The sequence below is a fragment of the Peribacillus deserti genome (genome assembly GCF_016909175.1).
GTDB lineage: Bacteria > Bacillota > Bacilli > Bacillales > DSM-1321 > Paraperibacillus > Paraperibacillus deserti.
The window spans coordinates 57,672-173,014 of record NZ_JAFBFI010000008.1; the positions used below are offsets into that span (position 1 = coordinate 57,672).

The 115,343-nt window shown below is 40.6% G+C and carries 98 protein-coding genes, 4 pseudogenes, 2 riboswitches and 2 other annotated features (1 of these 106 only partly in view); of the genes and pseudogenes, 73 read left to right on the forward strand and 29 right to left on the reverse strand.

The features are described 5' to 3' along the window. From JOC77_RS10315 to JOC77_RS10355, 9 genes are all read left to right on the forward strand, one after another. A protein-coding gene (locus JOC77_RS10315; protein WP_204542777.1) for an ABC transporter ATP-binding protein crosses the window boundary here: on the forward strand, positions 1–50 show its final stretch. The gene continues 640 nt to the left of window position 1, outside the view; the window shows 50 of its 690 coding nt (coding positions 641–690); its start codon lies beyond the left edge, outside the window; it ends in the stop codon at positions 48–50. Beyond that, positions 47–883, forward strand: a complete 837-nt coding sequence (locus tag JOC77_RS10320) for a hypothetical protein (RefSeq protein WP_204542779.1) — start codon at positions 47–49, stop codon at positions 881–883. Before JOC77_RS10315 ends, JOC77_RS10320 begins: the two co-directional genes overlap by 4 nt. Before the next feature lie 14 nt (positions 884–897). Further along, positions 898–2,109 carry a hypothetical protein gene (locus JOC77_RS10325; protein WP_204542781.1) on the forward strand — a complete coding sequence of 404 codons (1,212 nt, stop codon included), beginning with the start codon at positions 898–900 and terminating at the stop codon, positions 2,107–2,109. Positions 2,110–2,193: 84 nt separating this feature from the next. Next, the gene (locus JOC77_RS10330; protein ID WP_204542783.1) at positions 2,194–2,661 is read left to right on the forward strand and encodes an NUDIX domain-containing protein; all 468 of its coding nucleotides are present in this window, start codon (positions 2,194–2,196) and stop codon (positions 2,659–2,661) included. A 62-nt stretch (positions 2,662–2,723) separates the two neighbouring features. Further along, positions 2,724–2,915, forward strand: coding sequence for a hypothetical protein (locus JOC77_RS10335; protein WP_204542785.1), 192 nt, complete (start codon positions 2,724–2,726; stop codon positions 2,913–2,915). A gap of 207 nt (positions 2,916–3,122) precedes the next feature. Further along, on the forward strand, positions 3,123–3,344 hold the full coding sequence (locus JOC77_RS10340) for a spore coat protein (RefSeq protein ID WP_204543025.1): 222 nt from the start codon (positions 3,123–3,125) through the stop codon (positions 3,342–3,344). After that, positions 3,341–3,706: a spore coat protein gene (locus JOC77_RS10345; RefSeq protein ID WP_204542787.1), complete on the forward strand. Its 366-nt coding sequence runs from the start codon at positions 3,341–3,343 to the stop codon at positions 3,704–3,706. Before JOC77_RS10340 ends, JOC77_RS10345 begins: the two co-directional genes overlap by 4 nt. 16 nt (positions 3,707–3,722) lie before the next feature. Beyond that, the gene (locus JOC77_RS10350; protein ID WP_204542789.1) at positions 3,723–4,859 is read left to right on the forward strand and encodes an alcohol dehydrogenase catalytic domain-containing protein; all 1,137 of its coding nucleotides are present in this window, start codon (positions 3,723–3,725) and stop codon (positions 4,857–4,859) included. A 395-nt stretch (positions 4,860–5,254) separates the two neighbouring features. Next, a complete protein-coding gene (locus JOC77_RS10355; protein WP_204542791.1) occupies positions 5,255–5,563 on the forward strand; it encodes a hypothetical protein in 309 nt (102 codons plus the stop codon). A gap of 94 nt (positions 5,564–5,657) precedes the next feature. Here JOC77_RS10355 and JOC77_RS10360 read toward each other — a convergent pair whose 3' ends face one another. Continuing rightward, positions 5,658–6,650: an NADPH:quinone oxidoreductase family protein gene (locus JOC77_RS10360; protein WP_204542800.1), complete on the reverse strand. Its 993-nt coding sequence runs from the start codon at positions 6,648–6,650 to the stop codon at positions 5,658–5,660. A 190-nt stretch (positions 6,651–6,840) separates the two neighbouring features. Between JOC77_RS10360 and JOC77_RS10365 the strand changes: the two genes are divergently transcribed. The 8 genes from JOC77_RS10365 to JOC77_RS10400 all read left to right on the forward strand — a co-directional run bounded on the left by JOC77_RS10365 (position 6,841) and on the right by JOC77_RS10400 (position 15,588). After that, entirely contained in the window at positions 6,841–7,833 is a 993-nt protein-coding gene (locus JOC77_RS10365) for an LLM class flavin-dependent oxidoreductase (protein ID WP_204542802.1), read from the forward strand. 276 nt (positions 7,834–8,109) lie between these two features. Then, positions 8,110–9,549 (forward strand): NAD(P)H-hydrate dehydratase, encoded by a 1,440-nt coding sequence (locus tag JOC77_RS10370; RefSeq protein WP_204542804.1) that lies wholly within the window; start codon positions 8,110–8,112, stop codon positions 9,547–9,549. 618 nt (positions 9,550–10,167) lie between these two features. Beyond that, a complete protein-coding gene (locus JOC77_RS10375; RefSeq protein WP_204542806.1) occupies positions 10,168–10,563 on the forward strand; it encodes a hypothetical protein in 396 nt (131 codons plus the stop codon). 212 nt (positions 10,564–10,775) lie between these two features. Then, entirely contained in the window at positions 10,776–11,300 is a 525-nt protein-coding gene (gene ssuE, locus JOC77_RS10380) for an NADPH-dependent FMN reductase (RefSeq protein WP_338047211.1), read from the forward strand. 204 nt (positions 11,301–11,504) lie between these two features. After that, positions 11,505–12,119, forward strand: a complete 615-nt coding sequence (locus JOC77_RS10385) for a PH domain-containing protein (protein WP_204542821.1) — start codon at positions 11,505–11,507, stop codon at positions 12,117–12,119. A 572-nt stretch (positions 12,120–12,691) separates the two neighbouring features. After that, positions 12,692–13,666 (forward strand): DMT family transporter, encoded by a 975-nt coding sequence (locus JOC77_RS10390; protein WP_204542823.1) that lies wholly within the window; start codon positions 12,692–12,694, stop codon positions 13,664–13,666. Between the two features lie 48 nt (positions 13,667–13,714). Beyond that, the gene (locus tag JOC77_RS21845) at positions 13,715–13,876 is read left to right on the forward strand and encodes a DUF2197 domain-containing protein (RefSeq protein ID WP_204542825.1); all 162 of its coding nucleotides are present in this window, start codon (positions 13,715–13,717) and stop codon (positions 13,874–13,876) included. Between the two features lie 248 nt (positions 13,877–14,124). Then, positions 14,125–15,588 (forward strand): alpha-amylase, encoded by a 1,464-nt coding sequence (locus tag JOC77_RS10400; protein WP_204542827.1) that lies wholly within the window; start codon positions 14,125–14,127, stop codon positions 15,586–15,588. A gap of 143 nt (positions 15,589–15,731) precedes the next feature. On the opposite strand, the gene JOC77_RS10405 is transcribed toward JOC77_RS10400, so the two are convergent. Further along, complete coding sequence (locus JOC77_RS10405; RefSeq protein ID WP_204542829.1) at positions 15,732–16,061, reverse strand: substrate-binding domain-containing protein; 330 nt, start codon at positions 16,059–16,061, stop codon at positions 15,732–15,734. A 259-nt stretch (positions 16,062–16,320) separates the two neighbouring features. On the opposite strand from JOC77_RS10405, the gene JOC77_RS10410 reads away from it, so the two are divergent. The 10 genes and pseudogenes from JOC77_RS10410 (at position 16,321) to JOC77_RS10455 (ending at position 27,156) form a co-directional block, all read left to right on the forward strand. Next, positions 16,321–17,235, forward strand: a complete 915-nt coding sequence (locus JOC77_RS10410; RefSeq protein ID WP_204542831.1) for a diacylglycerol kinase — start codon at positions 16,321–16,323, stop codon at positions 17,233–17,235. 104 nt (positions 17,236–17,339) lie between these two features. Next, the gene (locus JOC77_RS10415) at positions 17,340–17,915 is read left to right on the forward strand and encodes a GNAT family N-acetyltransferase (RefSeq protein ID WP_204542833.1); all 576 of its coding nucleotides are present in this window, start codon (positions 17,340–17,342) and stop codon (positions 17,913–17,915) included. Between the two features lie 144 nt (positions 17,916–18,059). Continuing rightward, a complete protein-coding gene (locus tag JOC77_RS10420; protein WP_204542835.1) occupies positions 18,060–19,379 on the forward strand; it encodes a DUF2254 domain-containing protein in 1,320 nt (439 codons plus the stop codon). A 765-nt stretch (positions 19,380–20,144) separates the two neighbouring features. Beyond that, positions 20,145–21,515, forward strand: coding sequence for a 23S rRNA (uracil(1939)-C(5))-methyltransferase RlmD (gene rlmD, locus JOC77_RS10425; protein WP_204542837.1), 1,371 nt, complete (start codon positions 20,145–20,147; stop codon positions 21,513–21,515). A gap of 93 nt (positions 21,516–21,608) precedes the next feature. Beyond that, positions 21,609–22,109 carry a YehS family protein gene (locus JOC77_RS10430; RefSeq protein ID WP_204542839.1) on the forward strand — a complete coding sequence of 167 codons (501 nt, stop codon included), beginning with the start codon at positions 21,609–21,611 and terminating at the stop codon, positions 22,107–22,109. Between the two features lie 27 nt (positions 22,110–22,136). After that, entirely contained in the window at positions 22,137–22,844 is a 708-nt protein-coding gene (locus tag JOC77_RS10435; protein ID WP_204542841.1) for a M48 family metallopeptidase, read from the forward strand. 533 nt (positions 22,845–23,377) lie between these two features. Beyond that, positions 23,378–23,743 (forward strand): MerR family transcriptional regulator, encoded by a 366-nt coding sequence (locus tag JOC77_RS10440; RefSeq protein ID WP_204542843.1) that lies wholly within the window; start codon positions 23,378–23,380, stop codon positions 23,741–23,743. A 15-nt stretch (positions 23,744–23,758) separates the two neighbouring features. Continuing rightward, entirely contained in the window at positions 23,759–25,261 is a 1,503-nt protein-coding gene (locus tag JOC77_RS10445) for a class I adenylate-forming enzyme family protein (RefSeq protein WP_204542845.1), read from the forward strand. Continuing rightward, positions 25,261–26,934 carry an acyl-CoA dehydrogenase family protein gene (locus JOC77_RS10450; protein ID WP_204542847.1) on the forward strand — a complete coding sequence of 558 codons (1,674 nt, stop codon included), beginning with the start codon at positions 25,261–25,263 and terminating at the stop codon, positions 26,932–26,934. Before JOC77_RS10445 ends, JOC77_RS10450 begins: the two co-directional genes overlap by 1 nt. A 28-nt stretch (positions 26,935–26,962) precedes the next feature. After that, a pseudogene (locus JOC77_RS10455) lies at positions 26,963–27,156 on the forward strand (M4 family metallopeptidase). Positions 27,157–27,389: 233 nt separating this feature from the next. On the opposite strand, the gene JOC77_RS10460 reads toward JOC77_RS10455, so the two are convergent. Continuing rightward, on the reverse strand, positions 27,390–28,835 hold the full coding sequence (locus JOC77_RS10460; RefSeq protein ID WP_204542849.1) for a DEAD/DEAH box helicase: 1,446 nt from the start codon (positions 28,833–28,835) through the stop codon (positions 27,390–27,392). 361 nt (positions 28,836–29,196) lie between these two features. Between JOC77_RS10460 and desA the strand changes: the two genes are divergently transcribed. The 7 genes from desA to JOC77_RS10495 all read left to right on the forward strand — a co-directional run bounded on the left by desA (position 29,197) and on the right by JOC77_RS10495 (position 37,786). Continuing rightward, positions 29,197–30,228, forward strand: coding sequence for a Delta(5) desaturase DesA (gene desA, locus JOC77_RS10465; RefSeq protein WP_204542851.1), 1,032 nt, complete (start codon positions 29,197–29,199; stop codon positions 30,226–30,228). A gap of 87 nt (positions 30,229–30,315) precedes the next feature. Continuing rightward, positions 30,316–30,843 (forward strand): response regulator, encoded by a 528-nt coding sequence (locus JOC77_RS10470; RefSeq protein WP_204542853.1) that lies wholly within the window; start codon positions 30,316–30,318, stop codon positions 30,841–30,843. A 219-nt stretch (positions 30,844–31,062) separates the two neighbouring features. Beyond that, positions 31,063–32,103, forward strand: coding sequence for an SEC-C metal-binding domain-containing protein (locus JOC77_RS10475; protein WP_204542855.1), 1,041 nt, complete (start codon positions 31,063–31,065; stop codon positions 32,101–32,103). Continuing rightward, positions 32,040–33,017, forward strand: a complete 978-nt coding sequence (locus JOC77_RS10480; protein ID WP_204542857.1) for a tetratricopeptide repeat protein — start codon at positions 32,040–32,042, stop codon at positions 33,015–33,017. The genes JOC77_RS10475 and JOC77_RS10480 overlap by 64 nt, the downstream gene beginning before the upstream one ends. Before the next feature lie 217 nt (positions 33,018–33,234). Further along, positions 33,235–34,068: a BglG family transcription antiterminator LicT gene (licT, locus tag JOC77_RS10485; RefSeq protein ID WP_204542865.1), complete on the forward strand. Its 834-nt coding sequence runs from the start codon at positions 33,235–33,237 to the stop codon at positions 34,066–34,068. Positions 34,069–34,414: 346 nt separating this feature from the next. Next, on the forward strand, positions 34,415–36,277 hold the full coding sequence (locus tag JOC77_RS10490; RefSeq protein WP_204542867.1) for a beta-glucoside-specific PTS transporter subunit IIABC: 1,863 nt from the start codon (positions 34,415–34,417) through the stop codon (positions 36,275–36,277). 66 nt (positions 36,278–36,343) lie between these two features. Further along, the gene (locus JOC77_RS10495; RefSeq protein WP_204542869.1) at positions 36,344–37,786 is read left to right on the forward strand and encodes a glycoside hydrolase family 1 protein; all 1,443 of its coding nucleotides are present in this window, start codon (positions 36,344–36,346) and stop codon (positions 37,784–37,786) included. A 185-nt stretch (positions 37,787–37,971) separates the two neighbouring features. Here JOC77_RS10495 and JOC77_RS10500 read toward each other — a convergent pair whose 3' ends face one another. Continuing rightward, positions 37,972–38,505, reverse strand: coding sequence for a hypothetical protein (locus JOC77_RS10500; RefSeq protein ID WP_204542871.1), 534 nt, complete (start codon positions 38,503–38,505; stop codon positions 37,972–37,974). Positions 38,506–38,768: 263 nt separating this feature from the next. Between JOC77_RS10500 and JOC77_RS10505 the strand changes: the two genes are divergently transcribed. The 11 genes from JOC77_RS10505 to JOC77_RS10555 all read left to right on the forward strand — a co-directional run bounded on the left by JOC77_RS10505 (position 38,769) and on the right by JOC77_RS10555 (position 54,131). Then, complete coding sequence (locus JOC77_RS10505; RefSeq protein ID WP_204542873.1) at positions 38,769–39,368, forward strand: class I SAM-dependent methyltransferase; 600 nt, start codon at positions 38,769–38,771, stop codon at positions 39,366–39,368. A gap of 381 nt (positions 39,369–39,749) precedes the next feature. After that, positions 39,750–41,627, forward strand: a complete 1,878-nt coding sequence (gene htpG / locus JOC77_RS10510) for a molecular chaperone HtpG (RefSeq protein WP_204542875.1) — start codon at positions 39,750–39,752, stop codon at positions 41,625–41,627. 202 nt (positions 41,628–41,829) lie between these two features. Continuing rightward, complete coding sequence (locus tag JOC77_RS10515; RefSeq protein WP_204542877.1) at positions 41,830–42,894, forward strand: C45 family autoproteolytic acyltransferase/hydrolase; 1,065 nt, start codon at positions 41,830–41,832, stop codon at positions 42,892–42,894. 184 nt (positions 42,895–43,078) lie between these two features. Then, positions 43,079–43,810 carry a MurR/RpiR family transcriptional regulator gene (locus JOC77_RS10520; RefSeq protein WP_204542879.1) on the forward strand — a complete coding sequence of 244 codons (732 nt, stop codon included), beginning with the start codon at positions 43,079–43,081 and terminating at the stop codon, positions 43,808–43,810. Positions 43,811–43,930: 120 nt separating this feature from the next. Continuing rightward, entirely contained in the window at positions 43,931–45,874 is a 1,944-nt protein-coding gene (gene mngA, locus JOC77_RS10525; RefSeq protein WP_204542881.1) for a PTS 2-O-a-mannosyl-D-glycerate transporter subunit IIABC, read from the forward strand. Positions 45,875–45,896: 22 nt separating this feature from the next. Then, entirely contained in the window at positions 45,897–48,506 is a 2,610-nt protein-coding gene (mngB, locus tag JOC77_RS10530) for a mannosylglycerate hydrolase (RefSeq protein ID WP_204542883.1), read from the forward strand. 677 nt (positions 48,507–49,183) lie between these two features. Continuing rightward, positions 49,184–50,014 carry an STAS domain-containing protein gene (locus tag JOC77_RS10535; protein WP_204542885.1) on the forward strand — a complete coding sequence of 277 codons (831 nt, stop codon included), beginning with the start codon at positions 49,184–49,186 and terminating at the stop codon, positions 50,012–50,014. Positions 50,015–50,432: 418 nt separating this feature from the next. Next, the gene (locus tag JOC77_RS10540) at positions 50,433–50,786 is read left to right on the forward strand and encodes a general stress protein (protein ID WP_204542894.1); all 354 of its coding nucleotides are present in this window, start codon (positions 50,433–50,435) and stop codon (positions 50,784–50,786) included. Positions 50,787–50,992: 206 nt separating this feature from the next. After that, positions 50,993–52,075 (forward strand): hypothetical protein, encoded by a 1,083-nt coding sequence (locus tag JOC77_RS10545; protein ID WP_204542896.1) that lies wholly within the window; start codon positions 50,993–50,995, stop codon positions 52,073–52,075. 513 nt (positions 52,076–52,588) lie between these two features. After that, on the forward strand, positions 52,589–52,903 hold the full coding sequence (locus JOC77_RS10550) for a hypothetical protein (RefSeq protein ID WP_204542898.1): 315 nt from the start codon (positions 52,589–52,591) through the stop codon (positions 52,901–52,903). 115 nt (positions 52,904–53,018) lie between these two features. Next, complete coding sequence (locus JOC77_RS10555; RefSeq protein ID WP_204542900.1) at positions 53,019–54,131, forward strand: threonine aldolase family protein; 1,113 nt, start codon at positions 53,019–53,021, stop codon at positions 54,129–54,131. Positions 54,132–54,411: 280 nt separating this feature from the next. Here JOC77_RS10555 and JOC77_RS10560 read toward each other — a convergent pair whose 3' ends face one another. From JOC77_RS10560 to JOC77_RS10570, 3 genes are all read right to left on the reverse strand, one after another. Beyond that, positions 54,412–55,371 carry a D-2-hydroxyacid dehydrogenase gene (locus tag JOC77_RS10560; RefSeq protein WP_204542902.1) on the reverse strand — a complete coding sequence of 320 codons (960 nt, stop codon included), beginning with the start codon at positions 55,369–55,371 and terminating at the stop codon, positions 54,412–54,414. A gap of 451 nt (positions 55,372–55,822) precedes the next feature. Continuing rightward, positions 55,823–58,207, reverse strand: a complete 2,385-nt coding sequence (locus tag JOC77_RS10565) for an immune inhibitor A domain-containing protein (RefSeq protein WP_204542910.1) — start codon at positions 58,205–58,207, stop codon at positions 55,823–55,825. Between the two features lie 753 nt (positions 58,208–58,960). Beyond that, positions 58,961–59,179 (reverse strand): hypothetical protein, encoded by a 219-nt coding sequence (locus JOC77_RS10570; protein ID WP_204542912.1) that lies wholly within the window; start codon positions 59,177–59,179, stop codon positions 58,961–58,963. A gap of 117 nt (positions 59,180–59,296) precedes the next feature. Between JOC77_RS10570 and JOC77_RS10575 the strand changes: the two genes are divergently transcribed. The 11 genes and pseudogenes from JOC77_RS10575 (at position 59,297) to JOC77_RS10620 (ending at position 65,669) form a co-directional block, all read left to right on the forward strand. After that, on the forward strand, positions 59,297–59,434 hold the full coding sequence (locus JOC77_RS10575; RefSeq protein ID WP_204542914.1) for a hypothetical protein: 138 nt from the start codon (positions 59,297–59,299) through the stop codon (positions 59,432–59,434). A gap of 191 nt (positions 59,435–59,625) precedes the next feature. Next, a complete protein-coding gene (locus JOC77_RS10580) occupies positions 59,626–60,399 on the forward strand; it encodes a 2-keto-4-pentenoate hydratase (RefSeq protein WP_204542916.1) in 774 nt (257 codons plus the stop codon). Between the two features lie 19 nt (positions 60,400–60,418). Beyond that, positions 60,419–60,547, forward strand: a pseudogene (locus tag JOC77_RS21850) (hypothetical protein); the annotation flags it as partial. Between the two features lie 12 nt (positions 60,548–60,559). Further along, positions 60,560–60,700: pseudogene (locus JOC77_RS10585) on the forward strand (tRNA (N6-threonylcarbamoyladenosine(37)-N6)-methyltransferase TrmO); the annotation flags it as partial. 502 nt (positions 60,701–61,202) lie between these two features. Continuing rightward, positions 61,203–61,322 (forward strand): FbpB family small basic protein, encoded by a 120-nt coding sequence (locus JOC77_RS10590; protein ID WP_204542918.1) that lies wholly within the window; start codon positions 61,203–61,205, stop codon positions 61,320–61,322. Between the two features lie 55 nt (positions 61,323–61,377). After that, positions 61,378–61,767, forward strand: coding sequence for a sporulation protein (locus tag JOC77_RS10595; protein WP_204542920.1), 390 nt, complete (start codon positions 61,378–61,380; stop codon positions 61,765–61,767). Between the two features lie 26 nt (positions 61,768–61,793). Next, a complete protein-coding gene (locus tag JOC77_RS10600; protein WP_338047213.1) occupies positions 61,794–62,039 on the forward strand; it encodes a YkvA family protein in 246 nt (81 codons plus the stop codon). Between the two features lie 107 nt (positions 62,040–62,146). After that, a complete protein-coding gene (locus tag JOC77_RS10605; protein WP_204542922.1) occupies positions 62,147–62,584 on the forward strand; it encodes a ferritin-like domain-containing protein in 438 nt (145 codons plus the stop codon). A 113-nt stretch (positions 62,585–62,697) separates the two neighbouring features. Continuing rightward, positions 62,698–62,928, forward strand: a complete 231-nt coding sequence (locus JOC77_RS10610) for an excisionase family DNA-binding protein (RefSeq protein ID WP_204542923.1) — start codon at positions 62,698–62,700, stop codon at positions 62,926–62,928. Positions 62,929–63,428: 500 nt separating this feature from the next. After that, a complete protein-coding gene (locus JOC77_RS10615) occupies positions 63,429–63,887 on the forward strand; it encodes an SRPBCC family protein (protein ID WP_204542925.1) in 459 nt (152 codons plus the stop codon). A 96-nt stretch (positions 63,888–63,983) separates the two neighbouring features. Next, positions 63,984–64,209 (forward strand) — a binding site (T-box leader). A gap of 125 nt (positions 64,210–64,334) precedes the next feature. Then, a complete protein-coding gene (locus tag JOC77_RS10620; protein ID WP_204542927.1) occupies positions 64,335–65,669 on the forward strand; it encodes an amino acid permease in 1,335 nt (444 codons plus the stop codon). 385 nt (positions 65,670–66,054) lie between these two features. Here JOC77_RS10620 and brnQ read toward each other — a convergent pair whose 3' ends face one another. From brnQ to pepT, 5 genes are all read right to left on the reverse strand, one after another. Then, on the reverse strand, positions 66,055–67,392 hold the full coding sequence (gene brnQ / locus JOC77_RS10625; protein WP_204542929.1) for a branched-chain amino acid transport system II carrier protein: 1,338 nt from the start codon (positions 67,390–67,392) through the stop codon (positions 66,055–66,057). 50 nt (positions 67,393–67,442) lie between these two features. Then, positions 67,443–67,709: a binding site (T-box leader), on the reverse strand. Positions 67,710–67,820: 111 nt separating this feature from the next. Beyond that, complete coding sequence (locus tag JOC77_RS10630) at positions 67,821–68,015, reverse strand: alpha/beta-type small acid-soluble spore protein (protein ID WP_204542931.1); 195 nt, start codon at positions 68,013–68,015, stop codon at positions 67,821–67,823. Between the two features lie 97 nt (positions 68,016–68,112). After that, positions 68,113–68,391 carry a DUF1292 domain-containing protein gene (locus tag JOC77_RS10635; RefSeq protein WP_338047214.1) on the reverse strand — a complete coding sequence of 93 codons (279 nt, stop codon included), beginning with the start codon at positions 68,389–68,391 and terminating at the stop codon, positions 68,113–68,115. 614 nt (positions 68,392–69,005) lie between these two features. Continuing rightward, positions 69,006–70,640, reverse strand: coding sequence for a PAS domain-containing sensor histidine kinase (locus JOC77_RS10640; RefSeq protein ID WP_204542933.1), 1,635 nt, complete (start codon positions 70,638–70,640; stop codon positions 69,006–69,008). 182 nt (positions 70,641–70,822) lie between these two features. Further along, positions 70,823–72,055 carry a peptidase T gene (gene pepT / locus JOC77_RS10645; protein ID WP_204542942.1) on the reverse strand — a complete coding sequence of 411 codons (1,233 nt, stop codon included), beginning with the start codon at positions 72,053–72,055 and terminating at the stop codon, positions 70,823–70,825. 315 nt (positions 72,056–72,370) lie between these two features. Between pepT and JOC77_RS10650 the strand changes: the two genes are divergently transcribed. Both JOC77_RS10650 and JOC77_RS10655 read left to right on the forward strand, forming a co-directional pair. Next, on the forward strand, positions 72,371–76,309 hold the full coding sequence (locus JOC77_RS10650) for a 5'-nucleotidase C-terminal domain-containing protein (RefSeq protein ID WP_204542949.1): 3,939 nt from the start codon (positions 72,371–72,373) through the stop codon (positions 76,307–76,309). 308 nt (positions 76,310–76,617) lie between these two features. Further along, positions 76,618–77,760: an SEC-C metal-binding domain-containing protein gene (locus JOC77_RS10655; RefSeq protein WP_204542951.1), complete on the forward strand. Its 1,143-nt coding sequence runs from the start codon at positions 76,618–76,620 to the stop codon at positions 77,758–77,760. Between the two features lie 41 nt (positions 77,761–77,801). Here the strand turns inward: JOC77_RS10655 and JOC77_RS10660 are convergent, their stop codons facing one another. The 7 genes from JOC77_RS10660 to JOC77_RS10690 form a co-directional block, all read right to left on the reverse strand. Continuing rightward, positions 77,802–78,215: a YkvA family protein gene (locus tag JOC77_RS10660; protein ID WP_204542953.1), complete on the reverse strand. Its 414-nt coding sequence runs from the start codon at positions 78,213–78,215 to the stop codon at positions 77,802–77,804. Positions 78,216–78,554: 339 nt separating this feature from the next. Then, complete coding sequence (gene menC, locus JOC77_RS10665) at positions 78,555–79,664, reverse strand: o-succinylbenzoate synthase (protein ID WP_204542955.1); 1,110 nt, start codon at positions 79,662–79,664, stop codon at positions 78,555–78,557. Continuing rightward, the gene (locus JOC77_RS10670) at positions 79,654–80,493 is read right to left on the reverse strand and encodes a GNAT family N-acetyltransferase (RefSeq protein ID WP_204542957.1); all 840 of its coding nucleotides are present in this window, start codon (positions 80,491–80,493) and stop codon (positions 79,654–79,656) included. Before JOC77_RS10670 ends, menC begins: the two co-directional genes overlap by 11 nt. A gap of 9 nt (positions 80,494–80,502) precedes the next feature. Beyond that, positions 80,503–81,642, reverse strand: a complete 1,140-nt coding sequence (locus tag JOC77_RS10675) for an amidohydrolase (RefSeq protein WP_204542959.1) — start codon at positions 81,640–81,642, stop codon at positions 80,503–80,505. Between the two features lie 16 nt (positions 81,643–81,658). Beyond that, the gene (locus JOC77_RS10680) at positions 81,659–82,513 is read right to left on the reverse strand and encodes a MurR/RpiR family transcriptional regulator (protein ID WP_204542961.1); all 855 of its coding nucleotides are present in this window, start codon (positions 82,511–82,513) and stop codon (positions 81,659–81,661) included. A gap of 760 nt (positions 82,514–83,273) precedes the next feature. Continuing rightward, the gene (locus JOC77_RS10685; RefSeq protein WP_204542963.1) at positions 83,274–83,990 is read right to left on the reverse strand and encodes a 3-ketoacyl-ACP reductase; all 717 of its coding nucleotides are present in this window, start codon (positions 83,988–83,990) and stop codon (positions 83,274–83,276) included. A gap of 129 nt (positions 83,991–84,119) precedes the next feature. After that, on the reverse strand, positions 84,120–84,314 hold the full coding sequence (locus tag JOC77_RS10690; RefSeq protein WP_204542964.1) for a hypothetical protein: 195 nt from the start codon (positions 84,312–84,314) through the stop codon (positions 84,120–84,122). 361 nt (positions 84,315–84,675) lie between these two features. Beyond that, positions 84,676–84,808: riboswitch (cyclic di-AMP (ydaO/yuaA leader) on the forward strand. A gap of 157 nt (positions 84,809–84,965) precedes the next feature. Here JOC77_RS10690 and JOC77_RS10695 point away from each other — a divergent pair. Further along, the gene (locus JOC77_RS10695) at positions 84,966–86,792 is read left to right on the forward strand and encodes an APC family permease (RefSeq protein ID WP_204542966.1); all 1,827 of its coding nucleotides are present in this window, start codon (positions 84,966–84,968) and stop codon (positions 86,790–86,792) included. Between the two features lie 258 nt (positions 86,793–87,050). On the opposite strand, the gene pepV is transcribed toward JOC77_RS10695, so the two are convergent. Beyond that, positions 87,051–88,454, reverse strand: coding sequence for a dipeptidase PepV (gene pepV / locus JOC77_RS10700; protein WP_204542969.1), 1,404 nt, complete (start codon positions 88,452–88,454; stop codon positions 87,051–87,053). 784 nt (positions 88,455–89,238) lie between these two features. Here pepV and JOC77_RS10705 point away from each other — a divergent pair. The 4 genes from JOC77_RS10705 to JOC77_RS10720 all read left to right on the forward strand — a co-directional run bounded on the left by JOC77_RS10705 (position 89,239) and on the right by JOC77_RS10720 (position 94,249). Beyond that, a complete protein-coding gene (locus tag JOC77_RS10705; protein WP_204542970.1) occupies positions 89,239–89,853 on the forward strand; it encodes an exonuclease domain-containing protein in 615 nt (204 codons plus the stop codon). A 168-nt stretch (positions 89,854–90,021) separates the two neighbouring features. Beyond that, positions 90,022–91,398, forward strand: coding sequence for an NAD-dependent succinate-semialdehyde dehydrogenase (locus JOC77_RS10710; RefSeq protein WP_338047215.1), 1,377 nt, complete (start codon positions 90,022–90,024; stop codon positions 91,396–91,398). A 713-nt stretch (positions 91,399–92,111) separates the two neighbouring features. Next, positions 92,112–93,311 (forward strand): MFS transporter, encoded by a 1,200-nt coding sequence (locus tag JOC77_RS10715; RefSeq protein WP_204542972.1) that lies wholly within the window; start codon positions 92,112–92,114, stop codon positions 93,309–93,311. A gap of 122 nt (positions 93,312–93,433) precedes the next feature. Further along, complete coding sequence (locus tag JOC77_RS10720; protein ID WP_204542973.1) at positions 93,434–94,249, forward strand: STAS domain-containing protein; 816 nt, start codon at positions 93,434–93,436, stop codon at positions 94,247–94,249. A gap of 171 nt (positions 94,250–94,420) precedes the next feature. Here JOC77_RS10720 and JOC77_RS10725 read toward each other — a convergent pair whose 3' ends face one another. Both JOC77_RS10725 and JOC77_RS10730 read right to left on the reverse strand, forming a co-directional pair. Continuing rightward, entirely contained in the window at positions 94,421–94,570 is a 150-nt protein-coding gene (locus JOC77_RS10725; RefSeq protein WP_204542974.1) for a hypothetical protein, read from the reverse strand. A gap of 40 nt (positions 94,571–94,610) precedes the next feature. Beyond that, positions 94,611–95,009: a cbb3-type cytochrome c oxidase subunit I gene (locus JOC77_RS10730; RefSeq protein WP_204542975.1), complete on the reverse strand. Its 399-nt coding sequence runs from the start codon at positions 95,007–95,009 to the stop codon at positions 94,611–94,613. Between the two features lie 309 nt (positions 95,010–95,318). On the opposite strand from JOC77_RS10730, the pseudogene JOC77_RS10735 reads away from it, so the two are divergent. From JOC77_RS10735 to JOC77_RS10755, 5 genes and pseudogenes are all read left to right on the forward strand, one after another. Then, positions 95,319–95,450: pseudogene (locus tag JOC77_RS10735) on the forward strand (DUF962 domain-containing protein); the annotation flags it as partial. Between the two features lie 454 nt (positions 95,451–95,904). Then, positions 95,905–98,649: a P-loop NTPase family protein gene (locus JOC77_RS10740; RefSeq protein ID WP_204542976.1), complete on the forward strand. Its 2,745-nt coding sequence runs from the start codon at positions 95,905–95,907 to the stop codon at positions 98,647–98,649. Between the two features lie 184 nt (positions 98,650–98,833). Next, a complete protein-coding gene (locus JOC77_RS10745) occupies positions 98,834–100,819 on the forward strand; it encodes a DUF4910 domain-containing protein (protein WP_204542977.1) in 1,986 nt (661 codons plus the stop codon). Continuing rightward, positions 100,816–101,835, forward strand: coding sequence for a DmpA family aminopeptidase (locus JOC77_RS10750; protein WP_204542979.1), 1,020 nt, complete (start codon positions 100,816–100,818; stop codon positions 101,833–101,835). The genes JOC77_RS10745 and JOC77_RS10750 overlap by 4 nt, the downstream gene beginning before the upstream one ends. An 84-nt stretch (positions 101,836–101,919) precedes the next feature. Continuing rightward, positions 101,920–102,408 (forward strand): DinB family protein, encoded by a 489-nt coding sequence (locus tag JOC77_RS10755; protein WP_204542981.1) that lies wholly within the window; start codon positions 101,920–101,922, stop codon positions 102,406–102,408. Positions 102,409–102,438: 30 nt separating this feature from the next. Here JOC77_RS10755 and JOC77_RS10760 read toward each other — a convergent pair whose 3' ends face one another. After that, positions 102,439–103,200 (reverse strand): hypothetical protein, encoded by a 762-nt coding sequence (locus tag JOC77_RS10760; RefSeq protein WP_204542983.1) that lies wholly within the window; start codon positions 103,198–103,200, stop codon positions 102,439–102,441. A gap of 117 nt (positions 103,201–103,317) precedes the next feature. Further along, positions 103,318–103,427: riboswitch (SAM riboswitch) on the forward strand. 128 nt (positions 103,428–103,555) lie between these two features. Between JOC77_RS10760 and JOC77_RS10765 the strand changes: the two genes are divergently transcribed. The 3 genes from JOC77_RS10765 (at position 103,556) to JOC77_RS10775 (ending at position 107,228) form a co-directional block, all read left to right on the forward strand. Then, on the forward strand, positions 103,556–104,674 hold the full coding sequence (locus JOC77_RS10765; protein WP_204542985.1) for a sugar ABC transporter substrate-binding protein: 1,119 nt from the start codon (positions 103,556–103,558) through the stop codon (positions 104,672–104,674). A 79-nt stretch (positions 104,675–104,753) separates the two neighbouring features. Beyond that, complete coding sequence (locus JOC77_RS10770; protein WP_204542987.1) at positions 104,754–106,232, forward strand: sugar ABC transporter ATP-binding protein; 1,479 nt, start codon at positions 104,754–104,756, stop codon at positions 106,230–106,232. Then, a complete protein-coding gene (locus JOC77_RS10775) occupies positions 106,233–107,228 on the forward strand; it encodes an ABC transporter permease subunit (RefSeq protein ID WP_204542989.1) in 996 nt (331 codons plus the stop codon). Positions 107,229–107,267: 39 nt separating this feature from the next. Here the strand turns inward: JOC77_RS10775 and JOC77_RS10780 are convergent, their stop codons facing one another. Beyond that, entirely contained in the window at positions 107,268–108,230 is a 963-nt protein-coding gene (locus JOC77_RS10780) for a nuclease-related domain-containing protein (RefSeq protein ID WP_204542991.1), read from the reverse strand. Between the two features lie 253 nt (positions 108,231–108,483). Continuing rightward, a complete protein-coding gene (locus tag JOC77_RS10785; protein ID WP_204542993.1) occupies positions 108,484–109,533 on the reverse strand; it encodes a M14 family zinc carboxypeptidase in 1,050 nt (349 codons plus the stop codon). A gap of 441 nt (positions 109,534–109,974) precedes the next feature. Between JOC77_RS10785 and JOC77_RS10790 the strand changes: the two genes are divergently transcribed. After that, positions 109,975–110,235: a hypothetical protein gene (locus JOC77_RS10790; RefSeq protein ID WP_204542995.1), complete on the forward strand. Its 261-nt coding sequence runs from the start codon at positions 109,975–109,977 to the stop codon at positions 110,233–110,235. Positions 110,236–110,254: 19 nt separating this feature from the next. Here the strand turns inward: JOC77_RS10790 and qoxD are convergent, their stop codons facing one another. The 4 genes from qoxD to qoxA all read right to left on the reverse strand — a co-directional run bounded on the left by qoxD (position 110,255) and on the right by qoxA (position 114,057). Further along, positions 110,255–110,539 carry a cytochrome aa3 quinol oxidase subunit IV gene (qoxD, locus tag JOC77_RS10795; protein WP_204542997.1) on the reverse strand — a complete coding sequence of 95 codons (285 nt, stop codon included), beginning with the start codon at positions 110,537–110,539 and terminating at the stop codon, positions 110,255–110,257. 3 nt (positions 110,540–110,542) lie between these two features. Then, positions 110,543–111,139: a cytochrome aa3 quinol oxidase subunit III gene (gene qoxC / locus JOC77_RS10800; RefSeq protein ID WP_204542999.1), complete on the reverse strand. Its 597-nt coding sequence runs from the start codon at positions 111,137–111,139 to the stop codon at positions 110,543–110,545. Continuing rightward, on the reverse strand, positions 111,139–113,085 hold the full coding sequence (gene qoxB / locus JOC77_RS10805) for a cytochrome aa3 quinol oxidase subunit I (RefSeq protein WP_204543001.1): 1,947 nt from the start codon (positions 113,083–113,085) through the stop codon (positions 111,139–111,141). Before qoxB ends, qoxC begins: the two co-directional genes overlap by 1 nt. 66 nt (positions 113,086–113,151) lie before the next feature. Then, positions 113,152–114,057, reverse strand: coding sequence for a cytochrome aa3 quinol oxidase subunit II (gene qoxA, locus JOC77_RS10810; protein ID WP_204543002.1), 906 nt, complete (start codon positions 114,055–114,057; stop codon positions 113,152–113,154). A 708-nt stretch (positions 114,058–114,765) separates the two neighbouring features. On the opposite strand from qoxA, the gene lepB reads away from it, so the two are divergent. After that, the gene (gene lepB, locus JOC77_RS10815; protein ID WP_204543004.1) at positions 114,766–115,314 is read left to right on the forward strand and encodes a signal peptidase I; all 549 of its coding nucleotides are present in this window, start codon (positions 114,766–114,768) and stop codon (positions 115,312–115,314) included. Positions 115,315–115,343 lie beyond the last annotated feature (29 nt).

The window sequence follows — 115,343 nt, forward strand, 5'->3', positions numbered from 1 at the left end:
AGGAAGGAAAATCGGTCATTGATGTAATGAGAGAGGTGTACAGGGCATGAACCATTTTTTTAAGCTGTTAAATTTTGAAATCAATCGGTTTATTAAAATTTATGCCTCGCTGCTCGCTATTGTCATTATCATCCAGACAATCGGTGTTGCGGTTGTATCCAATTCATTTGTAAACAGAGCTAATGAGATGATGATGGAGAATAGATGGACACAGGAAGAATTTATTAAATCAAATGGAAAAATGAGTTTTTCGGAGTTCATGAATTCATTCTGGTTTGCAGGGCCTATTGCCATCGCTGCGACCGCACTTATCTTTTATATCTTCTTGATCTGGTATAGAGAATGGTATGGCAAAAATACGTTCATTTACAGACTTTTAATGCTGCCGGCTTCAAGATATAGCATTTATTTTGCCAAGGCACTTGCGATCTTCTTAATGGTCCTGGGACTCGTTGGAGTGCAGATCCTGGTCCTTCCATTGGAGAATGAATTATTCAAAGTAATAGTGCCTAATGCTCTTAGAGAAGTGCTCGCTGTAAAAGACCTCATTTATACCAATGCCATTACGATGGTATTGATTCCAAGCACTTTTACACAGTTTCTCTTACACTACAGCGCAGGACTTATGGCTGTTTTCACGTTATTTACAGCCATTCTCATGGAAAGAAGCTACCGCTTTAAAGGTATTATATTCGGCGTATTATACTGCGCTGCCGTTCTGGCTCTGTTTAGTGCACCTTTATTCATTGCCGCGATGCTGGATATGGGGAATATGTTGTATCCAATGGAGTTCCTGATGGTGGAAATTGTGTTAGGTTTTATAGCTTCAGTTTGTTCCATACTGATTGGTCATCAATTATTAACTAAAAAGGTTTCTGTTTAAGGGGAGGGCAGACGATGAATAAATATTGGAAAATAAGCATAATCATCGCATTAACTATAATGACAATCGGGGCTTTTTATACTCATTCTGCCTATTCTTCAACTCAGCTTCCACAGTTCCACATTAAAGAGGAGAGAGGGAACAGCGAACTCATAAAGAACGTGGCCATTAGCGCCTTTTATATGGTTGACTCACATGGTGAAGGAGTTTCCATCGAACAAAATAAAACGACATACGACAGCGAAAAGTCATTTTTTGAACAGTTTAATAGAGATTATGCGCGTACTGACTCTACCATCAAACAGCTTCAGAAAAAATATCGCAATTTTATGAGAGGGAAATTAAATATAAGTTCTTTTTATGAAGATAAACAGCTTCTTGCATTCGCTGATATAGATAACAATACGGGTAATGGCAGTCGTTCCTTTATATTTAATATTTCTGTGCTTAATAAAAAAACAGGCAATAGCACTTCATTTAAATATGAAATTCCGAGTCCAGAAAAATATAATCATATTTACGTTGAGGATGTGCAGTATTTCGGTAAAGAACTAAAGGTATTAACAAGGTCTTACCAGCAAAACATAGGCGGACAAGATGTATCTAAATATATATTTGACATTCCCAATGAAAAGCTTTTAAGTAAAGAAGAAGTATTTGCAGGCAGTAAAACCTTATTAGAGTATTCACTCATACCAAATATAGACCCAATCCAGCCAAGTAAATATGCTGTTTTTAGTATTTCTGAACCGGTGTATGAACCTGAAGAAACGGAAGCTCCTGAACCTCCTAAACCAAAAGAAAAAGAACTTGTAGTTTATGACTTAGAGCAGAATAAAAAACTGGACACAATTTTTCCAAAGGAAATCCAAAAGATCAATACTGATGCTATTCAACCCTACGTTGATGGCTCTACAGCCTACTTTGCGGAAGAAGCAGATCAAAAAGTAAAACTTACAGCTTTCAATCTAGAAACAGGCAAAATAGATAATGAAATAACACTTCCTATAGATTTAAAGGGTAAATACAATGAAATGCGAGTAGTAGTTAAAGATGGTAAATTCTATCTGCTGGTAAAGAATCATGATATGCAAACAGCCAATGTGAAGATCATGATTGCGGATATAAAAACAGAGAGTATTGTTTTTGAAGGCAGACTTGCCGCTGACAAGAATATGAGGCAGTCACTTCGCTCATTAGAGCTATACGATATTCAGATAAAATAAGACTAAAGGCATTTCTCAACCCGAGAAATGCCTTTTTCAAGCAAGAATTGCGTAATCGTATTAAAATAGACGAAAGAGGGGGTAATGCGTTTGAATATCAGAAATTCTGTTAAAGCCGTTATAATAGATCAGGGCAAAGTCTTATTAACAAAAAATCAGGATAGAGAAGGCATTTTTTACTTATTCCCAGGCGGAGGCCAGGAACATGGAGAAACCTTTCATGAAACACTTGTTAGGGAATGCATAGAAGAGATAGGGCAGCCTGTAAAGATTGGCGAGCTGTTGTTCATCAGAGAATATATTGGCAAAACACATGAGCATGCCAAATACGACAGCGAAGTTCATCAGGTAGAGTATTATTTTGCTTGTGAACTGATGGAGCTAAATAGAGATCAAATAGGAACTGCTCCGGATCCCGGTCAGATTGGGACAGAATGGGCAGCCTTAACAAATATCATGAATTACCGAGTATACCCCCAAGCGATGAGGCAGAATATTATAGATGTTTATTCAGGGCGAAAGTCTCCAATCTATTTAGGAAATATTAATTAAACGTTTGATTAATTTTTCAATACCCTTGCTGTATAAGGCTTTCCGGGTGGAAAGGAGCTCGTATGAAACATAAGATTATATTTGTAGACTGGGAAAATGAATGCGAAGATGGTTCTTGCTATGAAAGCGGCACGCGTCTGCTGGTTAATGGGAAACAAGTTCTGGAATCGGTGACGCCAGTGAAAGCAGTTAAGGCTGTTTTAGATGAGTTAGGGATCGATTACGAAATAAAGGAACAACAGGATGAAGACTAATACATGAAGGCAGTTTTGCGAGAAGCAAAGCTGCTTTTTTTTGCCAGTATTTTAGAGCAGAATGTTCTACTAAGAAAGCGGCGGACTAAAGACTCGGAAGGTCCACCTGAAATCAAAAGTAAGTACACCCCCGTATAAGCACTGCGGAAGAGGGGAAAATACTCCTGATATCGATCTGGAGGTGGCATTTTGGAAAACAATGATGTAATGGGTATGCATGAAACGATGGATGTTCACGAAATACTTAATTTTAAAACAGTCTGCCTGCTGAAGTCCAAGCTCATGCAAGGAGTAGTATTTGATCAGGATTTGCGGGCATTAATGCAAAAAGATGTGGAGCAGTCTATCAGGGCAATAAAAGAACTAAAAGATATATATAAAACATTCAAGCCGACAGCAGAATCAATAAACGGAGGCGGCGTCCAATGATTAATGATTACTTAGAAGTAGAAAACGCTGAGGGATTGCCTGAGATTGCTGATACAGGCATAGCAATGGAATTCCTTATATCCGTAAAAACCGGTGTTAGGAATACCGCCGTGGCATTGACTGAGTCCAAAACGCCTGAGGTAAGAAACACTCTTCGCCACCAGCTTGAAGAAGGCCTTGAGCTGCATAAGGAACTTAGTCAATTTATGATCTCTAAAGGGTGGCTGCATCCCTATAATGTTGAAGACCAATTTAAGCTGGATTTAAAATCTGCAGATGCTGCTCTTATGATAGGAGAAATGAAAAACTTATTTCCTCCTGATACTTCCCGCAGAGGGATGCTTGCAGATCCGCATGAATAAATAAGGAGGGAACAAGGTGAAGGCAGTTACATTTCAGGGCATAAAAGACGTTAGGGTTAAAGAGGTAAAAGATCCTGCCATTGAAAAATCAGACGATATTATTGTTAAAATCACTGCCTCAGCTATATGTGGTTCCGACTTGCATTTAATTCACGGAATGGTTCCGAACTTTCCGGAGGATTATATTATAGGCCATGAGCCTGTAGGGATAGTTGAAGAAGTAGGTTCCGAAGTTACCAAAGTAAAAAAAGGCGATAAAGTCATTATTCCTTTTAATGTGGCCTGCGGGGAATGTATCTACTGCAAAATGGATTTAACAAGCCAATGTGATAATTCAAATCCGCATGGTGATGCTGGAGGCTTTTTCGGTTATTCCAATACGTTCGGCGGCCATCCGGGCGGACAGGCTGAGTATCTTAAAGTTCCATTCGCTAATTTCACCCCGTTTAAGGTGCCGGAATGCAATGAAATTGCCGATGAAAAGTTATCACTGATTGCAGATGCGATGTCTACGGCGTACTGGACAGTAGATAATGCAGAAGTGAAAAAAGGTGATACGGTCGTGATTTTAGGCTGTGGTCCAGTCGGATTGCTTGCACAGAAATTTGCCTGGCTGAAGGGTGCGGGCCGGGTGATTGCAGTTGATTATATAGACTATCGCTTACAGCATGCTAAAAAAACAAATAAGGTAGAAATCTTTAATTTTGAAGAGCACAAAAACATGGGAGAATATTTAAAAGAAATGCTTAAGGGCGGGGCCGATATCGTTATTGACTGCGTCGGAATGGATGCGAAGATGACTGAATTGGAATACCTTGCAACAGGACTCAAGCTTCAGGGAGGAGCTATCAATCCGGTAGTAATCGCAGCTCAGGCTGTAAGAAAGGGCGGGCTCATCCAAATTACTGGAGCTTACGGCGGCAGATATAATGCCTTTCCGCTCGGAGATTTATTTAACCGCAATGTAAACATTAAAATGGGACAGGCGCCGGTTATCCCCTATATGCCGTACCTCTATGACCTGGTAGCCCAGGGTAAGGTAGATCCGGGAGATGTTGTTACACACGTACTTCCGCTGGATCAGGCCGAAAAGGGATATGAGTATTTTGATACGAAAACGGATGGGTGTATTAAGGTAGTACTTAAACCATAGCGGCGGGCAGTGTGACCGGCTTTGGATATTGCTGCGGCAGGGTGTACCAGCAAGAATCTAATGTTATCTCCTGCACGAAAAACGCGTTTTCCCCGTAAAACCAAAACGAATCCATCTGCTTGAAGAAATCCATCTCAGTGCGGCCTTGAAATACATAGGCCAACGATATCCTGCCGCGGGATTCATTTCAGTGCCGCACCTTCTAGGACGGAACTAGAGCGGATTAGACCATTTCAGGAGCGGAAATGAGGGCAAAATGAGTTGGAAACCGAAAATTTTCGACCGATAAGCCAAACTGAAGAATACTACAATCCGTTTACCTGAGTAAAAAAAGTCATATTCCCCGCCTGGACTAGCATACACATGTACAAGTAAACACCGAAAGGAGATGCCTTATGAAAAACTTCTTTCCCATACTATGTACAGCGGGATTATTAGCTTTTGCAGCGTTTATGGAAACACCGGGAATTCTTCAGGAAAAAGATACCGGCTCTATGCAGGCAGCTTATGGACCAGTCGAAGCGGATAAAGCCAGCAAGGATAAGGGCGAGCCAATTCTAGAAAGCAAGCTGGTAGATACAAGGGAAGAAAACGGTTATATAGTAGAAAAATATCAGGAGTTTGAGGTCTTTACAGACAAAAGCGGCAAAGTGATTAAAAGCATACCTACCGCAAAAATTGAATATCTCCGCTATAAAGAATAAAACATCGCCGACAAGTATAATCGGCGATGTTTTTTGCTGTTATTGGCTCACTCAGGCTTCACTCGCTCAGATATACAGATACCAATCGCCTAGCTTAGATCTTTACAACTGTTCTCCCGCGGGCTTCTCCTCTTAATATGACAGGCAGGTGCCCGGGCAGCTCTTCAAGAGTAATTTCATTCTGTATCGAGTTTAATAGAACGTCCGGTTTTAAGTCACCTGCCATCCTGCTCCAGACTTTTTGTCTGACATCCATAGGACAATAAACAGAATCAATTCCAAGCAGATTTATTCCGCGGAGGATGAATGGGAAAACAGTTGTTGGTACATCTGTTCCGCCAGTTAAGCCGCTTACAGCGACTGATCCGTTATAATGCATTTTGCTGAGAATAGAAGAAAGGGTTGTTCCGCCGACAGGATCAACTGCTCCAGCCCAGAGCTGTTTGTCCAGCACTTTTATTTTTCCACTGTTAACATCTTCCCGGCTGATGATTTCTTTTGCACCGATGCTTTGTAAATATTCTTTTTCCGACTCTTTTCCAGTACTGGCGACAACCGTGTATCCGAGCTTTGAAAGCATGGAAACAGCAATGCTACCTACTCCGCCGGTTGCCCCTGTAACTAATACTTTGCCTTTTTCCGGCGTTAGCCCGTTGTCCTCAAGCCTTTGGATAGACAAGGCTGCAGTGAATCCGGCCGTTCCAAAGGCCATAGCTTCTTTTAATGTCAGGTTATCAGGAAGATGTACGATCCAATCTCCAGGAATACGTGCATACTCGCTATACCCGCCAAAATGAGAAACTCCAATTTCATAGCTTGTTGCAATAACTTGATCGCCCTCTTTAAATCGGGGATCATTAGATGAAACCACCGTACCTGCTAAGTCTATCCCTGGAATAAAGGGATACGATCTAACAATTTTCCCTTCAGGAATGCTGGCTAATCCATCTTTATAGTTAATGCTGCTGTAAGAAACCTTGATTAATACTCCTTCTTTTGGAAGTTCCTCAAAGGTGATATTTTTAACTTCTACTGAAAAAATTTCATCTGTTTTATCTACGATGAGGGCTTTAAATGATTCATTCATATGTATCGCGTCTCCCTTCATGTACAGCCGGATTAAACCTCTATTAGTGTTTCCGATCCTGTATTTAACATCAATGTTTATAGTTATTTTAGTCTTCGGGTATGTAAAGGTCAAAAAGTTAGATTCTTTACTAAATGATGGTTAAGATAATAAAATCAACGCTTGTTCTGGAGGAAGGTGGCTTCATTCAATGAAACTTAGTGTTCTTGACCAATCTGTCATACCGAGCGGGGGGAACGCAAGACTTGCTCTTGAAAATACCGTAAGGCTGGCCCAGATAACAGAAAAACTGGGTTATACACGCTTCTGGGTAGCTGAACATCACAATACAAATGGAATGGCCGGAACAGCTCCTGAAATATTAATTTCTCATATTGCATCCAAAACAGAAAAAATAAGAGTCGGCTCCGGAGGCGTTTTGCTGCCGCAGTACAGTCCCTTTAAGGTTGCGGAAAATTTTAAGGTACTGGAAGCTTTATACCCTCACCGGATGGACCTTGGAATAGGCCGCTCTCCAGGAGGAGGGGCAAATACGAGACTGGCGCTTACGGATGGAGTTAGACGAAGTTTGAATGAATTTCCACGGCAGGTGGGGGACTTGCAGGGTTTTTTAGCAGGAAGTCTTCCGGAAAATCACATATATCAAGATGTAACTGCATTCCCGCTGACAGAAACACTGCCTGAAATGTGGCTGCTCGGGATTACACACCGCGGAGCGAGAGTAGCCGCTGAGAATGGCACTGCTTTCACCTATGGCCACTTCATTACACCTGAAAATGGAAAAAGGGCTATGGAATACTATTTTGATCACTTCATACCATCTCCCCTTTTACAGAAAGCAAAAGCAAATGTTTGTATTTTTGTCGTGTGTGCTTCCACCCAGGAAAAAGCAGAAGAACTGGCCTTGAGCCAGGACATGTGGCTTCTTGCTGTGGAAAAGACAGGAGATACCAGGATTCCATCTGTGGAGGAAGCAAGGAGTATCCCTCTTACAAAGGAACAGCTTGCCCGGGTCCATGAAAATAGGAAAAGGACGATCATAGGAACTCCTGACAAAGTAAGAGATGAATTGTTATTGTTAGAAGAAATTTACGGAACAGACGAATTTATGATTATCACCAATGTACATAATTTTGAAGATAAAATTCAGTCCTATACGCTGCTGGCAGAGGCGTTTCAGTAAAAAGTGGACGGACCTGTTGGGCGGGATGATATAGGAATTGTAGGATTGGAATTTACGCTCGATTGGACCTTGGATACGCGCGAATATGCGAAGTTCACGCTCGATTTTATTTCGGCTAAGTGCTCCTTACGATATTTCTTCAGTTACGCGCGATTGCTGATCCTTAATCTGTTCTAATTACATATCGAGCCCGATTTACAATACAACATCTTTTTTCATTTTAGAAACCAAAAATAAGGGTAATATACAATGAAAAAAGACTGGTGGTGCTTAAGATTGTATATATATACTGCTAAAGAAATTAAGGCAGCGGATGAAGCTGCTGCCAAACAGGGTTTGAAAGGTTTTGCATTAATGGAGAGTGCGGGCAGGGAATTATTCCGGGCTGCTGCAAAGTGGATGAATAAAGGCCAGCGTGTTTTAGTGCTTTCTGGCAGGGGAAACAATGGCGGAGATGGAATTGTATTAGCACGCTATTTAAAACAAAATGGATATCAGTGTGATTTAGTTTTTCCGATCGGACAGTCCGAGTCTGGAATCTCTGCTGAACATCTTCATTACTATCAAAGCTGTGGTTACAGCATAGATGTGCTACAAGGAAAGTACGATGTAATTGTTGACGCACTGCTTGGAGTGGGAGCGCGAATTCCACTCGATGATAAGATGCAAGAGCTGCTTCAATGGGCGAACAAGGAAGATTCATTTCGGATTGCAGTAGATGTACCATCAGGAGTTCTGGCCGATCAAGGTGAAGTGGATGAATCTGCTTTTAAGGCTGACCGGACATTCTGCATACACGGGTTTAAACCATCTGTATTTATGGAGAACTGTGCAGAATATTATGGCAATCCGGAGGTCCTGGATATCGGCCTGCCACATACCTCAAAATGGAAGGTATGGACCAAAGAAGATGTGAAGCGGACCTTTCCAAAACGGAAGCCTGGCTCTCATAAAGGAACCTTCGGAAATGGTCTTATTATAGCGGGTACTGATGAAATGCCAGGCGCCGCCATTTTGTGCAGTCTTGCAGCGAAAAGAAGCGGAATCGGTAAACTGACTGTAGCGGCCTCGCGCTTTGTTTCGGGAATTATTGCAAGCAGACTGCCCGAATGTGTTTTTTTACACGATGGACTTGAAAAAATTGCGGATGGACAACTCCCTAATAAAATGACCGCAGTGGCAATTGGGCCCGGGCTGCCTTCAAATGAAACAGTAGATGCGGCTGCAGCCCAAATGATGAAAACCGATCTGCCCTTAATCATTGATGCAGGAGCGTTAATCAAGCGTCATTATCCGAAACGAGATGCTCCGATCATCCTAACGCCCCACCCTGGAGAATTTCAAAAGATGACTGAAATTCCTGTAGCAGATTTTCAAAAAAATCGAATTCAAATTGCTGTGGATTTTGCAAGGGAAAATGGAGTTATACTTGTATTGAAGGGCCGAAATACAGTTATTGCTTTTCCGGATGGTGAGGCCAGGATCAATACGGCGGGAAATGCGGGGCTCGCTAAAGGCGGTTCAGGTGATTCCTTAACAGGCATTATGCTGGCATTCGTCTCTTCTTATAAAGATGTAAAAGCGGCAGTATCAAATGCCGTTTACTTTCATGCAGCTTGTGCGGATTATTGGAAAGAAACCAGGGCAGAGACAACTATGCTTGCAAGTGATCTTAATGAAACGATGCCCTATGTGATGAAGGAATTTGAAGGCTAAACAAAAAGATGAATCCCTTTTGCCAGAGGATTCATCTTTTTTATGGGTTGATTAGAAAACTTATGCTCCAATCTGAAGATAGTTTGGGGTTTGCATTGTAAGGACTATGTCAGTTCACCATTGCCAAAAGCAACTGCCTCCGATGTATCAATGTCATAATATCGTACGACCGAATTAATGGTCTTTTTCATTTGATTAAAAATCGCCAGAAATGATTAACAGAGACTTTCAAAAAAGGAAATCATCTTCACATTGGATTCTTTTTTTTCCTTACAATACTAAGAGTTTTGTTTCATAAACTCAATCGTCTTTAGAAATAAACAAAAAGCTGTCAATGGCAGCTAGATCTTTTTTCAGACTTATTTTCCTGGCAGTTTAATAAAATAAAAGGGTTAAACAGCATTTTATATCTGCTTTTCCGATCGTCCTCAAACTTAAAGGTTGGAATACATTGCACTTAGAGTAATTAATATTAAGTAAAGCATCTATACCATAGCCTTTTCCCCAGAAAACAATCCAATAATAGCAGTACCAAATTTCTAAAAAAAACATAATTTTATTAATTTGGCTTTGTTATAGTTTATAACTAAAAATATCTTAATTGAATGAGGAGGGGAAATGAAAAAATTAATTAGCATTAGACTGGCAAGTAATATAATAATCACCATTAATACAATAGCACTTTTAATGCATATCCTGATTATTCTAAAAATTGTGCCCCATGATTTCGTATGGGGAGGACGATTAAAGAATGAGACAGATTTAATCATCTTCGAAAGCATATCGATAATTTTGCAAACATTATTTATCTCTATAATTGCTGTAAAAGCAGGATATATCTTCAAAGGAAAGTTCAAAAAAACTGTGAATACGGGTACATGGGTAATGTTTGTACTTATGGCGCTTAATACAATAGGTAATTTAGTTTCAAGTTCTGGATTGGAAACAATGGTGATGACTCCATTAACCACTGTGCTTGCACTTTTGGTATTCAGGTTAGCAATTGAAAAATAAAATGACATAAAAGCCGAAGAATGGTCTTTTTTCCTTTGGATAAAATCAATAAACGATACACAGTGTCTTTTAAAAAAGAGCCTGATCATAAGATTTTTTAAACAGGGAGCACAATGGAAAATGAAAAAAATCATATTCAACTGTTCTTTAGTTTGTTTTTCTTCCTAAATATGCCTATATTAATGGAGACACTGTATTTTACATAAAGAGGAGTGATTGTTTTGGCAAAAGTAGTAATCATCTCAGGGAGCCCGGTAAAGGATTCAAGATTAAATGGAATCCTGAATTATGCCACTCAGTACTTAGAAAGCAAGGACGTTTCGTACGATGTTGTGCATGTGCGGGAATTGCCGGCAGAGGACCTCATTCAGGCTGCATTTGACAGTCCGGAGATAATGAAAGCGAATGAAAAGGTCGCCGCTTCAGATTCAGTCATTATCTTAACTCCAGTTTATAAAGCATCCTATACGGGAGTGCTAAAAACGTACTTAGATCTTCTGCCTCAAAAAGGCCTTGCAGACAAAACCGTTCTGCCTCTTGTTATAGGAGGAACCTACGGGCATCTTCTTGTTATTGATTATGCGATCAATCCGGTTCTTTCTTCGCTAGGAGCCAGTAATATTGTAAAAGGTGTGTTTACGTTAGATCAGCAGATCCAAAGAACAAATGAGAACACCTTTGAAATTGATAACGATGCTGTTCAAAGATTGCAGGCAGCACTTGAAAGATTGGTCTAGAAGGTAAATGCGTTTCATATTCCGTTAGATTCATGTGTAGGCAGCTGTACAGTATGTATGGCTGTTTTTTTTTGTAGTAACCATTCTAGGCTTTATGAGGAATTTTAGTTTTAATATTCTGCTGCACCAAATAATTTTAAATATTACGAAACTTAATGTTAGTTACATTCGTATTAGAAATAAAAATAGGAGAGGAAGAATGGTATGTTTAAAAAAGTTGCTTCGGATGTGTTGGGATTAAGTGATATAGGAAGTGTGATCAGCCCTGCTGATTATGATAAGGTAGATGCTGATGATTATGTTATGCACGAGGATAACGAAAAAATTTATTTCCTGATTAAATCAAAGACTGATGAATATTGTTTTACAAATAAAGCCCTGATTCACCTTGACGGAAATAGCGCAATCAGCAAAAAACGGACGCTGAACAGATACAGCTATTATACGAATAATATTTCCAATGTGACGCTGGAAACCGCGGGTACCGTTGATCTGGATGTAGAAATCAAATTCACCATCGGATCCAAGACTTTCTCCATTGATGTACATAAGAAGTTTATTGAGGAGTTAAAAGATTTATATAAATCCTTGATTAAAATTGCGGAAACCTGTCATGAAAATGAACAGTATATGAAATATGCGCAAGAGAGCCTGAACCTGGCTTCTAACACACTCGGAAGAGTCACTTCCAAAGAAGATTCGCTTGTTGACAGCTTTAAGCAGGTGAATGAAACAGCCTTCAGCTGGCTGGTAAACAACAGACGAAAGTTTAATATAAAAGACTTTGGCTACGTATTTGAAAAATATATTAATAATTAAATCTCACAAAGCTCTGGGAAATGGGGACAGTCCCCCATTTCCCAGGGCTTTTCTTGTGCTATAACAGGGTTAGACCATCGGTATGTCATTATTGCCCGGGCTCCTATTCTGTTGAATTTCTATGAAAATGTTTATCTTCTTGAATATAGGGAAAAAGAACAGAGCTGAAAGCTAGATATATATTTAAAACAATAGAGAATAGAGCGGCTGCGATGCAGGCGGCGGGGGAAAGGGAGACAATGATGAGCAAGAAATTAACAGCTGTACTTAGTTTGCTTACTGCAGTAGCATTGTATTTTACAACTTAAAATAATCTTAACCCTAGGCCGCCTGTTACAGGTGGTTTTTAATTTGTACAGAGAATTTTAATTGTGGCTAAAAGAAAAATTACAAAGATAAAATCAGCCGTATCAGCTTCAAATCAAAGTGAAAATCGTAATGGGACTGGCGGGAAATTAGTTAGCAACACCTAAATATAGACATATAGATAAATAGACGAAGAACCGGGGAAGGGAATATACGGCGGGAGAACGAATATGTAAGGGATAAAGATTAAACAGGGGGTGGGAATTTTGAAGCCAATAATCCTTGGTGTGTGTGCGGCATTCTTTTTTGCATCCACATTTGTGTTAAATCGTTCTATGGAATTGTCAGGTGGAAGCTGGCTTTGGAGCGCTTCCCTACGCTATATTTTTATGGTTCCATTTCTAATGCTGATCGTTATGAGCCAGAAAGGCTTAAGGCCGCTTCTGAAAATTATGCGGGAGAAACCAGGTTCATGGACTCTGTGGGGATTCATTGGATTTGGATTGTTTTATGCCCCGTTATGTTTTGCAGCTGCTTACTCTCCCGGCTGGCTGATTGCAGGCACATGGCAGACTACCATTATATCTGGTTCGCTGCTGGTTCCTTTTTTTTATGAAACAAGGCTAACGCCTGGGGGACCCGTAAAGGTAAGGGGGCAGCTGCCTTTAAGAGGCCTGGCAATGTCGCTGATTATTTTAGCAGGCATTATTTTAATGCAGGTGGAGAATGCGGGGAACCTATCTGTTAATGAAATGCTTGCAGGATTTATCCCAGTTCTGATCGCGTCATTTGCTTATCCTCTTGGAAACCGAAAGATGATGGAACTATGCGGCGACCGGATAAATACCTTCCAGAGAGTGCTGGGGATGACATTGGCCAGTATGCCCTTTTGGATTCTGCTTGCTGTGCTTGGATTTACAACCGCTGGACCGCCAAGCAGGGAACAAACCCTTCAGTCCCTTCTTGTTGCTGTTTTTTCAGGGGTCATTGCTACTGTCTTGTTTTTTAAAGCCACAGACCTTGTGCGGAATGATATACCAAAAATGGCATCAGTTGAGGCAACTCAGTCTGTTTCTGTACTCTTTGCCTTATTAGGTGAAGTGATTTTTCTTTCGGCAGATATACCTGATCCTTTATCGTGGATTGGCGCATTCACAGTTATGTTAGGAATGATTCTGCATAGCTTTACATCCCGCCGAAAAACTGTGACAGTTAATCGACAAGTCGCTACAAAAGCTTAATTGCGTTCTTTCTTATGCTATCATTGGAAGAAAAAGGATGATTATTTGATGCTGAAAAAATGTCTATCCTGCCGTAAGGAATATACGATTTCATCAACTCATGCCCAATATAAAAAAATGACTCAAAATCCAAGCGCATTGTTTATATGTGATTATTGCAGCAGTAACATGCAAAAAGACGCTCAAGCTTCCACAGGATTAAAATCCTGATATGCTGGATAAACATGATAAATATTTAAGATAAAAAACTCCATACCCTTTTTCAATGCCTGGTATGATTCTACACGTCTTGAAAATCTTAAGTCTCCGTAATGGGGCTTTTTTGTTTATCTCTTTAATATATAAAAGCATTGAAGATAACTTTTGTGATACTGGTTTATGCTGGAAAAACGGCGGGTAATTGAAGTTAAGCTTACTTGAAATTAGGAGTAAAAATGCTATAGGTCGGGGGAGCAGGAATGAATAGAAATCACACGATTATGCAGTTTTTTGAATGGCATGTTAAAGCGGATGGTACTCATTGGAAGTATTTAAAGGAGAATGCTTCCCGGCTAAAGGAAATAGGAATCGATTCCATCTGGATCCCCCCTGTGAGTAAAGGTCTTTCGGCAGAAGATAATGGATACGGAATCTACGATGGCTATGATCTTGGTGAATTTAACCAAAAGGGAACCGTACGGACAAAATACGGGACGAAGCAAGAACTGCTTGACGCTATTTCGGTATGCCGTGAACATGGATTGTGTGTATTTGCCGATGTAGTCATGAATCACAAAGCTGGAGCAGATGATACAGAGACCTTCCAGGTAATAGAAGTGGATCCGCTGAATAGGAATGAAGAGGTTTCTGAGCCTTTTGAAATAGAGGGCTGGACAAAATTCACATTTCCAGGAAGGGGAGATAAATACTCGGAGTTTAAATGGAGTTTTGAACATTTTAACGGAACCGATTATGACGCCAGAACGGAAAAGACGGGTGTGTTCCGTATACTTGGAGAAAATAAACATTGGAATGAAAATGTGGATGATGAATTCGGAAATTATGATTACCTGATGTTTGCCAACATTGATTATGATCATCCGGCTGTGATAGAAGAAATGCAATCATGGGGAAAATGGCTTAGCGACACCTTACAGTGTGATGGATTTCGTTTAGATGCCATAAAGCATATTAACTATCAATTTATCAGTTCTTTTGCAAGGGAAATTCGAAATCACAGGGGTGAGGACTTTTATTTTGTAGGAGAATTCTGGAATCCCGAATTAGAAGCCTGCCGCAAATTTTTAGATGAAATTGACTATCAAATTGACTTATTTGATGTCCCGCTTCATTACAAATTGCATGCAGCTTCTAAAGCAGGCAGAGATTTTGACCTCACAACTATTTTCGATGATACACTTGTCCAGTCTCATCCCCAGAATGCAGTAACATTTGTAGATAATCATGATACACAGCCAGATGAAGCGCTGGAATCATGGGTAGATGATTGGTTTAAGCCGAGTGCCTATTCCCTTATCCTTCTCCGTCAAGACGGATATCCCTGCGTGTTTTTCGGTGATTATTATGGAATAGGAGGGGACGAACCCATCCCTGGAAAACAAGAAGATATAGAGCGCCTTCTCTTTGCTAGAACTCATAAAGCATACGGTGAGCAGGAGGACTACTTTGACCACCCTAACACAATTGGCTGGGTACGGCGGGGTGTGGAAGAAATAGAAGGTTCGGGCTGTGCGGTGGTGATATCCAATGGTGATGAAGGCGATAAAAGAATGTATGTCGGCGAACATCGAGCCGGGGAAATATGGACAGATTTAACACTCAAAAGAGAAGAAAGAATCATCATTGAAGAAGACGGCTTTGCCGCCTTTCCTGTAGACGGCGGGAGTGTGTCTGTCTGGGCTGCTGCTGTTAAGACTGAATAGATTAAGGGATTAGCTGGCTGCCGGAAATAGGTTATGAGCAGAGGATTTAATAAATAAGCCCGTCATTCATAAGGCCCAGGCGTTGATTTCAAATATAAAAAAGAGCAGGGAACCTGAATTGGCTTCCTGCTCCTTTTGTGTTTTTAAATACAAGCTACAGATTCTTGAATGATAGAGTCTGTTTCTATGATTGTGTGAGGCTTTGGGCCTTTATTCTCTTTTATCTTTGAAAAGAGGACCTGTGTTGCGATCTCTCCTAATTTCTTGACCGGAATTTCCTTACAAGTCAAAGAGGGCGATAGAAATGGATAAATATTTGAATTGCTGTAACCTATAACGGATAAGTCTTCCGGAATGGAAATTCCACATTGTCCTGCCATCTTATAAATGCTCATTACTTTTAAGTCATCGGTGGCAAAAACTGCCGTAGGACGGTTTTTGGCCAGTATTTTTTTGCCGACTCGGTTGTCCATGATCCATTCATTCTTTAAAGGCAGACCATTATCCTTAATGCAAGGCAAGTTTAACAGAAAAGGTTCAAGGTAAACCACACAACAGGAATTGCCTAAGGAAAAACCCCTTGCCAGCAAAAAGCGAAGTAAAAAAATGGGATTCTTTTATCAGAAAGTTGCTTTACCTTCCTATGGAGGTTTAATATATTAGGTGGAAAACCTTGACCGCCTTACTGTTTTAATAATGGTCTCTTGAATTATGAAAATAGGATGATGAACTATGAAAAGAGCAAGAATTATTTATAATCCAACCTCAGGCAGAGAGCTTTTTAAAAAGCATCTGCCGGAAGTTCTGGTTAAATTAGAAAGAGCAGGGTATGAAGCGTCCTGCCATGCCACGACAAGTGAAGGGGATGCTACCCATGCAGCGAAGATTGCTATTGAGCGCCAATATGATGTAGTGATTGCTGCAGGAGGCGACGGTACCATCAATGAGGTTATTAACGGCCTTGCAGATGCTCCTGTCCGTCCGAAAGTCGGCATTATTCCAGTCGGAACAACCAATGACTTCGCACGTGCTCTCCGGATTCCGAGAAATGTGGAAGCAGCTGCCGACATTATTGCCGAAGGACAAACTATACCGATTGATATAGGAAAGATGAATGACCGCTATTTTATTAATATCGCGGGAGGCGGCCGTTTAACCGAACTTACGTATGAAGTGCCAAGCAAGCTGAAAACAATGCTTGGCCAGCTTGCCTATTATCTGAAAGGGATGGAGATGCTTCCTTCCATAAAAGCAACTGAAGTATCCATTGAGTATGATGGAAAGATTTTCGAAGGTGAGATCATGCTGTTCCTTGCTGCGAATACAAATTCGGTTGGCGGTTTTGAACGGCTGGCGCCAGATGCTTCGTTGAATGACGGAATGTTTACGCTGCTGATCTTAAAGAAAACTAATCTGGCGGACTTTGTCAGAATTGCTACGCTCGCCATCCGCGGAGAGCACCTAACAGATCCAAACATCATTTATGTTAAAGCAAACCGGATCAAAGTACAGGCCAAAGAACGAATGCATCTCAATCTGGACGGAGAATACGGCGGAGATGCTCCTGCTGAGTTCGTAAACCTATACCGCCATTTTGATTTCTTTGTGCCAAAAGTTATGCTGCCTGCACAGGATCTGCTTAAATAATGAATAGAGTGAAAGACCGCCTCTAAGCGGTCTTTTCCTGTTTAAGGAATGATTAGACAATGTCTGGGTATAGAAACTAGGGAAGAAAGAGGAGATTGTATTGTATGTTGATTCGGCCTGCTAAAAAACAAGAATCCCATCACGCAGCTATTTTAATTCATGCTGCTATAAAGGACATAGCCGAGGCACTGACAGGAGAAAAAGAACCTTCAAAAATAGTGAAGGACCTAGAGTGTTTTTACCAGCAGGAGATGAACCGGTTAAGCTATCACAACTGCGTCGCTGCAGAAATAGACGGAAATTTGGCAGGGATTTTAATCCATTATCATGGTTCGTACGCTGAAAAAATAGATCAGCCCATATCGGACCATCTGCGGAAGAAAGGTAAATCAGTCCCTATCGATAAAGAGGCCAAAGACACTAATTTCTACATTGATACCCTTTCAGTAGAGCCGAAATATCAGGGCAAAGGGGTTGGAACAGAGCTGATCCGGGCATCTGTATTAGAGGCATCAAGCTATGGCTATCCCAGGATATCTTTAAATGTAGAGAAAGAAAATCACCCAGCCTATAAACTATATTCCCGGCTTGGGTTTAAGATAGAAGATGAAATCCTTATAAATGGCCATTCTTATGATTATCTTGTTAAAAAAAATCGGACTGGGGTTCTGAAGGGTTAATTCTATGGCTCCTGAGACTTTAAAAGCTGAATCTGAAGTTTGGGTTTGTAAAAGTTCTATGATCAATCTTGCTTGCCGATGAACGCATATTGGAATGACTTTAGCGGGCAGGCTAATTAAAACAAATGGTTATGGGGGAATTCGATGCTGCTTAAAGAGGCTGAAAATAAGATCAAAACAAACTTCTGGGTGCTGCCGGCTCTTTATGGAGTTGGTGCTTTGGTGCTGGCCGTCTTAAGTGTGGCTGTTGAACATACCCTGTCTCAGCATGAAAATATAAAGAATTTGATTCCTTCCATATTTTTTACGGATAAAGAGCTGGCACAGACGGTTTTAAGTGCCATTTCCACATCACTCTTAACGATGACGACCATTACCTTTTCGTCAGTATTGGTAGTTCTGACCACCTTTTTATCACAATTTTCCCCGCGGACACTTCAAAATTTTATCAACGATTCGAAAACACAGCTTGTACTTGGAACCTTTATTGGGGGCTATATTTATGCTCTCGTTCTATTAAGCCAGGTAAAGGGCAGTGAGCTGGACAATTCATTTATTGTGCCCTCATTTGCTATACTGGTAGCTTTTATTTGCTTAGGAATGTTCGTGTTCCTTATCCACCATGTTACCGACTGGATTAAAGTGGGAAATCTGGTTTCAAATATCACTAGTGAAACTTTAGCTTCTGTTGAAAAACATTATAAAGGACAGGAAATGACAGGAGATTCAGAGGAAAATGATTTAGATCTCAACTCCTTGAAATCCTATGGGATTGAGAGCAGGAAGCAGGGATATATTGAGTATGCAGATATTGTAGGAATGGTTTCTTTTGCAGAAGATCATGAGTTAATTATCAAATTCGAGAAGGTTCCTGGTGAATATGTAGATATAGACACTCCGATCTTAACTGTCTGGAATAGCCCAGAAAAATTAGATGAACGAAAGCTGCTGGATTTTCTCCTGATCTCCCCTACACAGGAAGTAATAGAGGACATAGAATTCGGCATACAAAAGCTGGTGGAAATTGCACTAAGAGGGATTGCACCAGGCAAAAACGATCCAGAAACAGCCATCAACTGCATCGAAAATCTATCACAGATTCTTACGAAAGTCGGAAAAAATTATTCACCTTCTCCCTACTATTATGACAGTGACAAGAACATAAGGGTCATCCTTGAAAAACCGTCCTTCGCTGACTTGCTATATGAAAGCTTCTACCAAATCCGGCATTATGGGAAAGCAGATGTGTCTGTGATGACAAGCATCATAAATGCATTGACTCTTATAGCTGAAACGAATAGGGAAGAAATTAAACAGTATGTTTGGGATTTTTCTCTTTATTTAGTTGAAGGAATTAAGCAGCAGGACTGGCTGGGATTGGACAAGAACTATTTGAATCGACATCTGCTAAAACTAGCAAAAGCATGCAATGAGGTTCATGAAGAAAAGTTGATTACTATTTAAGTTAGATGAGGCAATGGATTATGGAGAAGTTTCACTGTTTGTGATCTGCGAAAAAGGGGACTTGAAATCGCGCGTAAAATTGTAAAATCGAGCAAAGGAAGCCGGAAATCGCGCGAATGAGGGCAATAATCGCGCAAAGGAGAAACTGAACCGCACGAAAGTTACTCGAATCACCGCGTTTAAGAATCAAATGATATAAGATTCAGACAACCTGGAGTTAATTTGGGTGATGGAAACAAGACAACGGGGTGCAGGCAGCCGAATAAATGCGTGCAAGTTCGGCATGAATGCGAGCAAAGATATAGGAAATACGAGCAACTTTTCAAGGTATGTGAGCAGAAAATCAGATTTGCGATCAGCTAGTTGAAATGCGAGCGATTTGAGGATGGATGGGAGCAAAAATATTTACATGCGAGCAACTTTTCAGCAAGAAATCAGATTTGCGAGAAGCCAAGTGCCGGCAGTGCTGAAAGTATATGTAATGTTGACTGGGGAGCAGGGAAAGATTTTGCATAATCCATAGAGGATGTGTGGGAGCCTTATTTGTCGAAGAAAGAGGAAAGCTAATACAAAAAAGCATTATCAAGTTGTTCAAAAAGCATTCATATTAAAGAGGAATGCTTTTTTTTCGTTATGTGGTTATGTTAAAATCATGACAGTCTTTAAACGAGGTATTTTGATAAAGAAATTTCGCGCAATTAGTTAAAAATACAGTGAACTTCAAAGGCGCAGCTATGTGCCTCTAATAGAAAAGGACGTATGCAGATGAAAAGAACAGCACCTGTAGCAAAAAATGATTTTGTGGATGTGGTGTTTGAAGATTTGACACATGACGGGGCCGGCGTGGCCAAGGTAGATGGCTATCCAATTTTTGTCCCTAATGTACTCCCAGGGGAAAAGGCGAAAATTAAAGTAATTAAAGCCAGCAAAGGGTACGGATTTGGCCGGCTGGAGGAAATTTATACAGAGAGCCCATACCGTGTGGATCTGTCTGAAACAGATCCGAGTCTTTACGGCGGCTGCCAAATTCAGCATATGAGCTATGAGGGCCAGCTTAAGTTCAAAGAGAAACAAGTGCGAGAGGTCTTAAAGCGTATTGGTAAACTGGAAGATGTGATGGTACATCCGATTATCGGCATGGACGAACCAACACACTACCGTAACAAAGCCCAGGTTCCTGTCGGTGAAGAAGAAGGAGTTCTGATAGCCGGCTTCTTCAAGCCTAGAACTCACGAAATTGTAGATGCAAAAGAAAGCATCATTCAGGATCCGGTCATTAATGAAACCGTCCAGACAGTAAAAGAGATTTGCAGCGAGCTCGGCATTCCGGCTTATAATGAAGAATCACATAAAGGGGTGCTCCGCCATATTATGGCCCGCTTTGGAAAAGTAAGCGGCGAGGTTATGGTGGTCATCATTACCCGAACCCCAGAGCTGCCTTTTAAAGAGCGGATCATTGAAGAAATCACAGCCCGCGTCCCAAATGTTAAATCTATCATTCAAAATATAAACACCAAAAAGACAAATGTCATTTTTGGCGAAGAAACACGGACGCTTTGGGGCAGTGAAGTAATTTACGACAGTATAGGTAATATTAAATTTGCCATCTCTGCCCGTTCATTTTATCAGGTAAACCCGGAGCAGACAAAGGTGCTTTATGAGAAAGCATTAGAATATGCAGGGTTGACTGGAGAGGAAAACGTCATAGATGCCTACTGCGGTATTGGGACGATCTCTTTATTCCTCGCGCAGAAGGCTAAGAAAGTATTTGGAGTGGAAATTGTTCCCCAAGCAATTGAAGATGCGAGAAGAAATGCGGAATTAAACAACATTCAAAATGTCGAATTTGCAGTGGGAGAAGCGGAAGTCGTTATTCCTGATTGGTACAAAGAAGGGAATGCTACCGATGTGCTGGTAGTAGATCCACCTCGAAAAGGCTGCGATGAAGCCCTCCTGCAGACAATCATAGATATGAAACCGAAAAAAGTAGTATACGTATCCTGTAATCCGGCTACGCTGGCAAGAGATTTGCGAGTGCTTGAGGATGGGGGATACAACACCGTGGAAGTGCAGCCAGTGGATATGTTTCCGCAGACGATGCATGTCGAGGCTGTCGCGAGGATTGAACTAAGGTAGGCAGACATGATAGGTGCCTGCTGTTGATTATCTGTTTTTTTATAATCGTGTGGTGGCAGGCATTTTCTTTAAAAAACTATAGGAGGGGTATAAATGGATAATAACGATATATTAATTAGATTAAGATATGCTCTGGATATCAAAAATTCAGATGTGGTAGAAATATTTAAACTTGGGGGCGTGGAAGTTACAAAACTAGAAGTGCCACAAATCCTGACAAAATCAAATGAAGATATTGACGCTGAAGATGACGATAATATAAGGGTCACTAATAGGATGTTAGAGTCATTTTTAGATGGTTTAATTATTTTTAAAAGAGGAAAGCAAGAACCAAGGCCGGGACAGACTGATACAGCAGCAAGCTCTTCAAAGAGTCATGAACATATCAATAATCTTCTTTTAAAGAAAGTAAAAATAGCGCTGGCGTTAACGAGTGAGGATGTGCTGGATATATTTGAAAAAGCAGGAATCATAGTAACAAAAGGAGAATTAGGCGCCTTATTAAGAAAAGAAGGACATAAGAATTATAAGGAGTGCGGTGATAAATTCGCCAGGAATTTCTTAAAAGGATTAGCTATAAAATACAGGGGATAGAACATAAAGGATCTTATAGGTGATTGCATGATACATACCTTCTCAGGCGAGACGATTAGGTTTAATATACTTTACAAAAAGCGAACTTCCGTGAACATTTCTATAGATTTGTATGGAAATGTTGAAGTGCAGGCTCCGAAAGGGACACCTGATGAACATGTGCTTCATTTATTAGAAGAAAAATGGGATTGGATCCAGCAAAAATCCAAAGAAATGAAGGATAGAATGCTTGGTCCAAAGGCAAAGGTCTATGAGCATGGCGAGAAATTTCTTTATTTAGGAAACACTTATCCCATACGGATCTATCAAGATAGTAATATTGAGCAGGACCGTGCTGCACTTGAAGGCGATCATTTACATATATATGTAAATGATCTAGAGGATGAAAAAATTAAACAAGCTTTAAAACGTTTTTATTATCAGCAGTGTAAAGCCTTGGTTGAAAAGAGCATCCTCTCCAATCAAAGAAATTTTAAAGTAAAACCACGTTCTATCCGTATTACGGATAGTAAAACTACTTGGGGAACCTGTGATTCAAAACTGCAGTTAACCTTTAATTGGAAGCTTGCAATGGCACCGCTTGAGGTAATTGACTACGTTGTCGTTCACGAAATGTGCCACATGATCCATCTGAATCACGACCGATCTTTCTGGCGCCTTGTTGGAAAAATCATACCGGATTATAAGGCACGGGAACACTGGTTAGCATTATCAAATTGGAAAATGACTATTTAACAGGAATCTCTTCCAATAGCCATCCATTTGATTAATGGAATGCCGGCTTCAATGATAGAGGGGCTTAGGAAAAAGAAGAAGAAAAGAACTTAACACGGTAAGAAGATATGAAAGAGCAAACATCAAACAAGACATGTGAAAAGATGATCGGAATTTTTTCGGCTGATTATCATATATTCCGTACCGTCTATCCAGAGGAAACGGAAAAACAGTAGGTATATGTGATGGAAGGGAAGCTTGGCCTATGCTGGCCGGCTTTTTTGCTTTTCCCAGGAATGATAAATGGCTCTCTGTACTTCACTCTCCTATATACTAACAAATAATAGTTCAGTCCCAAGTAGAATAATAAGCTATTTGTCCAGTCTAGCAGCAATATTTTTAGCCATCTTCTTATTATTTTTCATATGTTAAATTTATGACTGAACAGGAAGCGAGAGATCTTTGTCCAACTTAATTCTTCTTGCCTTTTACGTTAACGTCAATGCTAAACTAAAGGTAATATATACTTATTTTCCTCAGCAGGAGGGCCGTTTATGAAAACAACCAGGGAAGTGGCACAATTGTTTCAGGTATCTTCTCGGACGTTGCGTTATTATGAGGAGCTTGGTCTTCTGAAGCCGGCCAGGTCAGAGGTGAATCAGCGTCTTTTTTCAAAAGCTGATTGCACCAGGCTGAAGCTGATTCTTCGTGGAAAGCGCTTCGGTTTTACTCTTGAAGAAATCAAGGAGATGGTCCTGCTTTTTGATAAAGACCGGACGGGAAAGAAACAGCTTGAACGGACGATAAAGTTCGGGACGGAGAAAATCGAGGAGGTAGAGGGTAAAATCAAAGAGCTGCAGGAAATGAAGGAAGAGATGGAAATTTTGCTTCTTGAATTTACTGAAAAGTTAGATAAATAGGAGGGGGAAGGCTGAATGAATAGTTCTGAGCTGCTGGCAAGAAATTCCCGTAAATATCCCGAGGCAGAAGCTGTTATTGGAATGGGGAAAAGATACTCTTATCGTAAACTGGATTCCTTAGTGAATCAGTTTGGGCACGCGCTTTTGAAAAGAGGGATTGACAAGGGAGACAAAGTGGTTTTGTTTATGCCGAATGTGCCGGAATTTGTAATCGCTTACTTTGCGATTCAGCGAATCGGGGCTATTGTTGTACCCATCAATGCAAAATTAGCTCAGCCAGAAGTGGAGTACATATTGGACCATTCAGATGCCCGGGCATTGATTGTACATCATCTTTTATTTGAATCAGTAAAAGGCATACATGTGCCGCTGCTGATGATCAAGACAGGCGAGCCGGAGTCTGTTTGGGAGAGCTTTGAAAATATTCTTCAAGAGGGAGATGCTGCACCGATTGAATGTACATTAACTGAGGATGATGAATCGACGATTCTATATACCTCTGGCACAACCGGAAGGCCAAAGGGTGTTTTATTTCACTATCGCAGTATTTTGACTGTTGCGCAGATGATTTGTGTGGAAATGGAAATGAAACCGGAAAGCCGCCTCTTGTTAATGATGCCTCTAAGCCATTCTGCACCTCTGCATTTATTCTTGATGGCCGGTATAGTGACCGGCTCATCTCTAGTATTGACCCCAACTTTTACTCCTGAGCTGTTACTGAATTCCGTTGAACAGGAAAAAACGACTCACTTCTTCGGTGCTCCTGTAGCCTATTTATTAACAGCAAATGATCCACAGATCAAACAGACTGATTTGTCTTCTATGAAATGGTGGGTGTACGGGGGCGCCCCGTTGTCGTCTGGTGAAGTGAAGTTTGTCCAGGAGTCTTTTCAGACGGACAATTTGGTCTGTGTATATGGTTTAACAGAGGCAGGGCCCAGCGGAACACTTTTGCCTGGGAAAGAACATGAGGGCAAAGCAGGCAGTATTGGGCGGCGTGCAGCTCTGCATACAGAAATTAAAATTGTGAACGACCGCGGCGAAGCTGTGCAGCCTGGTGAGGTCGGTGAGATCTTGCTTCGAGGCGAGGGCAATATGGCTCGTTATCATAAGGATGAAGAGGCCACAAAAAAGGCGTTCAGCGGTGATTGGCTGTTAACGGGCGATCTTGCGAAGGTGGATGATGAGGGATATATCTGGGTGGTAGACCGGAAAAAAGATCTGATCATTTCTGGCGGTGTAAATATTTATCCGAAGGAAATTGAGGAAGTTCTCCTTTCTTATCCTTCCATTCAAGAGGCGGCCGTTGTAGGTGTACCGCACAAGGAATGGGGAGAAACGGTAAAGGCCTATTTTTCGGCTAAGGAAGAAGTAGATATGGAAGAACTGAAAGCATTCTTAACTGAAAACCTGGCATCTTTTAAGATTCCCCGGCTGTATGAGCAGGTGGATATGCTGCCTCGCAATGCCTCGGGAAAAATTTTGAAGCAGCCGCTTCGGGATAGAGGGGATAAATAATGAATCTTCAAAAGGAAAGAAGTGAGCTAAAGGAACGGAATTTCTATGCTTGTGATGAAACACTGCAGCTGCTGATTAGGGATCATCTAGATGATGAGCTTTTTCAATATGCAGATAAGGTTCTTAGTGAATTTGGAAAAAAGTCTGCCGGAGAAATCGATGAAAGGGCCCGCCATACAGACCGAGAAGGACAGCCGCGGCTGGTAAAATACAATAAAATGGGCGACGATATTTCGGAGGTATGGGTAAATGAAGGATACCGGAAAACAGTAGCGGAAACGTATGAAACCGGGATTGTCGGCTATGTTCACAAAGAAATACCGGAACTCGGACGCAAAGGGAATTATACCTACAGCTTTGCGCTTGGCTATGTTCTCTCTCAATCTGAGCCTGGCTTTTATTGTCCAGTCACATTAACTATGGCAACAGCGTATTTACTGGATCATTATGCAGATGACGCAGTGAAAGAAAAGTTCCTTAAGCACGTCTGCGCAACCGGGGATGTTTCCTTATTTGAAGGGGCGACCTTCCTGACGGAAAGACAGGGAGGGTCAGATGTTGGAGCAAATGTTGTCAAGGCGGTTGAAGAAGGAGGACACTTCCGGCTGTACGGGGAAAAATATTTTGCTTCGAATGCGGGCATGTGCGGTGTGGCAATGGTACTTGCACGTATTGAAGGAGCGCCGGTGGGATCAAGGGGTCTGACTCTGTTTGCCGTCCCTTGGCGGAATGATGATGGTTCTTTAAACGGAATCAGCATCCGCCGCCTGAAAGATAAGCTTGGTGTCCGGGCCGTCCCTTCTGGAGAAGTAGAATTTGACGGAGCCAGGGCTTATGTTGTTGGAGATCCTAAAAGAGGGTTTTACTATATGATGGAGGCCTTGAATCTCTCTCGTATTTGCAATGCAGCAGCATCGGTTGGAATTATGCAGCGGGCTCTTTTGGAGGCGAAGGAATATGCCAGCAATAGAAAGGCTTTCGGTAAGAGTTTGGCTGAATTTCCGATGGTTCAGGATGCGCTTGGAAAACTGACCGCGAAACATGCTGTGGAGCTCGCTGCTATTTTTGATATGATTAAGCTTTATCAACAGGTGACAGACGGAAATGCTTCAGTCAGAGAAACCGTATTAAATCGCCTGTTCATCGCCATTTTGAAAAAAGAAACCGCGGAACAGTCCATCCATTTTTCCCATGAAGCCATAGAGATGCATGGAGGCAACGGTTTTATTGAAGACTTTGTCACACCGAGGCTGCTCCGTGACGCCCAGGTGCTCACCGTCTGGGAAGGAACCGCCAATATTTTGGGGCTGGAGGTGATCCGGCTTGTGAATAAATTCCAGGCTCATACCCTGTTTATCGATGAAATGAGCAGCCGTCTTGAGAAGCTGCCAGATGGTTATATGAAAGATATAGTAGAAAAAAAGCTGGCAGACCTTTCTGGGAAACTTGATCTATTCGCGAGGCTTGACAGCGATATGCAGACCTATGAAGCTAAAACTATTGCGAAAGAAATGGCACATTTATATGAAAGTATCATCTCCCTGCAGATGGCAGAGAAGTTTGGTGATAAATATAGTAAACTCGCAGAAATTTTTATTGAAATGACCTGGAATTTGCGGAATATCGGAGACGAAATGAAAACGGTGCGTTATTTTAGTGATGTAGTGATTTAATTCCTCTATTATCAATCATGCGGCTTATTTGACAGCCCAGGAAATTGGCCGAGAAACATTAGGGAAAATCTCCTATCGTGCACTTACGGTTTATTAACACCAACCTCTAATTTCAATGATGCACGCAAAGTGATCATTCAAGCTGCTGTCGACCTGTATGGAGCAGAAAGTGCGGAGGCTAAAGCAACAGCTTCTGGGTTCGATCAGGCAGGGATTTTATAATAAGGTGTTATTTGAGAACTCGCATAAGAGAAGAATATTTTCTTTTCTTTACGAGCTGGTTTTGCATTGAAATGGCAGATTTCAGGCGGCATCCATCTATAATCTTAAGCCAAAATTAAAAAGCAGAACCGCCCAGAACATAGATTCAAGGCGGTTTTTTTAAGATGTCAAAATTAGGTTCGATCGGGCAGGTTAAAAAGGCTTAATTTAATTACTTCTTTAAAGCGGACTTATCACTTAATTGCCTTGCTCACTTTCAACTTCTTTCCCTTAATCGGTGTATGCTCCATTGCCTGGAGAACTAACGAGCCCTTACCGTTCAGAATATCTACATAGGACAGAGTATCTTGTATGGTTATTATTCCGATATCGTCAGCTGTTACTCCGGGGATGTTTGCGATTGTTCCGACAAAATCGACTGCTCGGAGCTTTTTCTTTTTTCCGCCGCTGAAGTGAAGCTTCATGATGTCCTGGTTGATTCGGGCTGTTTTATTATTTTTCACCACACGGCGGCCGCTGATCTTTTCTTCGAACGCCGGTTTTCCGGCAGCCACTTCATGGGGCTTTGGAGCGTCCATAGCAGGGATTTCAAAGCCAATGTATCTTTCAATGGCTCTCACGAACTTTCCTTCATAAGGTGTAGCGAACATAATTGCTTTTCCTGTATTTCCGGCACGTCCGGTTCTTCCGGTCCGGTGAACATAGCTTTCTTTTTCCATTGGAACGTCATAGTTGATGACTAGTGTGACGTTTTCAACATCAATTCCTCTGGCAGCAACGTCTGTTGCTATAAGATATCGGAAATTCCCTCTTTTGAAACCTTCCATTACAGCAAACCGATCTTCTTGTTCTAATCCTCCATGAAGTCTTTCACAGGAATAATGGGATTCTTCCAAATCGCTAAACACCGTATCCACATGTTCTTTCGTTCTGCAGAAAATGATGCAGCTATCCGGGTTTTCTATGACCGTCACATCTTTCAGCAGTGAAAGCTTTTCTTCCTCCTTCACTTCGATCACACGATGTTCAATAGTATCCGTCGTGATTCCTGAAGCTTCAATTTCAATATGAATGGGATTCTGCATATAGTCATGGCAGAGATTTTCAACATCTTCAGGCAGAGTAGCCGAGAATACCATTGTCACCCGGCTAGCCGGCAGCTCTTTAATAATGGACTCTACTGTGTCAATAAAGCCCATATTAAGCATTTCATCTGCTTCATCGATAATAAGGTACTTTATTTTGTCTAAAGCGAGCGTACCTCTTTCAATATGGTCCATCACACGTCCGGGTGTACCGACAACTGCATGCGTTTTTTGCTTTAATTCTTCTTTTTGTTTAGCAAAAGGTTCTTTTCCATAAACGGCCATCGCTTTAATTCGTTTAAATCTACCTATATTCGTTAAATCTTCACGTACTTGAACCGCAAGTTCTCGGGTTGGGGTGAGAATCAGCGCCTGAGGTAATTTTTCTTCCCAGTCGATTCTATCGCAAAGCGGGATTCCAAAGGCAGCCGTCTTGCCGCTTCCTGTTTGAGATTTGACAACAAGATCATTATTTTTCAAGGCTGCAGGCAGAACTTTACTTTGTACCTCAGTTGGTGTTTGATATCTTAAAACAGACAGAGCTCTTTTAATTTCATCGCTTAAACGGTAATCCTCAAAACTTTTTTCACTCATGTATTAGACCTCGTTTTTTAGTATTATCCGACTTATATATAGGATTCTCTAAGGGAAATATCATATGCATAATCTGAATAGGCTTCATTATACTTGATATGCTAGATAAATCGGCTCTTAATTTGATAAATAATAAAAAAAAATTAAATTAGCTGGTATCGCAATAAAAAAAAATGGGTAATTCCTATATAGAACCAGGTCATAAGAGCAGGGGATTCTTTTAGAAAATTTTTAAAAAAGGGTGTGAAAACAAGCTGTATATGACATTTGTCATACCCTGCATATGACACTAGCTACTTACACGATGATTTTTATTCCTCTATACTCGGTATATCAACACAAAAGGAAGTGAATTCCACTAATGACTACAGAAAATACTAAAACATTGAAAAAACAAGTTGCTCCTTTTGAAAAATCAACAACGAAGGAAAGTGTCTGGCAGATTATTAATACGATCGGGCCATTTGTTATCTTATGGTACCTTGCTTATATAAGCCTGTCCGTTTCCTTTTGGTTATCATTAGTTCCCGCTGTGATTGCAGCAGGATTTTTGACACGAATTTTCATTATTTTTCACGATTGTACACATCATTCTTTCTTTAAAAACCGTAAAGCCAACAGAGCCGTTGGGACTGCTATGGGTGTTCTGACTTTGTTCCCGTTTGATCAATGGGGGCATGAACATTCCGTTCATCATGCTACAAGCGGTAATCTAGATAAAAGGGGTACAGGAGATATCTGGACGCTGACGGTAGATGAGTATTTGGCAGCACCGCTTAAGCTTCGTATAGCTTATCGGATTTATCGGAACCCTATAGTTATGCTTGGCTTAGGTCCTATATGGGTTTTCCTTATAAAAAATAGATTTAACCGAAAAGGCGCCAGAAAAAAAGAACGCATGAACACATATTTGACGAATGTTCTAATCCTTCTATTAGCAGGATTGCTCAGCTGGGCCGTTGGATGGCAGGAGTTCCTTCTAGTACAAGGTTCGATATTCTGGATATCCGGTGCAGCAGGCATCTGGCTGTTTTATGTACAGCATACCTTTGAGGATTCTTATTTTGAAGAAGATAAAGAGTGGGAGTATGTAAAAGCAGCAGTAGAAGGAAGTTCGTTTTACAAGCTGCCAAAACTTCTGCAATTTCTTACGGGGAATATCGGCTTCCACCATGTTCACCATTTAAGTCCAAGGGTGCCTAACTATAAACTGGAAGAGGCACATGAAAAAACGGAGCCATTAAAGAACGTACCTACCATTACTCTCGCTACAAGCTTAAAGTCAATACGTTTCCGCCTATGGGACGAGCAGCACAAAAATTTTGTCAGCTTTAAAGAGATTAAACATTTAACAAAAAACCGTGCTTCTGTACAGGCAAAACCTGAACTATAACATCACCATTCATGGCGGCCTCCCCTTAATAAACCTTTGTTAAGGGGAGGCGTGCTTTATAGCACTGCCCGAAAAGGAGCTATGTAAATGATTCGAATTGTACTTGCTGAGGATCAGGAAATGCTGTTAGGGGCAATTGGATCTTTGCTTAACTTAGAAGATGATATGGAAGTAGTAGGGCAGGCAGGCAATGGAGAAGAGGCACTCACACTTATTCACCGCTTACAGCCGGACATTTGTATCATGGATATAGAGATGCCCGAAAAGAGCGGGCTCGAGGCAGCAGAAACGTTAAAGCCTTTTGGCTGTAAAATAATCATTTTAACAACATTCGCAAGGAGAGGCTACTTTCAACGTGCTCTTGAAGCTGGTGTGAGAGGATATTTATTGAAGGACAGCCCGAGCGAGGAATTAGTCTGCTCAATTCGAGGCATTATGGCAGGTGAGCGGATATACTCTCCGGAACTCATGGATGAAGCTGCTGAAAGCGAACGGGATATCCATCAAGAGCTTAAAACCGATGATTCTGACTCGAAAGAGCAAAGTAACTCCATTGGAACGGTCCGGCATTACTTTTCAACCATAATTGAAAAAATAAAGATGCCAGCAGGATAGAAGGCAATCGTTTGCAAGGAAATCCTCATTTTATGGAACATGCTTGATGAGAAGATATATAATATTTATTTGAACTCTTTTTCAATAGTGGGAAAGAGTTTTTTGTTTTGTTCCTGTATTACGGGTTGAACCTCTAAGGATACATACTCATGTTCAGAAGACTCTATCCGTAGAGTTTGTTATTATAGGGTTAAAAAGAAGCTTGAAAGGAATGGAATAATGTCGGTTATTAGACGCAATGATCCTTGTTCGTGTGGGAGCGGAAAAAAATATAAGAAATGCTGCGGGAAGGATAATATCATGTCGCTTGCACTTCTTATTGAAGATGAGCTGAATGAGATGATAGCAGATATTATGAGCTATGCTATGGCTTACTACCAAAGAGAAATGGAAAGTTCATTAGAAGAGTACTATCAGTCATTTGATATTCCTGATGAAGCCCGGGACATGTTCCACTTTTTTGCCGTCATATGGTTTATTTTTTGTGTAGAGATCAATGGGACAACTATAATGGCTGAGTATGCAGATAAGCACGAAAGGAATTACCGTCCAAGAATAAAGGATATACTCCAGAAATGGAAGTCTGGAAGGCCATCTATTACAGTCATAAAGCAACAGGTCGGGGATCTTTTGGTTACTGTGGAGGATCTATTCACAAAAGAAGAATATAAGATGAAAGTGAAGGATAAAGGTATACAAGTTGACATTGGCGGCCTAGTATTAGGAGTTATTTTACCCGCCGGAGACAACTCCATCTGCTTTTCAACATTTCTTGACACTCCAGCTGTGCACTCACAGAATTTGAAGAATTCTGTATTCCGTATCTATGAGGCTAGCGGGACAGAAGATCCTAAAGAATTCATGGCTGAATCATTTTTAAAGGTGCTCCATCTATGTATGTTTGGAGAAGCTGAGGAGCTGGTATGGAGTTCGGAAAAACATAAGGAAGTAGCAGAAAACTTTAAGGAATTCATGATGGATGAAGGACAGGATGAGGCATTTCTTCGTGTCGGTGTGTGTTTGTGGAGTGATTTTTGCTCGCGAAAAAACCCCGTAATCAAAAAATCTGAAATATATGAAGCTGCTTTAATTTATCTAGTTGATAAATTAGTTCCTTTCGGCGGTTATTATACACAAAGGACCTCGCAGAACGATACGGTGTTTCCGCTGCTAGTATATCTACGAGATTTAAGGATATGGAGCATGTTTTATCTGATGAGATTGATGAACTGCTGGAGATACGTGAAAGAACAGAGTTAGATCTTTACCGGGACAACTTTCAAGATAATATGGAAAACAATCTGCCGATACCACAAGCTGATCTTGAGCGGGAGCTCCTTCAGCTTCAGCGTGGGATAAGTGAGCAGAACTTTGAATCGATGGATCAGATTCAGGAGTATCTAAACAGCAAAATTAATAATCCTAAATGTACAAAAAACAAATTATCTACAAAAGAAAAAGCACAGGATCTCTTATTTGATGCATATGAGGCGACAGGAAAAAGGAGGCTGCAGCTGGCAGAAGAGGCATTAAAATTAAATCCCAATAGTCCTGATGCCTACATTATTCTGGCAGAAGCTGAAAAGAATCCTGAGGAAAGGCTCAGCTTATATAAAGCCGGTCTTGAGGCAGGGGAGAAAGAGCTTGGTAAGTCATTTATCAGGGATAATAAGGGATATTTTTGGGGGCTTACTGAAACCCGTCCATATATGAGGGTTAAATATACTTATGCAGCGCTATTGCAAACACTGGGCAGACTTCAAGAAGCTGTAGCCCAGTATGAAGAGCTTCTCGAACTAAACCCGGGTGACAACCAAGGTGTAAGGTATGGATTGTTTACAGCGTATGTAGAAGCCGGTCATATTCAAGAAGCGGAGGCTTTATTGAAGAAATATAATGAAGAATCAAACGCACATGGAGCATTTAATAACTTGCTCATTGAATATGTAAAAAATGGACTAACTCAAAAAACCAAAAGATTAATAAAAAGGGCGAAAGCGTTGAATCCATTTGTCATAGATTATTTAACAGGCAAAAAGAAACTCCCGAATGAAGAAGTCAATTCCTATATCCTGGGAAGCGAATCAGAGGCAGCTGTGTATGCAGTTGAGCATATTCATTTATGGGAGCGGCATGTGGAATTGGTAGAATGGCTTGCGGCCGGATCCAGCTAAATAGAAAAAATCCTTTCGCATTTGAAGTGTGGAAGGGTTTTTTACCAGAACATCTAAAAATAATTGCTTGAAGCTTGAAATGATGATAGAATTTTTTTAATATATTTGAGATTATGGATTGTTACTGTTAAATCAGGCAAAACCTAAAGCTAATGTACCCTTATTAGTTTTAGGTTTTATTTATTTTCTTACAATTTTCGGGATAAAGGTGATACATGTGAAAATCGCAAAAGTATTTAATAATAATGTGATCAGTGTCCTGGACAATCAAAATAAGGAATTAGTTGTAATGGGCAGAGGCCTGGCGTTTCAAAAGAAGGCTGGCGACATGGTGGATGAATCCAAGGTCGAGAAGATTTTTAAATTAGACAGTAAGGATGTTTCGGAAAAATTTAAAACCTTATTATATGAAGTTCCAATGGAATATATGGAGATTTGCGAGGAAATTATCAATCTTGCGAAAGTAAGACTAGGTAAAAACCTGAATGAAAGTATTTATGTATCATTAACAGACCATATTAATTTTGCAATTGAGAGGCATAAAAAAGGGATTACCATCTCTAATGCATTGCTTTGGGAAATTAAAAGAATATACAGAGAGGAGCTTGCTGTTGGTTTAGAAGCGCTGAACCTGATCCAGAACAAACTGGGGATTTCTCTTCCCGAGGATGAGGCAGGTTTTATCGCCATGCATGTGGTCAATGCCGAGTTGAACGAAGAGATGCCTAATGTAGTAAATATTACGAAATTAACTCAGGATATACTAAATATAGTAAAGTATCATTTTAAAATAGAGATCGATGAAGAATCTTTGAATTATTACCGGTTCTTAACTCATCTTAAATTCTTCGCACAGCGTCTTTTCAGTGAGACCAACTTAGACAGCCAGGATGATTTTCTCTACGAAATGGTGAAAGAAAAGCATATAGCTGCCTTTGCCTGTGTCATGAAGATTAAGGAGTATATTGAAAAAACACATAAACATACATTGACTAAAGAAGAGATGGGTTATTTAACGATTCATATTGCCAGGGTTGTGAACAGAAATTAATTAAAGAACAAAAAGAAAGCGTTGACATAAAATGAAAGCGCATGCTAAAATTTAATTATAAATTAATTAATTTACTAGGATTGTTACTGGTTAAGCAGGCAAAACCTAAACCATAAGGTACTTAGGTATCTCATGGTTTGGGTTTTTTTTATACCCTTGAACCTGTCAATCCTAAATTTCTCCATAGTGTATTGGCCGTACAATATGGATCGTACAAAGTTCATACACCGTTTATCAGGATTGTTACTGGCAAGGGCAGGCAAAACCTGAACAGCTGACTGGCACTATTTTATCTGTGCCCAGGAGCTGTTCAGGTTATTTTTTTACCAAAAGGGAGGGTCCTGGGATGGACTACAAGAAAATGGCTATCAGTATTGTTGAATTAGTCGGCGGAGAAGAAAACATCCACCATGTTATTCACTGTATGACTAGACTTAGATTTAATCTGGCTGACCAGAGCAAAGTGGACCGCAAACAGCTGGAGAAGGTGCCAGGTGTCATGGGTACGAATATCAGCGGTGCGCAATTCCAAATTATTATCGGCAATGATGTTCCTAAAGTATATAACGCTATTTTAGAAAACACTTCTATTAAACTGGAAGGAAGCAGTAAACAGTCAGGAAAAAAGACCAATGTTTTAAGCGGAATTTTTGATGTCATTTCAGGTGTATTTACACCAATCCTGCCAGCCATCGCCGGTGCCGGGATGATTAAAGGGCTGCTGGCAATTGCTCTTACATTTGGCTGGCTTTCGGATAAGAGTCAAGTCTATATCATTCTAAATGCTATCGGAGATGGAGCGTTTTACTTCCTCCCAATTCTATTGGCGGTTAGTGCAGCCAGAAAGTTCGGCAGCAATATATATGTAGCGGCAGCTATCGGTGCAGCTCTCCTGCATCCAACTATAACGGCTTTGTTAAGCTCCGGTGAGAAGGTTGCCTTTCTCGGAATTCCCGTAACTGCTGTTACGTATTCATCTACCGTTATCCCAATTCTATTGGCGGTCTGGATTGCTTCTTATGTAGAAAAGTGGATTGACAAAGTGATCCCGAGCATGTTCAAGCTCATTGTTGTTCCAACATTAACAATGCTTGTGATTGTACCTGTTACATTAATTGCAGTGGGACCGCTTGGTTCAATTATAGGAAACTGGCTTTCTATGGGAGTTGGCGCACTGTTTGCTAACACAGGCCTTTTTGCAGGCCTGATATTAGGCGGCACATGGTCACTCATCATCATGACGGGTATGCATTATGCATTCATTCCAATATCGATGAACAACATTGCCACAAAAGGATATGACTTCCTTCTGCCTTCCATGTTTATGGCAAATATGGGCCAGGCGGGTGCAGCTTTCGCAGTAGCACTGAAATCTAAAAATAAATCCTTTAAATCCCTGGCGATGACTACAAGTCTTACAGCTCTTATGGGGATAACTGAACCAGCTATGTATGGTGTAAATATGCGCTTGAAAAAGCCTTTTATCGGTGCACTGGCTGGCGGAGCTGTGGGAGGAGCTTACTATAGTGCCGTCGGAGTAAAATACTTTATTCTAGGCGGAAATGTCGGACTTCCAGGTATCGCATCCTTTATCGGTTCAACGTTTGTACTTGCTGTGCTAGGGTTCCCAATTGCTTTCGCGGCTGGTGCTATCTCAGCATTTATTCTTGGGTTTGAAGATTTGGAAAGTGAAGAAGAAGGCAAAGCGCCAGCTACTGAAAAAGCTGAAACTAATGGACGCAAGGTAATCGTTGCAGCTGAAGAGCTGTACAGCCCAATTAAAGGTGAAGTTGTCTCACTTAGTGAAGTAAACGATCCTACTTTCTCCACAGGAATTATGGGACAGGGTATTGCTATTAAGCCAGAAGAAGGGAAGGTAGTATCGCCTGTAGCAGGTAAAGTAACAACCATCTTTAAAACAAAGCATGCGATTGGTATTACAAGTGAAAATGGGGCAGAAATCCTGATACATGTAGGTCTAAACACGGTTAAGCTTAATGGAGAGTACTTTACTGCACATGTAAGTGATGGAGATTTTGTAGAAGCGGGCAAAACGCTTGTAACATTTGACATGGAGGCTATTAAAGCAGAAGGCTATGACCTTATCACTCCTGTGATCATAACAAATACCGACCGCTATCAATCTATTTCGCCGGTAAAAGAAGGGAAAATAAATACAAAAGAAAAATTTATGGCTTTATTAGTGTAAGAGTGGCATATCCAGGGGAAATTGCCCCCTGGGTTACTTAAATAATTATAAACGGGAGGACATACAATGACACAGACTTATATGAGATTTCCAGAAGGATTTTTATGGGGTGGAGCTACAGCTGCTAATCAGATGGAAGGCGGTTTTCATGAGGGCAGCAAGGGGTTAAATATTGCAGATGTTCTTCCAGGTGGAAAAAAGAGACTGACCATTCTGCAGGAACCTGGATTTAACTTTGAAATCGACAAAGACAAATACAGCTACCCGAATCATGAAGGCATCGATTTCTACAACCGTTACAAAGAGGACATTGCTCTTTTCGCTGAAATGGGCTTCAAGGTTTTCCGCATGTCCATTGCGTGGACAAGAATTTTTCCAAATGGTGATGAGCAGGAACCGAACGAATTCGGCCTGGCTTTCTACGATAGAGTCTTTGATGAGCTGCATAACCATGGGATCGAACCGGTTGTTACCATCTCTCATTACGAAATGCCGGTAAATCTTGTGAAGGAATATGGCGGCTGGAGAAGCCGGGAAGTTGTTACGTTCTTTGAAAGATACGTAAATGCCATCTTTAATCGTTATAAAAATAAGGTGAAATACTGGATGACATTTAATGAAATTAACAGCGGATTGATAATGCCGATCATGGGACTTGGCTTCTCCATCCAAAAAGAAGAAGATAAGTACCAGCCAACATTCCAGGCATTCCATCATCAATTCGTGGCAAGCAGCATTGCGGTGAAAGCCTGCCATGAGATTATCCCAAATGCCCAAATCGGCTGTATGATCATATATGCACCGGTGTATTCCTACGACAGCAATCCTGAGAATGTGATGTATGCCCTACAGGAAGAGCGGCTGTTCAATCATTTCTGCGCTGACGTACAGGTCCGTGGAGAATATCCAGCCTTTATTAAACGATACTTTAAGGAGCACAACATTAAGCTTGATATCCAGGAAGGCGACCTGGAACTAATTAAAGAACACACCGTTGATTATATTGGCTTCAGCTATTACATGTCACGGACCGAGAAAAAAGAAAAAACTGAACTTGAAAAGTCCCAGGGAAATATCATGTCCGGCGTTAAAAATCCTTTCCTCGAAGCAAGTGACTGGGGCTGGGAAATCGATCCGATTGGTCTTAGAATCTCATTGAACAAACTGTATGACCGCTATCAGGTACCTTTATTCGTAGTTGAAAACGGCCTTGGAGCGTACGATAAAGTCGAAGAAGATGGCTCCATCAATGATGACTACCGAATTGACTACCTGCGCGAGCACATCAAAGCCATGCGCGAAGCCATTGAAGACGGGGTTGAACTAATGGGCTACACAAGCTGGGGCTGCATTGACCTTGTAAGTGCATCAACTGGCGAATTCTCTAAACGCTATGGATTTATCTATGTGGACAAGTATGATGACGGCAGCGGAACATTAGAACGTAAAAGGAAAAAATCCTTCTTCTGGTATAAAGATGTCATTTCAACAAATGGTGAAAATCTATAATCATTCAAAAACGCCGGTTTAAGCCGGCGTTTTTTTAGGTGCAATTTCAGTTATCTGAGAAAAGCCCTTGTAACCAAGTCTAATCTTTAAATCAGCAACTGAACTTAAAAGCTGCTAACAGATTGGAATTTTTGCTCTCAAACCTATTGAGCTAGCTCGTACGCGAGGTCCGCTAGCCCTTTAGATTATTTCTCTGATGCTGTTGAAGGGTTTATCGGAATATTATTAATTTCAGCTTTCAATACATCTCGGAAGACATTGGCAGCAACCCCATTAAAATTATTGTATAGATCGGATAAGTCATCGTTAAAAAATTGGATGACTCTTTTTGAAAAAACGGGGAATAATCCGATTGTACCTGGAGTAATAGATCGTGATACAGCCATTTTAAAATAGCGGTTTGTATTTAAGGCTTGGTCAAATAATTCCTCAAGCTGGCGCGGAGTAAAATTCTTTTTTAGTGGCTTTACTGTTTTCCCGCGAACGATCACCACTGTATTTACTACGATGTTCCCAAAGTGTTTTCGATTTTCTAGAATAGCAGCCAATGCTCTGGCTTTACTGCTGCCTTGTACAATAACCGGGATAAGATATTCACCATTTGGAAGCTCTTTTATTTCTTTTACATTAACAAGCGGATCTTTACCTATTGAATTCTTGACTTCATTAAAATAAGTGAACTGAGGAGGACTTAATCGAAGGGAATTTGACTGATTCATTGCATTCCTTCTCTCTTTTATTTTTTATATCCTATGAGAGAAGCTCATAATATGACACTGAAAAATAGTAATAGTTTTAGAGAATTGTATGTGCTGGGAAGTCAGCGCCTGGTTTCGTGATAGATTGTAAGGAAGAAATAGCTATTTGTTAACGAAACCCGGATAGACACAAATAGCGAGAGCGAGGATAAATATTCTTGCTGTACGATTAGGTATAATAAGAAGATAGAAACTTTAAGATAGAGAAAGAGACAGGAGTTAACATGAAAGAATATTATTACGATAAGCTGCTCAACATCAAGACGGCAGGAGACCAGCAGGGATTTCATAAATCTTTGCATTATCATCGGTACGAACCAACACCGTATAGCGCGCTAGAAGTATTATTTAGTCATTACGAGTTGAATAGCCATGACCGGGTTGTTGATTTTGGATGCGGGAAAGGCAGGTTAAACTTTTATATTCATCACTTATTCAATTCTTCTGCTATTGGGATAGAAATGGATGAGGGTTTCTATGAGGATGCTGTAAAAAATCGGAATACTTATTTCAAAGGCAATATGATTCGTAATAACATTCAATTTCGCTGCTGCCTGGCGGAGGACTACAGCATTGACCCATCGGATAACCGCTTTTATTTTTTTAATCCATTTTCCGGGAAGGTGTTTATAAAAGTAGTCAATCATATTCTCCAGTCTGTGGAGGAATTTAATCGGCAAGTTGAGCTGATATTGTACTATCCACCGCTTGATTATATATACTATCTAGAAAACGATACGGATTTTCAACTCATTAAAGAAATTGAATTGCCCGAGTATGCACGCAATATGAATGAGAGATTTTTAATCTATCGATTAGGATAAAAGTGGATTTTCAAGAATAAAGCATTTGGAAAAAGGCATCTTTATGTTAAAAGATGCTTTTTTCGACTGCATTGTTTGCCTCATCCACACGGGGCTTAGAATTCATATACGGGCAGTGCAGACAAAATCCCAATAAAAAGCTGGAAACCCCTGTGAATTTCTGAATTCCCCGTAACATTCAATATAGCTCTCGTAAACTTCAATTCTCCCCATAGCATATGCCTTTTTAATATGTCGAGCATCCGGAGAAATCCTAACGATAATGATTGACACCAAACTCCTTAATATGTTATTTAAATATTGATTAGCACTCGTCTGCGCAGAGTGCTAAAATGAACGTATGTAAAATAAATAAGTTGAATTTCGAAAGGAGATCGTTAAATGCAGACCAAACAATTTCAAGCAGAGTCTAAAAGGCTTTTAGAAATGATGATTAATTCGATTTATTCTCAGAAGGAAATTTTTTTAAGAGAGTTAATTTCTAATGCCAGCGATGCCATTGATAAATTGTATTATAAGGCGCTGACAGATGAGCGTTTAAGCTTCGACAAGGACAGCTATTACATAAAGGTTTCAGCGGACAAAGATAATCGAACATTAACCATCTCGGATACTGGGATTGGCATGACGCAGAAAGAGCTTGAAAATAATCTTGGAATTATTGCCAAAAGCGGCTCTTTAGCATTTAAGAAAGAAAACCAAGTGGAAGACGGCCATGAAATCATCGGCCAGTTCGGAGTTGGGTTTTATTCCGCCTTTATGACAGCTGATAAAGTTACTGTCATTACTAAAGCCTTGGACAGCGATACTGCCTATAAGTGGGAATCTTCAGGTGCTGACGGTTATACAATTGAGCCGTATGAAAAGGACACAGCAGGAACTGAAATCACTTTAAAAATTAAAGAGAATACGGAAGAAGAAAGCTATGACGAGTACTTGGAAGAATACCGTTTAAAAGCGATCATCAAAAAATATTCTGACTTCATCCGCTATCCTATTAAAATGGATGTGACCGAGAGAAAGCTTAAAGAAGGCAGCGAAAATGAATTTGAAGAGCTGAAAGAAGAGCAGATCGTCAATAGCATGGTTCCTATCTGGAAAAAGAATAAAAGTGAACTCACTTCAGAAGATTACGAGAATTTTTATGCAGAAAAGCATTACGGTTTTGACAAGCCTCTAAAGCATATACATGTTAGTGTAGACGGAGCTGTTAGATATAACGCTATTTTATTTATTCCAGAGAAAATGCCTTTCGACTATTATACTTCGGAATATGAAAAAGGACTGGAACTCTATTCAAATGGTGTATTAATTATGAATAAATGCTCCGATCTTCTTCCTGACCATTTTAGCTTTGTCAAAGGAATGGTTGATTCAGATGATTTATCTCTTAATATATCCAGAGAAATTTTACAGCATGACCGGCAGCTAAAGCTGATCGCGAAAAATATCAGCAAAAAAATTAAAAGTGAATTGCAAGGCTTGTTGAAGAATGAGAGAGAGAAATACGAAGAATTTTATAAAGCCTTTGGCAGACAGTTAAAATACGGAGTGTACAGTGACTACGGTACTCATAAGGAAGCTTTGCAGGACTTAATAATGTTCTACTCTTCAAAAGAGAAGAAGCTCGTAACCTTAGATGAATATGTTAATAGGATGCCTGAGGAACAAAAATATATCTATTATGCATCAGGAGAATCGCAGGAAAGAATTGAAAAACTGCCACAGACCGAATTAGTAGCTGACAAAGGCTATGAAATTCTCTATTTCACCGATGATATAGACGAATTTGCCATTCAAATGCTCATGTCGTACAAGGAAAAAGAATTCAAGTCTGTATCAAGCGGAAATCTGGGTTTTGAGGAAGAAAATAATCAGACGGATGCTTCAGAAGACGGCGAAAATAAAGAGCTCTTTGATTATATGAAGAACGTTTTATCCTCAAAAGTAAAGGATGTACGGGCATCAAAACGATTAAAATCACATCCCGTTTGTATCGCTGCGGACGGCCAGGTTTCCATAGAAATGGAAAAAATATTGAAATCTATGCCTAACAACCAGAATGTAGAGGCTGAAAAAGTGTTAGAAATTAACACCAATCATGAGGTCTTCCAATCCTTAAAAAATGCCTTTGAAAAAGATAAAGAGAAGTTAAATTTATATACTAATCTGTTATACAATCAAGCGCTGCTGATTGAAGGCCTGACCATCCAAGATCCAGTAGAGTTTACGAATGATATATGCAAAGTAATGGTGTGATCTTTTTTGCCCCTTACAATCAAGCATGGGTAGATTTCCCATGCTTTTTTGCAGTTAAATCCTCCTCATTTCAATTAATTGACCAACAGAAATCCTTGTATCAATATTATAATGGAAGGAAGAAAATACGGGGATGAGGTGAAGGGCTTTACCTTATTCGTTTATTGTTTATATATAATATCACTGTAAATGAGGGAACACCATGAAACAGATATATAGCGATGTGATTCAGTTTAGGGGAACACATTATGATTTTGGATGCTATCAGGGTGAAAGGATAAAAGATTCACTGACCGTTAAAAATCGGGAAAATCAATGGAAGGTGAGAAAGCCTAGATTTACCGTTTCGGCACAAGAAGTGAAAAAAGCGATTATGCCCTTTGCTCCTGGCGTCTGGGACGAGCTTTTGGGGCTGCAGGCTGCTCTGGAGTGGCCGATGGAAAGTGTGCTTCAGGAGTTTGGCGGCTACCGCCTGGATTATGTCAAGTCAGGCTGTTCCATTTTAACTGGAGATCATTATTTAATCCGTAACTATGATTATCACCCAAAAACCTATGAAGGGCGGTATGTATTTTACCAGCCTGAGGATCAGGGATATGCGATTGCTGGACCAAGCCAGCGGGTTACCGGCCGAATGGATGGGATGAATGAAAAGGGGCTTGCTATCGGCTATAACTTTATGCACCGCAAAAATCCAGGAGACGGCTTCATCTGCTGCATGATCGGACGTCTTATATTAGAAGCATGCGCCAATGTAGAGGAAGCAGTTGCGATGCTGAAGGAGATCCCTCACCGCCATTCGTTCAGCTACATTGTACACGATAAGAGCAATGAGACATATATCATCGAGACCTCTCCTAGAGGAGTGGAGGTTCGTCAGTCGAGATCCTGCACCAATCATTTTGAAATCTTGAAGCATGAAAACCGGAATCATCTTGTAGATTCAAAACGCAGACTGGAAATTATGCAAGAACAGCAGGAGAGGCTGTCTAGCGCTCAAAAGGCCTTCAGACTGTTAAATGACCCTGCTCAGGGAGTCTTTTCTAATCTGTATAGCAGCTGGGCGGGAACGATTCATACATCTGCCTATTTTCCTAGAGAGATGAAAACATGGATGGCGCTTGGCGGAGACCAGCAGCCGGTTGAATTCGACTTTGCTAAATGGCTTCAGGGGGAGGATGTAAAGATTAAACGAATAACTGGGGAGATTGATACCGACATCCCGTTTGTTCATATGGATGAAAATGCGGACTGGTTTAAAAGGTAGTTGATAAGGGCCGGGTGTGTGTGCTTTCTAACCTTTTAGAGAATGGCAGTTCATATAAAATTTGAATGGAATGGTTTTATCATGTTAAAAGGGGAAGAATACTGACTCAAAGAGTGGTCAGCTTATATATGAAAATATCGAGATAAATAAACGAGTAATGGATCCTAAAGGTGAGGGACGCATAATGCTTACGCTGGAAGAACGATATCGAAAGCATGAATTTCAATTAACAGATTTGGAAGAACAGATTATTGAGTATATATTGAGTCACCGTGAGTTGGTGGTGGGTATGTCGATTCAGAACTTGGCAAAGGAAACATTCACGGTTCCTAATTCCATTATGCGCCTTATGAAGAAGCTGGAGTATGAAGGATTTACACAGTTGAAACTGCGATTAAAGGATGAGCTTTCTGCCTTGAAAAAGGAGGAGAGCTCATTTAGGCAGGAACTGGATAAAACCTGGGACCTAGTGGATGAGAAAATGATCGGACAGGCAGCGGATTGGATGGCAGCGTCTCAGCGATTACTCGTATTTGGTGCAGGAGCCCAGGCGGCAATAAGCGAGCTTCTAGTTATGAATATTAAAGCATTCCATAAGGAAGTGACCTTTTCTGAGCATCGTCATGAGAATATTGCTGCCCTTCAGCATTTCCGAAAAAAGGATGTTGTTATTTTACTTAGTCAGTCAGGTGAAACGGAGCAGACTTTAGATCTTGCGGTACTTGCTAAAAAGCAGGAGGCAAGAGTGATTGGAATCAGCCACTTTGGTAAAAGCAGACTTTCTAATCTTGCCGATCTGATGCTATATTGTTATGCACCAAAGGAAGAAACGAATGGTTACAACACGACAAACTTTGTCCCAATGGCGATTGTCGGCCGCTTGCTCGTAGAAGCCTATCGAAAACGCTGTGTATAAATACACGGCGTTTTTCTTATATTAAACCCGTATGTGAATGTGCTGACAAAATGTAAGAATCCGCTTTCATTAGGTGTAAGATAAAGGTTGTAAGCGATTACTTTGAATGGAGGTTGTTATATGAATCTACAAGCTGCAACTTCAATAGATCTGATACAAATTAACCAGCAGTTTACTGCAAAAGACGAAGCCATACGAGCTCTTGTTAAAGCGTTAGCAGACTCAGGCAAACTTAGTGATTCAGATGCGTTTTATCAAGCTGTACTAGACCGTGAGCGGCTTTCGCCAACTGGATTTGAAAAGGGGCTTGCCATCCCGCATGGTAAATCAGCTGCAGTTAAAGAAGCAGCCTTTGCTGTTGCGACATTACAAAAACCAATAACAGACTGGGAAAGCATAGACCCTGCCAATCAGGTGGACCTTGTTTTCTTACTCGCCATTCCGAATTCAGAAGCAGGATCCACACACCTGGCATTATTATCTGAATTAGTGACACGTCTGTCGGACCCAGCTTATAAAGAAGAGCTGGTTCAATGCCGGACTGCACAGGAACTTTTTAATCATCTTGGAGAATCTAAGGCGGCAGAACCTGTTATCACTTTAGAATCACATCAGGAGCGTCCGCTGATTTTAGCTGTTACAGCCTGTCCGGCGGGAATAGCCCACACTTACATGGCTGCTGAAGCCTTAGTAAAAGCAGGGAAAGAGCTGAATGTAGACGTAAAAGTTGAAAAGCAGGGAGCAAACGGTATTGAAGACAAACATACCAAATCTCAGCTCCGCAAGGCCGCAGGGGTTATTTTTGCCAATGATGTAGCGGTAAAAGATGAAGAGCGCTATCATCATCTTCCCCGAATCAAAACGAGTGTTGCTTCACCAATAAAAGACAGTAAAAGTCTAATTGTACAAATTCTTAATAAAAAACGTACTCCCAGAGCAGATGCAGCTATTCTGGAACATGACGATGAAACAGAAGACCAAAAGTCTGTAAAGACAGAGATCAAGGATGCCATCTTAACGGGTATTTCCTATATCATTCCGATCATTGTGGCTGGCGGTATGATCTCAGCTTTTGCGACTTTAATTGCTCAGGGCCTTGATTTGGAGAAGGTACTGGCACAAGAAGGATCGTGGTTATTTCAAATTAAAACACTTGGCGGCTTGCTGCTAAGCACCTTAATGGTACCTATTCTTGCAGCGTATATGTCCTACTCCATTGCAGATAAGCCAGGACTTGCACCTGGATTTGCAGCTGGCGTTGCAGCGAATATGATTGGCAGCGGATTTTTAGGAGGCATGCTCGGAGGTTTCCTTGCCGGGTACTTGCTTAAATATATGAAGGCTAAAATTAAGTCTCGGGGAACATTTGCAGGTTTTATCAGTTTCTGGGTATATCCAGTGTTTGGATCCCTTATTACCATTTTGATTATGCTGTTTGTAATAGGAAAGCCTGTTGCCTGGCTGAATACATCGCTTATTGATTGGCTGGGAGGCTTGTCAGGGGCGAACGCCCTCGTTCTTGGTGCTCTCATTGGAGCGTTTGTTTCGTTTGACCTTGGAGGCCCGGTTAATAAAGCCGCCTATACCTTCTGTATTGGTGCAATGGCAAGCGGGAATTTTATCCCTTATGCTGTTTTTGCTTCTGTAAAAATGGTTTCAGCCTTTTCGGTTACTGCTGCTACACTAATCTCTAAACGTTCCTTTAATAAAAATGAACAGGCTGTAGGTAAACAAACGTGGGTCCTTGGCCTGGCCGGAATTACAGAAGGTGCGATTCCGTTTATGATTAATGATCCACTCCGTGTGATACCATCGCTTGTCATTGGATCAGCAGTTACAGGAGCAATGGTAGCTGTTACGGATATTGGGTTGAATGTACCTGGAGCCGGTATCTTCTCGTTAGCGTTACTGCAAGGAGGAGATGGGGCCCTGATGAATGGAGTCATCTGGCTTGGTTCCGCATTGATTGGTGCAGCAATATCAACTGCACTGCTTATCTTAACTCGAAAACAAAAAATTAAGAAGTTAGGCTACGAGAAAGCGCTGCAGGAAAAAGCAGCTTAATAAGGAATAGAGGTGAAGAATTTTGGCAAAGAACGTACACATCGTCCCTCATATGCATTGGGATCGCGAATGGTATTTTTCAACAGAGGAATCCAGAATTCTTCTTATTAATAATATGGAAGAAATACTAACCCGTCTGGAAACAGACCCAGATTATCCTTATTACGTATTGGACGGGCAGACTGCTATACTCGAGGACTTCTTTGAAATCCGCCCCGACCAGCGAGACCGGGTTAAGAAGCTGGTTCAGGCTGGCAAGTTAATCATTGGCCCTTGGTATACTCAGACGGATGAAATGGTAGTCGGCGGAGAGTCAATCGTCCGTAACCTTTATTACGGGATTAAAGATAGTGAAGAATTTGGAGAACCGATGCAAATCGGATATCTGCCGGATTCATTTGGCCAATCTGCTCAAATGCCTCAAATTCTAAATGGCTTTGATATAAAGTACGCTATTTTTTGGCGGGGGACTTCAGAACGTCACGGAACCGATAAAACGGAATTCTATTGGACTTCAAGCAGCGGCTCCAAAGTTCTTGTACAGCTCATGCCGCTTGGATATGCGATCGGAAAGTATCTGCCTGTAGAAGAAGAATCTCTTCAAGCGCGGATGGATAAATATTTCACTGTACTAGACCGCGGGGCTACTGGAGAGAACGTTCTGCTGCCGAACGGCCATGATCAAATGCCTATTCAGCAGAATATTTATGACGTTATAGAAACATTGAAAAAACTCTATCCAGACCGGGAATTTTTCCTTAGCCGGTATGAAGACCTTTTAGAAAAGATTGAAAAGCAAGAAGGTCTCGATGAAATATATGGGGAGTTTCTCGATGGTAAATACCAGCGTGTTCACAGAAGTATTTACTCAACGCGTGCAGATATAAAGTCGGCGAATACGCGAATTGAAAATAAAATTACCAAGCATCTTGAGCCATTGGCAGCCATGGCTTATAAGCTTGGATTCGAGTACCATCATGGACTGATCGAACCAATTTGGAAAGAAATCATGAAAAATCATGCCCATGACAGCATCGGATGCTGCTGCTCTGATAAAGTACATGCTGAGATTATGGCTCGTTTCCACAATGCAGAAGAAAGAACAGACCGGCTGATTGATTTCTATAAGAGAAAAATTGCAGATCATGTTGATACGCATCGTTTAGAGGACCGCCTTGTTCTCTTCAATCTGCTTCCTTATGAAAGAGAAGCGGTATATACGACTACAGTCACTACCAAATTCAAGTCGTTTCGCCTCGTTGATGAAAAAGGTATGGAGCTTGCGTATGAGATTCTTGACCAGGAAGTCATTGATCCGGGACTCATTGACCGACAAATCGTCCATTACGGCAATTATGATCCATTCATACGTTATACCATTCAAATGAAGCCTGTCCTTCCTTCGCTTGGATATATCACATATTGGGTGGAACAGGGAGAAAATATCAGAAAGTCTGTGGATGTTTCACAAGAACAAGCAATTGAGACAGATGATTATCGAATAATTGTGGAATCAAACGGAACCTTGACAATTTCCGATAAAAAAAGCGGTGAAACCTATAACGGTGTGCTTGGATTAGAAAATGCAGGAGATGATGGAGATGAATATGACTTCTCTCCATTAGCAGGAGACAAAGTGCGTTATAGTGAAAACGAAGTGATGGACGCAAAGGTTGAAATACAGTCCACACTGAATGCGCATTTTGTAACAATCCGATATGAGTGGGAACTCCCGCAAAATTTGGAAGCCAGAAAACATGGCGGTGAAAGTGTTGTTTTACAGGCTGCCATCCGTTTAATGGTACCTATGAGCGAAAGAAGGATGGATGTCTCTTTCACCATCAACAACACAGCTAAGGATCATAGAGTGCGAGTGTTGATACCAACTCATATTTCCAGCGCGTTTTCGTTTGCTGACAATCAATTTGGAACAATTGAACGAAGTGTGGTTGATGAAGCTTTAGCAGTATGGGAATCAGAGGGTTGGGATGAAAGGCCAGATTCCATCTATCCGTTCCTTAGTTATGCTGGCTTAGAGAACGAAGAGAAGTCTGTGCTGGTGATGACTAACAGTGTCCGTGAATATGAGATTATCGGCCAGAATTTTGACACAATCGCAGTCACCCTGTTTAGGAGTATAGGTGTCCTTGGCAAAGAAGAACTTGTCCGCCGCCCGGGAAGGCCTTCAGGAATTAAGCTGCCAACTCCGGACTCTCAAATGCTGGGAGAATGGACATTTGATCTTGCGATTGCTTATTTAGAAGGAAATCGGAAAGATGCAGAGGCCGCTCGTATCTCCTCAGAGTATACGACTTCATTCCTGGCTTATAATAAACTTCCGCACGATGCGATGAAGCTGAATAAAGAGAATCACAGTGTGCCAGCTTCATTTAGTCTTTTAACAGCAGAGCTGAATGGACTTGTTCTAAGTACGCTGAAGAAAGCGGAAAAACAAGACAAATTAGTTGCCCGTTTCTACAACCCGACAACAATTGATTGTTCGCTGGAGCTGAAAGGTATAGCTTTGGAAGCTTTGGAAGAAGTTAATTTGAAGGAAGAGCCTCTTCCTAGTCATAAAGAAAAATTCTTAAAGCTGGTTCCAAACGAAGTAAAAACAATTACAATTAAATAAAATGTAGAGGCCGTTCCTTAGGGAATGGCCTTTTAAATAGGAGTGTGAAACTGGATACCGGGTGTAAAGATATTTGTGTATATGCAATAGGCGCTTGCTATATTTCTGGTTCAAATGGATGCTCAGCACACTGCAAGTTTAGAAGAAGGTTAATGAGGCTGATATAATTTTTACAGGGGAAGGCAGAATTCTATGCCCAAACAGCGTAAGGAAAAGTTCCCGCCGGTATTAGGAAATGGACATAAGTACAACATTCCATGTACCTGCGCTAGCCGGGTAAGTTAAACAGCCTATGACAATCTTTATGATGTTCTAACCGCAGCTGTCTCAATCCAGCAGCCTTACGATACTTTCGAGGAAGCTTTAAATCCGGAGGCAGCCAGGCAGCAGTTCAGGCACGGCTGCGGATAAAGTGCGTAATTGGATGGCGGAAGAAACATAGCAAAGTTCAAAAGACAGTGAACCTTAGAGGATACAAGCTAACCTTACAGGACACTATGATTCTGCTTCTTTTTTGACTAATAGCCACAAAAAAGGATATAGTTTTTTTGAAATAGTAAAAAAGTAAGAAGGAATTTTAGTACAGGAAAAGAAATTATATATACATTCCGATGGTGATACGCAGGCCATTAATGGCTATACCCACTTAGAATTTTAACTAGAGAGGAGAACATAAAATGGAAATCACACAAAAAGAAAGAGACCACATTACAGAATTTTTCCTTCAGAACAGAGAGAAATTTGAGGAAAAGCTTTTATCCGAGGCGGTAAATGTTGCAGGTAAAATTAGTGAAATTTTGCAAAAAGGAAATATCAATCTTTTAAAAAATGCTGAAAAGTTAGTTCTATACATTGTAGAGCAAAAAGAAGCAGATCTCATTAGTTTTGCGCAGCAGGAAGGGAAGGCATGGGCGAAGAACGCTTTAACCCTTTCATTCAAGCTTGAATGGGTACAGGCTATTAGAAGGACTGTATGGCATTTTCTGTATCAGTATGACCGATTAAGCAGCGAAGCTACCAAACGCGAAGAGTTTTACGCTATGGAGAAGAAAATCAATGATAGCGTAGACCAGTTCCTGAACACTTTTTTCATAAGCTATTCAAATTACAAGGATGAAATGCTTAATTCTCAAAGAAAACTGGTGGAACATTTATCGGTTCCCATTATACCGATCAGTACTGGGGTAGCTGTTCTGCCATTGATCGGAACGATTGACCCTTACAGAATGCAGACCATTGAAGAAAAAGTATTGTCAGATATATCCTCTTTAAGTATTCAAACCTTGATAATGGACATGTCTGGAATAACCAGCATGGACGTAGATGTTATCGTTCATTTTGAAAAAATATTAAATGGAGTTTCTATGATGGGATGCAAGGCTGTCATTACAGGGCTGCGCGCAGAACTTGTAAGAAAAATGATCCACTTAGGAGTTTCCTTTGAGAAAAAAGCAGAAACAAAAGGAACGTTACAGCAGACATTGAAGGATTATATTCATGCCTTATAGGAGGCTGGATGACCTTTAATCTTTAAAAAAGGCTGTTTTCGCAAACTTTGTTGCTATCGACCAAGTAGGTTGATTTCCTCTCCAGGATGCTCGCTTTCCGCGGGGCGGGCGGTGAGCCTCCTCGGCTTTGCCTGCGGGGTCTCACCTGTCCCGCTGCTCCCGCAGGAGTCTCGCACCTTACGCTCCAATCAACCTAATTTAACAATGAAATGACTTTGTAAAACTTATTAAATAACAACAATCTTTAAGAAAAGAGCCTTAAAAAATAAAACATCTTTATGCCGTATAGATAATCTATATAACATAAAGGTGTTTTTCTATATGGCCTAACAGGCGAAGACATTGAAATGGCAGCCGGTTTATAACGATTCTTAAAAGGCTAAAGAAAGAAAAGAAAGGTTAAAAGGAGGATAAAATCATGAATCAGAGCGTATATGGTGTGTATAACTCAACTCAGGAGGCAATGGATGCCATTGATAAAATAAAAGGAAGAGGATTTGAAGACCATGTGTTCACACTTATTGCCAGGGACGAAAAGGACTTAGCTTTCAAAAATGCCGATCAGTCTCTGGAAGTGAATGTCATTACAACTCTTGACCACGATCATGAAGATTCTTTCTTCCAAAAAGTTATGCGTTTCTTTATGGAAGTTGAGCCTCAGCTGGACGACCATCTAAAAGAAAATGGTGCATCGGAAGCAGAAGCTAATAGGTATATGGAACAAATCGAAGCTGGAAAAATAGTTGTAATGATTGAAGAAAAGAAAAAATGACACTCTTGTGAGTGAAGAAGACATAAGGGAAATGAAGTGCAAGCCGGATCATTCGGCTTGTATTTTTTTTGCTTATTTTTTTAAGAAAGTTAGTAATGCTTTACATTTTTCACCGTTTTTTCACCATTCATGGTTAAAGTAGTCAATGTACAGAACAGACAGCCTTTATCAGCAAGAACAAAATACATTTTTTGGAGGAAGAGAACATGAAGAAAAAAATAGCAGGATATGCAGCAGCTGGAGCATTATCAATAGGAATTCTTGGAGCAGCAGGTGTATCCGCCTATGCAGCAACGGACACATCCGCTTCCACCTTAAAGGGGGGCTGGACCCAGAATTTAGATACGGCTACCCAGCAAAAAGTAGATAAGATTATGGAAGAGGCAAAATCACAATTAGCCAAATTAGGTGTTACATTGCCAGAAAAAGGAGGAAAAGGTGACCTTTTTGCAAATCTAGACGCTGCCACTAAGAAAAAAGCTCAGGCAATAATGGATAAAAAGGAAGCAGGAACGATCACGGCAGCACAGGCAAAGGAGCAGCTGTCAAAACTTGGAGTCGAGCTTGGGGTAAAAGGTGGGCACCGTGATCTGTTCGTAAATCTGGATACGGCGACCAAGAAAAAAGCCCAGGCCATTATGGATAAAAAGGAAGCAGGAACGATCACGGCAACACAGGCAAAAGAGCAGCTGGCTAAACTAGGAGTGGAGCTTCCAGAAAGAGGCGGCCGCCATGATATGTTCGCCAATCTAGACACAGCAACAAAGAAAAAAGCCCAGGCTATAATGGATAAAAAAGAAGCAGGTACGATCACAGAAGCCGAGGCAAAAGAAGAGCTGGCTAAACTGGGAGTTGAGCTTCCGGAAAGAGGCGGCCGCCATGATATGTTCGCCAATCTAGATACGGCGACCAAGAATAAAGCAGAAGCCATTATGGACAAAAAGAAAGCAGGAACAATTACTGCAGCACAGGCAAAAGAACAGCTGGCTAAGCTGGGAGTGGAGCTTCCGGAAAGAGGCAGCCGCCATGATATGTTTGCCAATCTAGATACGGCGCCAAAGAAAAAAGCAGAGGCCATTTTGGAAAAGCTAAAAGCCGGAACCATTACTGAAGCACAAGCAAAAGAGCAATTAAAAAAGCTGGGAGCCGAACTTCCGGGCAAGGGTGGACATCATGATATGTTTGATAATTTGGATTCAGCTACAAAGAAAAAGGCCGAAGCCATTATGGATGATGTGAAAACTCAGTTAGATGAGCTGGGTGTTGAACCGGGGAAAGCAGGAAGGTAAGAATAAAACGAAGCTCTATATAAAAAGGCAGGAATGTTGAATGACCAGCATTCCTGCTTTTTCTGTGTATAGCATCTTACCCCTGGGTGGGCAGGGGTGTATAAAATATTTGCAGATCAAATATTATGAGAAACAGCTTGTATTTTTTGAGATACAGCTCATACTTTCTGAGAAACAGCTCATATTTTCTGAGAAACAGCTCATAAATTTTCGTTAATAGCTCATATACGTTTAGGTGAGGCTTGGCAGGGGTGCAATAACCCGATTTGAGCTCCTATCCTTTTGGCAGCTGCCAAATGTAACGATAATTGTGCAATTAATTAATCTAATTCACTGCAGACAATAACAAATTAGTTTAAAACATTTCTTTTAACAGGTGCAGCTGAAGGCCAATTATGCTCAGGTGAAAACGCAGCTATTTTGTATACCGGAGCCATTTTGAAAGGACACACGAATCCTATGACTTTGGTACAAGGGTGCAATGATTTATGATGGAGAAAAAGGAGGATGATCATGGCCGGGATAACTCTGGACAAATTCATTAGTGAATTAAAAAATCATGCTGAACTTTATGAAATTCAAATTGCAATAAAACACATAGCTGTTTTTAATGTATGTACTATTAAGAACTATCGATTTGAGGAGGGAGAGGATTTTTTAATGATAAGCAGTGAAGATTCCAGGACGAATTTTCAACTGTATGTAAATGAGATTCTAGAAATTAAAGACATTTTTACGGCAGATGAAATTCCATGGCGAGTGGCAGCCTTCACTATTTCATGTGAAAATGAAATGGAGATAGGCATCAACCTGCTCCTTAACAAATAACCTGGTGTAATTTAATCCGCTTATATTCTTTTTGGAACTGATTTGAGATAATAATAGTGTTGAAATATTGTATTTATTTAAGCTCTCAGAAAAGTATCCTAAAGGAGTAATAACGATGAGTGAAACTAAAACTTTATTCCAGGCCTTCAAACAAACCGCCTATCAAGCAGGAGGCCATGGAAAAAGAGATGTTGGAATTTTAAAGCAGGCCATAAAAGAAGTAGATGGCCGAGCGGAAAGCGATATATATGGAACCGGGAAGCTTATAGAAGACTTCCAGGATAAAATGGCAGCATTTCTGGGAAAGGAGACTGCCGTGTTTTTCCCGAGCGGAACGATGGCTCAGCAAATTGCACTAAGAATCTGGTGTGATAAAAAAGGAATTAAAAAAGTCGCCTATCATCCACTATCCCACCTGGAAATCCATGAGGAAGACGGTTTAAAGGAATTGCATGGTATAGAATCCATTCTACTCGCGGACAAAGACAGATTGATTACTTTAGAAGATGTGGTTAGCATGAGTGATAATATCGCATGTTTATTGCTAGAATTGCCCCAGCGGGAAATTGGCGGCCAATTGCCGGAGTATGAAACTCTTGAAGCTATTTCTGCTTATTGCAAAGAAAAAGGGATCAAATTGCAGCTGGATGGAGCAAGATTGTTTGAAATTCTTCCGTATTATCAAAAGACCGCTTCAGAGGTCTGTGACCTGTTTGATAGTGTTTATGTATCTTTGTATAAAGGAGTCGGAGGAATTTCGGGGGCCATTCTTGCAGGAGATAAAGAATTCACAGAAGAATCAAAAGTATGGAAGAGGCGTCATGGCGGTGATTTAATCAGTCTGTATCCTTATATTATCAGCTCCGATTATTACTTTAATCAGCGAATTCATAAAATGGAGCAGTACTATCATGAGGCGAAGGAATTGGCTGCGTTGTTCAATGGCTGCCAGAATGTCTCCACAAAGCCGAAAGAGCCTGTTTCTAATATGTTCCATGTCCATATTGCCCTGCCAAAGGAGAAGCTTGAACCTATTTTAGTAGAAATTTATGAAGCTGCCGGCATAGGGTTAACCAGCTATTTAAAAGAAAAAACAGAAAACGAATGCTGCTTCGAAGTAAGTGTTGGGGATGCGTATGCTGATCTGCCAAAGGAAGATTTAAAGAAGACATTTCGTATGCTGAATATAAAATTAAGTGAAATGAAGAATGTATCTCCTTCCATTTAGTTTTTTAAAATAAAAGAAGGGCTGTCAGCAGACGGCCCTTTTTATATGTATTTAGGTTGCAGGTCCTGAAATATTATGTCATACAATAGAACGGGGAAACAGAAGCAAGCGTTTCGAAAAATGCCCGTAGCAGCAGCTCTCAAGCCAGAATTTTGCATGCCCACTTCAATGGCTGCGGCTTTTTCTTAGATAAATCATAATAAAATAGATGTAATCATTAAAAAAGCCTCCCCATTTAAGAGAGTCGAGAGTTATGGAATAGGGAAGGCGGCTTAATCGGTTAATATCCCTTTTTATAACAGACAGAATTAATAGACGGAGTTTCATTTTGAAGATACTGCCTCAAATTAGGGATGAAAATATCATCTATTACACGCTGGTCATAATACTCGGTTGCCCCGGCGGTATGAGGTGTAATGATTACATTTTCCATCTCCCATAGCGGACTGCTTTCGTTCAATGGTTCTGTCTCAAATACGTCTAGTCCAGCTCCGGCAATAAGTCCTTGTTCTAATGCTGAAATTAAATCTTCTTCGACTACAGAATCGCCTCTGCCAATATTAATAAAGAAGGCAGTCTTTTTCATGAGATCGAATTGTTCTTTGCCGATTAAATGATGAGTTTCCCTGGTTAAAGGCAGTGTATCAATTACATAATCACATTCAGGAAGCAAAGAATTCAAGTGATCGGGTGTGTACATTTTATCCACGTATTCTTCCGGCTGACCGGAAAAACGCATTCCAAGCACTGTCATTCCAAACGCTTTAGCTATTTTCGCTGTCTCTTTGCCAATAGCGCCTATCCCTAAAATACCCACTGTTTTATGATGAATTTCAAGCTTTAAACCAGCATTGTGCCAGGTCTTTAATTGCTGGTTTCTTATGTACGTATGAATTTTTCTTGTCAGAGCAAGCATTAGAGCAAATATGGTTTCAGAAATAGGATTTGCATGAACACCGCTGGCACTTGTTACCGAAATATTTTTTTCTTCGAGAGCCTCTAAAGGAAGGGAATTGACACCAGCACTCCAGGTCTGAAGCCACTTAAGCTTTGTGTCTCCCTTCAGCGCATCCTCCATTCCCTTTCGCCAGCCAGCAATAACTTCCGCAGAAGCAAGTTCATCCTGCCAGACAGACGAATCCCTGCCGGCAATAATCTCCCAATCAGGAATCGCCGCTTGTATTTTTTCCACATAGTGACCAGCAAGATTCTGCCCAATGATCAGCTTTCGTTTTGTCATATTTTTGTCTCCAATTCCCAGTATTTGAGATTATTGTACCAGAGAGAAGGGGAGTGCTGTTAAATATAAGAACATAAAGTCTACAATGTAATAATTTGTATTAAAGATTGAAAAACTTAGTTAATATGAATTGGGATAACCATCTATAAAAATGAAATATAAGTAAATAAAATAGTGTACCTGTATAAAGTTTTCTCTTAAAAAGATGCGGAAAAACGATATGGAAAAATTCTTTTGGGAAATGCTATTCAGATTAATAATCATTTGTCTGTGACGGTGCCTTATAGCAAATGAAGAGTTTTTTGTTCAGTAAGTTAATTGGCAGAAAAAACGGCGGATGAGTTCATTCGTCAATCGGTACTGCGGACGAAAGAGGAGTTATTGTTTGAGGTTGAAGAGGGATATAAAATAATAAAACAGTGGGCTAAGAAAACCAGCCCACTGTTTTAAATTACTTATGAATCCATACTGCTCCTGCACTATTATCTTTTGCTTCACCAAGTACTAGAAACTTTAATCCATAGTTTGGCACTTTGCGTCCTGCATCAGGAATAATGGTATTACTATAGGATTTTGAATCATCAAATACAATGTTCCCAGGCATTCCTTTATAATCAAAGATTCCGCGAGAAGGGGAATTGATATACCATGAAGGGGCCTTATCAAAAGAGAACGCTGCATCAGCTACCTGGTATCTAGTACTGTCATTGATTGATTCTGTACCATTTAATTTTCCAATTATTGCTTGTGGATGAGAATCGACTACGCCTATAAATCCTTCGCCAGGATGGACACCGGTCCAGTTGTCTGTAAAGCTGTCATCGCCATACCAAACTACTAATCCCGTATTATATTTAACACCGCGGGAATATTCTAAGGATTTATCGGCTCCCGCATAGTTTCTCCACTCTAAGTAATAGTAATGAGGCTTTTGATCAAAGCCATTTGACTGTGTAAAACCATTCATTGTTACTTTTGCAGTTCCTTCAGCATCATCAGAGAAAGTAACCGCTCCGTCGACAGTAAGGGTCAGATTATCCAATGCAAACCCTTCAGGAGCAAGGCCGGCATCTGTGACATATTCAAATTCCAATTTAACTTTTTTACCTTTAAATTGAGTTAGATCATAGGATTTGTCTACCCAAGCGCCTTTGGAGGTCTCAAAGCCAGCTTCATTATTTTCATCACCGATTACATCTAGTACCGTTTCCGTCCCATCAGAACCTACAGCGTTAACGTATACATAATCATAATCGTACTCAACTTCGAACCATGTTTTATATTCAAATTTTGCGTTTGTTGCACTGGTTAAATCAAATTCAGGAGTGGTTAGTATTGTGTGAAGGTTATCTCCTTTAGTGCTGTAGTAATATTTGTCCCCAAAAGCAGGTTCAATCGGTGATTGCACTTGTTTCAATGGAAGGTTGACTTTAACGATACCATTGTTTTTCGACTTGGTAACACTCTGGTCGATAAGTGCTGCAACACCAACTTTATTTATATCTTCATAGTTTACTTCTGTAATCTTCGCCCAGTTTCCACCCATTGTTTTTTGGAAAAATTCCTTATTTTGTGGTGAGAAGCTGGAAGGAGTCGTACCCGCAATCTTACCGTTCCAGCTGCCGCCGCTCATAATGGACCATGAGGCTACTGGTTCTCCATCACCGGTATATTGGGTATCGTACTCGTCAGGTAAGCCAAGGTCATGTCCGAACTCGTGGGCAAATACGCCAACTGCTCCATCTTCTGGTTCAATCGTATAATCGAAGGCTGCCATCTGACCGCCCCAGTAAGGAACCTCAGTTTTTGTACCAGGTACTTTATAAGGAGCATTCCCTAATACCCAGCGATGTGACCAGATTGCATCATCACCGAGCTTTCCGCCGCCGGCTTCCTGCCCTGTTCCAGCATGGATAATCATAAGATGGTCTACGAGTCCATCTGGCTCATTTTGATTGCCGTCGCCATCCAAATCATATAAATCGAATTGATCATAGTCTGCTAGATTTAAACCGGAGGCTGCAGCGGCATTAAGAGTATCTTTTACAAAGTCTCGCGGACCCTTTGGAGCCAGGTTGTCATTTCCGCCATCTGGACTGTCATCTCCATAATCTTTTGCATTTCCTGGAACAGTCAGCCAGTCAGACACATACCCATCTACAGTATAGCTGCCACCGGATTGTTCTTCATAATACTGCTTAAAAGTTTGAATCTTCTCTCCAGTATCAAGTGTGAAATTTTCGTTTCCAAAGAGCATTTTTTCATAATGTTCGCGATTAAAGTCATCGGAGTACATATACCCTTCTTCTTTATCTATATTATTATGTTTAAAATCAGCAAACTCAGCGAGCAATACCAGAACCTTGTCCGTTCTTTTACCGCCGGAATAAGGAGCTTGCTTTGCAGGATCTACTTTCACAAAGCCATTTTTACCCAATTTATAGTTTTTATGTCCTTTATCAAGCTGCTTTCTCAACTTTTCCTTTTGCTTTGTTATGAAGTCCTTTGTTTTCTGACTGAATTCTTTTTGTTCCTTGGTGACGTTTTTGCTAGGGGTCTTAACAGCTTGTTTCTTTGCAATATAGGCTTTCACTGCTTTTTGCACTTCAGCTGAACTAGCATTTTTTGGTACTAACCCTCGATCTTTTAGAGCCTTAGCAATCCGATCTTCGTTTACGATGTTTAAATCAATAGGGGCTTGTTCAATAGAGGATGCCTTTGCAGGGGTTGGAGCTGCCGTAATACTGGCAAAGGTCCCTGCCACTAAAGAAGTAGCAACCACGGTACTAGCGGTAATACTTGAAATCACCTTTAAAACATTCTTTTTCTCTAGCAAAAAAATCACCTCAAATGTATTTGTTTGGTGTATGAATGATCTGATAGTCTGATAAAAGCATAACAATTTGTAGAAATTGTGTAAATATTTAAAATATTTTAAGACAAAAATAGTGGAAATTTCTTATATTTCGCTATTCGTAATAATAGATTGATAATTTTTTCAAATGGGGAAAAGAATTAAATATTCATTAAGAGATGTTGAGAAAAGTAAAGTGGCGCGAGAAGCCCTTCTTGCAAGACCAACTGCGGATATCTAACAAGCTCGTATTTCGGAAAATGTTGAGTTTAATGAAACAGAGAAAGGACTCGCTAAGTCTGCTATTAAGTAATATTACCGGAACAAACTAGATAAGAAATTAGAAAAACGTAAACCCCATTATCGTCCCGTAGATATGTCAAGTTCGGAAAAGCAGGAAAATGTATTAAGTGATATTGTATGTTATGAATTTAATACTAAAGGGAGTAAGGATAAAGTGAGGTGGGAAAGCCGGTGGCAACCCTTCTTTAGAGTCTGCCTAAAACGCATGAAAACGATTAAAGTGTATGTACGAAGAAAAAGACGAGTATCCTTAAGAAAGATTTTATAGAAAAATACGGGCGGATTGGGTATTGAATAAGAATTTAAGAAGGTAAACCAGCACATTCACATGAGGGAATGTGCTGATGAGAGGGGAGGGTTAAAACCGGTTGAATCTTTCCACGACTTTATTTTGAACTAGTTTTTCTACTATACGCTCTTATCTTTTAATGATTAACGATAAAGGTCGCCGTCATAGTATTCACGGTTTTCATTGTCAAAGATTCCGCGATTTAAAGAGGTGGCTTCCGGATCATTTATAATGATAGGCCCTCTTCCCCTGGAATTAATATCAGGATTTTGATTTCTATTAGTTGGCAGCATACTTACATCAACCGCATCGCCTTCATTTGAGGCTTTGATTTCGCTAGTATTGACATCTTTATCTGGCATGTTTTAAGGTCGCTCCTTCTTATTATTCGTTTTAACCAAACTATGGGACTTTGATTAGTATTTCCAATTAGTGAGAAAAAATGTTAATAACAATACTTGTGATGATGAGCTAATAGCATGCATAACATACTTTCCAGGAGGCACTTCCGCGCCAAAGAACTTATTGCATCGTCAAATGAAAAGCTGATTGAATACCAGGAAATGCTGAAGGAATTACATGAGGAAATGCAAAAAATCACCAACTATTTTTATTAAACTTACACACCTAATCGAAATTACAATAGTAGGGTTTTCTAAAGGGTCCTTATGTCCTCTTAAAGGGTATAAGGGTCCTTTTATTTGTAGTTTCATTTATATCTATACATGTCGGTCCTAAATTGCTTATTATTTGATTTTTCTAAATTTTCTAGTATTGTTTAATTTAAATAGAAAGGAAGGAGTTTGTCATGACTAAAACACAGGAAATTGTCTCAGCGCTGCTATCAGCCCGGGAAGAAAAAACACCGCTCTCTTCTTTAGAGACTGAGGGCTTTACAGGTAATCATGCTTTCTATTCAGTTCAGGATGAATACATACAGCGAAAGCTAGAAAACCAAAACGATCGAATCGCAGGCTATAAGATTAGTCTGACGAACAAAGGATTACAGACTGTTTTTCAAACAGATGAGCCGGTATACGGAACTTTAACAGATGAAACACTGGTAAAAGAAGGTGTTTTAAGCAGAAGTGACTTTTTTGACCCGCTGCTGGAAGCGGAGTTGATGTTTATCGTGACTGAGGATATTTCACCATTCGCCGATCCGGTCGAAATTATTGAGAAGACCATGATAGCTCCAGGTCTGGAGATCCCAGACAGCCGCATTAAAAACTGGTATCCGAAAATATCAATCGGTGAATTGATCATGGATAATGCTGTAACAGGAAAAGTTATCGCGGGAAGGCCGATCAAGGTTAATTCGGGAACTATCTTAGACAATATATCTGTGACTCTCTATCATAATGGAGAGCCTGCAGCAGAGGGGAAATCCAGCTTTGTACTAGAGAATCCATTAAATGCTGTATTGTGGCTGAATAATAGTTTATCCTCTCAAGGAAAAAGTCTTCAAAAAGGAATGATTATATCATCGGGAACCTTCATAAGCCCTATTCCTTTGGTAATCGGCACTTACCGTGCAGTGTTTGATGTGTATGGTGAGGTAGAACTAGAGGTTCGCGAATAGTTTACATAAGAGGTTCATGATGTTTGTTATAGGAACGACTCAGAAATTGATGAAAGAAATAGGGGGAGAAGTATCCGTTTATAATGGAGGAATAGATAAAGGCTTCTTTCGTTGGCATATGAATATGTTCAAATTAGGCCGGTATAAATGTATACTTTTTAAGATTCATGTAAAGGGCTTAGATGCCATACACGGGACACCGGTGATTGACATCAAACCAGTACTGAAGGAATTCCTGCCAGCTGGAGAAATTAGACAGCCTGCATGGGTCTCTGAGCTGATGAAGAATTATTGGAATTAATCTGGGAATGAGTTTCCCACGGTAGAAATCGCCCTAGCGGAAACGAGGCTATGTTACAACGGATTTGCACGATATAGGAGTTAGTCAGTGGACCTATCTTCTGGAAAAATCCTAATAATCGTGCATAAAAATCTAATGGAATCCACCTAGATCCTAATGTGGAATTGTCAGCTCCTTTATACTTTTTGACTTTTTATTCTGAATATAGTATGATAGATACAAATAGTCGAATATAGTTCTCCTAAAGGGGAGTAGCTTTTACAGCAGAGTCGTCATTACGGAGTTTGTTCTCCCGGCTTTGCTGGCAGCGGAAACGTTGTTAGCAAGACCTTTACCTCATACGGTAAAGGTCTTTATTTGTATCCAAAACCTTTACCACACCGCTGGTAGAGGTTTTTTATTTGGACTAAATCGCTCTTTTTACAGAGGGGAATTAGCCAAACTATAATCGGGATCACAATAGTCTGAAACTAATAAAATCAAAACACAGGAGTGAACATTGATGAAAAAAAAGAAACTGTCCTTATCTCAGCTGGTTAAGAAAAACAAGGAAGAGCTTCTGAAGGATAAAGCTCAGCTTGATCGAATTGAAAGACGCATTGAAGACAAATATTTGAGGTAATAAATAATTTAGGCTGAATAAATCTATTAAATAAACAATAACTGGAGGATAAACGATGTTATTAAGAAAATATATGGCTTTGATAGGAGTAGGATCAGCAAAGATTGATCTTATTTTACAAAAGGATACATTTAAGCCTGGAGATGCCGTGCACGGATATTTTCTAATTGAAGGCGGTACAATCGAACAGAAAATAAAACGTATTGATTGTGACTTAATCATGACTGATAAAGCGGCCGATACAGAAAAAATCATTGATTCGGCAGCTATCTTAACGACTCAGCTTATAGAATCAGAAGAATCTAATAAGATAACATTCACTTTTAAGCTTCCAGACTCTGTACCTATCTCTTCAAAGGAAATTTCTTATCGTTTTAAAACGAAGCTCACTTTTGACGAAGGAGTAGAGAGCCGGGATATGGATAAGATTCAGATTGTTGAGTAAAGAGCAGAAAGAAGGGAGCAATACCTATGTTTAAAATTCTAAAAAGAATTAAGTTTGTGTTCAAGTTTTGGAAGTTCCTGCCCTTCCTGAAGGACTTCTTTTTGACGAAAGAAGTGCCATCGAGTAAGAAAGCTTTCGGGGTATTATTAATACTTACGTATGCGTTCTTTCCCTTTGATATAATTCCAGACTTTTTGAGCTTTTTTGGAATAGTGGATGATGTAGTGCTTGCAGGTTTTGTTGTAGATCGAATGATTAAGGCTTGGCTTTAAAAGAAAAACATGGCTTGGCCGGGGATAAGTTTTAATAGTATTTAAACAGGCACAGTCATCTTTCCTTCCCATAAAATAGTAAGAATTGTAAGGGAAGGGTTGATAAGATGGATCAATCATATTATCCGCACATTTGGAGCAGGCAGAATCAACAGCTGCAGCTGCAAATCAGTGAGGCAATCAACGGAGAATATAGCGCAATTCAATGCTATGAAAGAATATCTGCTATGGCCCCGTCTCAATCGGTGAGAAATCAGATATTGGAAATACGGACTGATGAAATCAGTCACTTTCAGCATTTTAGGCGAATTTATACTTCTCTTTTTGGGGCGCAGCCCTCGGTAAAGATTACAGAGGAATGCCCGAATAATTATAGAGAAGCTCTCGATTTTGCATTTAGAGATGAACAGCAAACCGTTGATAAATACCTGGATATTACAGAACTCACAAATGATTCATCGATAAAGGAAGCTTTTCGAAGAGCGGCCGCGGATGAACAGAATCATGCGGTTTGGTTTTTATATTTTATGTCACAGAACCAATAAGAGCAGTAAAACCAGGATGTCCAGATGGAAGGATGACATGCTGGTTTTTTATTGATCAGAGTTTTCATTTGGATTAAAAACAGCTATAGTAAGTAAAAAAGAGGTGAAGAGTTGTGTATCTTACTCTAAAAGAAACAGCCGAGTATCTCTCTATGCCAGAAAACTATATCGAGAGTCTGGTGCTTCAAAAGAAGATTCGGGCTGTTTATGACGGAAAGCAGTATCTAATAAATAAGGACCAATTCTCCACACATTTGGAACAAATGGAAAAGTATAAAAGTCTTTTTGCAGAATGGCTGAATGAGCCGATTCCTGAAGATATGGATGTGAAGGATGAGGATTAGAGCTTAAGGCTTTAATGGTTAATCAAAATGAGTTTTCGTGAGTATACCGCGGTTAAGCATATCGGATACATTATATAGAGTAATGGTTAAATATGTTGGGCTCGTAATAAGCAGATGCCTTAATTTTTAAGCAAAACAGGTCCTTGATAAGCGTATAACTTAATGCTTAAGTATAACGGGCTCATAATAGATAACTTGACGATAAGCATAAAACCTTAAAACATAAGCATAAAAGTCGGGAATTTGAGCATAAAATCAAAAAACTTAAGCATACATTTCAAAATCTTAAGCATAAGATTCTGCCTGTTAGAAAAAAGTTATATAAATGGTTCAGATACACCCGAATTTTTGTACCAAATGTATATGGAGAGGTCCATACGAATTATTCTTCAGAGATTACAACAAGAAAACCGGTCATTTCACCTTTTTTAGCACTCCTGTCAGCTAGAAAGCCCATATAGTAGGTACGTATTATAGAAAGAATTAGGAGGAAAATATTCATGAGTACACAATCTTTTGTTTATGTAACTTACATAGCTGCTACACCTGAACATGTCTGGCAGGGAATTACGGATGGTGAATTTACAAAGAAATATTTCTTCGGCCGGAAAGTGGAATCCCATTGGCAGGAAGGCTCTGCTGTCAGATATCTGTTGGAGGACGGGGCACTAGATGTTTCTGGAAAAGTGCTGAAAATTGATCCGGAGCGCCTTCTTTCTTTTACATGGGAAGGAGAAGGGGATGAAACTCCTCGGGAATTTCCTACTGTAGTTACCTTTGAGTTGAAGCCCATGGAGGGATCGGTTAAATTAACGCTCAGACACGATCATTTACAGCCTGGGGATTTTGTACAGGCGGACGATACTTTTGCAGGATTAAACAACGGGTGGCCTGCCATAATCAGCAATCTGAAAAGCTTGCTTGAAACAGGTAAAACATTGCCGGCTGTAACAGTTTAACTTGAACAATTAACTAAATTATCAAAAAATATTTGACATCCTATCTAATCCTCTCTATAATCAAGAAATACCTTTTAATTATTCTAAAAAAATATTAATATAGCGTTGATAGGAACACCTAGTAGTTTTAATTTTCACTGTTATAGAGAGCCGGAGGCTGCTTAAAGCGGCGTGGTGGAAGCCGGTACATATATTAAAACGAATTTCACTCCTGGAGCTTCTTCTCTTGAATAGGATAGAGAAGACGGATTAAACCGTTATAACAATCAAGAGGTAAACTTTGTTTACAACTAGGGTGGTACCGCGATTATTCGTCCCTGCTGATTTTTTCAGCAGGGATTTTATTTTTTTAGCAATAATTGGCTTCACTATTATGTGCAATCTTAGAAAAGGCATAAGCAAATAAAAACTACAATTATGTAGATTCATGGAATAGGGTGGTGTCACATGCAAAGTGATAAGTTACAAAAACAGCTGCTAGCACGTCATGTTCGAATGATTGCGATGGGCGGAATGATAGGAACAGGAATATTCAAAGGAAGTGCTGATACGGTCGGATTGGCGGGGCCGGGAGTTATATTTTCCTATTTATTTGCTGGAGTGTTGCTATTAATTGTAATGGCAGCACTGGCTGAAATGGCCATTGTTTATCCCGGGCAGAATATGAACCAATTAATTGGAAGAGCTCTCGGGGACAAAGTTTCATTTGTAACTGGCTGGCTGTATGTTATTTTATGGCTTGTTGTCTGTGTGATAGAAGTAATAGCAGCGGGAAGCTTCCTTCAGTATTGGTTCACGGATACACCTCTCTGGGCGCTCAGCTTGATTTGTGCACTGGGAATCATTTTGCTGAATAGCTTTAGTGTTAAGTATTACGGGGAAATTGAGTACTGGTTTGCAGGCTTAAAGATCTTTGTCATTATCGCGTTTATCCTATTGGGTGCTGCTATTTTATTGGGTGTGATTCCAAGTTCGGGAGAAACGCCGTACTTTGAAAATTATACGGATTTTGTTCCGAATGGCTGGGGAGCTGTTTTTTCTACCTTGCTGATTGTTATGTTCTCATACGGAGGTTCCGAGCTGATTGGACTTACGATTACCGAAATGAAAGATGCAGAGAAATCACTGCCTGGAATTGTAAAGGGAGTTATGTTCCGCGTTATCTTATTCTACACTCTTCCCATTCTAATCATTTGCGGATTAATTCCATGGGATCAAATAGACCAAAGCGGAAGTCCATTTGTTCAGGTGTTTAAAACAGCCGGACTCGAAAGCGCTTCTCATGTTGTGAACTTTATTCTGATTACAGCTGTCCTGTCTGCAGCTAATTCGGGGATATATGGAAGCACGAGAATGATGCATTCTCTCTCGGCATCAGGCGCAGCCCCAAAAAGTTTGAGCTTTGTTTCTAAAAAAGGGGTGCCTATTGTAGGGCTGATGATCAGTGCAGTCGTACTGCTTGCGGGATCATATATTGCTTATTTAGAGCCTGATAAGGTGTTTGGATATCTGATGGCTATCCCGGGATTTGCTGTTTCATTTATTTGGATCAGCATTTGTATAGCGCAGTTAAGGCTTCGGAGGACGTATAAAAAGGAGCCATTCTTTAAAATATGGGGATTCCCATATGTGACTCTTTTCGCGGTTATTGGCTTGGGAGTAAGTTTTATCGCTTTACTTCAAAGCGAAGCTAATCGTTTAAGCTCCACAGTCTGTATTGGAATTGTGGCGATTCTGATTATTTTATCCTTTTTTACAAAAGCGGCTAAGAAGAACAATTAGATGAAATAAGAGGGACCCTTGTGCGGGTCTCCTCTTATTTTTTTGACCGCATAAAATGTAAAAAAATTCTTCGAACAAACTAAAATTGCCAGGGGAATTCCGCTAAGATGGAATTGATTAAAGCAATTGTTTATCCCGGAAAATCAAACCAAAAACAGCAGCCTGTGCGGCTGCCGTTTTAAATGGACTTCTATATTATTTCTGACTTTTCCAATCTCTAGACAGCATACTGTATGTCACAAGATCTTCATAGTGGTCATACAGCCACTGCCCCCTCGAGCTTGATTCCTTCTTGCATAAAGCCTAATCGTTCCGGAATAGCTTTGCTTTTTGTGTTGCTTGCGGCACATGGTATTTCTGCCCTGTGTACATCAAGTCCCTCATTTTAAGAAACTTTTATTCTTTTTTCCTGGAGCTGTTCTTTGCCAGAAGAGTTACCGCCAAGCTTATCGAGTGCTAATCCAGCAAGGGCCCCAAGAAAGGCCGGTAGAATCCATTGAAGTCCGCTGGCTGAAAGCGGAAGGAAGTTTCTCAGAGTTTGGACAGGGCCTAATTCTAAGCCAAAAACGGTTAACCCATCAATTAAGGCAAACACTCCGGTACATATGACGGTGCATGCATATACTTTCCGAGAATCGTTAAAGAATCGGCTAAAGAAAGTCAGAGTGATCAATACGATTGTCAGAGGATAAGCCATAACCAGGAAAGGCACAGAAATTTTTAATATCTGATTCAGCCCTAAGTTAGATAGTGTAAATCCTACCAATGTTACCGCTAATACAACTAATTGATAGCTGACTTTAGGCAGCAGTCTGGAGAAATATTGGCCGCAGGCAGCAGTCAGGCCCACTACCGTTGTAAAACATGCAAGTGTAAAAATAACTCCGAGCAATGCCGTTCCATTGCTTCCTAAGAGAAGGACAGAAGCAGCTGAAAGGAGCTCTGTACCATTGGAGGAATCTCCGGCAGGCATACGGGCACCCATTAGCCCGAGGGATACATATACAAGTGCAAGCAGGGCCCCTGCAATTACGGCAGCCTTTAACGTATAGCTGGTTAATTGTCTTCTATCACTGATGCCTTTTTGGCTGATGGCTGTCAAAATAACAATTCCAAATGCTAAAGAGGCCAGGGCATCCATCGTGTTGTACCCTTCAAGGAAGCCTTTGAAAAATGCTCCAGAGGCGTACGCCTTAGATGGGGCCTGCAAGGGTGAATCTAGTTTAAGAAGACCAGTCACACATAACACAACCATGGATAGTAGAAGGATTGGCGTAATCCAGCGGCCCATATATTTTTCCATTGAAGAAGGGTTTAAGCTGACTACATAAACAAGTCCAAAGAAAATGAGTGTAAATAAAAATAATGAAAAGCCTGAGGCCGAACTTCCCAAAAACGGTTTAAGACCCATTTCGTATGCCACATTCGCATTTCTTGGTATAGCTAAGAATGGTCCAATGCTTAAGTAAACGATCACCATAAAGGCAGTGCCAAACATAGGATGCACTCTGTTCCCGATTGTTTGTGCCCCTCCTTTAACCAGGGAAACAGCTAACAATACGGCAAATGGAAGTCCGACGCCTGTTAAAATAAATCCTGCAATTGCCGGCCAGAAGGATGTACCTGCTTCAGCCCCTAAGAAAGGGGGGAAGATAAGGTTCCCGGCACCAAAAAACATAGAAAATAGCATAAGTCCAATAAATAATGTGTCTCTCTTTTTCATCGTAAACTCTCCTTTGCTGTCTATAAAAATAAAAAAACCCGCCCCTGTTAAACAGGGACGAGTTTATCGCTCGCGTTACCACCCTAATTCTGCAATAAAAAAGAATGCAGCACTCAGTCAACGTACTATCATACGTGTTCCATGGTAACGGAGGAAAAACCGTCAAAGCTTACTAGCTTCAGCTTTGCATCTCGGAGATGATCTTCGGATAAGAACTGAACATCGGCTTTCACCAAGTCGCTTTGTATACAAAAGCAACAGCGCCGATTCTCTGGGGAACAGGATACTCATCTTACTCTTCTCTTCATTGATTTTAATATGTAATATAATTTATCAGTGAACAAATAAATTGTCAATCTTTTTAGACGATTCTATTTATTTATAAATTTTGGCAGAAAAAAGAGGCCTGAAATCGGCCTCTTCTTCGGTCACTGTCCTTGCTGCTGGGCTAACTGCTGCTGCGCATAAGCAATCATACGCTTAGTCATTTCTCCGCCGACAGAACCGTTTGCACGTGCGGTCGTTTCTGCACCAAGCTGAACTCCAAACTCATTCGCAATTTCTTGCTTCATCTGATCTAGGGCATTACCTGCACCAGGAACCAAAAGTTTGTTTCTCGACAAGATACATCACTCCCGACGATAAATTGAGCATACCATCATGCTCACTATTATGGTAACCGATTTACGGTCAGAGAATTCATAAAGCCTATACATACATTTAATAATCCGTTACGTCTCCTACATCCTCTGCTGGAGCCGCATCAACTGCAATTTGATAGGCTGCTAAAATATTGTCGCGTTCTTCTGGATCGTCAATATTCGTGATGTACTGCTCGCCGTCTTCCTCTTCTACAGCAACAAGGATGGTATCATCTCCAGAAGTCAATAAAGCATAGGACTGATCCTCCATATCAAATAGTGCTTCTATCGCATACTGCTGTTCTACACCGTCTTCATCTTCAATGGTTACAAAATCTCTCATTTCAGGATGTTCCACAAACGTCACCTCCACTTTTCATTATTACTTTTTCCAATTGACGAAGAATTATGATGTAGTAAGAAAAACATAAGGGGGAGAGGAATACAAGTTGGGAGAGTGGGGGAGTATGGTCTTAAAAGTATGCTATCTCTGCTTCAAAATCAGGGTCTCTGCGCGAATAATTTCATATCAGAGCGAAATGTTCAGACCTCTGCGCGAAAAACTAAAATTCTGCGCGAACTTCAGATTCCTCCGATTGTGCCTGTTTTATTTCACTCGGAGCAAGCAGGATAGTGATTCACTATTAGTTTCGCTCAAATAATACCGCTTTTTCCCTCACCAGCAGGTGATTTTCACTCACCGACTGCAGGTTACCGGTCGCTACTGTTACCGCTTTAAAATATTCTGGCCGAGATTTCGGGTCGTAAAAGTGCAAATTCGCCAAAGCCATTCTATCGCTTACGAACAGGCAATTTCCGCTCAAGCCCAGCTGGTTTCCGCTCGGAGTATTGCATTAACGTTCATAATTACTTCCGGTTAAGATCTCTGGTAATTACAATCGCTCCCGAACAGGCACTTTTCACTTACGGACAGCAAAAAAGCCGTACCTCATAAGTATGGCTTTCGTATATTTATTTAACATCTACGGGCAGGGTGATCTTAACTTCAGTACCTTTGCTGACTTCACTATTAAATTCCACTTTTCCGCGGTGGGCGTGGATGATCCGGTAAGTGACTGTCAATCCTAAGCCGGTTCCTTTTTCTTTGGAGGAATAAAATGGCTCTCCCAGGTTCTTTATTCTATCTTTTTCAATACCGCACCCGTCATCTTTCATGATAATGGAAACCTCGTCCATTTCTGCTTGGACACTAATTAGGACCTTCTGTGAGGATGCTTCAATAGAGTTTTTTATAATATTGATAAATACCTGTTTTAACTGATTAGCATCACATGAAATTAAAGGTATTTCATTTTTAAAGTCTATAACAATTTGGGCACCGTCATAGTTGGCCTGCGGCTCCAGCAATGCCTTCACATCGGACAGGAGCTGCACCAGATTTTGCTTTTTGAACTCCTTTTCCTGGGGTTTTGCGAGGACAAGCAGTTCGCTGACAATCTGGTTAATGCGGTCAAGTTCATTCAGCATGATGCTGTAGTAAGTCTGATAGGTCGGTTCGCTGTCTTTTAACAATTGAACAAACCCCTTTAGAGAGGTGAGAGGATTTCTGACTTCATGCGCTACGCTTGCTGCCAGTTCTCCTACTACGGAAAGCTTTTCCGTTTTTCTAAGGCGTTCTGCTGTTTCCCGGATCAAAGTGACATCCTTTGCATAACCAATAATCCCTGTTATTTCACCATCGATCAGCATAGGTACCAGGGTGCAATAGAGAAGAACCGTTTTGCCGCTTGTTGTAACAAAAGGAATGTCTCCAGTATTCATACCTTCCTTCTTCTTAAGCACATAGGCAAAAGAATGACGAAGCCTTTTTTCATCCTGCTCAGTGCCTGAAATAACCTGATTAATGGATTTTCCAATTAATTCACCTTGAGACAGTCCGATAATGTTTTCGAATTGAGGGTTAATATTTGTGATAATGTTGTTTAGGTTAATCATGAAAACAGGATCAGGATTGAATTCAAAGAGTGACCTGTATTGCTGCTGGCTGTCTGACAGCTTTTTTTCGGCATTCACTCTTTCTGTTATATCCCGGCCAATGACAACGAGTGCTTTGCGGGAGCCGTCTGTATTAAACAGAGGTACCTTTATGGTGTCAAAGGTTTTCTGTTTTCCATTGGGCAGAGGGATGATCTCTTCGCATCTCGTGATTTCTTTTTCAATCCATGTTTCCTCGTCAGATACCTCACAATATCTAAGGGCTTCGTTATAGAAATCCGTGTATTCAGCTAACTCAGAGTCTTTCAGCCCTTTATAATTTACATTTTCCAGCTGAAATAGCTTAAGGCCGAATGTATTAGCCTGGATCCATCTTCCTTCTCCATCCTTAAAGTTCACAAAATCAACCATCGAATTAATGAGAGTAGAAAGCCGCTGTTCCTCTTCTTTAAGCTCTGAAAATTTTTCATTTTTCGAAAGAAGAATGTAAATCAGTGCGCCTGTAATAAAAATAAATAATAGGCCTTTTGCTTTTTGAATCCACGTAAGCACGGATTTATCGGTTATATAATAATCGATTAAAAAATCTGTTGTAAACAACCATATAATACTGCAGAGTAAATAGATTAGTAATACCTTTTGTTTAGACATAACTGACTCCTTCATCCTTTAAAAGACTTAAAACATTATATCAAGATTTGACAGGAAAATATATGTTCGTATGGAAAAGGATTTATTTTACCATATTTGTATCGGTCTATCATACATTTTCTTCAAGGTGAATGAAAAAAAGCTGGCTCACAAAGTGAGTCAGCGTGTATTTAGTCTAAGGATTAGGCTTTTTGTTCATACAGTTTAATGATTTCTATTACAGTTTCAGCAGCCTTAATCATATTATCTACAGAGATATATTCATACTTGCCATGGTAATTTTCGCCGCCGGTAAAAATATTCGGCGTAGGAAGTCCCATATAAGAAAGCTGTGATCCGTCTGTTCCGCCGCGTATAGGTTTTACGATAGGGGAGATGCCCAGGTTTATCATAGCTTGATGAGCAATGTCTACAATCTCTTTAACCGGCTCGATTTTCTCTCTCATATTATAATATTGATCTTTCATTTCAAGAAGAATGCTGTCGCTGCCATAACGGTCTTTTAATTCCTCCACAATTTTTTCAAGATGTGCTTTTCTTGCATGGAAATGATCCCGATCAAAGTCACGAATTATGTAATTTATTTTTGTTTCTGAAACATTCCCTCTTATAGATGTAAGATGATAAAAGCCTTCGTATCCTTCAGTGCATTCGGGCGCTTCCTCTGCAGGCAGCCTGCTGTTAATCTCCATTGCGATCTTAGTGGAGTTTACCATTTTATCTTTCGCTGAGCCCGGATGAATGTTGCGGCCTTTGATGGTGATTTTCGCCTGAGCTGCATTAAAGTTTTCGTATTCCAGCTCCCCAAGCGGGCCGCCGTCCACGGTGTAAGCATAGGAGGCGTTAAAGGATTCCACATCAAATTTATGCGGACCTCTTCCGATCTCTTCATCGGGAGTGAAGGCTACTCTTACTTTTCCATGCTTTATTTCTGGATGCTTAATCAAGTAATCCATTGCTGTCATGATTTCCGCTATACCTGCCTTATTATCGGCACCCAGAAGTGTGGTGCCGTCGGTAGTTATTAACGTATGGCCCTTATAGCCGCTAAGGCTTGGAAAATCCTCCGGTGACATCACAATATGTAATGGTTCATTCAAAATAATATCGCTGCCATCATAACCTTCAATAATTTGGGGTTTAACATTTTCTCCAGTAAAATCAGTTGCTGTATCTACATGGGCTAAAAACCCAATCGTTGGTACTTTTCGATCTGTATTAGAGGGAAGTGTTGCCATAACATACCCGTTTTCGTCAATTGTCACTTCCTCCATACCGATTGACTTTAATTCCTCAACCAGCATATTAGCAAGCGTAAGCTGCCCGGCTGTAGATGGAGTACGCTCAATGCTCTCGTTAGATTGAGTATCCACTTTCACATAGGAAGTAAATCTTTTAATGATGTCATCTTTCAAAACCTTTCAACTCCCTTTGAGGTTATAAGATAATAATATCATTTAAAATGCTGTCCTCAACATAAATGTATACAGATTAGATAGGTTATTTCTGAGGAAGGCTGACCTTAGTTAAATACCTGGATTATGTTTAGTTAGTAGTATTTCTGCGGATGGGACTTTTAGTTCGGTCTCTTAAATCAAAATATTACTATTTGCTTATTAAGCTGGTAGGTAATTACAACTGTTTTTCAAGAAGTTAACAAATACTTAACGGTGCATCCATATTTTCCATTTATTATTAACTAGAAGTTAAAAAAATAAAAGGAGAATAACATGCGGAACCAATCTAATAGGAAGTATCTTAGCTTACTGATTATTGTCGCACTAGTTCTGTCAAATCTTTCTACTATTTTTTCTATCAGTGCACGGGCAGAAGCCCCGGCAACTGCCCAGGATTTATTCATTTCTGAGTATATCGAAGGCAGCTCATTTAACAAAGCTATCGAAATATTCAATGGCACTGGACAGGATATAGATTTATCTCAGTACAGTGTGGAATTGTATTTTAATGGTTCAGCGAATTCTAGTAAGATTTCTCTATCTGGTAGTTTGCCAAACGGTGATGTGTATGTCCTGGCGCACACTAGTGCTAATGCTGACATAAAAGCACTGGCAGACCTACAAAATGGTTCAGTTAACTTCAATGGCGATGACGCGGTAGTTTTAAAAAAGAATAACACGATCATCGATGTTTTCGGACAGGTGGGAATTGACCCAGGTACTAACTGGGGATCAGGGGATTATTCTACTGTCGACCACACCTTAATTAGAAAAGAAACAGTCATCAAAGGAGATACCAATTCTAATGATGCATTTGATCCTTCTATAGAATGGAATTCAAACCCGAAGGACTATATCAATGACTTAGGTAAGCATACATTTAATGGATTACCTGGAGGGGACCCTGGCACAGATCCCGGAACCGATCCAGGCACGGGTATCCTATCCATTGCTGAAGCAAAGACAAAAATGAACCAAACCGTAACAATTGAAGGGGTAGTCACTGCTGATAACTCTGCGATTGGCGGCGGCAAGCTGTCCACTTATGTGCAGGATGCAACTTCAGGCATCAATATATTCGAATTAAACCCAGCAGCATTTCCTGATTTAAAAGAAGGAAATAAAATCAAAGTTACGGGCTCAATCACTTCATATAAAAGTTTAACGGAAATCAAGCCAAGCACTATTGAAGTACTTGCTGAGAATGCCGAACTTCCTCAGCCTAAATTGATGACTCTAACTGACCTTCAGGACTCTTCAAAAGCTGAGCTAAACGAAGGGCAGCTTGTAAAAGTTTCAGGCTTTATTGAAAGCATTCCGTCAAGCCCTTCAGGCGGCGGCTATAATATCAGTTTTATAGATGAAAACTATCAGACTACTACCTTGCGGGTTCTGGAGGGAACACTGGATATTACATCCCTTCAAGCAGGAAAGTGGTATGAAGCAACAGCAATTTTAAGCCAGTACACGGATTATCAGCTCATCCCTCGTAAGGCAGCAGATCTTAAATTAGCAGATCCACAGCCGGCAGCTCCTAAATTATCAGGTGAATTTGAATCTACCGTTGCAAGTGTAGTAGATGGGGATACAGTTCATTTAACAACGCCGGTGCTTGGATCGACTAAAGTCCGCTTTGTGAATATTGATACCCCTGAAACGTATCACAAAATTGTGACTGAAGCTGACCAAAACCAGAAGGACCATGGTGAAGCAGCGAAAGCTTTCCTCAATACACTTTTAAAAGCTGGCGATGAAGTGAAAGTAATTGTCGGCGAAGAAGCAAAAGACAGCTATGGCCGTCTGCTCGCACAAATTGTCCGTAAAACTGACGCTGTTAACACAAATTTAGAAATGGTACGTCAAGGATATGCTTCTACTTATTTCATCTGGCCTGTAGGTGATACGGCTGTGTATGAGAGATTCCAGGCAGCGGTAAAAGAAGCAAAGGATAATGGAAGAGGAATCTGGAATCCTGCTAATCCATTGATTGAGCTTCCGTTTGCATTCCGTGCAAGGGAACAAGGGAAAGGCTTTACCCGCTATGTAGCCGATTATCAAACTAAAACCTACGTTTCTCCAGATAAATGGGAAGACGTTCCGGTTGAAAGAAGAATTTTCTTTGCAAGTGAACAGGAAGCAGAAAGCAACGGCTACCAAAAAGCAGGTACTTCTCCGCAATCGGTCTCTGTTCAGCTTCTTTCTGTAAACGATTTACATGGAAAAATTGATGTTACGGGTACTGTAAGTAATGTAAATTATGGCCGTGCGGATTATTTAGCAGCCTATCTAAGACAAAGAGAAGCAGCCAATCCAAACACACTTATCGTGCATTCTGGAGATATGATTGGCGGAAGCTCACCCGTGTCCGCTTTAGTCCAGGATGAGCCCACTGTTGAAATCATGGAATCAATTGGCTTTGACATGGGAACTGTAGGGAACCATGAATTTGATGAAGGAACGGAAGAGCTTGTGCGCATGGTAAAGGGCGGAACAGATCATCCGAATGGAACGTCAGGGTATGACGGTATTAATTTTCCGACCATCGCAGCAAATATAGAATATAAAGATACTGGAAAATTAGTTTTAGAGCCGTATGCCATCAAAGAAATTGCCGGCCAGAAAATTGGATTTATCGGCGTTGCTACTGTTGATACTCCGAACATGGTAATGGCATCTGGCATTCAAGATATCCGCTTTACAGACGAAGCAACGGCGGTAAATAAGTACGCTGCACAGTTGAAAGCCCAGGGTGTAGAAGCTATTATCGTGCTGGCTCATGTTCCTGGAAGTCAAAGCGGGGAGAGTGCATCTGGAGATATAGCACAGCTGGCAAACGCCGCAGATGATGAGGTAGATGTGATTATTGCTGCCCATAACCATGTAAAGGTGGATGCAGTTGTTGATAACAAGCTTATTGTCCAGGCATGGGAATATGGAAAAAGTTTTGGAGATATTGACCTTAAAATTGATCCTGTAACAGGAGACATTGTTGAAAAAACTGCGGAAGTTGTGGATGTAGTTCAGTCAGGCATTACTCCAGATCCGGCTGTCAGTGCTATTTTAGCAAAATACAAAGAAAAAGTGGGCCCGATTCTTAACCAGGTGGTAGGTACTTCAGCAGTTCCAATGGAGGGCGGCTATGCTAAGAAAGGCATCATTGGAGATAATGCTTTAGGTAACCTAATTGCAGATGGAATGAACTATGAAATGAAATCAGACTTTGCATTAATGAATGGCGGCGGAATCCGTGACAGCTTAAACCAGGGAGATATTACCTGGGAGGAACTTTTCAACATCCAGCCATTTAATAATACTTTAGTCACTGTGTCTATCACAGGTGCTGAATTGGAACCGATAATAAATGCCCAATTCTCTTCTTTCGGTCCAGATGTCTCAATTGGCGGGTTTTCGTATACATGGGATAGTGCAGCAAGAAAAGTAGTGAACATGTATCTTCCAGACGGGACTCCGATTGACAAAGATAAAACCTACACACTGACTGTAAACAACTACATGTATGAACACGCGACTGATAAATATAAAATCCGCCAGTATGGTGAAAACCCGACGCAAGGGCCGGAGGATTTAACAGCTACTGTCAATTTTGTAAAAAGTATGAATGAACCAATCAATTATAGTGCTGAAGGCCGAATTTCGGAAGATATCCTGGCTCCGGAAGTAAACGCAGATCCTTTACCAGAAGCCAGTTTTAGAGACGGCTCATATCTGGATGAAGTGAAACTGACATTACAAGCATCAGATGCAGGTATTGGTGTCGCCCGTATCGAGTATAGTCTTGATAACGGCACAACCTGGAATCTATATAAAGAAGCAATTACCCTTAACAAAGATGGTTCTAATAATATTCAGTACCGCGCTTTTGATAAGGTGCACAATGTGTCCGAAACAAAGACCTTTGAGGCAGCAGTCAAAGCTGCCACTCTTGAAAATACGATTAAGCTGGTTGAGTCTGCAAAGGCCAGCAAGGGCATTAAGATTTCAACGATTGCTCAACTAAAGATTGCAGATGCAGCTCTAGAAAAAGAAATAAAGAATAAAAAAGCAGAAAAAATCACTCGAGATTTGACCTACAATTCACTAGAGAAACTCAGTGAACGGATCAAGAACTATCCAGATAAATTAATGAGTATAGATGATAGAAAAGAGATTACAGCTATGCTGGACTATATCGTAGAGCATAGAACAAATTAAAAATCATGAAAGGCGTCCCAATTTTCGGGACGCCTTTATTAATCAAAAGCAATAAAGAAATATTACGGGAGAAGGTTTGTTGTATCTTTTATTAATAGCAGCAGCCATAGCTATCACAATAAGACGCCAAGGTTTTCAGCCGGGTGGTTTTCGACATTCATTTACTTGGAATGTGATTAATAATGATTACATGATTCTGTCCTCGGAAACTTGTGAAGACTGTAAAGAAACGTTTATGATAGAAAGCATAAATAGTGTTGTTAAATGGAATAGGGTTAAGCAAGGATATATTGAAAGGAAGCTATTCTATGATATTTGAAAAAAAGCTATGGCCGCATTTGCAATCCGAGGACAAGATTGTACAATTATTTGTACTTCAGGCGTTGAGAGATTATCCACATGTTCCAGAAGAATGGACTGTACAATTAATAAAGAATGAAATTAACGCTGGAAATGACTTAGCTCATATTTCATATGATCTTCAAGGGCACACTTTTAATGAAGAGGCTGTGCAATTCATTATTCAACAGATCAAAGAAAAAGAATCCGGCCAGCAATATAAGAGTCTGGTTAATTTGATTCCTCCCCATATTGCCGTACAGTACACAAAAGAGCTCTCCCCATTTATATCTTCTGCCCAATGGGCTTTATATGATGTGCTTTTAAATGGAGAAGAGGAGCAGGTATGGCAGGCATACGGATCACACTTAGCTCAGCTGGATGCCCAGGAAAATTATGATGATGATTTATATAGGAAAACAAAACTTATTGCTAAGACACTAGCCGAAAAAGGCTGGATTAATGATCATGAAATACGAATTTTGCTAAATGAAAATTTAAACGAAGATTGGTTTGATTTTGCCGGTATTTTAGCGGTACATATGATTGGCGTGTTAAAGAAAACCGAGTATATCGGGCTGCTGGCTGGCATGCTTTCCCGTGAAGATGAAGATCTTTTGATGGTGGAAGTGGCGGATACACTCAACAGCTTTCAAAGTGATGATGTTATTAAGGCTGTTTTGCCTTATGCGAGGCAGGGAAATGTGTATGCAATGTCGGTGCTGGGTGAAACAAAAACACCTCTGGCTGTAGCCGAATTGAAAAAATTATACTCAATTTTCAGCCGGAAAGAGGATCAGGAACTCGTGATTGAAGCTTTATGTCATCAAGTTTCGTCTGAAGGAAGACCAGAGATTGAAGACTTCATGAAAAATGAAGGCTATCAGGCCGTAATGATAGATTTGGAAAAAACCGTGTATGGGTTTTACAGAGTAGAGGGATTGGAGCATCCCAGACTGGAAAATTGGAAGCGGGCAGCTGAGGAAAAAGAACTCCGTACTCAAGAAATCTTGAGTGCATCTGCTATGTCCGTAACAGCAAATAAGGTGGGACGAAATGATCCATGTCCTTGCGGAAGCGGGAAAAAGCACAAAAAATGCTGTGGTCAATAAAAGAGAGGGCTGCTCCTAAAAACGGGAGCCAGCCCTCTTTTTTATTGATTAGGTCCAAGAGGTTGTTGAGATTTCTTCCAGACCTTAAATTCATCCAAATCATTTACAATCTGTTTTACAGCAAAACCGATAACAGCAGCATCATCAATTAAACCAAAACCGAGAATAAAGTCGGGGATGGTATCAGTAGGAACAACAAAGTAAAGAAGGACGGCAAGAATGGTTAGAATTGATTTTTTTGGAATCTCTTTGTAGTCTCCTTTTACCCATGCTTGCACCATTTGAAATAGCAGCTGAAGGTTATCCCATACCTCACCAAGGCTGCCCTCTTTATCAGTCGCCTTTACGGCCGCTTCTTTTACCAATCCTTTTACTCGATCCTTGCTTTTCATGTAGTGCTGGGCTTTGGAAAGAAAAGCTTTATATCCACTTCCGAATTTTTTTCTATTCTTCATCTTCATACCTCCACTTGCTGTCTATTAAAAAACTTTAAACGTCTGTAATAAATAGGTCCAAATGCAGTAGAGAGCTTAAATCTACAAAATTGAACAGCTAAAAGTCTGTTACCTAATAGAGCAAATAACCATGATATTCTTTGTTTAAGTTACCCGGTGGCCTCTTATTTAAACACAAGAGGCAGCTTTCTATACATAATAATACACACATGCGTGTGTATGTGTCAAATTATTTAATACTTATATTTGGGTCATTTGACTAAATTTACAAGAAAAAAGCTCTGGTCAGCACTTTTGCGGACCAGAGCTATATAAATTACTATTGGGCTTCGTCGTAAATTACTTATAATCTTTCATAAATAGAGTGTATTTCTCTATTTTATGAAAGTCAGGTTCGAAGCCAATTCCCGGTGATTCTGGTACAGTTATCATTCCATCAATAGCAATCACTTCAGGGTTAATGATATCTTCTTTCCAGTACAGAGCAGAACCTGCCGTATCACCAGGAAGTACAAAGTTTGGAAGAGAAGTGATGGCGATATTGTGTGCACGCCCTATTCCGGCTTCAAGCATACCGCCGCACCATAGCGGTATTTCGTTTTCCTGGCAAAGATCATGAATTTTCTTCGCTTCTGTTAAGCCGCCGACACGGCCCACCTTAATGTTAATAATTTTGCAGCTTCCTAATTTAATAGCTTTTCGAGCATCCTCAAAGCTGTGAATGCTTTCATCTAAGCAAATCGGAGTAGAGAGCTGAGCCTGCAGCTCAGCGTGATCAATAATGTCGTTATGGGCAAGCGGCTGCTCTATCATCATTAAGTTATAAGCATCAAGCTGTGCCAGATGGTCAATGTCAGCCAGAGTATAAGCTGAATTGGCATCTGCCATTAATGGGATATTGGGGTAAGCGTGCCGTACTTTGTTAATCAGTTCGACATCCCATCCCGGCTTGATTTTTAGCTTGAACCTCTTATACCCCTCCTTTAGCCGTGCTTCGATCACCGAAAGTGTTGCTTCTATTGATTCCTGAATGCCGATAGAGACACCTACCTCGATTTTTTCCTTGGTGCCGCCAAGCGCTTTAGCAAGCGAAGTACCGGTTTCCTTTGCATATGCATCCCATACTGCACCTTCAATGGCTGCTTTAGCCATATAATTGCCTCGAATATGCTTAAATAGCTTTTCAGAAACTTCATCAGGATGCTGAATATCTGATTTAAGAATAATGGGGATTAAATAATCCTCGAGTATATGCCAATTTGTCTTTACCGTCTCTTCATTATAGAGGGGATCCAGCATGGCAACTGATTCCGCCCAGCCCGTAATTCCCTTTTCGGTTACAGCTTCCACCAGAATAAAATCTTTGTCATATTCAACGCCAAAGCTTGTGACAAACGGAGAAAGAAGGTCAAGCTTCATATGTCTTAGTGTAATCTTTTTAATTTTCATCAGCTTTCACCTCTTTTTTGGTTAGAACATAAAAATGGACTGGACTTGTTTTGTCAGGATGCTTTAAAAAGCGGGAGACCTGCCATCCATTTTCAAAAAGCTGTGTAAATACATTTCTCGTATTGATCCTCCAGTCTAGTGCCGCTTCTTTATTCAATTCGCGGATGGATCTGTAATTGGAGGGAACAGCGATATACACATATCCCTCTTGAACAACTGGTGCTTCAAGCACCTTTGAAACAGCAGGCAGCTTATTAGCAGCCATTTCCCATTGAATGAGTGACTGTGCCTGTGCGGTTTCGAACTCATGGGGGATGGCCGGGAATTTCGCTTTTATGTCTGTGATATGCCATTCAACCAAAAAACGGTCAGAGGGAATGCCGCTGTTTAACAGGTCGTCCATCTCTCCGTAGCAATTATTAATGTAGGAGGAGCAAATTCCTCCCAGCTTGTTAATATTTAAGTAGCCATTTATGCTTTCGAGGGGATCGTACGTCCAGGTAATCAGCGAATAGCCGAGCTTAATGGCTTCGGTCCGCTGGGCAGCCTTTAACTTTTCGCCGATGCCCTGATTGCGGAAGTCTGGATCGGTCCCGAGAATATGAGAACAAAGATAAATTGATTTCCCATTGTAGCCCGCGAAGCTGTATTGAAATCCCACCAATTTTTTATCTGAGTAAGCTCCAAGCACCAATCCGCCATTTTTAACCGCAGTAAGAGTCTGGTGGGAGGGAATAGAATCTTGTTCCCCCCATATCCTTGATTCTAATCTTCTTACATCCTCCAGATCTTCTATGCTGGTAAGCGGCCGTATATCGATTTTGTTCATGTACTGGGTTCACAACCTTTCCTGTTCTGAGGCAAGAAAAATGGCTTTAGTTAGAATTTGCGTTCCGTAGATCAATGCTTCAGGGTTGAATTTCATCTGTGGATGATGCAGACCAGGGGAAAGGCCGCAGCCTAATCCGATCATTGTCGCCTTAATACCCGGGTTATCGAGAGTGTAAAAATGAAAATCCTCTCCACCGGGCGAGATACAGGCCGGGATCAAATTATCGCTCCCTAAAATGCTTGTAATGGCTTCCTCAGCAAGACTTTTCGCCGATTCATTTACTATGGCCGCCGGAACATATTCATCCATAGCCCAGCTGATCTCCGCTCCTGTTTCTGCCTTAACTTCATTAATAGCTGATGTGGCAAGCTTCTTTAGCATGTTCATAGCATCATTTGTCTGAGCTCTTGCATCCAGCGCAAAAACAGCGGTTTCCGGAATTACATTGGTGGCGTTATTTCCAGATTGCAGCTGAGTCATCTTAATGGAGCCGGTTTCTCCTTTAGGCATCTGGATTTGCTTTAGCTTTTGTACAAGAAGTGCTGCAGCTTCAATGGCATTAATGCCATCCCGGGGTCTTGCAGCATGGGCTTGAACTCCTTTGATCGTCCCCTTTACAGTGCCAGCGGAGCTATGGATGATAACAGGGGAGGCTTTTTTAAATGGAACTTCAAAGCTTGGTCTTACATGAATGCCGAACAAATATTGAACATCTTCCAGGGCCTGATCTTTCAACATCTGAAGAGCACCTTCGCCTTTTTCTTCAGCTGGCTGGAAAATAAAACGAAGAGTCTTTTTCGGTATAAGTCCGCTTTGTGCAATCGCTAAGGCGGTATACAGAACCATGGTGCTATGGGCGTCATGGCCGCACGAATGGTTAGGCTTAATCGCACCATCTAATTCTTGAATGAGGGCGTCCATATCTGCTCTTAAGGCTACTATTTCTTTTTCCTTCCCAGGAATTTCGGCAATCAGCCCATAATGATGAGTAAAGGTTTGGACAGAGATGCCGGCATCCTTTAGTGCTTGATGTATGTACTGAGATGTTAGTTTCTCCTGCCAGCTCGGTTCTGCAAGCCCATGAAGATCTAGGTAGGTTTTGAATAGTTTTTCCCGGTTTTGTTCAATGTATATAATCGGATTCAATTCTTTGACACCTCTTTCATTCTATAAAAATGCCCTTCTTGGAATACAGCTCTTCAAGCTTTTGCTGATGAGCAAGAACTCTTTTTTGGTCAAGTATATAAATACCCTGGATGATTAATTCCATTAAACTGATGGCTGAAGCTATTGAATTTGGTGCTGTTTCTGCTTCCTCTTCTGTTGTTAAGGTAATGTCTGACATTCGTCCAACAGGTGAAAGGAGACGGTCTGTCACAGAAATTAATTTGACGCCTCTTTCTTTTGCACACTGTGCCATTTCAAGCGACTCTCGTGCATATCGAGGAAGAGAGAATACAATAACAACAGACTGTGGAGTTAAACTGCTGAATTTCTCATAGAAATCTCCTGCAGGGGAGCATAAGGCTACGTTTCCTCTCAGCATGCTGAGAGAGTGGGAGAACCAGCAGGCCGCTGCATAGGATGCACGATACCCCCCGATCAATACCTGATCTGCTTTTATTAAAGTATCGGCAGTCTTCCAAATTAACTCTGAGTCTAAATGGTCCAGCAGCTTTTTCAGGATATGAATCTGTTTTTTGATTATGCTTGAAAAAACATCAGTGTCATCTGACGATATCAAGTGAGATTTGCTGTTTGTTTTAGAAAAAGCCGTGCTTTGAAGCAGATGCTGCTGAATTTTTGCTTGCATGTCCGAATAGCCTTCATAGCCAAGAGCATAGGTTAAACGAATCACTGTTGTTTCACTTACCTCCGCTTTTCTACCGATGTGAAATGCAGTTAAAAAGGCGGCTTCTTCAAGATGCTGACTAAGATAAAGGGCTACTTTTTTCTGGCCAACGGATAGACTTTCAAACTTTTCTTTTAAAACATCCTCAAAAAGTATTGATTTCATGTTCCTCCCTCTGGATGAAGTTAAAACTTCACCAATTTTTAAAAATGAAGTGTAAACTTTATCTATACTTATATCACAGTTTTTAAAATAATTAAATATTAAGAAAATATTTGCTGGATGGAGGGTCTCTATTACGAGTGTATCAAGCAAATCGAATTTTAACAGGGATTGGTAGAAAATTTGAAATTTACCTGACTGATTGCAGGAGGATGGGCAATAGTTCTGGGAATCGGAAATAAAATCCCGTGAACATGAAGCATACATTTCTGCGGCTTTGCTCGATTTCTGCATGGGAATAGTTTGGCGAAGCGGCTAATTATAAAAGTAATGGAAAAGTTACCGTTTATTATCTATACGGGAGCAGGACTCTTAGCGTATACAGCGGGTAAAATGATAACAGAAGATAGAATTTTTGGCAGAGTCTCTAGGTTCAACTTTTTCGCAGTTTATCCAAGCAGGACTGCCTATTGTATTAGTTATAGGGTTTGGATAAACAGTTAGAAGGAAGAGGAAAGCGGCCGCTCACGCATAATTGCTGGCGTGGCTGGAGAAAAGTCCTTCATACGGTAATGAAGGACATAGTTTGGCAGGGGGCGAAATAGCCCTCTTTTCATATGATCTATTGCGGATGAATGGCGAAGAGGGATATCAATTCACGATCATGGCCAGGGTCTTGCAGTCTCAGCTTTTGTAAAAACACCCTATCATTTAAAACAAAGCTGAGTAAAAAGCAGATCCGAGTATGGACCTGCTTAGGTTTTCATGGATTCGTGGACCATAATCCGGCTGTCTTTACAAAGACTCTCGGATTAAGCTTTAATTGTGCGACCATAAATTCAGCAAGATCCTCGGGCTGCATTACTTTTTCTGGATCGCCCTCTGTGAGATTGTTCTCATAAGCTAAATCAGTTGCAACGGTACTTGGAGTTAGTGCGGATACTCTTATATTATGCTTTCTCACTTCAAGCATGAGGGACTCTGTCAGGCCAAGCACGGCAAATTTAGAAGCGCTGTACGCACTGGTTACTGGTGCTCCTTTCTGGCCGGCAGATGAAGAAATATTTATTATATCACCGGATTTTGCCTCAATCATTCCAGGAAGAACCGCACGCGTTACATTATATACACCCATTAAATTTACACGAATAATATTTTCCCATTCCTCGGGGCTTAACTCTAAAAAGCCGCCAAATTTAGCAATTCCTGCATTATTGATTAAGATGTCAATTGAACCAAGATCCGCCTTAATATGCTCAACGGCACTTGTTACAGATTCCAAATCTGATACATCCCCCCGGGCAGCGGAAGTTGTTATGTCATATGGTTCTAATTCTTCCGTAACCTTCTCCAGATTGGACATATTCAAGCCAATCAACCCTACATTTACACCTTCTTTTGCCAAAGCAATTGCCGCAGCCCGTCCGATGCCGCGCCCTCCACCAGTAACAAGGGCATTTTTTCCTTGTAATGAATGCATCCTATCACTCCTCAAATAAATTTTACAATAGTAATATACCCAAGGATTGTTTATCCACACATAGGAAGTAATGCTTGTATTTTATATAACGCGAAAAAAGCCATTCTAAAAAAGAATGGCTTCAGGCGATTATCTATTTAAGGAGAACAATTTTAAGAATGGATTCTTATGATTGTCAGTAATTTTTAGTTCGTTCAACAGCAGCTTTTCTTGATGGTCCTCAATCCATTTCTTAAGCTCTTGTTTACCCTGGCAAGAGGTATGGTATGTTTCTCCGCCTCTTCCAATTGCATTAATAACATACCTGCAAGATGATGTCCCCATATAGCCCACCTTTTTTAATGTTGTGATTTCATATTGAACATTATAACAAGGTTAATTTTATTTTCCATACTTTTTTTGTAAAAATACTAAGAAAATAAGTAACAGTTTTTTACAATTAATTAGGTGCTTCAAATAAATGTCGAACAAATTCGGACGAAAACTGACATATAAAAGATGATCGCGTTTGCAGGCTTGGATTTATCAATAAAGACAGCTGGAGGACAATTATTTTCACCGGGAAAAATGGGGGTTGGCTTCCATTCGTTTAGTTCGGCTATAGCAGCATCAATCCAAAATAAATTTTTAAAAATTATTTATTTACAACCGGACAAATCGGGAGTAAGATTATCATCAGTTTCATATTTCTATATCGCTTAATCCTTTTGGAGCGGGGGACCCATTTATGTATGGGGGTGAATCCTATTAATTTAGGTAGGGCTACTCTTTAGTCCGAATCCGACAGCTAACCTCGTAAGCGTAATAAGAGAGGAAGTGAGGCTGTGAGACATAGTACTTTAATGTCCGCAGGGCTTTTTCATTGCCTTGTGGGCTTTTTTGCGTCTATGAGGATTTATTAATTCCTTTTAGGAGTTACATTCGGGATGCTGGGAAAAATAAAAAGATAAAAAATATCTATTGGTGGTGCAAATCATGTTATCTTCGGTTAAAAGATTTTTAATCGGACGCCCTTTAAAATCAACAGAATTAGGGGAACAAAAACTTAATAAAACAAAAGCTTTAGCCATACTCTCGTCTGATGCTTTATCGTCAGTGGCCTATGGCCCAGAACAGATTTTAATCGTATTAATAACAGTCAGTGCTGCTGCTTTTTGGTACTCCATTCCAATAGCTGTAGGAGTACTATTTCTTTTATTAGCACTCATTTTATCTTATAGACAGATTATATACGCATATCCTCACGGGGGAGGAGCGTATGTTGTTTCTAAACAGAATCTTGGCGAAAATCCTGGCTTAATAGCAGGGGGCTCTTTGTTAGTCGATTATATATTAACTGTTGCGGTAAGTGTCTCAGCTGGTACAGATGCGATCACTTCTGCTTTCCCAGCCTTACATGAACACAATGTTCTCATAGCCAGTGTGCTGGTGGTGTTCATAACGCTTTTAAATCTCAGGGGAATAACCGAATCAGCATCCATTCTAGCCTATCCTGTGTATTTGTTTGTATTGGCTCTTTTTATCTTAATTGGAGTTGGGTTATATCACACTTTTACAGGACATGTTCCGGCTGATTTGCATACGCCTGTCGGCACACCGGTAGCTGGTATTTCTCTATTTCTGCTTCTCAGGGCTTTCGCATCCGGGAGTTCTGCCTTAACCGGAGTAGAAGCCATCTCAAATGCGATTCCGAACTTCAAAAGTCCTGCTCCGAAAAATGCGGCAGCGACTCTGATAGCAATGGGACTCTTGCTGGCTATTTTATTCTCAGGAATTGTGTACTTAGCCTATTACTATGGGATAACTCCAAAGGAAGAGGAAACGGTGGTTTCCCAGTTAGCCGCCGAAACATTTGGCCGAAACTTTATGTACTATTTCATACAGGGTACAACGGCCATGATTCTTGTTCTTGCCGCTAATACGGGGTATTCCGCATTTCCACTGCTGGCTTATAACCTTGCGAAGGATAAGTATATAGCAAGAATGTTTACTATGAGAGGAGACCGTCTGGGATATTCAAACGGAATTATTTTTCTTGGAATTACATCCATTCTGCTGATTATCGCTTTTAGAGGGCAGACGGAACAATTGATTCCGCTATATGCGGTAGGGGTTTTTATTCCTTTTACTCTATCCCAGACGGGGATGCTGGTAAAATGGATTCGCGAAAAGCCGAAAGGATGGCAGGTTAAGCTCACAATAAATGCAATTGGGGCATTAATCAGCTTCCTGGTTATGATGACATTCTTTATAACTAAATTTCCTCAAGTTTGGTCGGTCCTGATCTTTTTGCCGCTTCTTGTGTTTTTATTTCACCGAATTAAGAAACATTATGAAGCAGTTGGCGACCAATTGCGGATTACAACCTGTGAACCTGCTGTTCCTATTGAAGGGAATGTAATCATTGTACCAGTTGCCGGTATTACTCACGTGGTGGAAAATTCATTGAATTATGCTAAATCTCTTTCCGCGGATCAAATCATCGCAGTTTACATTGCATTTGAAAGAGAAGATGAAAGAATTTTCGAAGAAAAATGGAAGAAGTGGCAGCCGGATGTTAGATTAGTTACCTTACACTCTTATTATAGAAGCATTATCCATCCGTTAACTAAATTTATTGATACGGTTCAGCATAAAGCAGAGGAATCTAACTACAAAGTAACGGTATTAATACCACAGTTTATACCTAAAAAAAGCTGGCATAATATTCTTCATAACCAGTCGAGCCTGCTTATACGTGCTTTTCTTCTATATAGAAGAGATGTAATTGTCACAACTGTTCCTTATCATCTAAAACAATAAATTAAAAGGGGGCTGGATTACCAGCTCCCTTTTATTAATCAATGTCCAAAGTCCTGTTTTTTCTGTCTTGTTCTTCATGTCGTATAGCTATTGATTTCATTCTCAAGCTCATCTAAAAATTCGTCAAATGATGTCGGTGTCAAAAGAGTTGGTTAAAATCATAATCATTTGCAATGAGAGGAGATGCGGGAGAGACACTTCGCTATAAATCCAAAACAATTAAGCCATCCAGGTGTTTTCCGGACGGCTTATCATATTCTAAAAATGTGTATTTGCCAATTCATAAATGGCACGAGCATAAATAGACGCTGCTTTTATCAAGTCATCGACTGATATAGATTCATCCTTTTGATGGGCTGTGTCAGGTCTTCCAGGGAAGAGTGCACCGAAGGCGACTCCATTGTTTATTGTGCGGGCATAAGTATTTCCGCCTGTTGTCAAAAGCACAGGCTCTGAAGAAGTCTCCTCCTGATATATCTTTTGTAAGGTCTTGATAAGAGGATGAGCGGCATCCACATGGTGCGGCAGCCTTTCCCGCAGCTCATCTGTTATAAATCCATACTTGCCAGCTGCCGCCTCTAATTGTTGGTACAGATTGTGATACGAGGTCTTCACCGGACAGCGTAGATTTAAATGTACATTCGCTTCTTTCAAATCGTAAGTTATAATTCCCGGGTTCACAGTTAGAGGCCCGGTAATTTCATCACTAAATGAGATTGAAAGATTATTTCCATAATGATCCTCATCTAATTCCGCGAGAAATTGAAGATAATTATGCTCAATTGGCTGCAGGTCCTGGGTAACCAGAAATGCAGCAAGCTTTGTCCCAGCATTTAATCCTTTTTCAGGCTCCATCGCATGAGCAGGTTTACCTTTAAGAGAAAGTGTAAGAATTCCCTGCTTCTCCAAACTGCCGCCCTCCAGATTATGATTTCTGCAAAACGCTTCAAAATCTGTCTTCATAACATCCAGATTATCCCCGCTCACACTCGCGACCGCCAAATCCGGCACCACATTCGCCCTCTCCCCAGCCTTAAACGAAACTAATTTTGCGGGGACTGTCCCTATTTCCCCATTGAATTTCAGCCTGATGTTAATCTGTCCCTTTTCAGCGTAAATAATGGGAAAGTCGGCATCTGGTGCAAAGCCGGCGATAGGATGAGGCTCAAGCTCCATATATTTCTGCATACAGCTCATGCCGCTTTCTTCATCCGTACCAAAAATGATGCGGACTCTGTGCTTTAGCGGAAGACCCAAATCTTTCACAAGCTTAAACGCATAATAAGCAGCCATGGTAGGACCTTTATCATCTATTGCACCTCGGGCATAAAGCAAGCCATCCCGTATTTCTGGAACAAAAGGATCTGATGTCCAGTCTCCTGAGGCCGGCACAACATCAACATGACATAAAACAGCTATGTAATCTTCAGCATCCACAGGGCCCATTTCCGCATAACCTGCGTAACCCTCTATGTTTTTCGTGCGAAACCCGTCCTTCTTTGCTTTTTCGAGCATATAATCCAGCGCCTCGCCTATAGCTTCTCCCATAGGTGCCTGAGCTGAAGAAGTGGATAAATCTTTAACACTTTTAATTTTTAAAAGCGTGGTTAAGTCATCCAACAAGTTTGACTTTCTATTAAGAATTTCACCATGCCAGTTCATTTTCTTCCTCCTTATGTATCCTTTAGTAAATTGTAAATTATCGAGATGGAAAAAGCACGCTGCGAGAGTGAGCTTTGGTGGGTGATGAAGTTCCGATCCATGCCTGTTAAATGCGTAAAATGGAAGACCAGGCTAGGGTGGGGGAGGAAATTCAAATATTATGAAGACTGCTGGTTGTACTCGTTAAAATTCAATCTCTGAGCCAAATCGTCTTGGGTTGTACGAATTAATCTGGCTGTCTGGCAGGGGTTTGGGGTGAAAAACCGGAGGCATTGCGCGATTTTTTCGTCAAGGGTTTGCGCGAAAATCTTGATCTCTGCACGAAACCGGTAAGGCTATGCTCGAAATTCTATATTTATCCCTGTCAGCGCGAAAATAAAAAGGTCGCTCCTATAAGGAAAAAATCTGTCCGAGGAGTCCGTTATGCTCACTGGCTGATCTTAAAGGCCAGGAAACTACTATCGCTCAGTTACCGCTATAGGTCTCCAGCTAATGTTTTCGGTAAATTGAAAACGCTGCTTCGCTTTAAATTTCCAATTAATGACTCCGCTTTTCCATCCTTAATTCAGGCAAAGCAATCCACCTGTATCCAAATGCAGCACTGCCATCCCCGCTGACTGCGCCTGCAGCCCGACAGCTGAATTGTTTTTACACTATTATTTGAGAATCGTATAAGTGGGAAATAAAGGGTATTTAAACTACTATATAAGAAAGTATACAATTGACTTATTACGATTATTTTTGGCCATAAGAATAGATTAATAGATAAAAAGGGTGATGAATTTTGAATATAGAAAAGAAGCTGGGGTTAGTAGTGGATGTGGAAACGACCGGGTTAGGGCCTGATCGGGATGAGATTATTGAGCTTGCCTTAAAGCTTTTCTCCTACCGGGAGGATACTGGGGAGGTAATAGAAATTATTGAAAAAGATTCTTTCCTAAGGGAGCCTCTTTCCATAACAGCCAAGCGAAACTATAGCGGTGCATACAGAATCCACGGAATTCCTTATGAAATGGTTGAAGGAAAAAGATTTTTTGATGAGAAAATAAAAACATATTTTGAGAGAACAGAAACGGTCTTTGCGCATAATGCATCATTTGATAGAAGCTTTTTATATCGAATGTACCCTGAGGTGAATGATCTAAAATGGTATTGCACGATGAGAAGCATCCCCTGGAAAGGATACGGTTTTCCTAACAGCAAGCTATTAACATTGCTGGAAGCGCATGATATCACAAATCATCAGACTCATAGAGCATTAGATGATATTACATATTTAATGGAATTGTTAAAGCAGACAAGTCCACGGGGTACTTTATATCTTAAAGATGTAATAAGCGGCAGGCCAATGAGAAAGTATCAGCCGGAGCCTCCTAAGAGGAAATCAGTTTACTATTAAAGAGCGCGGAAGCTAAAATGCTGTTCTAAGCACAGGGATTCGGGTATTTTAGAATTATATAAGAAAAAATTCGGGAAATCATGTATGGCCCCGATCAAAATGTAAGCACAGCAAGGCCTCTAAATCTGGGATATGGGGGACTGTCCCCATAAAAAAGGAGTGATTTTGGTGATTAATGTATTGAATCCGGCTACTGGTGAGGTTGTTGGTTCTGTTCCGAGTGGCGGCAGGGCTGAGGCTCGTGCGGCTGTGGATGCAGCTTTCGAGGCGTTTAAGAGCTGGTCGAGGAAGACTGCTGGGGAACGCAGTGCATTGCTTATGAAGTGGTTTGAGTTAATTGAGGCACATACTGTGGAAATTGCTGAAATTATGACAAAGGAACAGGGTAAGCCGTTAAAAGAAGCCATGGGTGAGGTTACCTATGCAAACAGCTTCATTTCCTGGTATGCCGAGGAAGGAAAAAGAGTTTACGGCCAAACCATTCCTGCATCTCATCCGAATAAGCGGATTCTTGTCCAGAAACAGCCGGTTGGCGTAATTGCTGCAATTACTCCCTGGAATTTTCCTGCAGCGATGATTACCAGAAAAGTCGGGCCAGCCTTGGCTGCAGGGTGTACCGCTGTAGTAAAGCCTGCGGAACAGACACCATTAACAGCCATGAAAATGGTAGAGCTTGCCTACGAGGTAGGAATCCCTAAAGAAGTTCTCCAGGTGGTCACCGGAGATGCTGCTGAAATTGGCGATGCGTGGATGGAAGATACAAGAGTCCGAAAAATCTCATTTACAGGCTCAACAGAGGTAGGAAAGCTGCTTATGAGAAACGCAGCCCAGACGGTTAAAAAATTATCGCTTGAATTAGGCGGACATGCTCCTTTCATCGTGATGGAGGATGCGGATTTAGAGCAGGCTGTACAGGGATTAATTGCTTCTAAATTCCGTAATGCGGGCCAGACCTGTGTTTGTGCGAACCGGGTATATGTTCAAGAGGGAATAGCCGAAGAGTTTAGCCGGAAATTTGCGGAAGCTGCTTCCAAATTAAAGGTTGGCAACGGCCTTGATGAAGGCACAGACATTGGACCATTGATTGATGAACAGGCGATTGAAAAAGTTAATAAGCATATACATGATGCGATAGAAAAAGGCGGCACGGTTATATATGGCGGGGATACTCAGGAAATTTCAGGAAGCGGCTATTTTGTCCAGCCTGCGGTTATTTCGGGGGCTACGGACGAAATGCTTTGTATGAGTGAAGAAACGTTTGGCCCGCTTGCACCGATTGCTTCCTTTAAAACAGCCGATGAGGCCGTAGAGCGTGCCAATAATACGATCTATGGATTAGCAGCTTATGTGTTTACTAAAGACCTGAGCCAGGCATTTAAAATGACAGAAGAGCTTGAATACGGAATTGTAGGATTAAATGACGGGCTGCCATCAGTCGCCCAGGCTCCTTTTGGCGGATACAAACAAAGTGGACTCGGCCGGGAAGGCGGACATTTCGGTATTGAAGAATATTTGGAAACGAAATACGTTTCAATAGGCTTATAATATTGCAAAGAAATCTGACCCTATTTCAATAAAATGGGGCCAGATTTTTTTATTTAAGCTGCAACTCAGGTTTAATCCAGATTTCACGGAAATCCGCCCATCAAATGAATTCAGTGATACACCTTCAAGCAGTCCATGATATCGCTTCATTTTATCGGAATGATAATTAAAGGTAAAAATCTGTTCATCCCAGATCCAATCTTCTATTTCCTGAATCAGCTGTCGCCTTTTTTCAAGAGAAGGTTCACCAATAAACTGTTTTAGCTTATGGTCGGCCAGGACATGGTATTCCTCATTTAAAAAGCGATGAATGAAAAAGCTGATATCCTTAAAGCGGCAGCTAATGAAAAATCAATGGCTGGAAGATTTCTCCCATTAATATAAAATCTGCTTGTTCAGTTTCAGTTTCTTCGTAAAATTTAGATATGGAGAAGGGTCTAAGATCAATGTTAATGCCGAGAGATAAGCAAACATTTCTAATGTACTTTAAAGTGATCTGCGGTAAACAAATATCTATCATGGAGATTTTGGTTACTATTCATATTCCTCATATGTTATATTTAGCAAGACGAAATATTTGTCCGGAAAATGAATCTTCTGCTAAAGAGAAGATTTTTTTTATTGGCTGTCTTGGCAGATAGGGCATGTATTTTTTAGCCCAATGAAGGAATCACTGTTAAACAGGGTTCTATTTGTAAAGGGAAGGGATCTTAATGACTATTGTAAAGAAAGACCGTTTATGGACGAAATCGTTTATTATGCTTATGATTGGAAACTTGTTTGTTTTTATGTCTTTTCAGATGCTGATTCCAACTCTTCCCCCTTATATTAAATCTCTCGGAGCCTCTGGTCTGGAAATAGGACTTGTTACTTCCCTATTCTCGATTGGCGCAGTATTAGTTCGGCCATTTATCGGTTATATGCTGGAGTATAAAGCCAGAAAAGGTTTGGTGCTGACAGGCGCTGCGGCATTGCTGCTGATTACTTTAATTTATCCATTATCACAGATTGTAATGATTTTTTTGGCTTTCCGTTTGATTCATGGGATGGCATGGGGCCTGTCAACTACTGTAAATGCCACGGCAGCCGTTGACATTGTTCCAAACTCCCGGATTGGAGAGGGAATGGGCTATTTTGGTTTGTCTGTAACGATCGGCATGATTGTAGCACCCAGCCTCGGAATTTTCTTGTTCAAAATTACGTCATTTACGAACTTGATCTATATTTCTGGAATCTTAGGAGTTATTGCATTCATTCTTCTCGCAGTGGTACATTATCAAACACCGGCAGCAGTAAGAAACATGAAGAAATCCGATTTGAAATTCTCTTACCTTGGGTCGCTCATTGAAAAAAACAGCTGGTACCCATCTTTCATCACCTTTACAGCTACATTTGGATACGGTGCTATTGTGACTTTTATTGTGATATTTAGTGAAGAAAGAGGAATTGATCAAATCTTTCTTTTTTATTTGTTTAATGCTTTAATGGCTTCTATTATCCGTCCCATTTCGGGAAAATGGTTTGATAAAAGAGGACCGGGTGGACTGGTCGAAATTTGCCTGTTCATTACATTTGCCGGCATTTGGACTCTTTCCTTATCACACTCAAATATTGGTATAGCTGCTGCAGGTATCTTGTTCGGAATCGGCTGGGGTTCTTTAATTCCGACTCTTCAATCATGGACTCTTTCCAGGACTCCGCAGGAACGCAGGGGAGTCGCTAATGGTATGTATTTTTCCGCAATTGACCTAGGAATCGGGGCAGGAGGATTAGTATTTGGTTTATTAGCTAACTACTTCGAGATTGGAACGCTTTTCCAAATGTCGAGTGCGTTTATTCTTATTGCCGTTGTTCTTGTTGCGGTTGAGGCCAGGAAAAGTAAAATACAGAAGTATCATCGACTTTCAAATTAACCCGATAAAAGGCTGCCTCGAGGCGGAAATCAAACATTGCATAAAAACAAAAGAGATTTATGCTATTTTAAAAAAATGTTATATAATATATTCACATTATAATTTTTGGAGGGTGAGCTTCATTGGCCTCGGTAAAAGAAATTGCAGAACATCTTAAAAAAAATGCGCCTCAGCTCGCCAATGAGCTTGTGGATGATATAGCTCAAAGATTTAAAGTTGATGTACCAAAAAGTGAAATCGATCATGCGAAAGTCATATATACAGAATTCTTAGGCTTCCTGGGAGAGCTGCTTCCTTGTAAGGAGGAAAGGGTTCCAGAAGGACTACTGAAGTGGAGTAAAGATAACGGAGAAAGAGAAGCTGCTAATAAGGGAAAGATGTCCGATATCATCAGTCGATACCCAGATACGAGGATCGTTTTCACTGAGCAGATTTCAAAAATCTGCCTCGAATATGGATTATCTCCTGACGAGCTAGTTACGATTATTACTAGAGTGAACTATTTCCTGGATCTAAGTATTAATGAAACCGTATTCGCGTTTGAACGCTATACAGACCAGCTGATTAAACGGGTTCAAGAGGAAGTGAATTATCTTTCTGCTCCGGTAGTACCGATTCAGGATGGAATTGCCATACTTCCATTGATTGGTTCTATTGATATCGATAGAGCTGCCTTGATATTAGAGAAAGTAGTTCCCAAGGTTACACGCCTAAAAGTGAATTGCCTGATCCTGGATTTTTCGGGGATCTTAACAATCGATGCTGCTATCGCTAAACATATCTTTGATATTCACAATGTCCTTCGCCTGATCGGCGTTGAAACAATAGCTACCGGTATCCGTCCGGACTTAGCTCAATTGGTAGTCAGCGGTGGAATCAATCTTACTGCTATCACTTCATTTGCTACAGTGAGGCAGGCAATTGACAGTATGAAATAACAAAAAATCGAGCAGGGCCTTCATTTTTTTGATGAAGGCTCTTTTGTATGGCTGTTAGTTAAACCAGTATATGATTTCGATTAATGGCTGCCCGGCCTCAATTGAGTGCGGCCAAACTTAATTAGTGTTGAAAAATGAAATTTAAGAAGGGATCTTCAAATTCGAGAAGGATTACGCCTGCTTTTGTGTGTTAAAGAATGGGTTGCAGCCGATCAGCTTCCTCACTTCAGGAGTCATTTGAACAGTACCTGTTTTTTTTACTCCAGCTGGAATATTCAGCGTACCGCTTCCATCATAATAAATAGGTTTTTGTTGTTCCATATCCCTGACCTCACTTATATATTTTTAATAGGGCAGTCAACTAAGCAATTTCTTTTTTTGAGGCAGAATGAGCAGTATCCTTAAGTTTAAAAAGAACATTAATCACAAAGCAGACTATCCCAATAGACATGATACTCGCGCCTATTGCAATGACAGGTTCTGCGGAAGTTACTCCAGACTCAATTAAAATCAAACCAGCCATCATGATGGGAAGCCCAATATTATGCAGCCAGAAATGAGTCTTCCCAAGCCTGTTCTCTGCAATAGCAGGGAACAGATAATAAATGATTCCAGCCAGAGCCAGCGAAGTCCAGCCTAATAGATTTATATGCGCATGCGAAGGCGCATACTGAAACTTAAGAGTACTAGACATAAAAATACCAAAACTAATCCCTATAAAAAAATAAACTACCGAGATTTTTAGGAACTTTATACCCATGAAGAACCTCCCTTTTTTACTATATACATATAAGATTATATAGGTATATAGAATTAGTGTATAGGGATTATTTAGAAATTATTGTATTATTTGTATTTATTTTCAAGAGTGTGTACCCGCTTTTTTATCTTATCTTTTTGAGCTAAAATTCTCAGCGCTAAAAAACCATTCTCTGCGCGAAATCCCAGATTTCAGCGCGAAAGCTTCCAAAGACCTCGCACGACCACATAAATAAACCTCCAAGTTAGGATCAATCCTGCCGGCATTGAATCTGTTAGGTACTACTAGCGCCCATACTCCTATGCGCTTGCCTGGATCAGCCACTTATTAATAGGTGGAAATAAACCGACAACCTTTGGACACCTCTTTTTGTCGTTAAGGAAGATTTTCGTATATATCATCTGCGCATTATTAGAGTGGCTGCAAAAGGAGTCAGGATAAAGCCAAATACTCAAATTAGAAAAAGCAGTCTTTAAGTTAAATTAATCACCTAGGTATTAAAAAAAGTCCTCGAGCAGAGGGCTTTTCTTATTGATTTCAATTTCTGATGAGAAACGGTTTCATGTACCCCCAAACTTTTATCCACTTAGTGAAACTCCTATATCCAGCCAGCCCTCATAAACAAACTTTTTATCGCATAAATTGTTTTGAAACGGACTGTGGTGGAAAATAAATAGGTAAGGGCCGGCAAGCGGCCACGTGCAGCCGCTTCGAATAATCCATATGAATTTGAATGTACTAGTTACTTTAGACCTGCTATTTTTAAGCTTTTCGTTAAATCTGTATTATTACTGAAACACTTAGAAATATTTTTGTAAAAAAGTTTTGATAGAATATGAGGATAATAATTTATTCGTATTGTATTTATTTATTACCTATATTGTGGAGGTTAAACATGACTTTGGAAAAGCAGTTAGTTGAAAAAACATTTTATGAAGCTTTTTTGCAAGATAATAGTACGGACCATCCAGTCTCTTTGCTGGGGGAAGCACTTTTTCTGGGCCAGCACGATGAGGCGGTGGATATTTCTAATATTCGTTATGCGCAGGGAGAAGTATATTTTCATCATAAAGATTATGAATCAGCCGTTTTTAAATGGGAGCATGTGGCGAATGCGCTGCAATTATGGGCGAGTAAGAATATAGGAGATGCTTTTTATGCTCAAGGGAATTTAACAAAAGCGGAGGAAATCTACCTCTCGATTAAAACGGACGATATGACTCTTAAATCTGAGGTTGCCCTTCAGCTGTTTTCTCTTTATATCAAGCAGGAAAAGCTAGGGTCTGCAGATGATATCATCAAGAACATTGTGGCTGTACATCCCGATTACCCGACTCTGACTGAAATTGCCCGTGTTTTTTACGAGGAGAATAAAGATTGGAACAGTGCCGTTGAACTGGCAGTTAGCGAATCCGTACGAACAAGGTCAGAATCCTGGTTTGAAGTTTTAATTTCGTATGTGAACGCAGGTGCCGCTGTTCATTTCAAATCCGATTACTTCAATGAAGCAATTATAAGTGCCAAATCTGTGGATTTTGTTCTTTTTGAAAGACTCACAGGGGCTTTATGGAATCAATACAGGAATCAAACAGATTCCTTTCTGCAGTGGATTTCCAACATTACAGGCCTTCTGAATGGCTCGGAAGCGGCTACACACTCTTCAGAAGAATTATCTGCTCATTTCAAGGAAACGTATTTATATCTGGTTAACGGTAATTTCACGCTGAAAACGATCCAGTCTATTGTGCCGGATCTCGTTTCTAATTGGCTTGGGATGGCTGGGAAATCTGATATCTTATTTGCATCTGCCGCAGTATTGTCTTGGAGCGAGCTGTTTCCGGAAAGTATCAGCCAGGATGTAATGAATAGGGCTGAACACTTAATCTATGATTCTGAGAAGGACTATAATGGGCTTGAAAACGGAATAGGGCTATATCAATCAATTGTATCCTGGGCAGGGAAGAATGAAGTTTCTATTGATTCTAAAACTGACTGGGTAATCCAAGAATTACAGGATCTAAATACAAGACACATTTTGGTAGCCGGAAATTCTGGAAATGGAAAGTTTACCTTTTCAAATTCGCTTATCGGGGAGGCGGTATTAACTGCTGACACTTCAGGTATGATTGCTTTTAAAAATCATCAAGATGTTGTAATTAACAAGATATCAGATGTTGGAGTGAATGAAATTACCCATCAAGATTTTTACGAAATCACTGGGCGGAGGCAGAATAGACCAGATTTAATAGAATTTAACCTTCCTTCTAAGTTTTTAAGGGAAAACAGGTTGTCTTTATTAGAAACTCCGGCGTTTAATGACAGTAATCCAGAGAAAAATCCTGTTTTCAGCTATCTTCATTTTGCCGATAGTCTGCTATATATTTTAAATGCAGATGATCCCTTTACGGCAAAAGACCGTGAGAATTTAATGTTATTCAGGGAAAAAGCTCCAGATCTGCCTATCCATTTTATCATTAACAGCCTGGATGCTTTTTACGGAAAAGAAGCTGCTGCACGAGTGGTTCAAGAGACAGCTGGCAGCATTCATGCCTATTTTCCAAATGCTAATGTATTTGCTTATTCTTCAGAAGCAGGGAGCTTTAAAGGCTTTCGAGAATTGAGCGAATTTATACAGGCGAGTTTTACTCCAGCGAGCTTTGAAAAAGAACGTACCGCAAAATTGCTGTTCTTTATACGCCAGGCTCTTAAAGGGCTTATTGATAAAAGGCTCGAACTAGAAAAAGGTCTTGATCATACCATTGGTTGGGATGTAGATATGCTTAGCAAGCTGAAGGGAGCCAGCAACCAACTTGGCGATTTGGAGAAAAGCAAGGCAGCCAGGGTGCAAAAGTCCTTCTCCTCCATCAAGAGTAAGGTAAGAGCTGAAATGGAAGAGAAAATACCAAAAATTCTACAAAAGACGGCTGATATCATTACGGAAGATACAGATGTTGCCGTAATTGAAAACAAATTAAATGACGAGATGAATCAAAGAGTCGAAAGTTATATTGACCGCGATATTCTACCAAGATTTTATTTGTCGCTTCAGGAATGGATTAAGACTGCTTCTTCAGAATTCAATGAAAGCCAGGTATTTCTCGACGAGATGAAATCCGGTTTTAATAAGCTTTACAGGGAAGAACGGTTAGAGCTTACATGTGATTTCAAAGTACTGGATGATTGGAGGCGTGATGCTGACCGCATGACTGGCGGCTTCGCGCTGGAAAGGGTAAACTTCCTTAACAGGTCGCCTCAGCAATTTCTGCTGAAAAGCGCTGGGAAGCTATTTGGTGCACTCTCTCAAAATAACTCCATGCTGCATAATAAATACAAGCAATATGTAGAAAATGAAGACTATAGTGAAGCGGCGAAAAGAGTAACCGACAAGTTTCTGATGCAATTTGATATGTTTGAAAAGTCGATGGAACGAGACGTTAAAATGTTCTTCAAAGAACCTAACAAAGAACTAAACAGCACGATCGATGAAACAGAGAAGGCAATCGCAAATAACACAGGAACTTTGGAAGCATTAAAACAAGATCCTGCTGCCTATTATGATCCACTAACTTTATTTGAAGTAAGACTGCGCTCTTACGAGTGGATCATGATCGTAGATAAAGAAGTTCAATATATATACTAATTAGAGAAGGATGACCGCTGGCGGTTATCCTTTTCTGATTGTTACTATTCGCTTTTATTTGGCAGCATGCAGCCGTCATCCCCTTTCAATTCTGAACTACCACAGGAATTTTTCGTTTATTTGTCAGAAAAATGAAGGAAAACAATTTAGGTGATCGAAATATATGAAGAAGGAGGGGATTTTAGTGTTCAATCAATGGAAAAAAATCATAGATGAAGAGTTTTCGGGCAGGCAGGCATATCGGTACGCAGAAAGGATCGGGCAGTATCACCGTATTCAAGCATCACCGGGGTACCGGGCAGCGGCACATGAAATAATGAATCTCTTAAAAAGGGGTGGCGTCGAGGCAATGCTGGTTTCCTATCCGGCCCGGTATGGAGATAAGCTTTTATCTCATCATTCATTTAAGGAATGGCATTGCCGTTCTGCAGAGTTATGGATTGAGACTCCGGAAAGAGAAAGAATTGCCCGTTTTGAAGAAGAGGAGATTTCTCTGGTACAGCGGAGTATATCTACTCCAAAAGAGGGTTTGACAGCAGAGTTGATAGTCATTGAAAACGCCCAGGATGAAGATAGTTATAAAGGTATTGATATGAAAGGGAAAATCGCCCTTGTACAGGGTGTTCCTTCACTGGTTCATGCGCTGGCAGTAGAGAAATATGGAGCTGCAGGATTAATCTTTGAAAATCTAAATGATTATCCTCCGCTTCGGACGAGAATGGACATGCCCGATACCCGGCAGTATACCTCCTACTGGTGGAATACAGATGAAGAACAGAAATCATTCGGATTTGTGGTGTCCCCAAGAATTGGAAGCAAGCTTAAAAATCTAGCTGGCCGGCAGACTATAAATCTAACAGCCTATGTTGATGCAGAGCTCTATGAGGGAAACTATGAGAATATTGAATATTTTATCCCGGGTAAGAGAAACGAAGAGATTTTGCTGGTAAGCCACTTATGCCACCCCTATCCCGGAGGGCAGGATAATGCGTCTGGTCCTGGAACACTTATGGAGGTTATGCGCACATTAACACGGTTGATTAATAATGGAAAACTGCCTGCTCCGGAGCTTGGAATCCGCTTCTTAATGATGCCGGAAATGTATGGAACTTGTGCTTATTTGAATCATCATCCGGAACGGATTCCGAACACCATTGCGGCATTGAACCTTGACATGGTAGGAGCCGACCAAACGAAGGGCGGAGGGCCGCTGTGTGTAGAACAGCCGCCTATGGCAACTCCGACGTTTGTCGACCGCTTTACTTACCAATTAGTAGACGGGCTTGCGAAAAATACGGGGAATTTTACGGGTACCTCCGCTTATAGTACGGTTCATCACTTGAGAACCCGGTTCTCAGGGGGCAGCGATCACTATGTTTTATCCGATTCTACAGTTGGAATTCCTTGCCCGATGCTGATTCAGTGGCCGGACCGGCATTATCATACCACTGCAGATAAAGTGGAAAATCTGGATTCAAACATGATGAAATTAGTGGGAATGACGGCAGCTCTCTATGCATACGGACTTGCAAAAGGATTGGAAGAGGACTGGATTTCTTATCTGTTTATTCATGCGGGAAAAACACAGCAGGAGCTATCCAGCGCAAAAGAGTGGATTTTCAAGCAGGAATTTACGGCTGAAGAAACCAATGAGGCACTTAACTTATTCAGCTCATATGAACAGCAGGCAATAGACCAGCTCGAGAAATATGCCGAAATTCGCGGATTTTCTAAGCTGCAGGAGCTTGCGCTATGGGCTAAAAGTGTGCTTAGAACCGGGACACAGACCCTCATGGAGATAGCTGGGCAGCAGTTGAAATTTCAACCTGGAAAATCAGAAAAGCAGGCAGAAATTAAACCATGGGAGAAGGCTGTATACTCTCGTGCCATTATGGGGCCGCTCCGAATCACAGACGAGATCATCAATCCCGAAGAAAAAATGACGTGGATAAAAGAATTTGAACTTAAGGTTCCGCTGGGGTATTCTGACTTTATTTTTAACTGGATGGATGGGACGCGTAATGCAGGAGAATTAGTTAAAATGACCAGATTGGAAACAGGTTTGTTTTATCCGGAATATGTTGAAAAATTATTAGAGCTGAGTCTGAAATTAAACTTAATTCATACAGTAAACATCCACACAGAACAGAGAATCGGAGAACTAAAATGAAAATTAGAGAACGCGGAATTGTGATCGGTATACTTGAACCCGGTCGTAAAAATTGTATCACAGATGTGCCGGGAGTTAAGGTAGGGCATGTAACTCTTGACGAGCCGCTAGAAGGAGAAGAGTATGCGGCTACAGGGGTAACGGCCATACTGCCTCACGATGGGAATGTTTTTAAACAAAAAGTACCAGCGGCAAGCTATGTGTTAAATGGTTTTGGAAAAACTACAGGGCTTGTCCAGGTAAATGAGCTGGGGCTGTTAGAAGCCCCGATCATGCTCACTAACACATTCGGTATCCCTGCAGTAACGGAAGGGGCCCTTCAGTTTATGCTGGAGCAAAATCCGGAAATTGGAGAAACCACCGGCACTATCAATATAGTAGCAGGTGAATGCAATGACAGCTATTTAAATTCGATCCGTCATTTTTCAGTGAAAAGGGAACATGCCTATGAAGCAATAAAGGTAGCAAGTCTCGAGCAGGCAAAAGAAGGTGCAGTTGGCGCAGGTAAAGGAATGATATGTTTTGGACACAAAGGCGGCATTGGCTCTGCTTCAAGGAAGGTGGAGGAATACACCCTGGGCTGTATGGTCCTGAGCAATTTTGGACGCAAGGAAGAGTTTCAATCAGACCGTTATAGGACCGATGTGAGTAAAGACGGCCTGCCTGAAACATCAGACGGTTCCATTATCATTGTATTAGCAACAGATGCTCCGCTCAGTGACCGACAGCTATTGAGGGCTGCCAAACGGACTGGAATCGGACTTGGCAGAACCGGAAGCCATTTCAGCAACGGGAGCGGAGATATTGTGATTGCATTTTCCACTGCTCAAACGAGTCCTCACTATTTTAATGAAAAACAGGAAACCCGAATACAGCTTAGGGATGATCATGCTATAATGAATATGATTTTTACTGCTGCTTCTGAAGCAGCTGAAGAAGCTATTCTTAATTCACTCTCACAGGCAGACACGACCCGGGGCAGAAAAGGCAGAGTGGTTTCGAGTTATCCTTTTTAAAAGAATTTCTGGGAGTCCTGCTTAGCCTTTGTTTAACGAAAGCCAAGTTAAGTTGATTCCTTGTAATGGTGAAGGGAGATGAATATGGAAACTAACAAACGATTTAGAGAAGAACTGTTAAACAGTGTCGGTACACTGACGGATGAGCAGATTAATCTGCAGATTGAAGAAGGAAGATGGACGATTGCTCAGATATTGGAACATTTGTACCTGATGGAAACCTCTATAACAAAAGCGATTGTGGAGGTACTGGGCAGCGGGGAATCTCAGCCTGCTGAGGACAAACCTATTCATTTAGCGGTGAATAGGGCGCATAGAGTTGAAGCACCAATATTTGTAACCCCTTCTGATGATTATAAGACTCTTCATGAATTGACGGAAAAATTAACTTCTTCGCGCCAGCTTCTGATAAGCATCGTAAACACTGCGGAGGAAGATCAGCTTAAGCAAAAATCTTATCCTCATCCAGTATTTGGTCGTTTAAGCTTATTTCAATGGATTCCATTTGTAGGTTACCACGAAAAACGCCACCTAGAACAAATCGAAGAATTAAAAGCAAAGCTGATTAATTAACAAAAAAACCTTACGCCGTAAGATTTTTTTCTATTCCTTTGTTAAGTGGGTGAGTGCAAAATCTTCGACAATGGTTTTGAAGTGGCTTTTTAATTTTTCAAACTGTTTATGTCTATGCCCGTTAGCACCTGACGGGTGTGGAAAATCTAATAGGCAAGGATTGCGAGGAATGCGGCCCTGGTCCATTAATGTACGAATCACCTCTGATACACTTTTTCCAAGTGGAATAAGCAGATACGGTTTTTCCAGCTGAATGATTTCCTGTGGGAAAATCTCATAAGCATATTTCTTTAACAGGGATGAATGATCAATTTTGGGAGCATGGCCCGTATAATTTTTGCCGTCTGAAAATACCGGATATTTGATGACCGAAGTGGTGTGCAGCAAATTACTTCGGTCACCAAAAAGCTGCCGGGATGTTTGTAAGCCCAGCGCTTCAGGGAGGCCGCATGAGTCAAGCATCTTGATTAAATGATTGCGCATTGTTCCTGCAAAACGTGCGGCTTTTTTTACATCACAGGCAATCTGTTCTAAGCTTGCACCTTGCTGAATACTCCTTTTTGCCTGTTCAAAAGCCATTTTCATCTGGTTCCAGCCAGGTGTAATACCTGCAATAACAATCCTTGTCTGCACATTTATATATTCATTGTGCGGAGCATAATACATTTCTAAGCCGCCGCTTTTTTCCATTATTAACTCAGGGATGAGTAAATCTTTTTTTTCAAGCTCTTGGGCTGGAAGGCTTTCAATCAAATGTATATAAGGCCGTAGTGTTTCAGAATGGACTGACAAAGATATCACCGCCAATTTATTAGATTCGTATAAATTTTCAAAATACTATTGACACTTTTGCTTTATGGCATTAAAGTAAGTTTATCAGTTTTTTACAGCAATTACATAATTGACGTTCTCTTATCAAGAGTGGCAGAGGGACTGGCCCGATGACGCCCAGCAACCGTTCCGTATGGAATTGGTGCTAAATCCTGCAAAACAAACTTGTTTGTTTTGAGAGATGAGAGAGGAAGAATCCTGCTAGTCTGCGATGACACCTCTCTTGCGAAAGAGAGGTTTTTATTTTGTGCAAAATTTTGTTTTCACAAATTTCAACCTCTCCAATAGAAATTATGATAAAAGGGGAGTTTTATTTATGAAGAAAAACATATTAAAAAAAGCTGCTGTGTCAGCACTGGCTTTATCACTGCTATTAACAGGCTGCTCGTCAAGCAAAGAGTCATCACAGACTTCAAAAGCAAATGATAAGGTTTCTCTCGATGGAGTTCCGGAAAGATTTAAAAAGACAAATGATCCTGTAAAGATTAAGGTAATCCGTAAAATTGGCGGAGACGATCATACAGCCCAGTTCCTTGCTGGAGCTAAGGCAGAAGGAGAGTCTTTAGGCTTTAAAGTTGACGTCTTTACAGCAAATGGTGATACAGCTAAATTCCATGATGCCATTTCACAAGCACTGGAAGATGATTATGATGGATTTATCATTTCCCACGGCGATGATGCCGCCACAGTTAATGATATTAAAAAAATTAGAGAGCAGGGCAAAAACGTCGTAACATTCGATTCAAATGCCGAGCTTGCAAAGGTAGACGGAGTAACTCTGACATCTCAGGATGATGAAAAATTGGCAAAGCTTGCTTTAGATCAGCTGGTTAAAGACCATAATGGCAAGGCTAACATTGTTTATCTTTGGGTCGACGGCTTCCCTCCAATGGTAAGAAGAAATGCTGTGTACAAAGAAACACTTGCAGCAAACCCAGGAATAAAAGAAGCAGCCCGCTTTGGAGTAGCTGCTGCTGATACTTCAGTACAAACTCAGAATGCCGTATCAGCAATGCTGAACAAATATCCAAAGGGTAAGATAGACGCGATTTTCGCTACATGGGATGCCTTTGCGATTGGAGCGGCGCGTGCCATTAAAGAAGCAGGGAGAAACGAAGTGAGAATTTATGGAATCGATGTCTCAAATGCTGACCTGCAGACCATTCAAGAAAAAGGAAGCTCATGGCAGTACACAGCTGCGGTTGATCCAAAATTAATCGGTGCCGTTGATATGAGAATTTTAGCTAAAAAGATTGCTGGTGAAGAAACACCGCAAACCTATAATTTGGAAGCTTCTCTTATTTCTCAAAAAGATCTTCAGGGTACGGAAAATGCCGTTAATATGACCAGTCTTTCAGGAATTGTGGATGGATGGGGAAAATCGGATGCATTTGAGGAAGACTGGATGACAACTTTGAAAAAGGCTTACAAATAATGATTGCGCATGCACTCTCTTTTGACCGCTGAAGGAGAGTGTATACTTTTGTATTTTAGCAGAGAGGAGAAGTGGAAAAATGCTGACAGAGATGAAAGATATATCTATAGAATTTCCTGGTGTGAAGGCCCTTGATCACGTCAGCTTTTCTGCTGCTACAGGCAGTGTCCACGCCCTGATCGGTGCTAATGGAGCCGGCAAATCCACTTTAATGAAGGTGCTTTCTGGTGCTTACGGACACTATACCGGTGAGATCATAATGGATGAACGCAAAGTTTCTATTCGATCACCGAAAGATGCGAATGAGCTTGGTATCCAAATTGTCTATCAAGAGGTAGACACAGCCCTCATTCCGTATTTAACGGTTGGGGAGAATATATTGCTGAAGCATGACCGGACATTTATCAATTGGAAAGAGCTTCACAGAGCCTCTGATCAAATCTTGAAAAGGATGAATATGCGTATTTCATCTAAAAAGCTCGTTAAGGATCTGTCACTTGCTGAAAAACAAATGGTGCTCATCGCCAGGGCAGTGTCCACAGAATGCAGATTCTTGATACTTGATGAGCCGACTGCTCCCCTCAGCCATACAGAAACCCAGGAATTATTTAGGATTGTGAACGACTTAAAGGCACAGGATGTAGGGGTGATTTTCATCTCACACAGACTTCCTGAAATTTTTGAGTTGTGTGATGAAATTACCATCATGAGAAATGGAAGGCTAGTATCCAGGGATTCTTTATCTAAGATCAGCCAAAATGAGGTTATTGAGCGGATGCTTGGCGAGAAGCTTGAAGAGCAATTTCCCAAGTTGAATCTGGTAATTGGAGATACTCTGCTTGAGGTAAAGGGCCTTACAGACTCAGAGAAAATTCATGATATAAACCTGACTGCCAAAGCAGGCGAAATTATAGGTATTGCGGGGCTTGTAGGAGCTGGCAAAACAGAGCTGTGCAAAACTCTATTTAGCTCTGGGAAGATAAAGAACGGTGAGGTATTGCTGCATGGGAAAAAGCTGCGTTTAAGAACGCCGCATGAAGCAGTTAAACAGGGAATTGCCCTCGTTCCTGAAGAACGCAGAAGAGAAGGGATTCTTGTAGAAGAATCGGTTTCTGTTAATCTCTCTGCCGCGAGTCTTGGACAGTTCACTAAGGCGCTCGGATTTCTGAACGGTAAAGCGGAAAAAGAAAAAGCTTGGAAAATAGTCCAAAGCCTTGGCATTAAAACACCAGCACTTGAAACGAAAACCAAACATCTATCAGGGGGCAACCAGCAGAAAATTGCAATCGGCAAATGGCTCCTGACAGATGCAGAGGTCTATATTTTTGATGAGCCGACAAAAGGTGTAGATGTCGGTGCAAAAAAAGATATATATGAATTAATTTCTGAACTCGCAAAACGAGGGAAAGCTGTGATTTATGCATCTTCGGAATTGTCGGAAATAATAGGAATTACCAATCGTTTGTATGTATTATACGACGGTCAAGTTGTAAAAGAGCTTCAAACCAGCCAAACCACTGAAGAAGACATATTATTTTATTCGACTGGAGGGAAATAAGTGGAACTTTCAAAAACGGCTCCAACACAACAAAGAAAATTTGACCTCTTTGATTTTTTATATAAATACGGAACCATACTCACTATTTTCATCCTTTTAGCCGTTTTTGCTACTGCCAATCCGGCCTTCATTCAAGGTAATAATGTGATTAATATTCTTCGTTCCATTTCGATCGTTACAATCATTGCAATCGGTATTACGATTTCTCTTTCTGTTAATGGATTTGACCTCTCAGTCGGCTCTGTTGCATCCTTATCTAATGCTATTGTTATATCCATGTTTGTCTGGTTTTCACAAAACACTCTTGTTGCCATTATATCCGCACTTGCGGCATCCATCATAGTTGGACTATTAAACTCCTTCATGATTGTAAAAATGAAAATCCCAGATATGCTCATGACGCTTGCGACGATGTTCATCATCCAGGGAATCGCCCTTACCTACACAAAGGGAGCAACCATCTCGCAAAATATGGTTATGCCGGATGGGACATTTTCTGCGGGAGTGATCAGCACAGTCTTCACCAAGATCGGCCAGGTGCCATGGATAATCGTTATCATGGTTATTGCAGTAGTACTAGTGCACATCTTTCTTACGTATACCAAACACGGTCGCTACATGTATGTGATTGGCGGTAATATGGAAGCTGCTAAACTCTCAGGAATCCCGGTCAACAAATACAAAGTTCTGGCCTACGTACTATCCGCAATGTTCGCATCAATCGGCGGAATCGTGCTTGCATCCCGCGTAATGACTGCCGAAATAAATGCCGGAGCCCCATACCTCATGGACTCCGTAGCAGCCGCCTTCATTGGATTTTCTGTTCTCGGAGCCGGTAAGCCAAATGCTATCGGCACATTTGTGGGAGCTGTATTAATTGGAATACTTCAAAATGGTCTAGTTATGATGAGTGTTCCCTATTATTCTATGGATATCGTAAAAGGAGGGGTTCTGGCGTTTGCGCTGGGGTTGACTTATTATAAGCAGAAGCACTGATCGAAAACATGCTGGGTGGACTGGCGTGTTTTTTTCTATTTATATGGGTGAGTAGTACACCCTTGCTTTTTTCGTGCCGGTGTAAAGCAGATTTAAAGAAGAGAGGATATCCAGTCCAGTACTTCTTGAAGATAAATTCAAAAAACGACAGAGCTGGCTGTTGGTTATGGTTGATTGTATGAGGAGGAAATAGTCCATTACCGCTTCCTGATAGCAGCCTTTAAAATCCTGAGAACAACTGGGGCAGTTCCATTTAGCTTTTTTTCGATTTAAAGGCAAATGAGAGCAGGAGGGACACTGTACTCCTGTTAGAATTTCTGTTTTTTGAATTTTGTACAGTGAGAGGACGTCAATTGTTTGAAGCTGGCTGCGGTTAATTAAATGGGTATTAAGCTGATTTAATGTACCGTTGGCAATTAGGTCTGTTTTGTAGCTTTCTTCTAAGGTTGAGATTCGGTCGACAAGGCTTGAACCATGGCATACCCTTCTTAATAATTTTGGATGATTATTTTGAAATTTTAATATTGTTGAGGCATTACTTACAACAATTAAATATTCAATAGGGAGATTTGGACTAATAAGACCAGCCATAAAAGAGTGTAAACTCGAACGTAAACGTCTGGCCTGAGTGATTGGATCGCGAAAACCCTCTTCATTTTGGTTGATACTTCTAATTAATTGATTTGTGGACTTTTCAAAATATAAAGTTCCTGCAATATTTTTTATTTCCAGGATAAGTATAAATTTTGGGGAAAGAAGGAGAGTGTCTATTTGAAAGAAGTACTTTCCGAAAGGGAGCCGTAAGTCATGCAATATTAAATATTTTTCTTCTGGCAGGTGGTCTAGGTAATAGTCTACAGCCTGCTCACCCTTGTATCCTGCCGTCCATTTTGCTAGATCGCTTCTAATATCAGGGCGTTTTGGATGGTTGGAGGGGAGCCTTCTCAGTAACGCTTCTAATTTCCTAATCATTAAGGGCACTTGTCTTTGCTTTGTAATCAATTTATCACTCCTTTTATTGTTCTGTTTATAAAGTTCCTTCTATTATTCAGTAATTCCTTTTTTTATTTTAATGAAAAATTCGTTTTGCAGAATTTTTGAGATTTTTGCAGGATTATAGAAATTTTTGCAGGATTTTTAGGATATTTGCAGGATAACAAAATTTTTTGCAGGATTTCCAAACTTTTTGCAGGATGCCTGAAATCTCAGCAAAAAAACCCCCGCCCAACCCAGGCGGGGTTCACTCAACTATAGGTTACTCATCCTCACCGCTGTCCCGTACACTTTGCTGCGGCAGGGTATCCCAGAAGCTTGTATCTGCTGTTTCTATTGAGCCGTCAGCGATTGAGCGGACGGTTGATTCAAGTGTGGTGATGGTTTGTTTGATGAGATATCCGTTGCTTTTTTGACCAAGCACATAGTCATCTCGTTCATGATCGGACATACCGCGCATTTCAAAGAGAAGGGTGGAGATGCCATATTGGACTGCGGCTCCATTGCGGCCGATGCGTTCTTCGGATCCGCCGACGTATTTGCCCAGGTGACCCCAGCCTGTCCGGTCAACGTTCTGGTAAACAACCGCTCCGAGCTTTTTAGAGCGTTCAAGTACGTCTGGCTTCACGTTAGGGCTAGTCGGATAAAGGATGGATCCTGATACATATTTGCCGTTAACTTCTTGCTCGGCACCCTGATGATGAAGGTCAATCATATAATCGATGTTATATTTTTTAAAGACATTATTATGAAGGGCCTGCGTTTCTGGCTGGGCTTTGTCTACATGATCACGGTTCAGGTCTACTCCTACCGCATTATATCGAGTTAGATGGCGTCCGCCGTCTGCTGCATAGTGATCAAGAGGGAAGTTCACATCACCCATGGCGCCATCTGCATTCAGCATTGGGATTACAAGGATATTTACTTTATCCAGAACACCTTGTAATTTCCCCGTTCCAAGATGTTTAATAAATTCCAGCGCCCCTTCAGTAGTAAGCTGTTCATTCCCGTGCTGCTGAGTCAAGAATAAAATAGTTGGGTTGGCAGGGTTAGTTATAAATTTGGCTAGATGGATATCTCTGCCCTTAACTGTTTTACCGATAACTTCAAGCTCCATAGCCTTCTGTTTAGCATCCTGTGTTTTTAATTCATCTACTAGTTCAGTGTAAGTATGTAATATAGAGGTGTTAACCGTTTCGTTTCCTCCGTACCCTGGACCGTTCCCAACCGCCAAGGCCGGCTGTGCCATCACGTTTACTGCACCAAGTGCCATTATTCCAGTCAACGTAATCGATAACATTTTCTTCTTCATCGTATTCCCCCATTGTTTTAAGAATAGTTTGACAACTCACTCTTTATAGTAAAAGAATTGTCAGGTTCTGTTAATAGAGACAACATCCTATTTATTTTGGAAAGGGATGTACAACTATTTAGCTAAAAATTTAAATTAAGAAAACTTAAACTCCTGTAAATTACACATTTTTTTCTGATTTTGGAATGCCGGGCAATCCTCAGCCAAAATGGGGAGTTAGAAAATTTGGCCATTTTCTCTAATTTTTTAATTAAGTGAGAGCACGAGCTTCATACTTAAGAGGATTTATTACCAACACTGCCCTTCAAAACAAGTTATAAAGCCAATCAAACGGGTTTACTTATTATCAATGTCAAGTAAAAAATGTGTATAAAATAAGAAAAATATTTGACAATAATGTGAACGCTGTGGAATAATATATAAAAAAGGAGGATGTTGGAAATGAACTTGAATAACAATTTCCTAAAAGCTGTTACTTATGTTGCTGCCCCTATCCTTATGATCGGTATTGCTATTTTCTTAAAAGGTTTTTTTGAAAACGGTTCCAGTGTTTGGACACCTATTGGTATTGGAGCAATCATCGGAGCGATTTTTATCTTCATAATGGGTATGTTCATGGTTGCGACGGAAGAGGTATTGGAAAAGTCATATAAAGGGAAAAAACTTATCATGATAAAGAACAAAAAAGGAGCGCCATTGTAGGCACTCCTTTTTTATGTGTTTAAATATATCCCCAGATCATACATAGCAGTGTACCAAATATGGTAACTAATGCTACAAATAGACCATAGTAAATGTTAGTGTAAATAGCTCCTCTATCCTCTGTTTCCCCAGCGTGCATAAATACCACCAGCTGAAGGCCTGCCTGTATGAAGGCAGTTATTAGAAGGACTGTCATGCCGGCTGTAAAGGACATGTCAAGGTAGTATACGAGCAGTGCAACGATAGTCAGGACCAGTGAAAAGACAAAGCCCATAACTTGTTTGGCTGGAAATAGTTCTTTCATGGTTTACATCATTCCTTTCAGGTAGATGAAGCTGAAAATGAAGATCCAAACTACATCAAGGAAATGCCAGTAAAGAGAGAAGATGAATGATTTGTTGGCTGTCTCTGGTGTCAGCCCGCGTTTTTTAACCTGCAGGATGATAAATAAACCCCAGAACAAGCCAAGCGTAACGTGCGCTCCATGCGTTCCTAATGTAGTAAACAGGATCGATGTAAATGCGCTTGTTTGAATAGTTGCTCCCTCATGAACATACATAATAAAGTCATATATTTCAACGCTTAGGAATCCTAATCCAAGTAGAAGGGTGATTCCAAAGAATGTCATCATTGCTTTCCGTCTGCCAAGACGCATGGCATGGATTCCTAGTCCGATGGTAAAACTACTTGCTAATAACAGGAATGTTTCAATCAGGACCGGACCGATTTCGAATAAATGCATGCCATTCGGACCGCCGGCTGTACGGTCAACCAATGTGAAATAAGAAGCGAAAAGTGTACCGAACAGCATGATTTCAGCGCCAAGGAAGATCCAGAAGCCTAGGATTTTTAAGCGATTTTCCTCAGTACTATATTCTAGTGGAAGCGAGTTATCTATTTTCATTAGTTAGCACCTCGCAATTTTGTTTCAGTCTCTTCTATTTCTTCTACGGAAATGTAGTGGCCGTGATCATTTTCAAATGAACGAAGGGCCATACAGATGAATATACCGATAGTTGTAAGAATTAAAGGCACCCAGATGCCGAATACGAATGAGAAGCCCCAGGCGAAGAAGATACAGCCCATGATAAACGGCATTCCGCTATTGTTTGGCATATGGATTTTTTCGTATTTGCCTTTGAATAAAACATGGCCTTTCTTTTTAGCATCCCAGAACGTTTCAATAGAATCGATTTGTGGGACCTGGGCAAAGTTATATTCCGGTACTGGAGTATGAGTTGCCCACTCAAGAGTACGTGCATCCCATGGGTCTGAACTGATGTTTCTTGAAGCATAACGAACACTGTAGTAAACGTTATATACGAGTACTGCAAAGCCGACTGCCATAATAGCGGCTCCTATGAAGGAAACCATATTCCAAGGTCCAAATCCAGTTGATTCAGAATAAGTGTACATCCGGCGTGCCTGACCATCTAGACCAGTAATATACATTGGCATAAATGCTAATAGGAAACCGATTGAAAGCAGCCATGCTGTCCATTTACCAAGTTTCTCATTAAGCATGAAACCGAACATTTTTGGCCAGTAGTATGTTAGGCCGGCTAACATAGCAAATACTACACCCGGAATAATTACGTTATGGAAGTGAGCCACTAAGAACATTGTATTGTGATACTGATAGTCAGCTGCTGACATCGCAAGCATAACCCCTGTAACACCGCCGATTGTAAACAGCGGAATGAAAAGCATGGAATACAGCATTGGAGTAGTCATTTCAATTTTCCCTTTATAAAGGGTGAACAGCCAGTTAAAGATCTTAACCCCTGTCGGAACGGCAATAGCCATTGTCGTAATGGAGAAGATACTGTTAGTTAAAGCTCCCTGACCCATTGTAAAGAAATGGTGCGCCCATACTAAGAATGAGTAGGCAGCGATAACAACCATGGAATACACCATTGATTTATATCCGTAAAGATTACGTCGGGCAAAGGTTGAAATAATTTCACTATATATACCGAATGAAGGCAGGATCAAGATATAAACTTCAGGATGTCCCCAAACCCAGAATAAGTTGGCCCAAAGCATGTCCATACCGCCATTATCTGTTGTAAAGAAGTGTGTTCCGAATAAACGGTCCATTGTCCCCATCGCAAGAGCAACTGTTAAAACAGGAAAAGCGAATACGATGATAAGGTTTGCAACAAGGGAAGACCAAGTGAACATTGGCATTTTCATCAAGGTCATGCCAGGTGCTCTCATTTTAAGGATCGTAGTCATAAAGTTAATACCAGTCAATAATGTACCGATACCAGCAATCTGGATGGCAATCATGTAATAGTTAGTTCCCACAGATTCACTGAATTCATTGCCTGCAAGCGGGAAGTATGAAGTCCAGCCGGCATCAGGAGAACCACCGATTACGAACGAGATATTAAATAGCATGGCTCCCATGAAGAACAGCCAAAAGCTTAATGCGTTCAAACGAGGGAACGCTACATCCCGTGCTCCAATCTGCAATGGAACAACAAAATTCATTAAAGCCATGATGAATGGCATAGCCATAAAGAGGATCATGACAACCCCGTGTGTCGAGAATATTTCATTATAGTGCTGTGCATCTAATAGCTTCGCTTCCGGAGTGGCAAGCTGGGCACGAAGCATAATTGCATCGACACCGCCGCGGAAAAGCATTAATAATGCAGAAATTAAATACATGATACCGATACGTTTATGGTCAACTGTTGTTAACCATTCACGCCATAGATAACCCCATTTTTTAAAATAACTTAATCCTGCAATTATCGCGAGTACAGTCAGCCCGATGGCAACCATCGATGCATAAATCACAGGACTGGGATGAGGTATGGCAAATCGATCAAAGAAATCCATGATTTGTGGCTCCTTTCAGGATATATATTACGTCGTTCACTTAAGCCAGTTTAGAAGTTGAAAAAATTAATGGTTATGTTCTGAATGCTCTTTAACTTCCTTAGAGTGTTCTTTTGTATCCTTTGAACCATGATCATGTCCACCGTTTTCACTAGATGGCGGCGGGCTGAATTCTAAATGAGTTCCAGTATAAGTTGATCTGCCAAGGTGGCCTGGTTCTAATAGTTCATCAAATTTATTCTCAGTAAGAGGTTTAGCCGTTTCTTTAACTTCTTTAACCCAATCGTCAAATTCAGACTGAGGCATTGCCTTTACATCAAAAGTGTTTTCTGTAAACCCTTTACCGCTGAAGTTTGCATTCCGGCCCATGTATTCTCCAGGAACGTCAGCTGCTAAGTGTAAAGTAGTCACCATATCACTCATTGCGTATTTCTGTCCGCCCAGCTGTGGAATCCAGAAGCTGGTGATAGGACCATATGAATAAAGTTTGAATTCAAGCGCACGGTCAGTAGGGATGTATAAGTAATTAACTGTCTCTATTCCTTCTTCTGGATAGCTGAAGTGCCATTTCCAGTCAGAGGAGGAAGCATAGATAACTAATGGTTTTTTATCTTCGTATCCTTTTGGTCGAGCCTCAACTTCGTAGTTACTTTGAACTGAAACATAGGAAAGGAAAGCGACAATGATAATAGGAATCCCAATACAAAGCGCTTCAACAAGCACGCTTCCTTTAATATAAGGAGGTTCATAGTCTATGCTTTGTTTAGAAGCACGGTATTTTACTAACATGTATACTAATAAAGCAAAAACAACAAGAACGATGAATAGCATAATCCAAATGGATAACATAATGTCATCTGCTTGTGTCTGAGCCATAGGACCTTTAGGATCAAGGACCAGTAAGGGTTCACAACCTGAAAGCACTGTTATTACAGAAAAAACTAAAGCTAGAATTGCCCATTTAATTCTCATAAAATACCCCTTTCTTCCTTTAAATAAAGGTAAGATGTTAGTGATTTTGTTAAGTTTTTCACAAAGTTCATTTGAACCTTAGCGTTTCTTAGGGAAAATGTCGTTAAGTTCCAAATGATTAGTGAATGGCAGCAGAAACATGCTAGGTTATATGTGAGCATGCGACATCGCCCATTTTTATGTTGAATGGACGAAAGCACAAATTACCAAATTAATGCAATAGCGGAATAGTGTTAATTTGTTCACATACTCCCTATACATATATTAGTAATTTATTAGGGAAATAACAACTCAAAAAAAGTGACAATTTGGTGAAGGTTCTTGGTTTTACAGGGATTAAAAGGATAACGTGTGACAGATCTGTGAACCGCGGTGACAATTGTGTGAACAGCTTCAATTTTCGTGAGATAGTTGTAAAGTCTTTCTTGATTGTTATTCTAAAATAACAAAATGCTTCAAATGTAATTGGTTGCTAATTACAGAGGCTGGGAGTATTATGGAAAGTTTGGAATGAAGTAATTTACTTCAGGATGAATACCCTTTTAAAGCAAGAATAAAACATAAAGAGAAAATGCAGCCACTAAAGCTGAAAGTGGAGGATTTTGAGTAATTCTTCTTCTCTATAGGTCTTATAGCTACTATAATAAAGATAAGAATTAATTAGTGATCCATGTTCAGCGCAAGGGGTCTAACAGGAGGTTTCATTTTATGGAACGAAATATCAATAAAGAAATTATGTCCTGGATAAAATCAATATTATTGGCTGCTGCAATAGCATTTGTCTGCCGTCAGTTTCTATTTTCGCCTGTCACTGTTTATGGTGAATCGATGTCTCCAACCTTTAAGGATAAAAATAGAATCATAGTGACTAAAGTAAGTAAAATCCAGCATTTTGACAATGTAGTCTTTCTTGCTCCAGATGCAGAGGAACACTATATTAAACGGGTTATAGGCCTGCCTGGTGATACTGTTCAGGTAAAAGATGATATTTTATATATAAATGGAAGAAAATATGAGGAGCCTTACTTGAAAGAGAATAAGGAAAACGTTCCTCCTGACCTGAAATTGACTGGTAATTTCACACTTGAAGAAGTTACGGGGAAAGCGAAAGTTCCAGCAGGCTGCTTATTTGTAATGGGTGACAATCGCTTAAATAGTTCGGATAGCAGAAGATTTGGTTTTATTGAGAAGAATTCCGTCATAGGGGAAGTAGTATTTCGATTTCTTCCCATAGATGTATTGGGTAAACCTGAATAAATTGGAAAAGACGCCCGATTCGGACGTCT

Bases quoted from the DNA above. Each gene is read 5' to 3' on its own strand.
- JOC77_RS10540 (WP_204542894.1), top strand. From the start codon at position 50,433: ATGAATCAGAGCGTATATGGTGTGTATAACTCAACTCAGGAGGCAATG.
- JOC77_RS10435 (WP_204542841.1), top strand. From the start codon at position 22,137: ATGATACATACCTTCTCAGGCGAGACGATTAGGTTTAATATACTTTAC.
- JOC77_RS10460 (WP_204542849.1), bottom strand. From the start codon at position 28,835: ATGAGTGAAAAAAGTTTTGAGGATTACCGTTTAAGCGATGAAATTAAA.
- JOC77_RS10685 (WP_204542963.1), bottom strand. From the start codon at position 83,990: ATGCATTCATTACAAGGAAAAAATGCCCTTGTTACTGGTGGAGGGCGC.
- JOC77_RS10420 (WP_204542835.1), top strand. From the start codon at position 18,060: ATGCTGCTTAAAGAGGCTGAAAATAAGATCAAAACAAACTTCTGGGTG.
- qoxD (WP_204542997.1), bottom strand. From the start codon at position 110,539: ATGAAAGAACTATTTCCAGCCAAACAAGTTATGGGCTTTGTCTTTTCA.
- JOC77_RS10450 (WP_204542847.1), top strand. From the start codon at position 25,261: ATGAATCTTCAAAAGGAAAGAAGTGAGCTAAAGGAACGGAATTTCTAT.
- JOC77_RS10785 (WP_204542993.1), bottom strand. From the start codon at position 109,533: ATGAAGAAGAAAATGTTATCGATTACGTTGACTGGAATAATGGCACTT.
- JOC77_RS10490 (WP_204542867.1), top strand. From the start codon at position 34,415: ATGGACTACAAGAAAATGGCTATCAGTATTGTTGAATTAGTCGGCGGA.
- JOC77_RS10770 (WP_204542987.1), top strand. From the start codon at position 104,754: ATGCTGACAGAGATGAAAGATATATCTATAGAATTTCCTGGTGTGAAG.
- JOC77_RS10410 (WP_204542831.1), top strand. From the start codon at position 16,321: ATGAAAAGAGCAAGAATTATTTATAATCCAACCTCAGGCAGAGAGCTT.
- JOC77_RS10790 (WP_204542995.1), top strand. From the start codon at position 109,975: ATGAACTTGAATAACAATTTCCTAAAAGCTGTTACTTATGTTGCTGCC.
- htpG (WP_204542875.1), top strand. From the start codon at position 39,750: ATGCAGACCAAACAATTTCAAGCAGAGTCTAAAAGGCTTTTAGAAATG.
- JOC77_RS10440 (WP_204542843.1), top strand. From the start codon at position 23,378: ATGAAAACAACCAGGGAAGTGGCACAATTGTTTCAGGTATCTTCTCGG.
- JOC77_RS10365 (WP_204542802.1), top strand. From the start codon at position 6,841: ATGAAACTTAGTGTTCTTGACCAATCTGTCATACCGAGCGGGGGGAAC.
- JOC77_RS10555 (WP_204542900.1), top strand. From the start codon at position 53,019: ATGAGTGAAACTAAAACTTTATTCCAGGCCTTCAAACAAACCGCCTAT.
- JOC77_RS10385 (WP_204542821.1), top strand. From the start codon at position 11,505: ATGTTTAAAAAAGTTGCTTCGGATGTGTTGGGATTAAGTGATATAGGA.
- JOC77_RS10725 (WP_204542974.1), bottom strand. From the start codon at position 94,570: ATGGAACAACAAAAACCTATTTATTATGATGGAAGCGGTACGCTGAAT.
- JOC77_RS10740 (WP_204542976.1), top strand. From the start codon at position 95,905: ATGACTTTGGAAAAGCAGTTAGTTGAAAAAACATTTTATGAAGCTTTT.
- brnQ (WP_204542929.1), bottom strand. From the start codon at position 67,392: ATGAAAAAGAGAGACACATTATTTATTGGACTTATGCTATTTTCTATG.
- JOC77_RS10575 (WP_204542914.1), top strand. From the start codon at position 59,297: ATGCATAACATACTTTCCAGGAGGCACTTCCGCGCCAAAGAACTTATT.
- JOC77_RS10430 (WP_204542839.1), top strand. From the start codon at position 21,609: ATGGATAATAACGATATATTAATTAGATTAAGATATGCTCTGGATATC.
- JOC77_RS10495 (WP_204542869.1), top strand. From the start codon at position 36,344: ATGACACAGACTTATATGAGATTTCCAGAAGGATTTTTATGGGGTGGA.
- JOC77_RS10515 (WP_204542877.1), top strand. From the start codon at position 41,830: ATGAAACAGATATATAGCGATGTGATTCAGTTTAGGGGAACACATTAT.
- pepV (WP_204542969.1), bottom strand. From the start codon at position 88,454: ATGAACTGGCATGGTGAAATTCTTAATAGAAAGTCAAACTTGTTGGAT.
- JOC77_RS10650 (WP_204542949.1), top strand. From the start codon at position 72,371: ATGCGGAACCAATCTAATAGGAAGTATCTTAGCTTACTGATTATTGTC.
- JOC77_RS10680 (WP_204542961.1), bottom strand. From the start codon at position 82,513: ATGAAATCAATACTTTTTGAGGATGTTTTAAAAGAAAAGTTTGAAAGT.
- JOC77_RS10340 (WP_204543025.1), top strand. From the start codon at position 3,123: ATGGGTATGCATGAAACGATGGATGTTCACGAAATACTTAATTTTAAA.
- JOC77_RS10755 (WP_204542981.1), top strand. From the start codon at position 101,920: ATGGAAACTAACAAACGATTTAGAGAAGAACTGTTAAACAGTGTCGGT.
- JOC77_RS10445 (WP_204542845.1), top strand. From the start codon at position 23,759: ATGAATAGTTCTGAGCTGCTGGCAAGAAATTCCCGTAAATATCCCGAG.
- JOC77_RS10535 (WP_204542885.1), top strand. From the start codon at position 49,184: ATGGAAATCACACAAAAAGAAAGAGACCACATTACAGAATTTTTCCTT.
- JOC77_RS10595 (WP_204542920.1), top strand. From the start codon at position 61,378: ATGTTATTAAGAAAATATATGGCTTTGATAGGAGTAGGATCAGCAAAG.
- JOC77_RS10715 (WP_204542972.1), top strand. From the start codon at position 92,112: ATGACTATTGTAAAGAAAGACCGTTTATGGACGAAATCGTTTATTATG.
- JOC77_RS10730 (WP_204542975.1), bottom strand. From the start codon at position 95,009: ATGGGTATAAAGTTCCTAAAAATCTCGGTAGTTTATTTTTTTATAGGG.
- JOC77_RS10355 (WP_204542791.1), top strand. From the start codon at position 5,255: ATGAAAAACTTCTTTCCCATACTATGTACAGCGGGATTATTAGCTTTT.
- JOC77_RS10640 (WP_204542933.1), bottom strand. From the start codon at position 70,640: ATGTCTAAACAAAAGGTATTACTAATCTATTTACTCTGCAGTATTATA.
- JOC77_RS10590 (WP_204542918.1), top strand. From the start codon at position 61,203: ATGAAAAAAAAGAAACTGTCCTTATCTCAGCTGGTTAAGAAAAACAAG.
- JOC77_RS10550 (WP_204542898.1), top strand. From the start codon at position 52,589: ATGGCCGGGATAACTCTGGACAAATTCATTAGTGAATTAAAAAATCAT.
- JOC77_RS10695 (WP_204542966.1), top strand. From the start codon at position 84,966: ATGTTATCTTCGGTTAAAAGATTTTTAATCGGACGCCCTTTAAAATCA.
- JOC77_RS10480 (WP_204542857.1), top strand. From the start codon at position 32,040: ATGGAGCATGTTTTATCTGATGAGATTGATGAACTGCTGGAGATACGT.
- JOC77_RS10690 (WP_204542964.1), bottom strand. From the start codon at position 84,314: ATGGGGACATCATCTTGCAGGTATGTTATTAATGCAATTGGAAGAGGC.
- JOC77_RS10320 (WP_204542779.1), top strand. From the start codon at position 47: ATGAACCATTTTTTTAAGCTGTTAAATTTTGAAATCAATCGGTTTATT.
- JOC77_RS10375 (WP_204542806.1), top strand. From the start codon at position 10,168: ATGAAAAAATTAATTAGCATTAGACTGGCAAGTAATATAATAATCACC.
- JOC77_RS10520 (WP_204542879.1), top strand. From the start codon at position 43,079: ATGCTTACGCTGGAAGAACGATATCGAAAGCATGAATTTCAATTAACA.
- JOC77_RS10335 (WP_204542785.1), top strand. From the start codon at position 2,724: ATGAAACATAAGATTATATTTGTAGACTGGGAAAATGAATGCGAAGAT.
- JOC77_RS21845 (WP_204542825.1), top strand. From the start codon at position 13,715: ATGCTGAAAAAATGTCTATCCTGCCGTAAGGAATATACGATTTCATCA.
- JOC77_RS10655 (WP_204542951.1), top strand. From the start codon at position 76,618: ATGATATTTGAAAAAAAGCTATGGCCGCATTTGCAATCCGAGGACAAG.
- JOC77_RS10500 (WP_204542871.1), bottom strand. From the start codon at position 38,505: ATGAATCAGTCAAATTCCCTTCGATTAAGTCCTCCTCAGTTCACTTAT.
- JOC77_RS10505 (WP_204542873.1), top strand. From the start codon at position 38,769: ATGAAAGAATATTATTACGATAAGCTGCTCAACATCAAGACGGCAGGA.
- JOC77_RS10405 (WP_204542829.1), bottom strand. From the start codon at position 16,061: ATGGACAACCGAGTCGGCAAAAAAATACTGGCCAAAAACCGTCCTACG.
- JOC77_RS10325 (WP_204542781.1), top strand. From the start codon at position 898: ATGAATAAATATTGGAAAATAAGCATAATCATCGCATTAACTATAATG.
- JOC77_RS10670 (WP_204542957.1), bottom strand. From the start codon at position 80,493: ATGAACAAAATCGATATACGGCCGCTTACCAGCATAGAAGATCTGGAG.
- desA (WP_204542851.1), top strand. From the start codon at position 29,197: ATGACTACAGAAAATACTAAAACATTGAAAAAACAAGTTGCTCCTTTT.
- JOC77_RS10330 (WP_204542783.1), top strand. From the start codon at position 2,194: ATGCGTTTGAATATCAGAAATTCTGTTAAAGCCGTTATAATAGATCAG.
- JOC77_RS10600 (WP_338047213.1), top strand. From the start codon at position 61,794: ATGTTTAAAATTCTAAAAAGAATTAAGTTTGTGTTCAAGTTTTGGAAG.
- JOC77_RS10470 (WP_204542853.1), top strand. From the start codon at position 30,316: ATGATTCGAATTGTACTTGCTGAGGATCAGGAAATGCTGTTAGGGGCA.
- mngA (WP_204542881.1), top strand. From the start codon at position 43,931: ATGAATCTACAAGCTGCAACTTCAATAGATCTGATACAAATTAACCAG.
- qoxB (WP_204543001.1), bottom strand. From the start codon at position 113,085: ATGGATTTCTTTGATCGATTTGCCATACCTCATCCCAGTCCTGTGATT.
- JOC77_RS10360 (WP_204542800.1), bottom strand. From the start codon at position 6,650: ATGAATGAATCATTTAAAGCCCTCATCGTAGATAAAACAGATGAAATT.
- rlmD (WP_204542837.1), top strand. From the start codon at position 20,145: ATGAAAAGAACAGCACCTGTAGCAAAAAATGATTTTGTGGATGTGGTG.
- JOC77_RS10615 (WP_204542925.1), top strand. From the start codon at position 63,429: ATGAGTACACAATCTTTTGTTTATGTAACTTACATAGCTGCTACACCT.
- lepB (WP_204543004.1), top strand. From the start codon at position 114,766: ATGGAACGAAATATCAATAAAGAAATTATGTCCTGGATAAAATCAATA.
- JOC77_RS10605 (WP_204542922.1), top strand. From the start codon at position 62,147: ATGGATCAATCATATTATCCGCACATTTGGAGCAGGCAGAATCAACAG.
- JOC77_RS10765 (WP_204542985.1), top strand. From the start codon at position 103,556: ATGAAGAAAAACATATTAAAAAAAGCTGCTGTGTCAGCACTGGCTTTA.
- JOC77_RS10620 (WP_204542927.1), top strand. From the start codon at position 64,335: ATGCAAAGTGATAAGTTACAAAAACAGCTGCTAGCACGTCATGTTCGA.
- qoxA (WP_204543002.1), bottom strand. From the start codon at position 114,057: ATGAGAATTAAATGGGCAATTCTAGCTTTAGTTTTTTCTGTAATAACA.
- JOC77_RS10345 (WP_204542787.1), top strand. From the start codon at position 3,341: ATGATTAATGATTACTTAGAAGTAGAAAACGCTGAGGGATTGCCTGAG.
- JOC77_RS10545 (WP_204542896.1), top strand. From the start codon at position 50,993: ATGAAGAAAAAAATAGCAGGATATGCAGCAGCTGGAGCATTATCAATA.
- JOC77_RS10560 (WP_204542902.1), bottom strand. From the start codon at position 55,371: ATGACAAAACGAAAGCTGATCATTGGGCAGAATCTTGCTGGTCACTAT.
- menC (WP_204542955.1), bottom strand. From the start codon at position 79,664: ATGAAAATTAAAAAGATTACACTAAGACATATGAAGCTTGACCTTCTT.
- JOC77_RS10475 (WP_204542855.1), top strand. From the start codon at position 31,063: ATGTCGGTTATTAGACGCAATGATCCTTGTTCGTGTGGGAGCGGAAAA.
- qoxC (WP_204542999.1), bottom strand. From the start codon at position 111,139: ATGAAAATAGATAACTCGCTTCCACTAGAATATAGTACTGAGGAAAAT.
- JOC77_RS10660 (WP_204542953.1), bottom strand. From the start codon at position 78,215: ATGAAGAATAGAAAAAAATTCGGAAGTGGATATAAAGCTTTTCTTTCC.
- JOC77_RS10750 (WP_204542979.1), top strand. From the start codon at position 100,816: ATGAAAATTAGAGAACGCGGAATTGTGATCGGTATACTTGAACCCGGT.
- JOC77_RS10580 (WP_204542916.1), top strand. From the start codon at position 59,626: ATGACTAAAACACAGGAAATTGTCTCAGCGCTGCTATCAGCCCGGGAA.
- JOC77_RS10570 (WP_204542912.1), bottom strand. From the start codon at position 59,179: ATGCCAGATAAAGATGTCAATACTAGCGAAATCAAAGCCTCAAATGAA.
- JOC77_RS10400 (WP_204542827.1), top strand. From the start codon at position 14,125: ATGAATAGAAATCACACGATTATGCAGTTTTTTGAATGGCATGTTAAA.
- JOC77_RS10415 (WP_204542833.1), top strand. From the start codon at position 17,340: ATGTTGATTCGGCCTGCTAAAAAACAAGAATCCCATCACGCAGCTATT.